This window comes from Microcoleus sp. SVA1B4, from assembly GCF_036700545.1.
Taxonomy (GTDB): domain Bacteria; phylum Cyanobacteriota; class Cyanobacteriia; order Cyanobacteriales; family Microcoleaceae; genus Microcoleus.
Genome location: NZ_JAUBPB010000015.1, coordinates 1 through 112005, shown reverse-complemented (window position 1 = coordinate 112005; position 112005 = coordinate 1). Strand labels below are relative to the sequence as shown.

93 protein-coding genes and 1 tRNA gene are annotated in these 112005 nt (G+C 44.7%); 51 read left to right on the top strand and 43 right to left on the bottom strand.

Annotated elements, in window-relative coordinates; translation table 11 throughout:
- Positions 1–126 precede the first annotated feature (126 nt).
- Positions 127–1050, bottom strand: a complete 924-nt coding sequence (locus QT987_RS10185; RefSeq protein ID WP_333239472.1) for an alpha/beta fold hydrolase — start codon at positions 1048–1050, stop codon at positions 127–129.
- 190 nt (positions 1051–1240) lie between these two features.
- Here QT987_RS10185 and speB point away from each other — a divergent pair, with 190 nt between their 5' ends.
- The 10 genes from speB to QT987_RS10135 all read left to right on the top strand — a co-directional run bounded on the left by speB (position 1241) and on the right by QT987_RS10135 (position 12735).
- Entirely contained in the window at positions 1241–2170 is a 930-nt protein-coding gene (speB, locus tag QT987_RS10180) for an agmatinase (RefSeq protein ID WP_333239470.1), read from the top strand.
- A 133-nt stretch (positions 2171–2303) separates the two neighbouring features.
- Positions 2304–2861, top strand: coding sequence for a thioredoxin family protein (locus QT987_RS10175; protein WP_333239467.1), 558 nt, complete (start codon positions 2304–2306; stop codon positions 2859–2861).
- A gap of 179 nt (positions 2862–3040) precedes the next feature.
- Positions 3041–3865: a molybdate ABC transporter substrate-binding protein gene (gene modA, locus QT987_RS10170; protein WP_333239465.1), complete on the top strand. Its 825-nt coding sequence runs from the start codon at positions 3041–3043 to the stop codon at positions 3863–3865.
- A gap of 418 nt (positions 3866–4283) precedes the next feature.
- Positions 4284–6101, top strand: a complete 1818-nt coding sequence (gene modB / locus QT987_RS10165) for a molybdate ABC transporter permease subunit (RefSeq protein WP_333239463.1) — start codon at positions 4284–4286, stop codon at positions 6099–6101.
- 69 nt (positions 6102–6170) lie between these two features.
- Positions 6171–6569 (top strand): peptide-methionine (R)-S-oxide reductase MsrB, encoded by a 399-nt coding sequence (gene msrB / locus QT987_RS10160; RefSeq protein WP_333239461.1) that lies wholly within the window; start codon positions 6171–6173, stop codon positions 6567–6569.
- 391 nt (positions 6570–6960) lie between these two features.
- Positions 6961–7689, top strand: coding sequence for a UMP kinase (gene pyrH, locus QT987_RS10155; RefSeq protein ID WP_333076369.1), 729 nt, complete (start codon positions 6961–6963; stop codon positions 7687–7689).
- On the top strand, positions 7676–8224 hold the full coding sequence (frr, locus tag QT987_RS10150) for a ribosome recycling factor (RefSeq protein WP_333239459.1): 549 nt from the start codon (positions 7676–7678) through the stop codon (positions 8222–8224). Before pyrH ends, frr begins: the two co-directional genes overlap by 14 nt.
- A gap of 171 nt (positions 8225–8395) precedes the next feature.
- Entirely contained in the window at positions 8396–8656 is a 261-nt protein-coding gene (locus QT987_RS10145; protein WP_333239457.1) for a hypothetical protein, read from the top strand.
- Positions 8657–8906: 250 nt separating this feature from the next.
- Positions 8907–9359: an NADAR family protein gene (locus QT987_RS10140; protein WP_333155543.1), complete on the top strand. Its 453-nt coding sequence runs from the start codon at positions 8907–8909 to the stop codon at positions 9357–9359.
- Between the two features lie 370 nt (positions 9360–9729).
- Complete coding sequence (locus tag QT987_RS10135; RefSeq protein ID WP_333239454.1) at positions 9730–12735, top strand: GAF domain-containing protein; 3006 nt, start codon at positions 9730–9732, stop codon at positions 12733–12735.
- Between the two features lie 82 nt (positions 12736–12817).
- On the opposite strand, the gene QT987_RS10130 is transcribed toward QT987_RS10135, so the two are convergent.
- The 5 genes from QT987_RS10130 to QT987_RS10110 form a co-directional block, all read right to left on the bottom strand.
- Positions 12818–13426, bottom strand: a complete 609-nt coding sequence (locus QT987_RS10130; protein WP_333239452.1) for a DUF4276 family protein — start codon at positions 13424–13426, stop codon at positions 12818–12820.
- On the bottom strand, positions 13423–14571 hold the full coding sequence (locus QT987_RS10125; RefSeq protein WP_333239450.1) for an AAA family ATPase: 1149 nt from the start codon (positions 14569–14571) through the stop codon (positions 13423–13425). The genes QT987_RS10130 and QT987_RS10125 overlap by 4 nt, the downstream gene beginning before the upstream one ends.
- A gap of 173 nt (positions 14572–14744) precedes the next feature.
- Positions 14745–15521 (bottom strand): pentapeptide repeat-containing protein, encoded by a 777-nt coding sequence (locus tag QT987_RS10120; protein ID WP_333239448.1) that lies wholly within the window; start codon positions 15519–15521, stop codon positions 14745–14747.
- Positions 15522–16593: 1072 nt separating this feature from the next.
- A complete protein-coding gene (locus QT987_RS10115; RefSeq protein WP_333155535.1) occupies positions 16594–17238 on the bottom strand; it encodes a pentapeptide repeat-containing protein in 645 nt (214 codons plus the stop codon).
- A 400-nt stretch (positions 17239–17638) separates the two neighbouring features.
- A complete protein-coding gene (locus QT987_RS10110) occupies positions 17639–17761 on the bottom strand; it encodes a hypothetical protein (protein WP_333239446.1) in 123 nt (40 codons plus the stop codon).
- A gap of 434 nt (positions 17762–18195) precedes the next feature.
- Between QT987_RS10110 and QT987_RS10105 the strand changes: the two genes are divergently transcribed.
- Positions 18196–18633 (top strand): helix-turn-helix domain-containing protein, encoded by a 438-nt coding sequence (locus QT987_RS10105; protein ID WP_333068711.1) that lies wholly within the window; start codon positions 18196–18198, stop codon positions 18631–18633.
- A 566-nt stretch (positions 18634–19199) separates the two neighbouring features.
- Here QT987_RS10105 and QT987_RS10100 read toward each other — a convergent pair.
- Positions 19200–19553 carry a metal-sensitive transcriptional regulator gene (locus tag QT987_RS10100; RefSeq protein ID WP_333239444.1) on the bottom strand — a complete coding sequence of 118 codons (354 nt, stop codon included), beginning with the start codon at positions 19551–19553 and terminating at the stop codon, positions 19200–19202.
- A 284-nt stretch (positions 19554–19837) separates the two neighbouring features.
- Between QT987_RS10100 and QT987_RS10095 the strand changes: the two genes are divergently transcribed.
- Positions 19838–21082 (top strand): HhoA/HhoB/HtrA family serine endopeptidase, encoded by a 1245-nt coding sequence (locus tag QT987_RS10095; RefSeq protein ID WP_333239442.1) that lies wholly within the window; start codon positions 19838–19840, stop codon positions 21080–21082.
- Here QT987_RS10095 and QT987_RS10090 read toward each other — a convergent pair.
- Positions 21039–21329: a hypothetical protein gene (locus QT987_RS10090; protein ID WP_333239440.1), complete on the bottom strand. Its 291-nt coding sequence runs from the start codon at positions 21327–21329 to the stop codon at positions 21039–21041. The two genes, QT987_RS10095 and QT987_RS10090, sit on opposite strands and share 44 nt — an antisense overlap.
- 28 nt (positions 21330–21357) lie before the next feature.
- Here QT987_RS10090 and QT987_RS10085 point away from each other — a divergent pair, with 28 nt between their 5' ends.
- From QT987_RS10085 to QT987_RS10055, 7 genes are all read left to right on the top strand, one after another.
- A complete protein-coding gene (locus tag QT987_RS10085) occupies positions 21358–21552 on the top strand; it encodes a hypothetical protein (protein WP_333239438.1) in 195 nt (64 codons plus the stop codon).
- Positions 21553–21698: 146 nt separating this feature from the next.
- Positions 21699–22007, top strand: a complete 309-nt coding sequence (locus QT987_RS10080; protein ID WP_333239436.1) for a hypothetical protein — start codon at positions 21699–21701, stop codon at positions 22005–22007.
- 153 nt (positions 22008–22160) lie between these two features.
- Positions 22161–24569, top strand: a complete 2409-nt coding sequence (locus QT987_RS10075; protein WP_333239434.1) for an EF-hand domain-containing protein — start codon at positions 22161–22163, stop codon at positions 24567–24569.
- Between the two features lie 149 nt (positions 24570–24718).
- Positions 24719–24916 carry a hypothetical protein gene (locus QT987_RS10070; RefSeq protein WP_333239432.1) on the top strand — a complete coding sequence of 66 codons (198 nt, stop codon included), beginning with the start codon at positions 24719–24721 and terminating at the stop codon, positions 24914–24916.
- The gene (gene hsdR, locus QT987_RS10065) at positions 24909–27320 is read left to right on the top strand and encodes an EcoAI/FtnUII family type I restriction enzme subunit R (protein WP_333239430.1); all 2412 of its coding nucleotides are present in this window, start codon (positions 24909–24911) and stop codon (positions 27318–27320) included. The genes QT987_RS10070 and hsdR overlap by 8 nt, the downstream gene beginning before the upstream one ends.
- Complete coding sequence (locus QT987_RS10060; protein ID WP_333239428.1) at positions 27317–28750, top strand: class I SAM-dependent DNA methyltransferase; 1434 nt, start codon at positions 27317–27319, stop codon at positions 28748–28750. Before hsdR ends, QT987_RS10060 begins: the two co-directional genes overlap by 4 nt.
- On the top strand, positions 28743–30248 hold the full coding sequence (locus QT987_RS10055; RefSeq protein ID WP_333239426.1) for a restriction endonuclease subunit S: 1506 nt from the start codon (positions 28743–28745) through the stop codon (positions 30246–30248). Before QT987_RS10060 ends, QT987_RS10055 begins: the two co-directional genes overlap by 8 nt.
- A gap of 155 nt (positions 30249–30403) precedes the next feature.
- Here the strand turns inward: QT987_RS10055 and QT987_RS10050 are convergent, their stop codons facing one another.
- From QT987_RS10050 to QT987_RS10040, 3 genes are all read right to left on the bottom strand, one after another.
- Positions 30404–31597, bottom strand: coding sequence for a glutathione S-transferase family protein (locus QT987_RS10050; protein WP_333239424.1), 1194 nt, complete (start codon positions 31595–31597; stop codon positions 30404–30406).
- 235 nt (positions 31598–31832) lie between these two features.
- Positions 31833–32714 carry a tetratricopeptide repeat protein gene (locus QT987_RS10045; protein WP_445299582.1) on the bottom strand — a complete coding sequence of 294 codons (882 nt, stop codon included), beginning with the start codon at positions 32712–32714 and terminating at the stop codon, positions 31833–31835.
- Positions 32715–33080: 366 nt separating this feature from the next.
- Positions 33081–36332, bottom strand: a complete 3252-nt coding sequence (locus QT987_RS10040; protein WP_333239420.1) for an ATP-binding protein — start codon at positions 36330–36332, stop codon at positions 33081–33083.
- Positions 36333–36728: 396 nt separating this feature from the next.
- Here QT987_RS10040 and QT987_RS10035 point away from each other — a divergent pair, with 396 nt between their 5' ends.
- The 7 genes from QT987_RS10035 (at position 36729) to QT987_RS10005 (ending at position 43565) form a co-directional block, all read left to right on the top strand.
- On the top strand, positions 36729–37664 hold the full coding sequence (locus QT987_RS10035; protein WP_333239418.1) for a circadian clock protein KaiA: 936 nt from the start codon (positions 36729–36731) through the stop codon (positions 37662–37664).
- Positions 37665–37852: 188 nt separating this feature from the next.
- A complete protein-coding gene (gene kaiB / locus QT987_RS10030; protein ID WP_006632119.1) occupies positions 37853–38167 on the top strand; it encodes a circadian clock protein KaiB in 315 nt (104 codons plus the stop codon).
- Positions 38168–38510: 343 nt separating this feature from the next.
- Positions 38511–40073, top strand: a complete 1563-nt coding sequence (kaiC, locus tag QT987_RS10025; protein ID WP_333239415.1) for a circadian clock protein KaiC — start codon at positions 38511–38513, stop codon at positions 40071–40073.
- Between the two features lie 187 nt (positions 40074–40260).
- On the top strand, positions 40261–40545 hold the full coding sequence (locus QT987_RS10020; RefSeq protein ID WP_333239413.1) for a hypothetical protein: 285 nt from the start codon (positions 40261–40263) through the stop codon (positions 40543–40545).
- A gap of 109 nt (positions 40546–40654) precedes the next feature.
- Positions 40655–40945 (top strand): EAL domain-containing protein, encoded by a 291-nt coding sequence (locus tag QT987_RS10015; protein ID WP_333239477.1) that lies wholly within the window; start codon positions 40655–40657, stop codon positions 40943–40945.
- A 182-nt stretch (positions 40946–41127) separates the two neighbouring features.
- Entirely contained in the window at positions 41128–41943 is an 816-nt protein-coding gene (locus tag QT987_RS10010) for an alpha/beta hydrolase (protein WP_333239411.1), read from the top strand.
- Positions 41944–41948: 5 nt separating this feature from the next.
- Positions 41949–43565 carry a diguanylate cyclase domain-containing protein gene (locus QT987_RS10005; RefSeq protein WP_333239409.1) on the top strand — a complete coding sequence of 539 codons (1617 nt, stop codon included), beginning with the start codon at positions 41949–41951 and terminating at the stop codon, positions 43563–43565.
- Between the two features lie 72 nt (positions 43566–43637).
- On the opposite strand, the gene QT987_RS10000 is transcribed toward QT987_RS10005, so the two are convergent.
- Positions 43638–43710 (bottom strand) — tRNA-Arg (locus QT987_RS10000).
- A gap of 86 nt (positions 43711–43796) precedes the next feature.
- Here QT987_RS10000 and QT987_RS09995 point away from each other — a divergent pair.
- The 5 genes from QT987_RS09995 to QT987_RS09975 all read left to right on the top strand — a co-directional run bounded on the left by QT987_RS09995 (position 43797) and on the right by QT987_RS09975 (position 51498).
- A complete protein-coding gene (locus QT987_RS09995; protein WP_333056790.1) occupies positions 43797–43994 on the top strand; it encodes a hypothetical protein in 198 nt (65 codons plus the stop codon).
- An 83-nt stretch (positions 43995–44077) separates the two neighbouring features.
- Positions 44078–46945, top strand: a complete 2868-nt coding sequence (locus QT987_RS09990) for an ATP-binding protein (RefSeq protein WP_333239407.1) — start codon at positions 44078–44080, stop codon at positions 46943–46945.
- Positions 46938–48374 (top strand): response regulator, encoded by a 1437-nt coding sequence (locus QT987_RS09985; protein ID WP_333239405.1) that lies wholly within the window; start codon positions 46938–46940, stop codon positions 48372–48374. Before QT987_RS09990 ends, QT987_RS09985 begins: the two co-directional genes overlap by 8 nt.
- Before the next feature lie 125 nt (positions 48375–48499).
- Positions 48500–48895 (top strand): response regulator, encoded by a 396-nt coding sequence (locus tag QT987_RS09980; protein WP_333239403.1) that lies wholly within the window; start codon positions 48500–48502, stop codon positions 48893–48895.
- Entirely contained in the window at positions 48892–51498 is a 2607-nt protein-coding gene (locus QT987_RS09975) for a PAS domain S-box protein (protein WP_333239401.1), read from the top strand. The genes QT987_RS09980 and QT987_RS09975 overlap by 4 nt, the downstream gene beginning before the upstream one ends.
- A 104-nt stretch (positions 51499–51602) precedes the next feature.
- Here QT987_RS09975 and QT987_RS09970 read toward each other — a convergent pair whose 3' ends face one another.
- The 6 genes from QT987_RS09970 to tkt form a co-directional block, all read right to left on the bottom strand.
- Positions 51603–52691, bottom strand: a complete 1089-nt coding sequence (locus QT987_RS09970) for a response regulator (RefSeq protein WP_333239399.1) — start codon at positions 52689–52691, stop codon at positions 51603–51605.
- Between the two features lie 125 nt (positions 52692–52816).
- On the bottom strand, positions 52817–54319 hold the full coding sequence (locus tag QT987_RS09965) for an ATP-binding protein (protein WP_333239397.1): 1503 nt from the start codon (positions 54317–54319) through the stop codon (positions 52817–52819).
- Positions 54320–54410: 91 nt separating this feature from the next.
- On the bottom strand, positions 54411–54563 hold the full coding sequence (locus QT987_RS09960) for a hypothetical protein (protein WP_333239395.1): 153 nt from the start codon (positions 54561–54563) through the stop codon (positions 54411–54413).
- Positions 54564–55010: 447 nt separating this feature from the next.
- A complete protein-coding gene (locus QT987_RS09955; RefSeq protein ID WP_333081177.1) occupies positions 55011–55457 on the bottom strand; it encodes a response regulator in 447 nt (148 codons plus the stop codon).
- 48 nt (positions 55458–55505) lie between these two features.
- Positions 55506–58304, bottom strand: coding sequence for a PAS domain S-box protein (locus QT987_RS09950; protein ID WP_333239393.1), 2799 nt, complete (start codon positions 58302–58304; stop codon positions 55506–55508).
- 566 nt (positions 58305–58870) lie between these two features.
- On the bottom strand, positions 58871–60886 hold the full coding sequence (gene tkt / locus QT987_RS09945) for a transketolase (protein ID WP_333239391.1): 2016 nt from the start codon (positions 60884–60886) through the stop codon (positions 58871–58873).
- A gap of 916 nt (positions 60887–61802) precedes the next feature.
- Between tkt and lysS the strand changes: the two genes are divergently transcribed.
- Positions 61803–63356 (top strand): lysine--tRNA ligase, encoded by a 1554-nt coding sequence (gene lysS / locus QT987_RS09940; protein ID WP_333239389.1) that lies wholly within the window; start codon positions 61803–61805, stop codon positions 63354–63356.
- Between the two features lie 335 nt (positions 63357–63691).
- Here lysS and QT987_RS09935 read toward each other — a convergent pair whose 3' ends face one another.
- From QT987_RS09935 to QT987_RS09915, 5 genes are all read right to left on the bottom strand, one after another.
- Positions 63692–64291 (bottom strand): TerD family protein, encoded by a 600-nt coding sequence (locus tag QT987_RS09935; RefSeq protein WP_333239387.1) that lies wholly within the window; start codon positions 64289–64291, stop codon positions 63692–63694.
- 81 nt (positions 64292–64372) lie between these two features.
- Positions 64373–65827 carry a TerD family protein gene (locus QT987_RS09930; RefSeq protein WP_333239385.1) on the bottom strand — a complete coding sequence of 485 codons (1455 nt, stop codon included), beginning with the start codon at positions 65825–65827 and terminating at the stop codon, positions 64373–64375.
- 96 nt (positions 65828–65923) lie between these two features.
- Positions 65924–66496 carry a TerD family protein gene (locus QT987_RS09925; RefSeq protein ID WP_333056776.1) on the bottom strand — a complete coding sequence of 191 codons (573 nt, stop codon included), beginning with the start codon at positions 66494–66496 and terminating at the stop codon, positions 65924–65926.
- A 160-nt stretch (positions 66497–66656) separates the two neighbouring features.
- Positions 66657–67190, bottom strand: coding sequence for a peptide deformylase (gene def / locus QT987_RS09920; protein ID WP_333239383.1), 534 nt, complete (start codon positions 67188–67190; stop codon positions 66657–66659).
- A gap of 115 nt (positions 67191–67305) precedes the next feature.
- Positions 67306–68547: an HhoA/HhoB/HtrA family serine endopeptidase gene (locus tag QT987_RS09915; RefSeq protein ID WP_333239381.1), complete on the bottom strand. Its 1242-nt coding sequence runs from the start codon at positions 68545–68547 to the stop codon at positions 67306–67308.
- A gap of 212 nt (positions 68548–68759) precedes the next feature.
- Between QT987_RS09915 and dnaA the strand changes: the two genes are divergently transcribed.
- From dnaA to dnaN, 3 genes are all read left to right on the top strand, one after another.
- Positions 68760–70130, top strand: a complete 1371-nt coding sequence (gene dnaA, locus QT987_RS09910; RefSeq protein ID WP_333239379.1) for a chromosomal replication initiator protein DnaA — start codon at positions 68760–68762, stop codon at positions 70128–70130.
- A gap of 39 nt (positions 70131–70169) precedes the next feature.
- The gene (locus QT987_RS09905; RefSeq protein ID WP_333239377.1) at positions 70170–70424 is read left to right on the top strand and encodes a hypothetical protein; all 255 of its coding nucleotides are present in this window, start codon (positions 70170–70172) and stop codon (positions 70422–70424) included.
- Between the two features lie 301 nt (positions 70425–70725).
- A complete protein-coding gene (gene dnaN / locus QT987_RS09900; protein ID WP_006632140.1) occupies positions 70726–71865 on the top strand; it encodes a DNA polymerase III subunit beta in 1140 nt (379 codons plus the stop codon).
- A 108-nt stretch (positions 71866–71973) separates the two neighbouring features.
- On the opposite strand, the gene QT987_RS09895 is transcribed toward dnaN, so the two are convergent.
- Complete coding sequence (locus tag QT987_RS09895) at positions 71974–73413, bottom strand: ATP-binding protein (RefSeq protein ID WP_333056770.1); 1440 nt, start codon at positions 73411–73413, stop codon at positions 71974–71976.
- Between the two features lie 979 nt (positions 73414–74392).
- Between QT987_RS09895 and QT987_RS09890 the strand changes: the two genes are divergently transcribed.
- The 7 genes from QT987_RS09890 to QT987_RS09860 all read left to right on the top strand — a co-directional run bounded on the left by QT987_RS09890 (position 74393) and on the right by QT987_RS09860 (position 84498).
- Entirely contained in the window at positions 74393–75472 is a 1080-nt protein-coding gene (locus QT987_RS09890; RefSeq protein WP_333056769.1) for a permease, read from the top strand.
- 145 nt (positions 75473–75617) lie between these two features.
- Positions 75618–76406, top strand: coding sequence for a TIGR03943 family putative permease subunit (locus QT987_RS09885; protein ID WP_333056768.1), 789 nt, complete (start codon positions 75618–75620; stop codon positions 76404–76406).
- Between the two features lie 182 nt (positions 76407–76588).
- Positions 76589–77965 carry an oligosaccharide flippase family protein gene (locus tag QT987_RS09880; protein ID WP_333239376.1) on the top strand — a complete coding sequence of 459 codons (1377 nt, stop codon included), beginning with the start codon at positions 76589–76591 and terminating at the stop codon, positions 77963–77965.
- Positions 77966–78199: 234 nt separating this feature from the next.
- Positions 78200–79765 (top strand): hypothetical protein, encoded by a 1566-nt coding sequence (locus QT987_RS09875; protein ID WP_333239374.1) that lies wholly within the window; start codon positions 78200–78202, stop codon positions 79763–79765.
- 236 nt (positions 79766–80001) lie between these two features.
- Positions 80002–80568 carry a hypothetical protein gene (locus QT987_RS09870; RefSeq protein WP_333239372.1) on the top strand — a complete coding sequence of 189 codons (567 nt, stop codon included), beginning with the start codon at positions 80002–80004 and terminating at the stop codon, positions 80566–80568.
- A 1088-nt stretch (positions 80569–81656) separates the two neighbouring features.
- A complete protein-coding gene (locus tag QT987_RS09865; RefSeq protein WP_333239371.1) occupies positions 81657–83012 on the top strand; it encodes an ATP-binding protein in 1356 nt (451 codons plus the stop codon).
- A gap of 109 nt (positions 83013–83121) precedes the next feature.
- Positions 83122–84498 (top strand): ATP-binding protein, encoded by a 1377-nt coding sequence (locus QT987_RS09860; protein WP_333239369.1) that lies wholly within the window; start codon positions 83122–83124, stop codon positions 84496–84498.
- Positions 84499–84880: 382 nt separating this feature from the next.
- On the opposite strand, the gene QT987_RS09855 is transcribed toward QT987_RS09860, so the two are convergent.
- Positions 84881–85681, bottom strand: a complete 801-nt coding sequence (locus QT987_RS09855) for an ion transporter (RefSeq protein WP_333239367.1) — start codon at positions 85679–85681, stop codon at positions 84881–84883.
- A 25-nt stretch (positions 85682–85706) separates the two neighbouring features.
- Here QT987_RS09855 and QT987_RS09850 point away from each other — a divergent pair, with 25 nt between their 5' ends.
- Together QT987_RS09850 and QT987_RS09845 are read left to right on the top strand one after the other, a co-directional pair.
- On the top strand, positions 85707–87443 hold the full coding sequence (locus QT987_RS09850; RefSeq protein ID WP_333239365.1) for a pentapeptide repeat-containing protein: 1737 nt from the start codon (positions 85707–85709) through the stop codon (positions 87441–87443).
- A gap of 273 nt (positions 87444–87716) precedes the next feature.
- Positions 87717–88238 (top strand): hypothetical protein, encoded by a 522-nt coding sequence (locus tag QT987_RS09845; protein WP_333239363.1) that lies wholly within the window; start codon positions 87717–87719, stop codon positions 88236–88238.
- A gap of 60 nt (positions 88239–88298) precedes the next feature.
- Here QT987_RS09845 and QT987_RS09840 read toward each other — a convergent pair whose 3' ends face one another.
- Positions 88299–88919 (bottom strand): DUF4276 family protein, encoded by a 621-nt coding sequence (locus QT987_RS09840; protein WP_333239361.1) that lies wholly within the window; start codon positions 88917–88919, stop codon positions 88299–88301.
- Positions 88913–90112: an AAA family ATPase gene (locus QT987_RS09835; protein ID WP_333239359.1), complete on the bottom strand. Its 1200-nt coding sequence runs from the start codon at positions 90110–90112 to the stop codon at positions 88913–88915. Before QT987_RS09835 ends, QT987_RS09840 begins: the two co-directional genes overlap by 7 nt.
- Before the next feature lie 223 nt (positions 90113–90335).
- On the opposite strand from QT987_RS09835, the gene QT987_RS09830 reads away from it, so the two are divergent.
- Positions 90336–90680 (top strand): NAD(P)H-quinone oxidoreductase subunit M, encoded by a 345-nt coding sequence (locus QT987_RS09830; protein ID WP_333239357.1) that lies wholly within the window; start codon positions 90336–90338, stop codon positions 90678–90680.
- 320 nt (positions 90681–91000) lie between these two features.
- On the opposite strand, the gene QT987_RS09825 is transcribed toward QT987_RS09830, so the two are convergent.
- On the bottom strand, positions 91001–91357 hold the full coding sequence (locus QT987_RS09825) for a hypothetical protein (protein ID WP_333199915.1): 357 nt from the start codon (positions 91355–91357) through the stop codon (positions 91001–91003).
- A 1045-nt stretch (positions 91358–92402) separates the two neighbouring features.
- Here QT987_RS09825 and QT987_RS09820 point away from each other — a divergent pair.
- Both QT987_RS09820 and QT987_RS09815 read left to right on the top strand, forming a co-directional pair.
- On the top strand, positions 92403–94712 hold the full coding sequence (locus tag QT987_RS09820) for a protein phosphatase 2C domain-containing protein (protein WP_333239355.1): 2310 nt from the start codon (positions 92403–92405) through the stop codon (positions 94710–94712).
- Between the two features lie 162 nt (positions 94713–94874).
- Positions 94875–95597, top strand: a complete 723-nt coding sequence (locus QT987_RS09815) for a glycosyltransferase family 25 protein (protein WP_333239353.1) — start codon at positions 94875–94877, stop codon at positions 95595–95597.
- A 250-nt stretch (positions 95598–95847) separates the two neighbouring features.
- On the opposite strand, the gene QT987_RS09810 is transcribed toward QT987_RS09815, so the two are convergent.
- From QT987_RS09810 to QT987_RS09770, 9 genes are all read right to left on the bottom strand, one after another.
- Positions 95848–96543, bottom strand: coding sequence for an LPS assembly lipoprotein LptE (locus tag QT987_RS09810; RefSeq protein WP_333239351.1), 696 nt, complete (start codon positions 96541–96543; stop codon positions 95848–95850).
- A gap of 104 nt (positions 96544–96647) precedes the next feature.
- Entirely contained in the window at positions 96648–97013 is a 366-nt protein-coding gene (locus QT987_RS09805; RefSeq protein ID WP_333239349.1) for a DUF1823 family protein, read from the bottom strand.
- A 158-nt stretch (positions 97014–97171) separates the two neighbouring features.
- Positions 97172–98203 (bottom strand): type I glyceraldehyde-3-phosphate dehydrogenase, encoded by a 1032-nt coding sequence (gene gap / locus QT987_RS09800; RefSeq protein ID WP_333239475.1) that lies wholly within the window; start codon positions 98201–98203, stop codon positions 97172–97174.
- A gap of 561 nt (positions 98204–98764) precedes the next feature.
- Entirely contained in the window at positions 98765–99076 is a 312-nt protein-coding gene (locus tag QT987_RS09795; RefSeq protein WP_333055079.1) for a P-II family nitrogen regulator, read from the bottom strand.
- 1 nt (position 99077) lies between these two features.
- A complete protein-coding gene (locus QT987_RS09790; RefSeq protein ID WP_333239347.1) occupies positions 99078–100049 on the bottom strand; it encodes a sodium-dependent bicarbonate transport family permease in 972 nt (323 codons plus the stop codon).
- Positions 100050–100252: 203 nt separating this feature from the next.
- Complete coding sequence (locus QT987_RS09785) at positions 100253–100987, bottom strand: glutathione peroxidase (protein WP_333239345.1); 735 nt, start codon at positions 100985–100987, stop codon at positions 100253–100255.
- Positions 100988–101239: 252 nt separating this feature from the next.
- Positions 101240–102487, bottom strand: a complete 1248-nt coding sequence (locus tag QT987_RS09780) for an ISL3 family transposase (RefSeq protein WP_333239343.1) — start codon at positions 102485–102487, stop codon at positions 101240–101242.
- Positions 102488–102776: 289 nt separating this feature from the next.
- Positions 102777–103304 (bottom strand): hypothetical protein, encoded by a 528-nt coding sequence (locus tag QT987_RS09775; RefSeq protein WP_333239341.1) that lies wholly within the window; start codon positions 103302–103304, stop codon positions 102777–102779.
- A gap of 33 nt (positions 103305–103337) precedes the next feature.
- The gene (locus QT987_RS09770) at positions 103338–103841 is read right to left on the bottom strand and encodes a hypothetical protein (protein ID WP_333239339.1); all 504 of its coding nucleotides are present in this window, start codon (positions 103839–103841) and stop codon (positions 103338–103340) included.
- A 215-nt stretch (positions 103842–104056) separates the two neighbouring features.
- Between QT987_RS09770 and QT987_RS09765 the strand changes: the two genes are divergently transcribed.
- On the top strand, positions 104057–105532 hold the full coding sequence (locus tag QT987_RS09765; protein WP_333239337.1) for an NB-ARC domain-containing protein: 1476 nt from the start codon (positions 104057–104059) through the stop codon (positions 105530–105532).
- A 253-nt stretch (positions 105533–105785) separates the two neighbouring features.
- Here QT987_RS09765 and QT987_RS09760 read toward each other — a convergent pair whose 3' ends face one another.
- The 4 genes from QT987_RS09760 to QT987_RS09745 form a co-directional block, all read right to left on the bottom strand.
- A complete protein-coding gene (locus tag QT987_RS09760; protein WP_333204798.1) occupies positions 105786–106145 on the bottom strand; it encodes a DUF5615 family PIN-like protein in 360 nt (119 codons plus the stop codon).
- Positions 106142–106477, bottom strand: coding sequence for a DUF433 domain-containing protein (locus QT987_RS09755; RefSeq protein ID WP_333090952.1), 336 nt, complete (start codon positions 106475–106477; stop codon positions 106142–106144). The genes QT987_RS09760 and QT987_RS09755 overlap by 4 nt, the downstream gene beginning before the upstream one ends.
- 157 nt (positions 106478–106634) lie before the next feature.
- On the bottom strand, positions 106635–107030 hold the full coding sequence (locus QT987_RS09750; protein ID WP_333239335.1) for a XisI protein: 396 nt from the start codon (positions 107028–107030) through the stop codon (positions 106635–106637).
- A complete protein-coding gene (locus QT987_RS09745) occupies positions 107015–107434 on the bottom strand; it encodes an element excision factor XisH family protein (RefSeq protein WP_333239333.1) in 420 nt (139 codons plus the stop codon). Before QT987_RS09745 ends, QT987_RS09750 begins: the two co-directional genes overlap by 16 nt.
- 85 nt (positions 107435–107519) lie before the next feature.
- Here QT987_RS09745 and trpC point away from each other — a divergent pair, with 85 nt between their 5' ends.
- The 3 genes from trpC to QT987_RS09730 all read left to right on the top strand — a co-directional run bounded on the left by trpC (position 107520) and on the right by QT987_RS09730 (position 110252).
- Positions 107520–108419 (top strand): indole-3-glycerol phosphate synthase TrpC, encoded by a 900-nt coding sequence (trpC, locus tag QT987_RS09740; RefSeq protein WP_333239473.1) that lies wholly within the window; start codon positions 107520–107522, stop codon positions 108417–108419.
- Positions 108420–108769: 350 nt separating this feature from the next.
- Positions 108770–109015: a DUF5340 domain-containing protein gene (locus QT987_RS09735; protein WP_041623669.1), complete on the top strand. Its 246-nt coding sequence runs from the start codon at positions 108770–108772 to the stop codon at positions 109013–109015.
- A gap of 79 nt (positions 109016–109094) precedes the next feature.
- On the top strand, positions 109095–110252 hold the full coding sequence (locus tag QT987_RS09730; protein WP_333239331.1) for an alanine--glyoxylate aminotransferase family protein: 1158 nt from the start codon (positions 109095–109097) through the stop codon (positions 110250–110252).
- Between the two features lie 55 nt (positions 110253–110307).
- Here the strand turns inward: QT987_RS09730 and QT987_RS09725 are convergent, their stop codons facing one another.
- Both QT987_RS09725 and QT987_RS09720 read right to left on the bottom strand, forming a co-directional pair.
- A complete protein-coding gene (locus QT987_RS09725; protein WP_333069463.1) occupies positions 110308–110523 on the bottom strand; it encodes a DUF2949 domain-containing protein in 216 nt (71 codons plus the stop codon).
- An 821-nt stretch (positions 110524–111344) separates the two neighbouring features.
- Complete coding sequence (locus QT987_RS09720; protein WP_333239328.1) at positions 111345–111860, bottom strand: DUF192 domain-containing protein; 516 nt, start codon at positions 111858–111860, stop codon at positions 111345–111347.
- Positions 111861–112005: the final 145 nt, after the last annotated feature.

Below are 112005 nucleotides of genomic sequence, written 5' to 3'. Positions count from 1 at the left end.
TTTTATTTGTTTTTGTGGGTGGGGCGTCCCGCCCGTCAAAAAAGGACGGGCGGGACGCCCATCCCACAATCTTGTGGAAGTTATTTAATTCTCATTCCTTAGCTAAAGTCCCTATTTTTTTGTTGATTAAAGGGGCGGATTTTCGGCAAATCTCGATCGCTCTTTAATCCAATCGAGTAAAATAGGATTGACCAATTCCGGCGCTTCATCCTGGGGACAATGGCCCACTCCCTCCAAAGGAATAAACTTTTCAACAGCCGGAAACTTTGCCAATTCTCGCCCCAAGGCGATCGGCTCCCAAGGGTCATCCGTACCCCACAAAATCAAAGCAGGACAGCTCAAACGCGGCAACAAATCCTCCGGTAGCGGGCCTTGAGAATAACTGATAAAGGCCACAAATACTTCAACTGCGCCGCTGTCTTTAGCAGGTTCCAGCAGCATATTTACCAGTTCGTCGCTGACAGCTTCAGGACGGTGATAAGCTTGCAAAAGCACTTTTTTTACTGTTTTTGGCGTTGCTAATTGTTTAAAAAATAATTGACTTATCCACTTGACATTTAAAATTTTTTGTGCAATTGGCGCTCCAAAACTGCGATACCAAGGCAATTCGGCACGTTTGCGATCGTGCAGCAAGCGTAGGGAACAATTGAGTAAAATTACGCCAGAAGCAATATCGGGAAAATCCACTGCTGCTTGCATAATTGCCACACAGCCGATCGAATTTCCCACCAAAAAAGCCCGCCCGCCCGCAACTTCCCGACAAAAATCAGCAATTAGTTGTCCCCAAGTTTCAAAAGTATAGTCAATCTCAAGTTTGGGCGCGGGTTTAGCAGAACCGCCAAAACCGATGAGGTCGATCGCATAACAGCGACAATCAGCAGCCAGCGCCGGCAAATTCTTGCGCCAGTGGCCCCAAGACGCACCGAAACCGTGGACGAACACCACCGCAGGCCCCTGGGAACCAGCAGCCTGGTAGCAAATCGGAAAGCCTTTCCACAGCCAAGTTTGAGGCGAAATAAGTGTTGACAAAGCGGGAGTAGAAGATGTCATGCGATTTTAGATTTTAGATTTTAGATTTTAGATTGGGCATGGGGCATAGGGCATGGGGCATTGTTAGCTGCTGACTGCTGACTAATGACTAATGACTAATGACTAATGACTAATGACTACTTTGCAGTTAGAGCCGATAGTATGTCACGATTAAACCTGCTGACTTCTTTGCTGTATTAAAATTTCCCTTATGCCAACGATCGTTTCCACAGCAGTCGTACCATTTCTGGGGTCTGAAATTGTACCCGACTACGACACCGCCAAAGTAGTAATCTTACCAATTCCCTACGAAGCTACCACCACTTACCGCCGGGGGTGCGAAAACGGGCCCGCTAAACTTCTAGAAGCTTCTCATCAACTCGAGTGCTACGACGAAGAATTGGATGCCGAAGTTTGCTACGATGTCGGAATTTATACAAAAGAGCCGATCGCCGATACCCGCAACAGACAACCAGTTTCATCCTCAGAAATGCTGCAAGTAACCCAAGCAGCAGTCTACCAGCTAGTTACCGAAAATAAATTTGTCATCTCCCTCGGAGGCGAACACAGCATCACTGCCGGCGTTGTCGAAGGTTATCGCCAAGCATACCCAAACGAACCTTTCACAGTCGTGCAAATTGACGCCCACGGCGACTTGCGACACGAATACGAAGGCTCGATTCACAACCACGCCTGCGTGATGCGACGTGTTGTCGATATGGGCTTACCGACACTGCAAATCGGGATTCGCGCTATCTGCAAGGAAGAAGCCGACTTGATTAAAGCCAAACAGCTAAACGTGATTCGAGCCAGAGAAATCGCTACTCAACCGGATTGGGCCGATCGGGCAATTGCCAGCATAACAACTAAGCGAGTATTTTTGACGATCGACTTAGACGGCATCGATCCGACTTTAATTCCAGGGGTGGGAACACCCGAACCGGGCGGGTTAAATTGGTATTCCCTCACCGCATTTTTGCGCCGCGTCTTCGAGTCCTACGAAGTAATCGGGTGTGACATTATGGAATTAGCACCTATTGTAGATTCTGTAGTCTCAGAATTTACCGCCGCCAAATTAGCATACAAACTTATTGGATACCAAGCTCTAGCTCAAGGTTGGCTAAAGCCAGACGAGGAATAAATCGCGAAGCACGAATCACAATAGGCTGTTGGCAAGGCTAGAATTAAGCTAAAGCCAAACAACAGCCAATTTTATTCGTGCTGACAGTTTCATCTTTCATGCTGGCAAATACTCCTCTTCACCTCCTGAAAACATGAGTTTACTAATGGATACAACGGGTACTCCCATTAACGGCTACGCTCCCGATTTTGAACTGCCGGGAGTTGACGAAGAAGTTCACCATTTAGCTCGATATTTAGAAAAATTTCGGGCAATCGCGGTGATATTTATGTGCAATCATTGCCCTTACGTGCAGTTGTATCTCAATCGTATGAAAGAACTTCAAGCAGATTTTCAAGATCGAGATGTTACTTTAATCGGGATTAATGCTAATGATGCAAACCAGTATCCCGACGACAGTTTTGAGAACATGAAAATTTTTGCCGCCAACAATCAACTCAACTTCCCGTACATCCGGGATGTTGCTCAAGATGTGGCTGAAAGTTTTGGGGCTTCTAAAACCCCGGAGGTTTTTTTGTTAGACCAAGACGGCAAACTGCGCTATAAAGGTTTAATTGACGACAACGCTGACGATCCGGCGGCGGTGCAGGTTTCTTATCTGCGGAGTGCGATCGACCAATTGCTCAACAGTCAACCCGTTGAGCCTTCAACTACAGAGGCGATAGGCTGTTCCGTCAAATGGCGATCGTAGGCAGATTTAAAATTAACGTTCCCGCACTAATTATTAACTGGTTCCCTGGCTGTGCCTGGGAACCTATCTCCAGAGGCTCTGCCTCGTCAAAGACTGGATGAAAATTGGAGGTACAGCCTCCGAATCTGCTTTACTAGGCAGAGCCTGGTAAGGAGTAAAAAGATTCAAAACAATTGTCTGTGAACTTAAAAAGTAGACGTATTCCCAACTTAATTTTCGCAGTCGCCTTCCTGCTAGCACTGCTGATTAGTTGGAACTTATTTAAGAACTTTTCCTCAGTCGATACGTTGCAGCGCACCTCCTTAAACGTATCCGCTGCTATCAGTCTCTCGAAAGCTTTAGGGGAAATCAAAACTGTTTATCAAAGCAGTAATCCGAATTTTACTATTACTTATAATTTTGGTGCTTCCGGTGCTCTAGAACAGCAAATTCAGCAGGGAGCACCGGTAGATGTATTTTTCAGCGCCGCCACCAACCCAATGGATGCTTTGCAGCAATCTAACCTGCTAATTAACGACACGCGCCGCAATTTGCTGACAAATCGCCTAGTTTTGATTACTCCCAAAAATGGTGTTGCTTTGAGCGATTTCAAACAGTTGACAGATGCCAGAATCAAGAAAATTGCGATCGGCGAACCGAAGAGCGTACCTGTGGGCCAATACGCTCAGGAAATGTTAACTAAGCTTGGATTGTGGGGGCAAATACAGCCAAAATTAGTGCTAGGAAATAACGTCCGCCAAGTGCTGACATTCGTCGAAAGCGGTAACGTTGATGCTGGTATAGTTTATGCGACTGACGCCACAGCCTCCGACAAAGTAACTGTGCGGCTAACGGCTGCCGAAAATTTGCATTCGCCCATTGTTTATCCGCTGGCAGTTATCAGAAACAGCCGCAATCCGGCCGCTGCGAAAAGGTTTGTTGACTTTCTGGGGGGCGATCGGGCTAAAATAGTATTTCAGAAATATGGGTTTGGGATGGCTCGCCAATTAGTCTCATACAACTGAGATGTTGCACCATTCTCAATTACTTGTTTAGCAACAGGCTTTCCGGCCTGTTCCACAAGAAAATTCACTCTTTGTGGAACAGGCCGGAAAGCCTGTTCTTGAGAATGGTGCAAAATGTGAGATACAACCAAATTTTGTAGGGGCGGGTTCACCAACAATATCTAATTCCCGCCAACAATCTATATAAACCCGCCCTCACACAACAGATAACCTTGTGTATTCAAAGAGATACATTTCGATTTGCCGTTGGGTGGGGGCGGGTTTACGAAATTATTGGTATTAGCCGAAGATTGTTGGTAAAACCCGCCCCTACGAGCGAATCCCCAAATTATACATTTTGATTTATCTGTGTGTGGGGGGGTTTAGGAAATTATTTGTTTGAGGCAATTATTGTTAGTGAAACCCGTCCCTACGATTTATGGAATTTGATATTTCTCCGCTCTGGATATCTCTAAAATCCTCCGCTATTGCGACATTTATCACCTTTTTCATGGGAATAGCCGCCGCCCGGTGGATGCTTTCAACTCGCATCAGAGGTAAAGCTTTGATTGAAGGGATTTTAATTTCTCCCTTAGTTTTGCCGCCGACAGTAGTGGGATTTTTGCTGCTGCTGCTGTTTGGGAGAAATGGGGCGATCGGGCAATTTTTGCTACAATTCGACTTAACTATAATTTTCACTTGGCAAGCGGCCGTCATTACTGCCACAGTTGTATCATTTCCCCTCATGTACAAAACTGCTTTGGGAGCTTTTGAGCAAATTGATGCGAATCTTCTCAATGCAGCCCGCACTTTGGGAGCCTCGGAGTGGCAAGTCTTTTGGCGCATTATGTTGCCGCTAGCATGGCCGGGAATTTTAGCAGGAACTATTCTCGCATTTGCCCGCGCTTTGGGTGAATTCGGCGCGACGTTGATGTTAGCGGGGAATATTCCCGGACAAACTCAAACTATCCCGATGGCAATTTATTTTGCTGTGGAAGCTGGGGATATGAGGCAAGCTGCTATTTGGGTTTTGATTATTCTGAGTATTTCTTTGAGCGTGCTAACTGCTGTTAATTTTTGGACTGATTTACAAAGGAGATCGCCCAAACCGAATTCGAGTTATAGATTGCAATCAAATCTTCCTAAAGTCGCGTCTAGTTTTACCGCAAAACCCCAACAACAACCGAAAAACGGACTTTGTTTAAGCATTTTTAAACCTCTCTCCAGCTTTGCCTTGGATGTCGGCTTCGATATCGGCCCGGAAGTGCTGGGAATTTTGGGCGCGTCGGGTTCGGGAAAAAGCATGACTCTGCGCTGCATCGCTGGTTTGGAAACTCCAATGAGCGGTAAAATTGCAGTCAATGGCAGGGTTTTATTTGACTCCGCACAGGGCATTAATGTAGCTTCTAAAGACCGCCGCATCGGTTTTTTGTTTCAAAACTATGCTTTATTTCCTCACCTGACTGTTGCTCAAAATATTGCGTTTGGCTTGCAGCATTTATCTGAAAGCGAGCAAGAACTTCGGGTAAAAGAACAACTAATTTCGGTGCAAATGTCGGGACTGGAAAATCGCTACCCGCACGAACTTTCGGGGGGCCAACAGCAGCGGGTGGCTTTGGCTAGGGCGATCGCCCCTTCTCCAGAATTGCTGCTGTTAGACGAACCGTTTTCTGCTTTGGATACTCACTTGCGGAGTCAACTGGAACGGGAGTTAATGCTGACGCTGGCTAATTATCGGGGAATTACTTTGTTTGTGGGCCACAATTTAGAGGAAGTTTACCGGGTATGCAGAAATCTGTTGGTGTTGGCTGAGGGAAAGCCGATCGCCTTTGATACAAAACAGAACATTTTCGATCGCCCTGCCAATTTCACCGTCGCCCAGTTGACTGGCTGTAAGAACTTCTCTGCGGCTAAACCGATCGCAGAAACTCTCGTGGAGGCGATCGACTGGGGCTGTACTCTGACTGTAGTCGAACCAATTCCCAAATCTCTAGTTTCTGTGGGAATTCGGGCTCATCAACTGAGTTTTGTTCGCGGGTGCGATCGTGAAAATACTTTTGCTTGTTGGATCGCCTCGACTGTGGAAACTCCGCACCGGGTGACATTATATCTCAAATTGCACTCGCCTCCCAATGATTCCCAAGATTATCACTTGCAAGCCGAAGTTTTCAAGGAAAAGTGGAGGGCTATTAAAGACAATCCTTTTCCCTGGTATGTTCATATCGAGCCAATTAGGTTAATATTAATGGAAGCATGAGTTAACTAGCAATATACCGTTAACCGTCAACACTCAACAGCTAAATACATCTTAACCAAACATCAAATCATGACTCAACAAGTTAAAAAAACCGACGCAGAATGGCAACAACAACTCACGCCAGAACAGTTTAAAGTCACCCGCAAAAAAGGAACGGAAAGAGCTTTTAGCGGCGAGTATCACGACAACAAAAAGCCCGGAATTTATAATTGCATTTGCTGCGGTACGGAGCTATTTAAATCAGAAACAAAGTTCGATTCCGGTACTGGTTGGCCGAGTTTCTACGCTCCAGTTAGCGAAGAAAATGTCAAGTGTGAGTCCGATAACACCTTGTTCATGCGCCGAACAGAGGTACTGTGCGCTGTTTGCGACGCTCATCTCGGTCACGTATTTAACGACGGGCCCAAACCTACCGGTCAGCGTTACTGCATGAATTCTGCTGCTCTTAATTTCGTTCCCAAGGATTGATTCTTTTAGGGGCTAGCTAGAAGCCCAACCCCTACTCCCCACAAAAAATCAATCCGGTTGTGGAACAGGCATCTTGCCTGTTCACCTAGCATTCACTGAGAAAAAATCAATCCGGTTGTGGAACAGGCATCTTGCCTGTTCACCTAGCATTCACTGAGAAAAAATCAATCCGGTTGTGGAACAGGCATCTTGCCTGTTCACCTAGCATTCACTGAAAAAAATAAATCCGGTTGTGGAACAGGCATCTTGCCTGTTCACCGGCGCAGCCCGCGCCACAAACAAATTCTCTTGCTACACAAGCAGGATGCCTGTTCCGGGCAATTGATGTTCAAAATGCACCCGTACTGCTATCTTATGGTGGAGGCAAAAAGAGTAAAAAAATAGTGGCGGCATGGGGATGGTATATCAGCGAGTTTTGCTGAAGCTCAGCGGTGAAGCGCTGATGGGCAGCTTGGGCTACGGCATCGATCCGATAGTCGTTCAGTCGATCGCCCAGGAAGTGGCCAAAGTCGTGTCCCAAGGCATTCAAATCGCGATTGTTGTCGGTGGTGGCAACATTTTTCGCGGGGTGAAAGCTGCTTCGGCAGGGATGGATCGGGCAACTGCGGATTATGTGGGCATGATTGCTACGGTGATGAATGCTATCACTTTGCAGGATGCCCTGGAACAAGCAGGAGTGCCAACGCGGGTGCAATCGGCGATCGCCATGCAAGAAGTAGCTGAACCCTACATCCGGCGGCGGGCAATTCGCCACCTTGAAAAAAAACGGGTAGTGATTTTTGGTGCCGGTTCTGGCAACCCTTTTTTTACTACTGATACTACAGCCGCTTTGCGGGCGGCTGAAATTGATGCAGAGGTGATTTTTAAAGCTACTAAGGTAGATGGGGTGTACGATTCCGACCCCCACCTCAACCCCAACGCGCGCAGGTATCAAACCCTCACCTATGCCCACGTCTTGAATCAAGATTTGCGGGTGATGGACAGTACGGCGATCGCCCTTTGCAAAGAAAATAATATTCCTATTATGGTATTTGACCTCTCGGTGTCGGGCAACATCTACCGAGCTGTAATGGGAGAATCTATTGGAACTCTTGTCGGAGGTTTTTGTGAAGTTAGCTGAAGCAGAAGATCATATGCAAAAGGCAGTTGAGGCTACTCAACGGTCTTTTAATACTATTCGGACGGGACGGGCCAACGCCTCCCTCCTCGATCGAGTCATGGTAGATTACTACGGTTCTCCAACTCCGATCAAATCCCTTGCCAACATCGGCACGCCGGATGCGACTACGATCAACATTCAACCGTTCGATCGCACAGCGCTTACCTCGATCGAAAAAGCAATTTCCCTGTCCGATGTAGGACTCGTTCCCAACAACGACGGTTCAGTTATTCGCTTGAACATTCCGCCGCTGACGAGCGACAGACGCCAAGAATTTGTCAAAATGGCCAGTAAGTTTGCTGAAGAAGGTAAAGTTGCAATTCGCAATATCCGCCGCGATGCCGTTGACTCGATTCGCAAGCAGGAAAAAAGCAGCGATATCTCTAAAGATGAATCCCGCGACTTGCAAGATAAAATTCAAAAGCTGACGGACAAGTACGTTGCCAAAATAGAAGAAGTTCTGGCAGCCAAAGAGAAAGATATCACGACTGTTTAGGGAATGGGAAATTGGGCATGGGGAATAGGAAGAGTTTTGAGATTGTTCAGAGCCGGCCGCGAACAACGAGCAGACGCTTAGTCATTTGTGAGTTGTGAGTTAAAAACTCAAGATTTAACACTCATTAACTTACCAATTCCTCCTGCCCCATGACCAATCACCCATTACCAGTTGTCCGGTGAAGGAATTCGTCCTGCCATTTTTAGTGGATTTAAGGCTGCTGAGGCGATCGATCGAGCTCTTGGAGGTGCCGACGACGCTAAGGAGCCTTACACTCAATCGATCGCCCAAGAATGGAACACTCATCTGATTTGGGCCAGTCGCTTGGCTAGAGCATTCTATCAGTTTACAGGAGCTGCTTACAGAGCGGGCGTCAAATTGCCGATGACTACTCAGTTGATGAGCCAAATTTTGTGTGGCGAACTGCGTTAGGCCGATATCGCTAACCGCGCTCTTAAAAAGCTGATGCCGTTTTAGAACGAAGGAAGTTCAGCAACGGATTTAACGCATGGATTTTGAGGGAAGAAAAAAGAGAGAATCTTCTTAAATCCCAATTCCTTATTCTCAATTCCTCATTCCCAATAGCGGTAAGGTGCGCCCCTAAGCACCCTAGATAATTGGATTTTGCGTAAATCCTGTAAAATTTAAAATCTAAAATCTAAAATCTAAAATCTAAAATCAAATGATAATTTATTTTTATAAAGTAGAGGAGCCTTATGGCTGCTTTTCTAATTTTTCACTACACGACATTTCTCTGCACGGTCAATATTGGTTGACGGTGGAACATTACTATCAAGCCCAAAAATTTGTCAGCACCGATCAAAGATTAGTGGCGGCGATTCAAGCCGTAGCAACTCCTCAAGAAGCCGCTAAATTAGGTCGCGATCCCAACCACCGGATTCGCGCTGATTGGGAAGCCGTGAAAATTCCCATTATGCGCGAAGCAGTTTTAACTAAGTTTCTCACTCATACAGACATTCAAGCGATTCTTCTTGCCACAGGGGATCGAGTAATTGTAGAGGATTCGCCAACGGATTACTACTGGGGGTGTGGCTGCGACCGAACCGGTCAAAATCATTTGGGTAAAATTCTGATGAGCGTGCGCCAAGAAATTAGTCAGGGCCAGGGGCGCTGATAGTAACTCAAATTCTTTCGTTAATTATCATTATATGAAGTTCTACAACAAATGTCAAGTTATCCTAACAATGAAGAATTCTCCTAGTGAGAGTGTAAGATTGCGAGAAATTTATAAGAGCATTAAAATAATAATTATTATTTGCTTAAGTCGCTCTGCCTGTTGAAGGCAAGGGTTAAACTGGCGCGATCGCAGATTTGACTTGCCCCAGCCCACCGGAGGCGATAAACAGTCGTCTCTCACAAGTGCGCGACGGATTAATTGTACAGATCGGTTGAGTCAAAAACTCAGGGTGAGGCATTTGAGTTTCAACGCTCCAACAGCACATCAAAACTTCTTATTATCATTGTATAAGTACAAAAGGAGATTTATGCAACTCAGAGAAAATACGCAAGAATTACATTATAAACTAGACAGAGAAGTTTTGATACGGCGGATAACAGAACGCATTCGCCAATCTCTAGAATTAGAAGATATTTTAACCAGTACGGTAGCAGAAGTGCGGTCTTTTTTGAAAACAGATCGCATTATGATTTACAGGTTTAGTGCCGACGGCAGTGGAGAAGTTGTTGCTGAGTCACTTAATAACAACCATCTCCCTTCCTTGAAAGGACTGCACTTTCCAGCAGACGACATTCCCGCCAGCGCCAGGGAGATGTATCTCACTTTGCGCCAGCGGACAATAATAGATGTTAACTCAGGGACGATCGTCCTGAGTCCCCTCGATGCAGCAGACACCGGTCAACCCTTAATAAAAGAGGAGATGCACTACCGATCGCTCGATCCTTGCCACACCGCTTACCTGATCGCAATGGGAGTGCAATCATCCTTAGTCGTGCCGATAGTGCACCGCCGGATCGTCTCGGAAAACAGCAAAACAGATATCTGCCAGGCCGCGACGTGTCTGACTCGATACGAGCCAGGAAATAATCAAAAAATTCACATCGAACTGTGGGGACTTTTAGTGTCTCACCACTGTGCGCCCCTCAATATTTCACCAGCAGATTTAGAAGTAGTTCAGCTTGTATCAGATCAATTGTCTAGCGCTATAGCCCACGCCCTCCTCCTCCAGCAAACCCGCTCTCAAGCGGCCCGCGAAGCTACCGTGAGCCGCATAGCAGCCCTGTTGTATGGTCACGTCAACATTCAACTGCAACAGGGTTTAGAAGCCACCGTCACCGCTTTGGGTGGCAGCGGTGGCAGACTCTATCTCAACCAGCCGAAAATCAACGGTGAAAAGTTATCCCCTCCCAAGATTGAAGGAGGATTGCCAATTGCCCCGGCCCACAGTGATGCTACCTTTGAACTGTTCACCACAGGAGAACAACCGACACTTCCCAACTGGGAAAAAGTTAAGGCGATCGAAGCTCATCCCCTCTGGCAGGAATGGCTAACCAAAGGATTCAAAAATACCGAAGAATTTCCCAAATTTCCAATTTTTACTAATTCTCAATTCCCAGTTTCGATAATTACAGACTTATACAAAGAACCTCTATTCAGAGTTTTAGTTCCCGCTTTCCAAGCTACTAAAATTCGGGGTTTGCTGGTAATTCCCCTCCACTACAAACAACAAGTAGTTGGCTGTTTGACCATTTTTCGCAATGCAATTGATACCGAAAAAATGTGGGCGGGGCGCTTTGACACCAACGCGGCACAAACCCTTCCCCGACAATCATTTGAACTTTGGCGAGAAATAAAAAAAGGTCAGTCGCCAGAGTGGAAGTACGAAGAAATTGAGCAAGCTTTAGCTATAGGCAGCCAATTTTGTTCGGCAATTGGGCAGTACGTTCTTTATAAAGAAGTGCAAACTCTGAATGCCAACTTGGAGCGCCAAGTTCAAGAGCGCACCGCCCAATTGCAAAAATCCTTGGACTTTGCCAAAGTATTGACGCGAGTTAGAGACCAGATTCGCAGCACCTTAGATTTAAAAATCATACTGCAAACTATTGTGCGAGAAGTCAGAGTTTTGTTGGATACCGATCGCACGGTAATCTACCAATTTGCGGCAGACAAACAGGGCGAGGTAGTTGTCGAAGCTGTTTGCGGCGAGTGGCGATCCATTTTAGGTATCACATCTCCACAAGGATGCTTTCCCGAAGGCTCAGACTGCTTTTATCGAGCCGGACGGGTGCGAGCAATTAATGATATTTATACTGAGGATTTAACACCCTGTCACCGCGAATTTTTGGAAGAGTTGCAGGTGAGAGGAAGTTTAATTGTGCCCATGAGAGGCAAAGATTCCCAATTGTGGGGATTGCTGATTGCCCATGAGTGTTCGGGGCCGAGAGTTTGGCAAACTGCAGAACAGGAATTGGTGCAACATTTAGCGGCTCAAGCTGCGATCGCCATTCACCAAGCAGAACTTTATCAAGAAAGTCTCAATGCAGCAACTGCCGATCGATTAAAAGCCGAAGAGCTAGCTAAAACCCTCACAGAATTGCACAATACCCAAGCCCAACTGATTCAAACCGAAAAGATGTCCAGTCTCGGACAACTCCTGGCCGGAGTCGCCCACGAAATCAATAACCCCGTTAACTTTATCTACGGTAATCTGTCCCACGCCAGCGAATACACCAAAGATTTACTCTGCTTGGTGGAACTCTATCGCCAGCACTACCCCAATCCCAACCCAGAAATTAGCGAGTGCTCCGAAGCAATCGACATCGAATTTCTTGCCGAAGATTTGCCAAAAATTTTGGGTTCCATGACAGTCGGAGTTGAGCGTATCCGCCAGTTAGTTGTATCTTTACGCAATTTTTCCAGGAGCGATCAAGCCGAGAAAAAAGCCGTTGACATTCACGAGGGCATAGACAGTACCCTGTTGATTTTGCAGCACCGGATCAAAGCCAATTCTGAGCACAACACCGTAGAAATCATTAAAGAATACGCCAATTTGCCCTTAGTAGAATGCTATGCCAGCTCGCTCAATCAGGTATTTATGAATCTGATCGGTAATGCCCTTGACGCCCTAGAAATGGGAAAAAAAGAGCGAGTTATGAATCTTCCCTTTAAAGCAACAAATACAGCGGCGACGCATTTAAGCTCCCAAATACTGCCTATCGAGTCAGGAGATATAAAGGCAACCACCCAGTGTTTGATTCCTGATTTCCCATCCCCTTGCATTCGGATTCGCACCCAATTAATCAATGAAAAAACGGTAGGAATTGGCATTGCCGACAATGGTCACGGCATCCCCAAAGAGTTAATCTCTCACATATTTAATCCGTTTTTTACTACTAAACCGGTCGGTCGCGGCACGGGTTTAGGACTGTCTATCAGTTACCAAATTGTTGTTGAGAAACACCAAGGCGTACTCAAGTGTGTTTCAGTACCGGGTACTGGTACTGAGTTTTTGATCGAGATTCCGCTGAATTAGGTAGAACAACCTAAAAAAACAACACACCCAGATACCCGACTTCTTTGAGAATTCGGGCAATTAACAGCGATCGCGTTTTACGTCAAGAAATTATTTTCTCTTCATCGCAGAGAGAGATAATTCGATTCACAAAAGCTTTTAGCTCTGGACAAGCTTTAATCGCAATCATCAGATCGTTCTTTTTCAAAATAGCCATTCCATCAATCACTTTGTTATAGTCTTTTCCGCGTTTTCCAGAGCTAAAAATCTCCTTAATCCAATAGTAAGGTGGCTTTTGATGATTTACTGTTTCAGGCGAACCGCTAGGAGCAGAAAGGTTGTGTTTCGCTAGCTTCTGGATAGTTGTCCAGTAGGGAAGAAGCCATGCTTCAAAATCATGTGATGCTGTGTGAGGATAGAATTTTGGGTTTTTACCTACCCATGTCCTCATTTTCTCTTTAGCATCATTGGCATCTTTAAAGTCCGGCTTTCCGGTATAAACGTCTGTAAGTGCAATTACAGCATCATAGCCATCATTATCGAGGAGAGTTTCAACTATTTTCTTGAGTTTCCCTTCCTTGGGAATTCCACCATGTTGTGGTTTAAAGTCTAGTCTGGGCATTTTTTGCTCTAAACGACTTTGCAGAAACTCATGAAGCTTCTTTCTAAATGCCATTTCAGTAGCACCTTCAACCAAAATAGCAATTCTCATGGACGGCCACCCATCACATTCATTTCCCAAACCTGGTCAAGACTGTAATCTTCTAACCATTTATCCAGGTTAAAAGTGTCACCCCACCTCATTTTTGCCTCCCCTTCTTCCAAATCGCAGACCAAAATCTCGCTTGGATCGAGAAATCTGATGAGTCTATCTGAGTGTGTGGCAACTATCAGTTGAGTGTGTTTTGAAGCTTCTCTCATTAGATAAACTAAGTGTCTTAAGAGTTCCGGGTGTAGGCTAACTTCTGGTTCATCTAGCAACGTAATAGTTGTTAAAGTTTGACTTTGCAGGAGCGCAACTAACCAGAGGAAGCGCAACGTTCCTTCTGATAGCTCATGGACATAGAAAGGCTGAGGAAAATTCCTATCTGTCCAAGTCATAGACATAGTTCCTGCGGCAACCGGAGGAAAGTTTAATCGCTCGAAATCTGGAAAGGCAGCAGAAATGATATTTTCAACCATTTCAAAACTGTCTCGATCGGTTTCCCGAAGGTCATAAAGACAGGAAACCAGGTTTTCACCGCTTGCTCCAGGCAACTTTGCAGGGCGCATTGCTTGAGGTAGACGGATTGGGCTTTTCTCTGAAACATCGAGTGCTCCATAATATGTGCAAGAAGCAAGGCTCTTTCTCAGGTTCTCTGGTTCGCGATACATTTTAGGAACTTGAGAAAGCGATGTTTCAAGAGGATTGTGATCCCAACTCGGTCTCACAAATCCTCTGCTTTCTTCTTGAGAATATTTAATATCCAAACCTTGTGATTCAATATACTTGAATGGTTCAGCTCTGTGGGGATTTCTCTGCTGTGTTAAAGATTCGTCTCTAAATTCATAAGATAAACCTTTTGGTGACAATGTTAAGCTGTACTTCAAAGGTTGTTCCTTTGGCACTTGCATTGAAATTTCAATTTCAAGTTCTTGTACTTTACCTCTTGTCAAAATTTCATTCAAGCCGCCTTTAAGTTGTAATAAATTCTGTAAATTTCCACTTGCTGAAGCGGCTAGTATTGAAAGGACATCTAAAAAAGAAGTTTTTCCTGCTCCGTTTGCACCAATCATGACGATGAGATTTCTCATCTCAAGCTCAATATTTTGAAGACGCCGAAAACCCCTTACGGATATATTTTCAAATCTATTCATATTCTGTCCTTAAATAGTGAAACTAGCCTAGACACATATATTGAGACTAGGCTAAGTATACCTGCCTTACAGACATTAGGGGTTTAGTAAAGCCAGATGGGTGTAAGAAACGCTCTACATCGCTTGGGTTGGCGCAGCATAAAAAGTCGTTGGAGCAGGCCGTTCACAAGTCTTTAAGGCAAGATTAGCTTCACCAGAACAGAACCGATCGACCCCAGAAGACTCATAAAGTCGCCGCGGCTGGAAGTGCGGGGTTCCGTTGGCTTTTGGCGTGCAACAATGGCTTCGCCTAACTGCTTTGACAACTCCTGACCTTGGGGATTTCCTTGATCTGCAAAGAGTTTGTTTGCTATTGCAGCGTCTTGAGCCGCACCGGCGAACTCTCCCAAGTCAGCGCGAGACATACTGCGCGCAAAATAAACGGCTGCTAAATCCGATTTCAGATTCAGGGCTTGATTGTAATAATCAATGGCGTTTCTGTAGTTTCCTGCTTGAGCTTCCAGCACTCCCAACCGATAGAAGTCTTCAGCGGTGCCGATATTGGTTGGCATTCCTCTAACTCCGAGCAGTTGCGCGTTAGTTAAATTGGCGTTGAGCAAATTGGCGTCGCTGAGATAGGCACTTCTCAAGTCAGCACCGCTGAGGTTGGCACCGGTGAGGTTAGCCCCTGTCAGGTTGACGCCAAACAGGCTGGTGCCGCTGAGGTTTGCACCGCTGAGGTCAGCCCCCGTCAGGTTGGCTCGACTGAGGTTAGCCAACCTCAAGTCAGCACCTTTGAGATTGGCTCCGGTTAAATTGGCTAAAACTAAGCCCGCACTGCTGAGGTCGCAGTTGGGGCACTGTCGGGTGGCTAGTAATTGTTGCGTGTGTTGGATGTTCTCGGCGGGTGCAGGAGCGATCGGGGCGATCGCGCTCAGCAGCGTTACAGCAGCCAGGATTCTGAGTTTCATTTTAACCGTCCAAAATCCAAAATATTAAATCTAAAATAGCTTTTCTCGAAGCAATTGAAAATCACCATAACACAAGTTCAGCTAACAAATCTTTTGACTTGCCGTATGTAGGAGTTCTGGGCGCCATCAGCACCCTAGATTGAAGTTCTCGGCCTTACCTGAGTGTCAATCGATTTTAGATTAAAGATTAAAGATTAAAGATTAAAGAATTGAAGCATTGACCCCACGGAGAAATTCGGGGGGCCAGTTTCTCGGATACAGGTTTTTTATTTCTGGACGGATGAATCACGTGGCGGGTATCATGGATGCTTTCGGTCAAATAAAGATTTCGCTGCCAATAAATTAGGGTAATGAATTACTCATAAAAAAACTCGGTAAGTGGGAAACGAGCGCGACTTTAGTCCTGAGAGGAAAACAACGCGGCGATTTCAATCGCCTTGAATCTTTCCCCTTTCGGGGTTGGAGGGGTATGGTTGCCCCTCCGATGAGGTATGGTTGCCTCAGTCTCCCTTGCGGGGTAATGTTCGCCTCGACCTGGTTATAAAGGCTTGTTAGACCTGCGACACTGCTTCAGTGACTTTAAAACTGTTTAATCGCAGGTGACAGAGCCCAAAACTGGCGTCGCATTCGCCGGTGTCGTGACCTAAATAACGTCTCCTCTTGCGAGGGGTCTGGTCAGCATAGCTTGCTCGATTTCTCTTACAAGCGAGCGTGGCTTTAGCCCGCTCGTTACTGACTACCCTTTAGCCGCTGTTCTCGGCCACCATAAAAATTAACAATTGACACTCCCCTGCCTTAAGGCACGGGGATTCTTAAGACATTTCAGTCTTAATATCCCTATCGCGCTAGGGTTCCCAGGCTGACTACTCTGGGCACAAAAGAGTGCGTAATCATATCTCCTCAAAAATGTTTTGGGCGTAGACTTTCCCCCAGTCCGGGGGTAGGTTTTTACATCTTGTCTGATATGGTTATTCTACCATATTCATTTGTTAAGATGGATTTGTTATTTTACTTAACAATGGAAAAAAGCCGTCCTACAAGGACAGGGTTTTCAACCCAATTTTCTGATAAATTAGTCGTGAATCGTGCCGTCGGGCATCGTTGTACCCTTAAGATATACTCCGCTCAGGTTGACTTTTGTAAGGTTTGCTCCCAACAGGTTTGCTCCGCTTAAGTCGGACGCACTTAAAATCGCTTCAGTCAAGTCTGCCCTAATTAGACTCGCCCCCATTAAGTCGGCTCCGCTAAGGTCTACTTTACTCAAGTTTGCGCCAATTAAATCGCATTCTGTGAGCACCGCCCTACGCAAGTTTACTCCGTAAAGATTTACTCCGTGCAAGTCTGCACGGCTGAGTGTTGCGCGAGATATGTTTGCTCCAATTAAAGTTGCTTGGATCAGAGAAGCTCCGCTCAAGTCTGCTTTGCTGAGATTTGCTCCCATCAACTCAGCTCGATGCAGGTTAGCTTCCAGTAAAAGTGCTTCTGTGAGGTCGGCTCCACCTAAGTCTGCTTTGCTCAAATTAATCTTGCACAAATTGGCTTTGCCAAAGTTGACTCTGTTGAGTTTGGCTTTGCTGAGATTGGCTCCAATCAGGTCGGCTTCATACAGATTGGCTCCAATCAATTCTGCTTCGTAGAGGTAGACCTCGTGCAGGTAGACCCCGCTAAAATTTCTTTCTCCTATTGCATATAGCTTGAGCAGTTCGTCAACGTTCATTGTGGCTTCTCTACACCTTTTAAATGAAGAATACTGTCAGCAAGCTGGTTACACCGGATGTTCTGCAATTTTAGATTCTGAAATATTCACACCTAGGGTGAAACTTCCCTGAATCTATAAGGTTTTAGGTGGAAAGTCCGATCGAACTCATAACTTTTTGTGGCTAGTTGAGCTTACTGAGTGCTAGTGTGACCTAAATCACAAAAAAATGCTAGTAGGATCACATAGAGACTCCGCTTTCGATCACAGCAGGCGGGCAAAAATAGCCGATACTTATACTGTAATGCTGAGAAATTGACAATGCCACCCTCGTCGTGTTTTACTCAATTGGCGATAAAGCCAGTAGTTTCACGGATACTTGCCCGCTTGCTGTGAAAGTAGGTTGCAACGTCACTCGGCCCTACCCGCTCTGAGCGATGAGAGTGCTGATATCTAAGGATTTTTCGCACTGCGAAAGCCAAAAATGCACTTCGGGGACTAGGGGAATGTCTGTATAAAAATGCGATCGCTGGTGTACAGACATTCGCTTGTTTGCTAGCACCTAATGACTAAACATCGCCCATACGTTAACAAAAAATACCAATAAATGCCAGGAAAACCATGATTGATGTTTAACAATAAGAGAATAAATGGTATTCCTTAAGAGTCACCTATTGCCACTAATGTTACGGTCGATCGGTTAACGGCTATCAGTATTAGCAATGACGCTTGTCCATCAAATACAAAACTGACCCAGAAAGCTGGTTTTTTACCAAAAAAATCGTTGCAACCTTGCTCCAGATTAAAATAATCCGGTTTCTGAGCGTCCGAGTGTCTCCAGGAAGGAAAAAGTTTAATGAGAACGATCGCTTTTGTATTGCTTCAGGGCAAACAAAAGGTCAGCGTTTAGGATAGGAGCAGCTTTTGCTCCCTTGTCAAACACAGGTATTGTAGAACGTGAATCGTGAGGTAATTGATATGGCTGGAGTATGTAAACTTAGCATCACAGAGACAAGTGAAGAGCTAAAAAACCTGTTAACTGAACAAAAAACAGCAAGCGGATTTCAAAAAATTCAAGCACTTTACCTGTTCAAAATTTGTCATGTTAAGACAGTTAAAGAATTGGCAATGACGATCGGGGTCAATCGAATTACAGTGCAGCGGTGGCTGAGAAAGTACCGTTCTGATGGACTCGAAGGACTCCTCGAAACAAAGCACAGCGGCGGCCGTAAGCCGGCCATTCCTCCTCTGGCCCGCGCTAGTTTGGCAATGCGCCTCAGCGACCCCCAGGAAGGCTTTAAAAGCTATGGAGAAATTCAAGAGTGGTTGCAGCAGGAATACAGCATTGAAGCTTCCTATAAAGCAGTTTATGCAACAGTCAGATATCACCTAAAAGCCAAGCTGACGAAAGTCTAGACTGTTCATACACGTCGGATTAAGGATCGCGAATTAAATAACTTACAATTTTAATTGTTATTGTGGGATGGGCGTCCCGGCAGTCCAAAAAGGACGGGCGGGACGCCCATCCCACTTTCAAGAGTGGAAGTTATTTAATTATCATTCCTAAGCATCGATTATCTAATTGTTTGCCGTCCGTTTTTGAAGCTTTTGAGGAGTTGCGTCAATCGATTTTAGATTTTAGATTTTAGATTTTAGATTGACTTGCGCGAGATAAATGCTCTTTCTTGAGGATTTTTGATTTTAGATTTTGGATTGATTCCACGGATAAATCACGTGGCGGGTACCACCTTTGAAATTCTTGGTCATTACGACAAACCTGACTAATTGTTTTTTAACAAAACTCGCTCTCCTAAACTGCGGAGCATATAAATTATATGTGGTAACAATGGGGGTGAATGGGAGAAGATTTGATGCTTTTCCCGCGTTTGTGAAAGATACTTAAAAAATTAGCCAGAAAGAATAACTTGCAAGTTTTGTCTAACTTGCAGGTTTTGTTATATGGAGGTAAAAATTGGCAGTGGCTAAGGCAAAAATCGATCCAAAGCCGCTTTCAACTCTTCGATTTCCGTATCGATATTACCTTCTTTAGCGGCTCTGGCGATGCACTCAGTTAAGTGTTCGTCAAGAATGATTCTCGCTACGCGATCGAGCGCGCCTCGAACCGCAGCAACTTGCACCAGAACTTCGGGACAGGGACGGTTTTCTTGCACCATTGTTTTAATGCCGCGGACGTGTCCCTCAATCCGAGACAAGCGATTTACCAGCCGCCGCCTCGATTCTTCATCGTGATGGTGAGGGTGGACTGATTTATCGTCGTGATGGTGGTGGGAATTTGAGGGCAAGGATTTGTCAGTAGAAGTATCAGATAGAATCATTGTGGTTATACCATTTTAGATTTTAGATTTTAGATTTTAGATTGGGAATGAGTGATTTGGTAATGGTTGGGCCCACGGGCCTAGAGTTGCATTCTTTTTTTGAAACTGGTATTACTAGGGAATTTTTTAAAGTTAGAATTCAGAATAGGGTGAGTTGGTGCGGGCTCGTGACTCATGTATTGTAACTGTCTAAATATATTTAGGATCTTCATAATGACAGATTATTGAGTCCGCACGATCGCACACCTTTACCAGACTAACCCAGACTAACAAAGATTGACGCTATGCGACTATTTAAGTTTTTTCGCCCCACACCTCGAATCGGTGCTCGTTGGTTCGCCCTAATTTTAGGAATGACGATCGCCCTGAGTGCGTTAGCAATCAATGCTGCACCCGCTACCGCCGCGACGTTCACAAATCCGCCCAACTTACACTTCCAGAGTTTCCCAGCCACTCCCCCGAATCCGCAACTGTTAGCGCTGCGGAGTCCTGAACTCCCGGCGGATACCGGCAGTTTTGTAACGGCGGCAGTCGATCGAGTCGGGCCGGCAGTTGTCCGCATTGATACCGAGCGCACTGTCAGTCGCAACATCGATCCCTTAATGGAAGACCCCTTCTTCCGCAGATTTTTGGGAGAAGATTTACGCAGCATGACCCCCAGACAAGAACGGTTGCGCGGTCAAGGTTCGGGCTTCATCATTGACAAAAGCGGGATTGTTTTAACCAATGCTCACGTAGTTGACAAAGCCGATCGAGTGACTGTCACCTTAAACGACGGCAGAACTTTTCCAGGAGAAGTGCAAGGTACTGACGAAGTAACAGATTTGGCAGTTGTCAAAATTAATACTAAGCAATTCGACTTGCCCGTGGCAACCCTAGGAGATTCCGACGCGGTGAAAGTAGGAGATTGGGCGATCGCCGTGGGGAACCCCCTGGGATTTGACAACACCGTCACTTTAGGCATCATCAGCACCCTCAAACGCTCCAGTGCAGCCGTCGGCATTCCCGACAAGCGGCTCGATTTCATTCAAACCGACGCAGCCATCAATCCCGGCAATTCCGGTGGCCCGCTGTTAAACAGCAGAGGGGAAGTGATTGGCATCAACACGGCGATTCGAGCTGATGCAATGGGTATTGGGTTTGCGATTCCGATCGACAAAGCCAAGGCCATCTACGCCCAGTTAGCCAAGGGAGAACAAGTCAGCCATCCGTTTTTGGGGATTCAGATGATTGCTTTGAATCCTGAAATGGCCAGAGAGAATAATTCTGACCCCAATGCTCCTTTGATTGTGCCCGAAGTCAAAGGGGTGTTAGTGATGCGAGTTGTGCCAAATACGCCTGCTGAGGAAGCAGGGATTCGCAAGGGAGATGTCATCGTTCAAATTGACGGCGAGGGAGTGACTGAACCCGAACAGTTGCAAAATTTGGTGGAAAACAGCCAAATCGGTCAAATTCTAAAACTGAAGGTGCGCCGCGGTGCCCTGATTAAAGAACTTGCGGTTCAAACTGCTCAATTGAGGGATTTTTAGGGAATAAGGGGAAGGGGAAACTGTTAGAAACCCTTTCCTTCTTCCTTCTTCCGACTTCCCTCGGACTGACATCCGTTACATCCGTTACATCCGTTACATCCGTTACATCCGTTACAGAATCCGTTGCCGAACTTCCTTCCTCTATATGACACGAGTTCAACTTGCCTATCCCAAAATTCCCGATAGTAAAAATTGCCCTCATGAACAATGTGTAGCTTTTGAGAAGTACGATGGCACTAATTTGCATTGGGTTTGGGAAGTTGAACTTGGTTGGTATGCTTTTGGTACGCGCGGCAGTAGATTTGATTTTGGATGAGATGGGAATTGCAGAATTTAACGCTGCACATCCAGGTTTAGAAGCAGCACCGGAAATATTTAAAAGAGACTTTGCTAGTCCGTTAGAGTCTCTATTTCGAGAAAATGAACAGTATCACTGTGCTGAAATTACGGTGTTTAGGAACGCGAATTAAATAACTTACAATTTTAATTGTTATTGTGGGATGGGCGTCCCGCCCGTCCTTTTTGGACGGGCAGGACGCCCATCCCACTTTCAAGAGTGGAAGTTATTTAATTCTCATTCCTTACAGAGTTTTTTGGTGCTAAGTCGTTTGCGGGAATGCACCAAAAGGACGATCGCAAACAATTGGTGCTTTTTGATGTGGAAACCGATCGCGCTATGGTTGTTCCCGATCGGTTTATTCAGGATTTTGGTAAATTAAATATTGCGCGAGTGATTTATCGCGGCAAACTGACAGGCAAGTTTATGGATGATATTCGCCACGGAAAATACGGTGTGGATGAATGTGTTGTGTGCAAGGGAGGCCGCAATGGTAATAATCTGTGGATGGTGAAGATTAAGACTGATGCGTATATGCAGAGATTGCAGGAAGCTTTTAAGGATGATTGGGAAAATTACTGGGAGTAATATCAAACTGATAGATTAACTGTTACAAGCCAAAGTGGGAGATATCGGCAACCCCCTTGGATTTGACAAGACCGTTGCGTAACTCATCAGGAATTAAAGTATATTGGTCGTAATCAATAGACAGCCAATAAAAAAATCAGGGAGGATTTAGTTATGACATCTGTGGAGCTTGAAAAAAAATCCATGACTGAAGAAGATGTGGCAAAGTTATGGGAAGCGTTCCAAGTATTTGACGCGGACGGGAGCGGTGCTATCTCATCAGAAGAACTGGGTCAAGTGATGCGATCGCTAGGCCAGAGTCCTAACGAAACCGAGCTGCGCGACATGATCAAGGAAGTGGACGTAGACTTGTCGGGCAGTATCGATTTTGAGGAATTCAAAATGCTGATGGTGTCCCAGCAAGGCGATCGCCAGAGTCGTCTCAAAATGGCATTTAGTGTATTTGATGAAAACGGTAGCGGTCAAATCACCAGAGACGAGCTGCACGGCGTGATGAGCCAGTTTGGGCTGACAGAGCAAGAGCTCGATGAGATCATCAAAGAGGTAGACAATGACGGCGATGCCTCAATTGACTTTAAGGAATTCTGCAAACTGGTACCGGATGAGTCAGAGCTCACAACCGGATATCAAGACTCGCCGGTTCCGATTGTCAGTACACAGACAACCGAGATTTCAGACAGTACAGCGGCTGCGATCGCAAGTACAGCAACTGCTATCAATGAGGCAGCTTCTGCCACTATTGAACCTAATCTACAAGAAGCACCCACCGATAGCAATCCAGAAATAGCGCGGCTAAAAGAACTACTCGCGCAACACCCACAAGCTGAGAGCAAGCGCGGTACCTCCCGCTTGCAGATGCAGATTGGTTTGTTTCGTCTGATCCAGGGAGCAGCCTACCGCAGTTTCCGCGAGAGTTTTTCCGCAAACCACGAGACTCACCTGCGCGTGAGAAACTTGCCCTACAGAATCGTTGATTTTGTGCAATTTGTCAGGTGTGCGATCGGGCTTTATAAAGGATTGGGTGTAGTAGAGTCGGCGTGCAACCCTTTACTGGATGCAGTAGTTAAATCGATCGAAGATGAATATGCCAGACTGCAAGATCGCATCAAAAACTGGAAGACTATAGAAAAAACTCCAGAAATGTTGGCAGAACAAAAAGCCATGTTGGAGGCGCGGGGTAAGTCTGCAACTGCCAAGGAAAAGTTTGCCGCGGGAGTCGAGTTTGCCATCACCATCAAGAAGAAAAGTCTCAACTTGCGTGACATCGCCGAGGGTGTGCTTGCCATCAACGAACTCAACCGATTGAGAAAAATGGAACTGAGTGAGGAAATGGCACCGCCACCAGCCCAATCCGAGGGAGATCCCAAAGAGTACCTGAAGAAGTGGAACCGCGTCATCCTCTCGGATGCCTCAGAGGAAATCGATGGTGCGATGATGCCAGTCGCCTATTGGTATGAAGACTTTATGCCGAAGCTGTTGGCTGCCTTCAGCGTCAGCACAGCAGCAGACATCCCCTTCAACACGGTGGCTGACGAAGTGGCTTTAAACCAGTGGTACGAAGCCACTAAAACGTCAGGGGAATTTGGGCGCTATGGGGCGGATGTTGTAGAAAGCTTTCCCAAATGCGCTCCAAAACAGAAGCTAATGCTCAAACAGGCATGGCGCTTGACGCACAACTACCTGAATGGGGTACAGAAACGGCGCGAACGCTTGGAGTTTGGGCGCGAGTCTGGCGAACTCTCGCAATATGTATCCTTCATTGACGTGTATATCGATCGCAGTGAAATAAAGAATTCACAAATGCGCGTCAGCTTCCCTTACTATATTGGCCCTGCGGTGTGGCGTTTCTTCCACACTACGGCTGAAATCGTCTCTACCAAGACCCCCCAACAGCAAAAAAGTCTGGTGGCCGTCTTCAAGGATTTCTTCAAGCTGTTTGCCACTATGTATCCCTGCCCCTACTGCCGCCACCACCTCAACGCCTACGTGGTGCAGAATAAAGAGGTGGAAATGTACCCTGTAGAGTACCTTGTACTTGGGCGTGACCCGCGTCTGAATAACTTTGAGGTATCAATGGAGGCGAAGTTGTCCACCGTAGTAGATGGCGATTCCCTGCGCTTATTCTTCTGGAAGCTGCACAACACTGTCTCCTCATCGATTGCGCGATCGGAGGAGTGGTATCACAAGGATGAGAAAGCATTCTACACCACTCGTTATTGGCCCAGCATTGACTCTGAGCTAGCACGAGCCAAAGCCCTCAAACACATTAGCATTGCCACCGATCGGATGTACCGTCTCTACGGTATGCTCAAGCCCGCGGCACGACTGACAGGGGTGAGAGCAACTTTGCAAAAGCTGTTGGATAAGAGGGATGAGGAAGGCATTAAGGAGGCTTGCTTAGTTGCCCAAGATTATATCAAGGAGTTGGAGGAGGCGATCGTCACCGGACAATTCCTACAAGAGACATATTACTTTGACCCTGACCTTGTGGATCAAGCTCCCGTTTTTAGTCCTGAAGAAGAGGAGTTTGCTCGCAGCGGTGTGTTCGTAGAGGTTGCTTAAATATCAGTCAGTAAAAAGTTAAGTTGAAAAGCTTAACTTTTTACCGATCATAAAAAATTAGACAAATTAGGTGATTAACACTCTGAGTAGATTTATAGTAGAAGGAAGAAGGAAGAAGTCGATGTGAAAATGCAATTCCAGGCAATTGTTTGAGCGCTCTAGAACGTCCTGACCCTCTTGGCGGTTGCCAGGGAGGTGACAATGCTAATAATTTTTTAGAGTTGCCTGTTAGTGGTAATGCCAATGTAATTGTTACGGGTGATTTGGATTTATTGGTATTAAATCCTTTTCAAGCAGTAGAAATTCTTCCTCCTATAGTTAAGATCGGTGACATAAAAGATGACTAATAAACGAGAGCTTTCAGAACAGGATATTTGTACACAGTATATTTTACCTGCTTTAGTTCGAGCGGGGTGGGATATTAGCAAGCAAGTCCGAGAACAGGTTTATTTTACTGATGGTCGAATTTATGTTAAAGGGAATCTAACCCAAAGGGGTAAGGGTAAAAAGGCTGATTACATTCTTTATTATAAACCGAATATACCGATTGCTGTTATTGAAGCTAAAAAAAATATTTATCCTCTTGGTGCTGGTATGCAGCAGGCTTTAAACTATGCAGATATTTTAGATTTACCAGTGGCTTTTAGTTCTAATGGGGATGGTTTTTTAGAGCATGATAAATCGGGCTTTTCTAGTTTGATTGAGCGAGAATTAAGCCTTGATAATTTTCCGAGTCCTGATGAGATTTGGCAAAAATACAAGAAATTCAAACAAATTGAAACGCCAGAAGCGGAAGAAATTGCTAGTTTTGATTACTTTTTTGATTCTCAAGGTCGCCAGCCGCGCTATTATCAGCAGATCGCGATTAATCGGACTGTAGAAGCGATCGCCAAAGGTCAGAATCGTTTACTATTGGTGATGGCAACTGGTTCGGGTAAGACTTACACGGCTTTCCAGATTATTTATCGGCTATGGAAAAATGGCATCAAAAAACGAATTTTATTTTTAGCCGATCGCACATCTTTAATTAGTCAAACCAAACGGGGTGATTTTAAGCATTTTAAAAATAAAATGACAGTGATTAAAAAGAAAGTAATTGACACCGCGTTTGAAATCTATTTATCCTTGTATCAGGGTTTGGTTAATTATGATGATGAAGATGCTGATGCTTATCGAGAATTTAGCCCAGATTTTTTTGATTTAGTTATAGTTGATGAATGTCATCGAGGTAGCGCTGCTGATGATAGTAAATGGCGAGATATTTTAGAGTATTTTAGTTCGGCAACTCAAATCGGATTAACGGCAACCCCAAAGGAAACTAAGGAAGTTTCTAATATTGAATATTTTGCCGATCCGATTTATACTTATTCTCTCAAACAAGGAATTGATGATGGTTTTCTCGCACCCTATAAGGTGATTCGAGTCGGTTTAAATGTTGATTTAGAAGGATATCGCCCCGAAGCGAGTAAGCTAGATAAATCAGGGGATTTAGTTGAGGATCGGATTTATAATCTTAAGGATTTTGACCGGAATTTAGTCATTGATGAAAGGACACAAGCTGTTGCCAAAAGAGTGATGGATTTTTTGCGACAAACAGATGTTTACTCAAAAACAATTATTTTTTGTGTTGATGTAGAACACGCGGAGAGAATGCGACAAGCTATTAGTAATGAAGCAGGAGATTTAGTCAGGGAAAATTATAAATATGTTATGCGAATTACTGGAGAAGATAAGGAAGGTAAACTGGAATTAGATAACTTTATTAATCCTGAAGAACGTTATCCGGTGATTGCGACAACTTCTAAGTTAATGACGACGGGGGTTGATGCTCAAACCTGTAAATTAATTGTACTGGATTCTAATATTCGTTCTATGACCGAATTTAAACAAATTATTGGACGTGGAACAAGAATTAATGAACAATTTGATAAGCGATTTTTCACGATTATGGATTTTAGAAATGTGACGGATCTGTTTTCGGATCGAGCATTTGATGGTGATCCGGTGATGATTAAGGAAATACGGGATGATGAGGAATTTACACCAGAGAATATTATCGGTGATCTGACAGGTGAAATTATTGATCAGGAGACGGGCGAAATAGTTGATTTTGACCAAAATAATGATATTCCTGAAAAGCTAAAACCGACAATTATTTCTGCTGGTGAAATTACTACAGAAAAACAGGGGAAAGTTTATATTGCTGGGGTAGATGTGACCATTTTAAATGAGCGGATTCAATATCTCAATGATAATGGGGATTTGGTGACAACGAGTTTAAAAGACTATACTAAACAGAACTTGCTACGAGAATTTAGCAGTTTAGATGAATTTTTAGCTTGTTGGAATGAGGCGGATAAAAAAAGTGCTTTGATTGCAGAACTGCGAGAACATGATATTATTGTTGAGAATTTACAGAGGGATATTAAAAAAGATTTGGATTTATTCGATTTGATTTGTCATATTGCTTGGGATCGTCCCCCTTTAACTCGCAGGGAACGGGCAGAAAATGTCAAAAAACGAGATTATTTTACTAAGTATGGCCCACAGGCGCGAGCGGTTTTAGAGGCTCTTTTAGAAAAATATGCTACCGATGGGATCGAGAATATAGAGGAGCTTTCTGTGCTAAAATTAGAACCGCTTAAGCAATTTGGATCTCCAGGGGAGATCGTTAAACGATTTGGGGGTAAACCTCAATATGTTTCAGCTTTGCGGGAATTGATGTCTGAATTGTATCAAGTAGCAGCATGAAAAATCTGGGCGGTAATATTAAAAGTCTGCGTAATTTTATGCGGAAAGATCCGGGGGTGTCTGGCGATGGACAACGGATCGAACAGTTAGGTTGGTTACTATTTCTCAAAATTCTTGATGCTAGTGATAAAGAGTTAGAATTGCTTAGGGATGATTTTGTTTCCCCCATTCCTGAAAGGTTGCGCTGGTGTAATTGGGCGGCGGATAAGGAAGGAATGACGGGGGATGAATTACGGAATTTTATCGATCAAAAATTGTTTCCCACTTTGAGATCCCTTGATATTAGCACCGGGAATAAACGGGCGATGATTGTCCGAGAGATTTTTGAGGGTACGAATAATTACATGAAAAATGGGACTATTATTCGTCAGGTGTTGAATAGTCTCAATGAAATTGATTTTGAAAGTTCGGAAGATCGTCATTTATTCGGTGATATTTACGAAACTATTTTGCGGGAACTTCAGACTGCGGGCGCTTATGGGGAGTTTTACACGCCTCGCGCTTTAACTGAATTTATGACAGAAATGGTTAATCCCCAGTTAGGAGAATTTCTACTCGATCCTGCTTGTGGTACGGGTGGTTTTTTAACTTGTGCGATTAATCATTTACGTCTGCAAGGCTTGGATGATGTACGGGATTTAGTAACATTGGAAAAAACGATTAAGGGGATGGAATTTAAGCCTTTACCCTTTATGTTAGCGGTGACAAATTTATTTCTCCATGAAATCGAAGTTCCGAATATTGAATATACTGATAGTTTAAATCGGGAATATACTTCTATTGGTGATAAAGATCGGGTGGATGTCATATTAGCAAATCCACCTTTTGGGGCTTCGGTGACTGATGGAGTACAGGATAATTTTCCGATGAGTTATCGTACTACAGAAAGCGCAGATTTGTTTTTATTATTGATGGTGCGGTATTTGCATAATGGCGGACGGGCTGCTATTATTTTACCTGATGGATCGTTAACGGGGGATGGGGTAAAGGCGCGGATTCGTCAGCATTTATTAGAGTCTTGTAATCTCCATACTATTGTCCGTTTACCTAATTCGGTGTTTCAACCTTATGCGTCTGTGGCGACAAATTTGTTATTTTTTACCAAGGGTAAACCGACAAAGGAAATCTGGTATTGGGAACATCAATTACCCGAAGGAGTGAAGGCGTATTCTAAGACGAAACCCATTAATAAAAATGAGTTTAAGTCTTTAAAACAATGGTGGCATAAACGGGAGGAAAATCCGCAAGCATGGCGGGTAAGTTTTGAGGAGTTGGAGAAAAATGGGTTTAATTTAGATGTCAAAAATTCCCATGTTTCGGAAGTTGAAAGGGGTTATAGTTCGGTTGAGTTGTTGGAAATGTTGCATGATTCTTTTAGAAAGAGCGATCAATTATTAGAGATTTTAAAGAAGGAAGGAATTAATGGTTAAAACTCTCAATTTTCAATTTTGCAAACTGACGTTCATAAAAACTGATAATGAAGAATTAAATCAATTAGAAAACACTATTCTAATGAGAGCTATTTTGAATGAATATAATCAACCTCTACCTCTAAAAAAAGCGTTATCAAAAACACAATATGGTTTTTCTGCTTCAGCCCAAGATTCAGGAAATTGTAGATTATTAAGAATCACCGATATTAAAGAAGATGGTATTGACTGGGATACAGTTCCTTTTTGTGATTGTAATGAAATTGAAAAATATAGATTAAACGAGAAAGATATATTAATTACTCGAACAGGCGGGACTACTGGAAAAACAACGTTAATTCAAGAAATAAAAGAAACTAGCATTTTTGCAAGTTACTTGATCCGGCTTTCTGTCTGTGAAGATTACAATCCAGAATATATTTATTTGTTTTTAAATTCCTATTTGTTTTGGAATCAAATTCTTGATTTAAAAAATGGAACTGCACAGCCTAATGTAAATGCAAATAAAATGACAACTATAATATTCCCATCATGTCCTAAAGAAATTCAGGATAAAATTGTAGAATATAAAAAAGATAAAGCTGTACGAATTTCTGTTTTAAAACAAGTTCAATCCGATTTTCAAAAAATAAATATTTTACATAAAAATTTAAAGTCAATTATTATAGAAAATGAAAAGCAATCAGATATAATTTCTCAACTAAAACAGGCGATTTTACAAGAAGCTATTTCAGGTCAATTAACAGCAGAATGGCGTAAACAAAACCCAATTCAAAAAGGTAATCCAGACACCGATGCAGCCGCACTCCTCGCCAAAATAAAAGCAGAAAAACAACAATTAATAGCTGACGGAAGACTCAAAAAAGAAAAACCTCTCCCTCAAATTTCACCCGATGAAATCCCCTTTTCTTTACCTGATAGTTGGGTTTGGTGTAGAACATCTGATGCTTGTTTTGCAATAGTTGATTGTCCTCATAGTACACCTCAATATAAAGAAGAAGGACAAAATTGTATTGATACAACTTGTTTTGATGAAGAAGGAATTATTAAAAAAACTAGAAAGGTCGATCAACAGATATTTATGGAAAGAAATCAACGATTAGAACCATTACCAGGTGATATTGTTTATTCAAGAGAAGGAATTATTGGACAGGCAGTAATATTACCAGACGGTCAAAGATTTTGTTTAGGTCAGCGTGTAATGTTATTTAGGCCTTGGAAATACATACCATCGAAAATGTTTAGGTTTATTGTTGTTTCTCCATTTTTCCGTCAACAAATTATTGAAAATCATAAAGGGATGGGTGCTAAACATATTAATATGAAAGATTTACGATCTGGTTTAATTCCCCTTCCCCCTCTTGCAGAACAAAAAGCAATAGTAGAAAAAATAGATTATTTAATGAAAATAATAGACCAACTAGAAGCACAAATCAAACACCGAAAACAACTAGCAGAAGAGTTGATGCAAACAGTATTAAGAGAAGCATTTGAATAGCTCCCTAACAGTCACCCCAAAAAATACATCTTCAATAATCGTATTCTCAAACAAAATTGACTCTATTATATTGTGCTTGGATACGATCGCGCTGGCAAAAGTAATCACTAACCATGCTACCAAAAGTTAATTTAACACGCGATCGCCCCAGAATCCTACACAAAATTAGCCGGATCTTGATCTCGCCGATGCTTCAGCAGAATCGGAGAACCTTGGCCATCACCCACCAAAGCCGCCGTTTCCTCCAACGCTTCCCTCAACCGCTTGGCCGCGTAGATCGACATATCGCGGGGCACATTCACCCGATCGCGCAAATACCGCAAAGCCGCATCAGAACCGGGCGGCGGCGTACAAACTTCGCCAGTCATCATCAAAGTTAAAGCACAACGCAAAGCCTCATCAAATAAGTTGTCATCAGCAGGATTGACTCGAACGATGTTGCGCTGGTGCTTAATGACGCGATGGAGTGCTTCAGCGCGGGAGGTTTCCGGTTCTGGATACATCACATCCGGCAGTCCAGCCCAAGGCCCATTATCCACGCGGGCTTTATTGAGTAGCATCTGAGGTTCGCCGTTTTCATAACACCCGCCCATCTGAGGCGGTAAATCGTGGACGTGGGTGTGAAAATCACTCTGAGTGCCGCGATAGGTAGGGCGGGTTTCCATCGCCGCAAACCAGTCAGCAAAGCGCGGGTTTTCTTCCCGCATCGAGTAGCCTTTGTAGTAGTAAAGACTGGCATTCATCCGTTCCACGTAGGGCGTAAAGATGACATCCGCAGTGCCAAATTCATCGAGGAAATAAGGCCCAGATGTGCTAGCCAGAGCCTTTTCTACCTGGGCGACGACGCTGATAAATTGGTTGCGGTTGTGTTGTTCTACTTTGGCTGAACTTGCTGGGTAGCACAGCCAAGAGCACCAGGCTCTAAATAGCAGTCGCTCTAACCGCCGCAGGGGTATTACTGCGGGGTTTTCCATGCCCAAACCCAAGGGGCCATAGACTCGTTCGAGGGCGATTAAGATATCATCGCTTTCGGTGATGATGCGGCCGTCTAGTTCGATCGCCGGTAGCATTCCCGATGGCACTTTGCGCTTGTACCAGCTTTCCTTTTCCCCGTAGCAGAACATGGTAACTTTGTCAATACGGTAGGGGATTTCTTTTTCTTCCAGCCACAGCCAGATTTTTTGGCAGTAGGGACACCAAGCATGGTTATCGCGGTACAGGGTGACTCGCACATCGGATTCGGTTTTACCGAAGAGGCGCAAGCGGGCTTGGGCGTTGGTGGGGCCGTTGGTGCGATCGACTTCAAAGTCTGTGAGGGCTTCTAATTCTGTCCAGCTTAGGGGGGTCATGGGATTTTAGATTTTAGATTTTAGATTTTAGATTGGAGAATTGAAGACAGCAATTGCTTCGTGGCAATAATAGAACTTACGCACCAACTCTATCTGTAGGGTGCGCTGTGCGCGCACCTTACCCCTACCGATAGCGCATTCAACTATTTTTTGGTCTTAGTTCTGAATAAGATAGTTGGTTATCAGTTAAAAAAGGCTTTGAGGACTCAAGTCCTCACTACAAACTTAACTACAATTAAGGCGAGAGTTGGGGAGGGGGTGGGGCGTCTTGAATTTTAGCCAGTGCTGCTTTCATTTCAGGAGTGGCTAGCAACTTTTGCGTATCTGCGATTAAACGATCGCCCCAGAGGTTTTCTTTGAGATATTCTACGGTAGCATAGCGTTGGTCTAGTTTCAGAGCTGCTTCTCCCATCGCTAAGCCTTTTTCTTTGTCACCTTTGGTGTAGAATGCTACTGCTAGAGCTAGCATTGCTTCGGCTGCTTTGTCGTCGATCACGATCGCTTCTTGCCAGCGTTTGATGGCGCTATCAACATCCCCCATTTCGTATTTGACTAATCCGATATTGTTGACAGCAGGCCAAAGATTTTTTTCTAAAGCAAAGGCTTTTTCGTATTGGGCGATCGCCTGATCGAACCGCTTCAGCTTATAAAAAGCATTGCCTAAATCAAATAATGCACCTGGAGTGTCTGGTTTGAGTTTTAATCCTGCTTGCAAATATTCGGCTGCTTTCTCGTAGTTCGCTTTCCGAAAGTAAGCTTCTCCCAAGACAAATTTAATTGAGGGATTTTCTGGCGACAGAGATTGAGCTTGTCCCAAAGCTTCAATGCCTTTGTCAAACTCCTCGACTTGAAGGTACAAGCTACCTAACAAAGTCCAAGTTTGAGCATTTTTGGGGGCTAACTGTGTGGCGAGTTCGGCTCTGGGTACCGCTAGTTGGTACTGCTGGAGTCTGGCTAGCTGGACGGCTTCTTCTGCAAGGCTCAAGGCCGTTTGTTCGAGTTGGGCCGAGTCGATTTGCAGGGTGTAAGGCAGGAGGGCCTGTGCAACAGCAGGCTCGGGCATTGCCCCCAAACCGAGTGCGAGTAGCAGAGATATTAAAGGAATGCGATTAGGCACTGTACAGCCCCAGAAAAAAATATAAGGGTTTCTCGATCGCCTATAATAACTCATATTTTTGAGTTTTGATATTGCTTCTTGACTCGCAACACTTTTTGGTTTTCATTTAAATACTTCTCAAATTATGTTTACATTCTGGATTGTCGTTTTTATTCACTGTTTTAGACACGACTGATTACCTCACTGCAAATAGGCACAATTATGAGTGATTAGCAACTTAAATGAGTCCATAAATAACGCTTCGCGGTTTATATTTTAAAACTTAAAAAATCCTTTTTTTTGTCCTAAATACTCTTTTGTTTTTACTGGTTATAAAGGAGTAAATTATTCAATCTAAACCTGGTAAATCCTTCATTTTCAAAAATTTTAGTGAGTTAATAAAGTCTGTTGAATTTTGTCTAACAATTGTGCTGCCGACAAGGAAGAAGGCAAAATTTTGGCAGATACTTCTTGCAGTAGAAAGTCGATCGCCTCGGATTCCGAATTTACAGCCGATCGATAATCCCAGACTAAAATTGGCAGTTTTACTGCCATTTGCCGCAGGTTCGAGAGCGCCTGCAGCATAGCGGGGGATTCTGAGGGGGCATCTCGCAAACACAGCAAAACTAAGTCAACGCTTTGATATTGCAACTGCTGCAAAACTTCTGTCCAACAGGGAGCGATCGACCCTCGAAATCCTGCGGTGTGGATGTACTGAATCAAAGCTTGAAAGTTGGGAGTAGAAAACTGGGAATTGGGGAGGGGAATCTCGGCCGCGGTCGATCGATCGCAATGCTCCAATTCTCCCGTCGGGTTCCCCCCAGAAGAGGAGTGCAAATCGGGTAAAGTCGAAATGTCAGCAAATAAAATGCTGGGCTTCCAACTCATGCCCGCAGCAACTTGAATCACTTGCCACAAAGCACTTGGCATTAACCCGGTTGGTGAAGTTTCACTGTCGTCGGGACTGCTAGTGGCTAAACAGGGAAATACGGACAATCCTTTGACTTGATTTGCCAGTTGTGTAGTTCGGGAGTCTAAAGTCACCAAGGGGAGAGAACCCAAATTTCGAGACCGACTTAACTGTTCGATAAAAGCTAAGGGGTTTTGCAGTTGACTTGTACCGTCTAAGACGATCGCATCGGGCCGCCAAATTCTGGCCACGAGTTCTGCTTGGCCGAGGTCGTCTGCTTCTAAAACCCGGCAGTAGTTGGGGTTGAGCAGTAAAGCGGAACCTTGAGACGAACTGTTTTGCGGGCTGAGCCACAACACGGTTAAAGAACTCTTCACTTTGCCTGTACAGGCATTACTGTGGCCGATCAAGTCTGTCAGCAGCCGCCGCAAAGCGGGTTCTTCCACCGGCAAGCTTAAAAAGCCTTCAGCCCTGTTGACACTGGCCCGTTCTTTTTCGCCTCTGGTGGCCGTGACGATCGCCGGAATCGATCGGGTATCCGGGTCACTCTTGAGCAGCGTCAGCACGTCCCAACCCGACAGCAGTGGCAGCAGCGGGTTGAGGAAAATCGCTTCGGGACTGAACCTGCGAGCTTTTTCCAGCGCTTCGGTGCCGGAACGGGCGACTATTACTTGGTAGCCCAAACCTGAGATGACGTTGGTTAAATCTTCGATATATTTGGGAACGGCTTCGACTATTAATACTAAACGAGAGCGAGAATTGGCGATCGGAGTCGGATATGGGGGTTTTAATAATTCTTCCTCCTCGGTGGCTTCCTGTGCCGGGATTTCTTGGCTGCTGTTTCCCGGAGGATTTGGTGGCAGCAACAGGGTAAATTGAGAGCCTTGGTTTTCTGAGGAAATAAACGAAACGTCCCCGCCGTGGAGCCGAGCTAGGCGTTGAGTCAGTACCAGTCCCAGTCCGGTTCCTTGAAAGCGCCTGGTGAGGGGGCTTTCTAGCTGTTGGAATTTCTGAAAGATCAGGTGCTGTTTGTCGGCGGGGATCCCGATGCCAGTGTCCCAAACTGTGAATGCGATCCAGCCTTCCCAAACATTTACTTTCAATCCGATTTTGCCACCGATTTCTGTGAATTTTAGGGCGTTGGAAAGGAGGTTAACTAGCATTTGCCGCAGCCGCAGTTCGTCGGCAATTAAGTGGCTCAGTCCCGGTTCTATTTCGAGTGTAAATTCTATTTGGGCGGATGGTTCTGCGTTGGCTGTACCGTCCGTTTTGCTGGGGGCGGGAGGGTTTTTTTCTTCTTGCTGTTGCAGTTGTTTTGCTTGTTCAAAGGCTCTTTGGCAGGTTGATGCTATTTCCACTGCTTCGGGAATTAGTTCTAGCTGCCCGGTTTCCATCCGGGTCAAGTCTAAAATGTCGTTAACTATTGTCATCAAATGCCGCCCGCTTTTATGGATTAGTTTGGCGTAGCGTGTTTGGCGATCGTTGAGTTCTCCGATCAATTTATCTTTGAGGAGGCTGGACAAACCGAGGACGGCGGTGAGCGGGGTTTTTAGTTCGTGGCTGATGCAGGATAAAAATTCGTCTTTTAGTCGGTTGAGGTGGATTAAATCTGCGTTTTTCGCTGCTAGTTCTTTGGCGACTAAATGTTCTTCGGTGACATCTTGTCCCATTACTAAAATTAGCTTGTCTGAGAGCGGCTGTTTGACAAATTGCCAGATCCGTTCTTGACCTTTTTGTACGGGGCACTCGCAAATGTAGGTGTCTGGTTTGCCGGCCATGGGACACCAAGCTGGAGCGGTTAATGTTGAGGGGGAGGCGGCAGCGTACAGGGGCAGCGGGCAACTGGTGGCTGCGGTTGAATCACGCGCGGCGAAGCTATCCCGCAGGGAATCGCCCGATCTACTTGCTCCTACTAGGCTCCTGCAGTCAGTGGTGATGCCCTCTAACTGCACGCTCTTGTATTCGCTTGTTAAATGGCTTGGTTTGCGGGGCGAGTGTTTACCCAAATTTGCTGCTGGTTCTGGAACTGGTTCTGGGCCTGCTCCCAGCAACATCCGCCACGCTGCGTTTTGGCTGACTATTTGTGCGGTAGGGGTTTGCAATCTCAGGGGCAGGGGCAGTTTTTCCAACAGTTCAACTAGGGAGTTCAGGTTTTCCGAAGGTTTCAATCCTGCTTCTAAAAAGCGCACTTGAGCGTTTAGGGCTGTGGCGATGGCTTCGGAAACCGGTTTTAATTCGATTTCTTTGACGGCTTTTGCCTGCTCTGTGAGGCTGCAGAGCGAGCTGCTGTTGAGTGCGGCGAATTGCAGCAGGCTCAGGCTGTCTAGCATTCCTAAGAATTGACCACTGGCATCTGTGAGGGCGATCGGGCTGTTTGAGGAAATGCCGGCGGTTTGGCGGTTTGACCGGGCTGGGGTGTTTTGTTCTTCTGTTTGCAGGTACTCCCAGAATTCCCTGACGCTCATAGTGGCGGGTAATGCTCTGACTGGCTCGATCGCGATCGAGCTTTCTGACAAAGGTTGCTGCCCGTCGTTTGTGCGATCGGCTCCCCAAGTCCAAAGGCTGCGGAGGTACACTAATCCCAGCGGCTGTAACTGTTCGTTGACTACTGCGACTCGATCGCAGTTGCAGGAGCTGAAAATTGACTGCAGCGATTCTAGCGCACCCGTTTGGAGGCACAGCGGCACTGGCTCGATAAAATTTTTGAGACTGGGGGTGGTGACTGGCATAACAAACCTGAGAGTCTGCTCGCGAGAGCAGTAATATTTTTGATGCTCAATGTAGCTGCGAATTTCTGTATCTTATTTGTTTTATATCAGTTCGCTATCAGGCTCGGTATCTGCACCGAGACCGGGGAGTTCGATGCCTACGCCTGATTTGAGGCGACTAGCAATTATTTTAAGGCTTAAGCTTAATTGCAGAAATCACGCTCAGGGTGCTTGACACAAAAACCACGGAGTACACTTTGATTCTTCCTCTGGTAGAAGCGCATCACTTATTTTGCGGTTAAGATTGGTTAAAATAAATGTTGAGATGATTGTTAAAATGTTAAGTTTTTTGTAAAGGAGATATCAACTCTGAGCGATCCAGCACTTTCAGGCAACTTAGGTGGTGCACCTACAGCTTTGCTTCCTCAACTTTCTATCGGTATTTTTGTCCGCTCTGAGGAAATTGCAGCCTCTGCGATCGAGCTTTTGAGAGGCGAACGCTATACTTTAACGCACATTAAGTCGGCAGTGGAGCTTTTGGGGTTCCTTAAACACAATTATCACCTTGATTGTTTGGTTTTGGAGGTGGATGGGGATCTGCGATCGCTTCTGGGGAAGCTGCAAGAACGATCGCTCTTTTTGCCTGCTGTGATTTTTTCGCCTCACGCGCAGGTAGATGGCAAGCCCGAAGCACCATATTCAGAGGGTTTTGAGGCCGCAGCCAGTACCGCCAACCAGAGTCAAGACGAAAGCTGTGCTTTTTTTTATCACCCTGCTGAGGTGCAACTGGCAATCGCTCGATCGAGCTCCATAGCTGCCGGTATCGATCGGGCGATCGCACAATTTCTGAAACTTTCAACTCCGGTTCCTGTCAATTACCAATCCGTAAAGATCGATGCGACAGCCCAATTGACTGCTCAAAGTTTGCTCAGCCGACAGCAGCGGCGGCTGGCGGAAAAATTACGGGAGCGATTAGGATACTTAGGTGTGTATTATAAAAGAAATTCCCAGATTTTTTTGAGAAATCTGTCGGCAACCGAGAAGCAAAAGTTTTTGGAGCAACTCAAGTCAAGTTATCGCGACATCGTTTTGAATTATTTTTCTCAAGATGCTGCGGTCAACAATCAAATAGATGAATTTGTGAATTTGGCTTTTTTTGCTGACGTTCCCGTGACTCAAGTTGTAGAAATTCACATGGAATTGATGGACGAGTTTGCTAAACAGCTAAAATTAGAAGGGCGTAGCGAGGAAATATTGCTTGATTACCGTTTGACCCTGATTGACGCGATCGCTCATATGTGCGAGATGTATCGGCGATCGATTCCGAAAGAGACCTCTCAAGGTAGAATGTAGAAGGGATTCGGCATAATTTAAGAAATAAAAGGTAGAAGGGAGAATCTAACAAAAAAGAAAGGAGCCGACCAACAGCCGCGCGAGCGCGAGGCGGAAATTATTATAAAATAACAAAGAACAGCGGATTTAAGACAAATAACAACTACAACTAACATCTGACAACTAATACTCAACATTTAAAAAAGTTCATGAGTCCTCTGAAGAAAACCTACGTTCTGAAGCTGTACGTTGCGGGGAATACTCCCAACTCTGTGCGAGCTTTGAAAACCCTAAAGGACATCCTAGAACAAGAATTTCAAGGCGTCTACGCGCTGAAAGTCATAGATGTTCTCAAAAACCCTCAGCTAGCAGAAGAGGACAAAATATTGGCAACCCCAACGCTGGCCAAAATCCTGCCGCCGCCGGTGCGAAAAATTATTGGCGATTTGTCCGATCGTGAGAAAGTTCTGATAGGATTAGATTTGCTCTATGAAGAACTTCGCGAAGAAGACCTGAATTCATAAGATAATCAGGTAAGAGTCAGTCGATTTTAGATTTGAGACTTCGGTTGGGCGTGAAACGTTCGGCGAGCGCGATCTTCGAAGCGTCGAGTCGCGCGTCGAACGATTTTAGATTTGAGATTTACTCCACAGATGAATCTGGGATGTGGAACAAAAGTCTAAAATTTTTATCTTTCCACGACAGGAGTACGTGGCACGGTATCGGTTTTTGGGCGGGGTCATTAGTCAGCAGTCAGCAGTCATTAGTTATTGAGCAAGAGCCAAAACTAAAAGCTGGGTACAAAGACTCATGATCGGCGGTTAATGAGTGACAACTAAAGAATACTGAGAGTTGACAAAAATCGACATGAATGAAATTAGTCAAACGGTTAAACGGGAAGGATTGGTAACGGCAGGAGTTGAAAAAATTCGCACGATGATTGAGGGTTTTGATGACATCAGTCATGGCGGAATGCCCATCGGCAGAACCACCCTAGTCAGCGGCACATCAGGAACGGGAAAAACTTTATTTGCCGTACAATTTCTCTATAATGGAATTACCCATTTTGACGAACCTGGAGTTTTCGTAACTTTTGAAGAATCTCCGACAGATATTATTAAAAATGCTTGCAGTTTCGGTTGGGATCTGGCACAATTAATCGAGGAAGGTAAGCTATTTATTTTGGACGCTTCCCCCGATCCAGAAGGTCAAGATATCGTAGGAAATTTTGATTTATCAGCCTTAATCGAGCGAATTCAGTACGCCATTCGCAAGTACAAAGCCAAGCGGGTTTCTATAGATTCTGTTACCGCCGTATTTCAGCAGTACGATGCTGCATCGGTGGTGCGCCGAGAAATTTTTCGCTTAGTTGCGCGCCTCAAACAAGTAGGAGCAACTACAGTTATGACGACGGAACGGGTGGAAGAATACGGCCCGGTGGCTCGGTTTGGAGTGGAAGAGTTTGTGTCGGATAATGTGGTGATTGTTCGCAACGTATTGGAAGGAGAACGCCGCCGCCGCACCATCGAAATTTTGAAGTTGCGGGGTACAACTCACATGAAGGGCGAATATCCTTTTACTATGACTAATGACGGAATTAATATTTTCCCATTAGGGGCGATGCGATTAACTCAAAAGTCTTCCAACGTGCGGGTTTCTTCGGGCGATAAAACTCTCGACGAGATGTGCGGTGGCGGCTTCTTCAAAGACTCGATTATTTTGGCTACGGGTGCAACGGGAACCGGCAAAACGCTGTTGGTGAGCAAGTTCTTGCAGAATGCTTGTATGAACGGCAATCGGGCGCTGCTGTTTGCCTATGAAGAGTCGCGGGCTCAGTTGTTCCGCAATGCTTATTCTTGGGGCATTGATTTTGAGGAAATGGAACAGAAAGGACTGCTGAAGCTGCTGTGTACTTACCCGGAATCTGCTGGTTTGGAAGACCACTTGCAGACTATTAAATCAGAAATTGCGGAGTTCAAACCTTCTCGAATTGCTATAGACTCGCTGTCGGCCTTAGCTAGGGGTGTCAGCAATAATGCTTTCAGGCAATTTGTGATCGGAGTGACAGGTTTTGCGAAGCAGGAAGAAATAACAGGCTTTTTTACGAATACAAGCGACCAGTTTATGGGTTCTAATTCGATTACGGACTCCCATATTTCTACGATTACTGACACGATTATTATGCTGCAGTATGTAGAGATTCGAGGAGAAATGTCGCGGGCAATTAATGTGTTTAAGATGCGCGGTTCCTGGCACGATAAAGGAATTCGGGAATACACAATTACTGAGAGAGGCCCACAAATTAAAGATTCGTTCCGTGGTTACGAACGGATTATCAGCGGTTCTCCGACTCGGATTACGATTAATGAAAAGAGTGAGCTATCGCGGATTCTCCAGGGTGTTCAAGGTCAAGACGATGAGGATATTTGAGAGTTCGCAGTGATTGGCCGTTAAAAGTAGGTTGGGTTGAGCTAGGAAACCCAACTTTTTTAATCTGAGGAGTTTGTGAACATTTATAGCAACCGCGACAATGTTTGGGAGGTTCTTAATTGCTGAAATAGGAGCTTTTATTGCCTATCGAACCCAATACCTATAGTTTTTACACAGCAACAATACCTTGGGTCAAATCCAATACCCTGGCGATCGCAAATCTCTTGAATTGTGCTTGGAAAGCCAATACTTGCTGTATGATCAACCTCAGCTCGATTTGCAAACAGGTAGCCTTGCTGGTATTAAAGTTATAGTAGGAGGCCATTCTCCTGAACAAGGTTGGATTCATCGGCATCGATGTATTCCCATCGCCGACAAAACTGGATTGATTTGGCCCGAAGAGCAAATGGATTTTAGAGCAAGCTTGTGGGCAATATCAGCAGTAGTTAGGATGAGGACTAATTCTTCCTAATATAGCAGTGAATCTGTCGGCACGTCAACTCAGCCAAGCGACTTTAATAGCTAAGAGCGATCGCATTGTTGAGCGCACCGAGATGAAGCCAAAATATCGATAGCTAGAGATTACGGGAACGGCAATGATGCTTAATGTTGACATTCCCTACAATCTTTTGAGCCAATGTTCAGAGCATGGTATGGGGATTTATGTCGATGATTTTGGGACTCGCTATGCTGCTTTTAACAACCTGAAAAATTTTCCGGTGAAGTCGCTCAAAATTGCTCGCTCATTTGTCCGCCATTTAGCCAGCGCTCCGAGCGATCGCGGAATTGCCAAAGCCATAGTTGCCATCCCAGATGGCTTAAATCTGAGCATAATTGCCGAAGGAATGGAAACCCCAGCGAAATGGGAATAGTTACAAGCGATCGCCTAGGAAATCGGGCCGCGTTATATGTTGAGGAAGCCGACCATTGCTGAGTTTGCTATTCATTTAATCCGACATCCTCAATAGTTGTCTACCGCTATGTGGGCTCAGCAATCCTCCCTCATGAAAGCGCGCAAAAGTCTTATAATCAATTTAATGCTCGTGTCGCTCAAATGACTGAAACAATTCTTCGCAGGAATAATATTAAAGTGTTTGGACAAGGCACCCAGACCATGATGTTTGCTCATGGATTTGGGTGCGATCAAAATATGTGGCGTTTCGTAACACCGGCCTTCGAGAAGGACTACAAAATCCTCATATTTGATTATGTAGGTTCGGGACAGTCTGATATTAGTGCCTACACTCCTGAACGGTACAGCGACATCAAGGGCTATGTTCAGGATGTCGTCGATATCTGTGAAGAATTGGCGTTGACTGATGTGATTTTTGTAGGCCATTCTGTCAGCAGTATGATCGGCCTTCTGTCCTCAATTCAAGCTCCTAATTACTTTAATCGCCTGATTTTCGTAGGGCCTTCACCTTGCTACATCAATGATTTACCAAATTATTACGGAGGGTTTGAGCGCAAAGATATTGAGGATCTCCTCGATATCATGGAGAAAAATTACATTGGTTGGGCAAGCTTTCTGGCGCCAATGGTGATGCAGAATGAGGATCGTCCTGAGTTAACTGAGGAACTTGAGACAAGTTTTTGCTCTACCGATCCGGTGATTGCAAGTCGCTTTGCCGAGGTAACTTTTTACTCTGACAATCGCAGTGATTTACCCAAGGCATCAGTACCTACACTGATATTGCAATGCGCTGATGACGTGATTGCTCCCACCCAGGTAGGGGATTACCTCCACCGCCACCTACCTAAAAGTACGCTACGGGTGATGAAAGCTACGGGACATTGCCCGCACCTGAGTCATCCACAAGAGACGATCGAGATGATTAAGGAGTATTTGAGTGTACCTCATACTACCTGATTTGTATGGCAAACATGACCTACCAGATAGACGAGCTACTCAACACGTCACCCTGTGGATTCCTCTCGTTTGCTGACGATGGTACGATCGTAATGGTCAACGCCACATTACTGCAATTACTCGGATACGAAACCGATGAACTGCGGGGAGAGAAGATGGAATTCATTCTGCCAATGGCCAGCCGAATTTTCTATCAAACCCATTTCTTCCCCCTGTTGAAGCTCCACGGTAAAGTAGAGGAAATTTACTTCTCATTAAGGTCAAAGCAGGGTAGTGATATACCGATGCTGATCAACGCTGTGCGTCGGGAGAAAGGAGGAAGCATCGTCAACGATTGCATCTTGATATGTATCCGCCAGCGTATCCTATACGAAGGTGAAATTATTAAAGCAAAAAAAGCAGCAGAGGCAGCTATTCTCGCCCAAAAGCAAGCAGAAATCGCTCTGCGGAAACAGTACGACAAGGCGATATTACTTCAAGAAATTACTCAACACATCCGTCAATCTCTTGATTTGTCTACAATTTTTGAGATTGCTTCGCAGGATATTCGCTTGTTTCTTGATGCCGAGCGCGTCGGCATATTTAAGTTCGATCCTGATAGTAAATTTGGATATGGTGAGTTTGTTTCAGAATCCGTAGGCGAAGGATGTAAATTGGTAAGCAAAAATCAATTTAACGACCATTGTTGTGGTGAACAATATCCTGAGTCATATCAAGAATGGAGAACGCAGATAGTAGAAAATATCAATAATATTGACCTTCAACACTGTTACCGCGCTCTTTGGAAACAATTTCCGGTTCGGGCTAATTTAGTGGCGCCGTTGCTCAATGGACAAGATTTGTGGGGGTTGTTATGTATTCATCAATGTTCTGCGCCTCGGCAATGGGAAGAATTTGAAGTTGACCTTGTTAAACAGATTGCTAATCAGTTAGCGATCGCCATTAAACAAGCGGATATTTTTCAGAAATTGCAGAAGGAATTGGCAGAAAGGCAGCAGGCTCAAGCGCGGATGAGAGAAATTAATCAACAACTGGCACTCTCTAACGAAGAACTAGCGCGCGCTACTCATCTCTTAGAACAAGTGGTAAATATTGATGGGTTGACTCAAATTGCTAATCGTCGCTGTTTTAATGACCGCTTAGAGCATGAATGGCAGCGGCTATACCGGGAAAAAAAACCTATTTCTCTTTTGTTGTTTGATGTGGATTATTTCAAACGTTATAATGATTCCTACGGTCATCAAATGGGGGATAGTTGTCTGTTCAAACTTGCTCAGACGGTGCAAGAGGTGGTGTACCGTCCGGCGGATTTAGTGGCGCGTTACGGCGGAGAAGAATTTGCCATCATTTTGCCTAATACAGATATTGAAGGAGCGAGTTCGGTAGCCCAACGGATTCACGCTGCTATTCAAGCTTTACATATTCCTCACAAAACCTCTGATGTGAGCGATGTAGTTACTATTAGTATGGGTATCGCCAACTTAATTCCGATTTCGGAACTATCATCGGCTGACTTGATTGCGCTTGCCGATCGTGGACTCTACCGTGCCAAGCAACAGGGGCGCAATCAGTCCCGGATCTGCGACTACAGCGGTGATTCGATTTTTGACACTGACGCTTAAATCACAATAATTGAGACCGAGGATAAAAATTTGTCCCCGGTCTATCAAAATCAGTCATTCTATAAATCTACATGAGCACGGAGGGATTTGAACCCCCGACCCTCAGGACCGGAACCTGATGCTCTATCCACTGAGCTACGTGCCCTCGACTTTCTGAAGTATAACACGTCTTGCGGAAAATGGCGAGTGCCGATCGCAAATTTCCTGGCCGGCCTCCAAACCGCTTGACCCATGCGGGTTAAACTCGCCCGCGCGATCGGGTATCAGGCCATTCTCGCAGCCAGAGACGGCAACTTTTACCTAAATGGTAACAATAATACGACAATGGGTAAAATAATAGACTTTAATCGACCAAACATTAGGTTCACAAGCGATCGGGGTCGAGCATCTACCACAGCTAAAATAGCCCGCATCAATTCCCCTAGCTAATCGGCAGTAAATAAATGGTGCTGCAGTTAAGACAGGTTGTGCAAATACGGTTCTAGACTAAGTTCACCAAACCCCTCAATCTTATGGTTTCTAAAATTTTAGACAAATTATCGCTGCGAACTGTTCTCATAGTTCCATTTGTATTGCAAATCGTGGGAGCCGTGGGACTCGTAGGATATCTGTCTTTTAGAAACGGACAAAAAGCAGTTAATAACCTTGCCAGTCAGTTAATGAGCGAGGTGAGTTTGCGGGTCGAGCAAAACCTGCAAGTTTACCTAACAACTCCCCATCAAATCAATCAAACCAAGCTGGATGCTGTCAAACTCGGGTTGTTAAATATGGACAACTTATCAGCTTGGGAGAAATATCTTTGGCGCCAAGTACAATTATATCCATATATCAATTTTACCTCCATTGGCAACAAGAATGGAGACTATCGAACCGGAGAGAAACTGTCAAATGGCTCTCTAATGATTAATTTATCAGGCAAATCTACTGGTTTTGATTTTTATTCTTACCATACTAATGATACAGGCGATCGCACTACCCTAGCAACAGTTGTCAAAAACTTTGACATCCGCGAACATCCTTCGTACAAAAATGCGGCTCATCTCGAACAACCAACTTGGAGTTCCGTTTATATTTCGTTTCTAGAACCAACCTTAATACTCAGTGCGCTCCAACCTGTATACGAGAACAATCAGCTACAAGGAGTATTAATTAGCGCCTTGCGTCTCGACCATATTGGGAGTTTTTTAAACAGTCTCAAAATTGGCAAATCCGGGCAAGCATTTATTATGGAAAAGAATGGTACTTTACTGGCAACTTCAACTGCCGAACAACCATTTCGCATCAAAAATAATAATAAGAAAGAACTGTTCAAAGCAGAAGAGAGTGTTGACCACTCGACTCAAGCTACAGCTAAATATGTAGCAGTTCGTTTTCAGGGATTAAAGGAAATAAAAACTTCCTATCTCTTTAATTTTGAAATAGAGGGCAAGCGACAATTTGTAAAAGTTCTACCGTTCCAAGATGGCAAAGGTTTAGACTGGCTGATTGTGGTAGTTGTTCCCGAATCAGATTTTACCAAAGAAATAGATGCTAATACCCAGACTACTATTTGGCTATGTTTAGCAGCTTTAGGAGTAGCTTTAGTTATCGGCATTCTGACTTCTCGCTGGGTGACAAATCCTATTTGGCGCTTAAATACAGCAGCCCAAAATATTGCTAAAGGTGAATGGGATAAAACAGTAGAAAGCGAACGCTCCGACGAATTGGGGGAATTAGCCAAGTCATTTAACAGCATGGCTCAACAATTGCAACAATCTTTTGAAACTTTAGAACAGCGAGTGCAAGAGCGGACGGCAGAATTGGCTATAGCTAAAGACAAAGCGGAAGTAGCGAATCAAGCTAAAAGTACCTTTCTTGCTAATATGAGTCACGAATTGCGATCGCCTCTCAATGCAATTCTCGGTTTTTCCCAACTGATGACTCGCAGCCAAACTCTATCCCCAGAGCATCAAGAAAATATTAGCATAATTAGCAGCAGCGGAGAACACCTCCTTACCCTGATTAATAACGTGCTGGATTTATCTAAAATTGAATCGGGGCGCACCACCCTCAATACCCAAAAATTCGACCTCTATCGCCTGCTAAACGACGTGGAAGATATGTTTCAACTCAAAGCAGATGACAAGCACTTGCAGTTGATTTTTGACTGCAGTCCCGATGTGCCACAATATATAAAAACTGACGAGTTAAAGTTGCGGCAAATCTTAATTAATCTGCTCAATAATTCTCTTAAGTTTACCGAGGCAGGCTGTGTAGCGGTAAGAGTTGGCAAGCAGTCATTAGGCCGAAATCAGCAGGCACAAGGGGGAATTTTTTCTGATTTTGCAGTATCAAAACCTACAGATTTTTTCGCCATAAATGGTCTTAAAATATCTCAAATCAGTCAGTCGAACAACCAAATCATTGCAACCCCAAATGACGATGCAGCTTCTACCTCTTCCTTCTTCCTTCATTTTGAAGTCGAGGATACTGGTCCCGGTATTGCTACCAATGAATTAGACGATATTTTTGAACCTTTCGTGCAAACCAAGACAGGCAAAGATTCGCAAGAAGGTACTGGCTTGGGATTGCCCATCAGTCGCAAATTTGTGGAATTAATGGGCGGTGAAATGAGCGTCAGTTCTGCTGTTGGTAAAGGAACGAATTTTCAGTTCGATATTCAAGTTATTGCTGTCGATGCGGCTGATATTGAACGCCCAAAGCCGATCAGGAATGTTATAGGCCTGGTTCCCAACCAACACACCTATCGAATTTTGATAGTAGACGATAAACCGCTCAATCGCCAATTGTTAATTAAAATCCTCTCTCCTCTGGGTTTTGAACTAAAAGAAGCGAATAACGGTCAAGAAGCTATTGAGATTTGGGATAGTTGGGAACCGCATCTCATTTGGATGGACATGAGAATGCCTGTGATGGACGGCTACGAAGCTACGCAATACATTAAAGGTACTATTAAAGGTCAAGCTACTGCGATTATTGCGCTGACAGCCAGCGTTTTGGAGGAAGAACGGGCAGTTATTTTATCGGCGGGTTGCGATGCTTTTATGAGGAAGCCTTTCCGGGAACCCGATATTTTTGATGCTATGCACAAACATATCGGAGTGCGCTATATTTATGAAGATCCGGCTCAAAGTGATTTATCGGCAATCAAAGAGGGCGATCGCGCTATGAGTGCGACTGATTTCGTAAAATTGCCTGATTCACTGGTAGCTGATTTAAAGCTAGCAATACAGAATGCAGATATGGATTTAATTGATACTTTGATAGAGCAAATTCGCTTAAAGGATGCAGTAACGGCAGGTGCGATCGCAAATTGTATAGAAAATTTTGAGTACGACAAACTTTTAAAATTAATATCTCAAGCAAGATCACATGAATAACGACCTTCCTAGCACCGATCGCGGTAATATTTTAGTAGTTGACGATACCCCAGCTAATTTGCGGCTGCTAGCCGGAATTTTGAACAGCAAGGGCTATAAAGTTCGCCCGGTACCTAGCGGTGAGTTAGCACTTTCGGCAGCCAAAGGTATGCCTCCAGATTTGATTTTGCTGGATATTATGATGCCCGAAATGAATGGGTATGAAGTTTGCGAAAAGATCAAAGCTGATGAACGAACTTGCGAAATCCCGGTAATTTTTATTAGCGCGATTAATGACGTACTTGATAAGGTCAAAGCCTTTGCAGTGGGCGGGGTAGATTATATTACTAAGCCTTTTCAGGTGGAAGAGGTTCTAGTGAGGGTAGAAACCCATTTAGCAATGTGCCAGTTGCGAAAAAAACTCCAACAGAAAAACAATGAACTTACAGTTACTTTAGACCAACTGCAAGCTACTCAGAATCAATTGGTGCAATCGGAAAAAATGGCTGCATTAGGGCAACTGATTGCGGGAATTGCTCACGAAATCAATACGCCGTTAGGGGCTATTCGGTCGTCTATTGGAAATATTACCAGCTTTTTGGATAACAATCTCGAAAGCTTGCCAGTTTTTTTTAAAGAACTGTCTGCTGAACGCCAGCAAGATTTCTTGCGTTTGATGTACAGTTCTAGTCAACAAAATTACTCTTTATCTACTCGAGAAAAACGGGTATTGAAAAAAGGAGTGAAGCAGCAATTAGAGTCGGAAGGCCTTGACAATGCTGACAGCCTTGCTAGCATTTTAGTCAATATAGGATTGCAAGGAAATCTGCAAGAATTCTTGTCGTTGCTCAAAGATCCTGACAGCGAAAATATTATAAAAACAGCCTACGACTTTGCTAGCATTCACAGAAGCGCCCGAACCATCGCTACCGCTACTGAACGCGCTGCAAAAGTCGTATTTGCCCTGAAAAATTATGCGCGTTACGATGTAAATGGGGAAAAAATACAAGTGAATATTACGGATGGAATTGAAACTGTATTAACTCTTTATCAAAACCAAATCAAGCAGGGTGTGGAAGTGATCAGAAACTATCAAGATAAATTGCCTGTGGTACTGTGTTATCCAGATGAACTCAATCAAGTTTGGACAAATTTAATTCACAATTCCTTACAAGCGATGGACAATCAAGGGACTTTAACAATTGACGCGCTACAACAAGATACCAGCCTCTTGGTAAAAATTATTGACAGCGGTAAGGGGATTCAACCAGAGATTATTCCGAAAATTTTTGAGCCTTTTTTTACCACAAAACCTGCGGGAGAAGGCAGCGGATTGGGACTGGATATTGTCAAAAAAATAATTGAAAAACATCAAGGTAAAATTGATGTGGAGTCGAGGCCCGGTAAAACAGTATTTACCGTGTCTTTGCCGATTAATTTAACTGAGTAGCTAAAGCGCCGGAGAGTGAAGGCGGGGGCGAAAATTTGCAGTCTACCCGCGCAGAATGTAGAATTTGGAAAACGGTGTACTGCCCATGGGGGTTCACCCTACCCCACTAAAGAAGGAAACTAGCGATGTCTAAATCAGCAATTTTGTGTGTGGACGATGAAGTAGGAGTGTTGGAAAGTCTGGAAATTGAACTGCAACAGGCATTTAACGGTAAATATCTTTGCGAATTTGCTGAAAGTGCTGCCGAGGCCCTGGAAATTATTGAAGAGCTCTGTGAAGCTGAGGTTAATATTTTAGTAATTGTCTCTGATTGGTTGATGCCCGGAATGAAAGGAGATGAGTTGCTGATTAAAATCCATCAAAAATATCCGCAAATTGTGACAGTGATGCTGACAGGACAAGCCGACAAAGAAGCAATCGAACGCACAAAAAATCAAGCTAATCTTCATGCTTTCATAGAAAAACCTTGGCAGAATCAAGAATTAATTGAAGCGATTAAGTCTGGTCTAGCAACTTTATGAAAAAACCAGTCATTATTTGTGTGGATGATGAGCAGACTATACTCGATAGTCTGGAAATAGACCTCCTAAAAGCCTTTGAAGATAAATATTTAATTGAAACGGCCCAAAGTGGCGAAGAAGCTTTAGAGTTGCTGTCAGAACTTTTAGCAGAACAGTATGAAGTTCCTTTGGTTATTTCGGATCATATCATGCCTAGCATGAAAGGAGACGAACTATTAAGGAGCGTTCATGCTATATCGCCGAACTGTCTCAAAATCATGCTGACGGGGCAGGCAGATTTGGATGCGGTAGCAAATGCTATTAACTATGCTAAATTGTACCGATATATACCTAAACCTTGGCAATGTGATGACTTAAAATTAACGGTCACTGAGGCAATATATAGATATTTTCAAGATAAACAATTAGCTGAAAAACAAAGAGAACTGCAGGAAATGAATCAGGAGTTGGTAAAATTAAACCGCAAGCAGGCTATGCTGATTGCTAAACTCCATGAAAACGAAAGTCGCTTGACGCAATATTTAGAAGCTATGCCATTGGGCGTGTGTGTACTTGATGCAAACGGGCAATCTTTCTACGCTAACCAGAAAGCGCGGGATGTATTTGGCAAAGGCACTGTGCCACATATTAATTCAGAGCAAAAAGCAGCTATTTATCAATTCTATAAAACCGGGACTAATCAGAGATGCCCTGTGGAAGAATTGCCAATTATGCGGGCGCTTAGGGGCGAAAATGTGCGGACTGAGGGTGTAGAAATTCGTACAGCTAATAAGATTATTCCTGTAGAGAGTTGGGCAACTCCAATTTATGATTCTACAGGAGACATTTCCTATGCGATTATTGCTTTTAGTGACATAAGTGAACGCAAGGAAGCTGAAGCGGCGCTAATTCAAGCTGAAGAGAAGTATCGCGGGATATTTGAAAATGCTCTAGAAGGTATTTTTCAGACGACGACGGACGGACATTTTATCAGTGCGAATCCTGCTCTTGCGGAAATTTACGGCTACGATTCTGCGTCAGAATTGATAGAAAGTATTAATGATATTCAGCAGCAATTGTACGTGGAACCGAACCGCCGTCAAGAGTTTTTGGGGCTGATGAAACAGCACGGTACTCTGTGTGAGTTTGAGTCTCAGGTTTACTGTCGAGATGGCAGCATTATCTGGATTTCTGAGTATGCGCGCACAGTTTATGATGCTAACGGTGAAGTGCTTTACTATCAGGGTTTTGCTAAGGATATTAGTTTGCAAAGACAGGTAGAAGTGGAACGAATTAGGTTTACTAATGATTTAGAAAAAGCTTTGGCAGCCGAAGAAAAGTTAAATGAGGCACTGTCAGAAAACGAAAGCCGATTGACTCAATTCCTGGAAGCGATGCCAGTAGGAATATTTGTTGTGGATGGTAAGGGTAAACCTTTTTACATGAATTCTTGGGGCGAAAGGATACTCGCCCAAGGTTTAATTTTTGATGGGGGTACTGAGCAATTTCCTGAAGCTTATCATTTTTACGACGCTGGAACTAATCAATTGTATCCGAGGGATAGCCAACCCATTGTTCGGGCGTTGCGGGGAGAATTTGTGCGTATGGACGATCTAGAAGTTCATGGATCGGATCGGATTGTGCCGATCGAGGTTTGGGCGACTCCAATCTACGACGAACGGAAAAACATAGTTTACGCGATCGCGGCTTTTCAAGACATCACGGAACGTCTAGAGGTAGAAACCGAGCGCCGCCAATTCACAGACGAGTTGCAAAAAGCTTTAGCAGCAGAAGAAAAATTAACAGATGCTTACGGGCGGTTTGTGCCGCACCAATTTCTCCACTTTCTGGGATATGAAAGTATTCTGGAAGTCAAATTAGGCGATCAGGTACAGAAAGAAATGTCGGTGCTGTTTTCAGATATCCGCGATTTCACTTCTCTTTCGGAAAAAATGAATCCCGAAGAAAATTTTAAATTTATTAATGGTTATTTGTCCCGGATGGAACCGGCAATTACTGACAATTTTGGTTTTATTGACAAATACATTGGCGATGCGATTATGGCGCTGTTTGATGGCAGTGCGGACGATGCTGTGAAAGCTGGAATTGCAATGCTAGAAGAGCTTAACGAGTATAATATTAGTCGCAATCGACCCGATCGCCCGCCGCTGCAAATTGGCATTGGCATCAATACAGGTTCTTTGATGTTAGGCACGGTGGGCGGCCAAAGCCGGATGGACAGCACGGTAATTAGCGATGCGGTAAACTTAGCCTCCCGCGTGGAAACTTTAACGAAAGAGTATGAGGTTTCGATGTTAATTACTCACAATACTTTTATACAGTTAAACGAGTTTTATGATTTGAGGTTGATCGATCGCGTAGCAGTTAAAGGCAAATCGCGAATGGTAACACTTTATGAAGTATTTGCGGCAGATCCGCCAGAGTTACGACAGAAAAAGTTAGAGACAAAGACCATCTTTGAGCAAGCTTTGGTACTCTACAATAGTGACAAGTGTGGCGAAGCTATAAGATTGTTTTCGGCCTGCTTGGAAATCAACCCTAATGATAAGGTAGCTCAAATTTATATGCAGCGGTGTCTGAAAGGAGCGATCGCTCCTGCATAATACCATTTTAGAGTTGAGATTTAACAATTGGGAATGACTTATGCCATAAGGGTGGGAATTTTGCCTACAGTTGTATTCTTTTTGGAAACTGGAATAATCATGGTTTAGACAGGCAGGGAAACGCAAACTATGGTTTCTTGCTGCGGCAAACTTTCTATTTTAAATTCTCCGCCGTGCAATTCTACAAGGCGTTGAACAATAGCCAAGCCCAATCCCAAACCTGCTTGTTGGTAAAGTTTGCGATCGAACTGCCTGTAAGCTTCTAGCTGTGCAATCTGATCGTTAGTCATACCGCGGCCTTGGTCTTTGACAGACAGAATAAAAGTCTGATTTTCGACGAAAGTGCGTAATAAAACAGGCGTTCCTTCTAAAGAAAATTTGAAGGCATTGTCCAATAGTTCTTCAACAATTTTTGCGAGTCTGACAGAATCAATAGCAACCGACGAATCTTGCAAGTTTAATTGTAAATCGTCGGTTCTATTCGCGTGTTTTGCTTGCTGCCGCGCTTTTTGACTCAGCAAAGATTTTACACAGCTAAATTCGCTGTTTCGCATCTCCTTTAGCAGTTCGGGATTGGTGGCTGCTATCTCCAGTTCTGCATACAGCAAAAAGTTCTGAATCAGCCGATACAAGCGATGACCGGAAGTTTGAATTTGACCGATCATCTCTAAGATATCTGATTCCTCTAAGACCTGATATTCTGACAGAATTAGCTCAGAAAAGCCCAGAATTGCATTCAAAGGAGTCCGCAATTCGTGGGGCAGCGACATACTAATATTAGTGCGTAATTCGTCTAGCGTCTTTTGAGATTGTCGGCTAATTGTTTTTTGTTTTTCAAGTCTAATAGCAATGGCTTTTAGCAATTCTTGGGGCGTACAGGGCTTAGTAATGTAATCGTCAGCTCCCAGTTCCATGCCCGTGCGAATGTCAACTTTATCGGCTTTGGCTGTGAGGAAAATAAACGGAATTGTGGCAGTCAATGGTTCGGATCGCAAAGCTTTGATGACGCCGTGACCGTCTACTTCCGGCATCATCATGTCGCACAAAATTAAGTCGGGGATTTTTTCGATCGCCAATTTGATGCCGACTTGGCCGTTACTCGCTCCTATTCCTTCAAAATTCTCGGCTTCCAGCAACTCTAAAATATTCTCTCTAATCGCTTCTTCGTCTTCTATTACCAAAATCTTAGCCACGGTGCTAGCTCCTTTTTGTTAGTAGTTTGTTGGAAAAATTCTAGGTTCAGATACTTGATAAGTTTGTTTGTTAGGGGCTTAATTAATCGTTAAATCGCAGATATATATAGTTGATAATTCAGTTCTTATTGACAGGGATCGCAAATTAAAGGCAAGGTAATAGTGAAAGTTGTGCCTTTTCCTTCTTGACTCTCGATCGCAAGTTGGCCGCCGTGAAGTTCCACAGCCCTCTTCACAATTGCTAAACCGAGACCTGTTCCCGAAATAGTGCCGACATTTGGAGATCGGTAAAAAGTTTCTAATATCCGCTCTCGATCGGCTTGGGGAATGCCGATGCCCTGGTCTTGAACTTGGAACACAGCTTCGTTGTTTTGACAGTTGAGGTGCAAGGAAACTGTACTGCCGACGGGGGAATATTTGATGGCATTTGAGAGGACATTTCCCAAGATTTGCTGCAGCAGTTTTTCATCCATTTGAGCCTCGCAGTTGCCGCCTTCATATTGAAAGGCGATCGGGTGTTGGTTGCTGTCGTTGAGCTGCTGCTCTTCTACCAGTTGACGGCAAAATTTTTCGAGGTTTAAGGAAACCGGTTGAAACTGCAAGGTATTGGCTTCGATTTTGCCAATTACGAGGATATCTTCTAATAACTCTGTCATGCGTTTAATTGCTAATTGAATCCGCACAAAATGAGTAGATTTTTTATCTTGGGGCCACTGAGAACTGTAATCTTGCAGCAATCCAGCGGAAAATTGGATGGTTGTCAAAGGTGTGCGAAACTCGTGGGAAACCATTGTGACAAATTTAGCTCGCAGTTGTGAAAGTTCCTTTTCTCGTGCGAGGGCTTTGAGAATTTCCGCTTCTGCTCGTTTGCGATCGCTAATGTCACGGGCTTCCGCTATCAGCAGCAAAATTTGTCCTGTCTCATTTTTAACAGGTTTCAGTGAGAAATCAACTGTCATAATTTGGCCACTTTTGCCTAACAAGTCGATTTCGCTGCGGAAAAACTCGCCACGACTTGCTTTGCCGATCGCGCATTGCAATTGTTCGGAAACCTGTGGCGACTTACCCCAAACCGCCATTTCCCAAATCGGGCGGCCCACAATACCCTCCGATCGCAATCCGGCAAAATCGAGGGCTGTCTCGTTGACTTCCAGCACAATTCCTTCGGGAGTCAGCAGCTTGGTTAGCTGAAACGACGAGTCAAAAATCGCCCGAAAGCGGCGCTCGCTTTCCCGCAGCATTTGAAATGTTTGAGATCGTTCGATCGCGTAGCGGATCGTCCGCACTAATAATTGAGTAGTAATTTGACCTTTAACAATATAGTCTTGAGCTCCCAAGCGAACTGATTCGAGGGCGATCGCCTCATCGTCCAAGCCTGTCATTACCACCATTGGCACATCAGGAGCAACTTCTCGCAGGCGAGTTAGGGTTTCCAAACCGCGGCTGTCGGGCAAAGAAAGGTCGAGCAAAACTACATCAAAGGGTTGTTTACACAGTTGTGCGATCGCCTCATGCAGGAACTCAACAGACACCAGTTCCCACTCGACGCCCACAGATACTTCTAACAGTTCTGCAAGCAAATCAGCATCAGCCGGATTGTCTTCTACTAACAGAATCTTAATCCACATAGCTTAGACGTTTTTGACTATAAAAATTTTACTCTACCAATCTTAGGTTAAACTTTTTTGCTTTCCCTTACCATTTTCAACTTGAAAATTATTATTTGGGAACTGTCACCACCACCAGCCACCAATCCTCAATCCATCTCACCAGCTTAGCCACTTGACTAAAATCGATAGGCTTAGTGATGTAGCACCGGGCTGACAGGGCATAAGACTTGAGCATATCTTCATCGGCTGCTGAGGTTGTCATTCGATTTTAGATTTTAGATTTTAGATTTTAGATTGACTTGCGCGAGATAAATTGGGGGGACGCAAGGATTTTAGATTTTAGATTTGGGATTGATTCCACGGATAAATCTGGGGGCTTGTACCATCAAGAAATTCGCTTGTCATAATTACCACCGGAATCATTTTTAACTTGAGTGTTGAGTTGATTTATATCAATATTTTTAACCTTTTTTTTAGGCAAAATTAAGTTAATCAGAATTAAATTAGACCGAGAAGGCGAACCGAAAATCCTGCTTTATTCAATAAACTCTTGCTTGTACCATATTTTCTACTATTTGCAACTTGTTAAAAATTGGCTGGGCGCCAGCTTTTATAAACCCCATTCAGCCTCGCCGAGCAAATCATGCACCAGCAGAATTTCCATAGGTTAAAAATTTTTAGAGCATTCATAAGCAAAGCTTTTGTCCGTTTAATTTAGAGGAAGTTTGACGACTGCCAGCCAGAATTCCTCAATTAACCTGACTACTTTAGTAAATTCTACGAAGTCTACTGGTTTTGTTATGTAACAGTTGGCGTGGAGCGAGTAGGACTTAAAAATATCTTCGGGCGCTGCTGAAGTGCTGAGAATTACTACAGGAATTAATTTTAATTTGGGGTCGGTTTTAATTTCTTCTAGCACTTCAATACCGCTTTTTTTCGGCAGATGCAAATCGAGCAAAATCAAATCGGGACGGGGGACTCTGAGATAAGGTTCTTTGCGGCGCAAAAACTTGATTGCTTCGACTCCATCCTCCACAAAATGCAAGTTATTCAATATTTTACCCTGACTGAGGACTTCTATTGCCAAATCGGCATCGCTGGGAGAATCTTCAATCAGCAGAATCTCTATAGGTCTAACAGTGCTTCGATCGCTCATAACCGGCGTATCCCTTTGAGTATAAAAACAAAATTGAATTTTGAGGCTTCAGGTACTAATTATAGGAATAGTGAAGTAAAAAGTCGCTCCTTTTCCCTCCTGAGATTCCACCCAGATCCGACCGCCGTGGCGTTCAACAATGCGCTTGCACATCGCCAAACCTATGCCAGTACCGGAATATTGGCGGCGGGAATGCAGGCGCGCAAAAATGATAAAAATGCGATCGGCATACTGGGGATCGATGCCAATGCCGTTATCGCGGACACTGAACACCCATTCGCTCTCTTGCAGGCGAGCAGCGATATGAATCACCGGGATATCTTGGCGACAAAATTTGATGCTGTTGGCGACCAAATTTTGGAATAATTGCACCAGTTGAAATTCATCCGCCATCACGGTTGGCATCGCGTCGTAGGTGATTACAGCTTTTGTTTCGGCGATCGCAATTTGCAAATTGCACATAGTTTGCTTAACCACAGCGTTGCAGTCCGCCTGCTCAAACTCCTGACCCCTCGTTCCCAGGCGCGAATACGCCAACAAATCGTTAATTAACTGCTGCATTCTGGTGGCGCCATCGACAATATAATTAATATACTTATCTGCGCGATCGTCCAAATTTCCTTGATAGCGTTGGGCAAGCAATTGAGTGTAACTGGTAACGGCTCGGAGCGGTTCTTGCAAATCGTGGGAAGCCACATAAGCAAATTGTTCTAATTCCTCGTTGGAACGCTTCAAATCTTCTGTCAGTTGCAGCATTTGCTGCTCTGCTTCTTTGCGGCTTGTAATGTTGTAAACCAAGGCGCAACAAGACAGTAGATTACCCTCGGAGTCCATGACTGGACTGGTAGACATATCAGTCCAAATATCTTTACCGTCCTTGCTTTTAAATTTAAATTCGTGTTGTTCACCAATACCTTGCTTACGGCGCTCGACATTTTCAATAGCTTGTGGTTTTTCCCGTTCGTCCATAAAATCAAAAAGCGACCGCCCGAACATTTCTAATTCACTATAACCTAGCATTCGCGCCATTGCGTGGTTTACGTAAGTCGTGAGGCCATTTCTGTCAATTACCCAAATACCTTCTTCGGCTAATTCAACTATTTGCCTGTACTTGAATTCGCTTTCCAGCAAAGCAGTTTCAGTTAGTTTCCGCTCAGTGATATCTTTCATAAAACAGTGGTGACCGTTAAATATCCCTTGTGCGTCGCAAGCTTTTACCATCGTTAATTGCTTATAAAAAAATGAGCGATTTTTTCGGACTCCTCTAGCTTCAACTTCTACTTTGCCAGAAATTAGCATTTCCTGATAAGCTGAAATCATCATCTCAACATCGCCCGGATGTACGGTGCTCTGCCATTCCATGCCAAGCATTTGGTCCGGTTCGTAACCGCATTTATGAGCGTAAGCTCGGTTAACCTTCACGTAGCGCCCCTCAATATCCAGCCGCGAAATGCCTTCCACCGCATTTTGCATGGCACTGGTTAGGTCACGCAGCTCTTTTTCAGCTTGTTTGCGATCGCTAATATCCTGACCAATACCCAAAAAACCGTTAATATTTCCGCTACTATCAAATAAGGCAGTCACCGACAGCAGTACCGGAAACCGCGAACCATCTTTGCGAATATAAGTCCATTCATTTTCGTCCGCGATTTCCCGGCACGGCAAGGTAAATAATACTTGAATTCCCGGCTCTATTTTCACTCCCAATTCTTGAGAAAGAACTTCAGCTCTTTGAGCGACCTCCAGAGGCTCGTGAATTATTGCTATGGTGACTTTCCCCACTACTTCTTCTAGCGAATAACCTAAAAGTTGCTCTGCTGCCCGATTAAATGTTTTAATTGTACCGTCGGAATCGGTAGAAATAATTGTGTAGTTAGCGCTATTAAGAATAGCATTTTGCAGTTGCGTCAATTCCAACAAAGTGAGAGCAATTTTTTCGCGGTAAGCTATTTCTTTTTGCAATTGGTGGTTAGAAATTTCAATTTGAGCAGTGCGCTCAGCAACTCGATGCTCCAGAGTTTCATTGAGCAGTCGATTTTCCTCTTCTATCTGCTTGCGTTCTGTAATATCAGTAATAGTACAGACATAACTTTTAACCTCCCCATTTTCTCCGACTTGACCGACAGATTGACCGAATACCCAACTGATTTGAGGGTGATTAATGCCTTGAAAGCGGTACTCAGATTTAAACGGCAATTTCTCCTGCGCGGCGCTATACCATTCAGAAAAAACCCGATCGCGATCGTCTGGATGAATGCCTTGCAACCACCCTTTGCCCAAAGCTTCATCACAGGTAATTCCCGAAATTTGACACCAACGCTCGTTGACATACAAGCAGTCTCCTCCAGCATCTGCATAAAATATTCCCACCGGCGAAGCTTCAGTTAAAGTTTGATAGCGAGCTTCCGTTTCTCGGCGTTCAATTATTTCTTTTTGCAGTATTGAATCGATCATCCCTAATTGAGTTGGACTCAGGAGAGTTAATGCTTGGGGAACGAAAGGAATTAATGCAAAAGCGGTGTAACCAGAAATCGCGGCGGTAATAATTTTTAGAATGCCAGAAACCCAATAAACAGGATGCCAAAGCGTCCAAACTTCCATCACATGAGTAGTGCCGCCGGAGATAATAAAGGCTGCAAACAGCCAAAAGATATTGCGAAAGGGCAAGTCTTTTCGCTGAAAGATAAAATAATAAATTAGCGAGAGGGGTATTGAATAGTAAGCCAGGGCAATGATAGAGTCTGACACTATGTGGAGTGCTACTAGCTCTCGCTGCCAAAGGTAACAGTGACCGTGAGGAATATAATTTCCCGTGAATAACAGGTGATTTAAAAACTTCCAAATCATAAACGGAATGACAAATGGGGAAGGAGTAATTTAACGCAATAACTTATAACTTATCTTAACTCTCTGAAATATACAGTTCTGGAGGCACGGGAGGCTAAAAACCCGGTTTCTTCATAAAGGCCTCATTGCCAAACCGAATATTGTGGTAGAAACTGGTTTTTCTTCGGTAAGTCTTAATATAGCAATTCTCAATGATTCGCGAGCTGTAGCGAGCTCTAGGTTGGGTATAACTCATATGTTGCACCATTCTCAATCCTTTTATGAACAGGCTTTTCGGCCTGTTCCACAAGAGATGAATTTTCTTGTGGAACAGGCCGAAAAGCCTGTTCCTGACAATGGTGCAAGATGTGAGGTATAACGAAGTGAAACCCTATATGCCGATTTGAGATTTTAGGATTTTAGCTTTTCCTTCCTTCTTCCTTATCTTCTAAATAACTAAAGCCTTCTTCCATCCATCCGTTACATCTGTTACATCGGAAGAAAGCGAATCCGTTGCCCAACTTCCTTCTGCTATAAAAAATGGGGCGAGCCCGAAGCCCGCCCCACCAAAAATTATGCTGCTGCTATTAGCCCAACAGCGCCTGAGCCTTAGCTACCACATTATCAACGGTGTAGCCAAACTTTTCTAAAGCAACGGGACCCGGTGCAGAAGCGCCGAATCTGTCGATGCTGATGCTGTCGCCTTCGGAACCCAAATAACGTCCCCAGCCGAAGCTACAAGCTGCTTCAACGGCCAATCGCTTAGTAACAGCTTTCGGCAGTACAGATTCGCGGTAAGCGGCATCTTGTAAGTCGAACAATTCCCAGCAAGGCATCGAAACTACGCGCACTTTATTACCTGCGGCGCGCAATTTTTCAGCGGCATCAACGCAGAGGTAGGTTTCGCCGCCGGTGCCGATTAAAATGATGTCGGGAGTGCCGCCGTCGTCAGACAAAATGTAAGCGCCTTTGGCTGTTCCTTCGATCGAACTTCCGGCCAAGTTGGGCAGATTTTGGCGCGACAAAGCCATTAAAGTTGGGCGAGTGCGGCTTTCAACGGCCACTTTGTAAGCGCCGGATGTTTCATTACCATCCGCAGGGCGCATTACCAACAAATCGGGAATTACTCGCAGAGAAGCGATGGTTTCCACGGGTTGGTGAGTTGGGCCGTCTTCGCCCAAGGCTACGGAGTCGTGAGTCATTACGTAAATAACTCCAGCTTCCGAGAGTGCAGAGAGGCGAATTGCTCCCCGCATATAGTCAGCAAATACCAAGAAAGTGGCGCAGTAAGGAATTAAACCGCCGTGCAGTACCATACCGTTGGCGATCGCACCCATGGCGTGTTCCCGCACACCAAAGCGCAGGTTACGTCCTTCGTACTGACCTTTTTGGAAGTCTTTTTCACCCTTGAGCAAAGTCATGTTAGAAGATGCCAAGTCAGCGGAACCGCCGATCAGTTCAGGTAACACACCTGCCAAAGCATTCAAACATTTTCCAGAATGATTCCGAGTCGAATCGGCTTTATCTTCTGCCTTGTATGTCGGCAAAACTTTATCCCAACCTTCAGGAAGTTTGCCGGCAACGCTGCGCTCATATTCTGCTGCTTCTGCAGGATATGCTGCTTTATAAGCATCAAAAGCTTTCTGCCATTCTTGCTCAGATTGAGCACCGCGATCGACTGCTTTGCGGAAGTGTGACAAAGCATCATCAGGAATCTCAAACGGTGCGTGTTCCCACTTCAAGAAATCACGAGTTGCTTTCACTTCATCGGTACCCAAAGCAGCACCGTGAGAACTGTAAGAATTGCGCTTGTTAGGAGAACCGTAACCAATGATGGTGCGGACTTTAATCATGGACGGTTTGTCCGTGACTTTTTTGGCTTCTTCAATAGCTTTGTGAACTGCTTCTAGGTTAGTATCTTCGTCTAGAGCGGTATTGTCTACTGTAATAACGTGCCAATTGTAAGCTTCAAAACGCTTGCCCACATCTTCAGTAAAGGCCAAGCTGGTGTCGCCTTCAATAGAAATGTGATTGTCATCGTACAAGGCAATTAATTTGCCGAGTCCGAGGTGTCCGGCCAAAGAACAAGCTTCGCCAGAAATGCCTTCCATGTGGCAGCCGTCACCCATGATGACATAGGTGTAGTGGTCAACAATTTTATGGTCGGGCTTGTTAAACTTAGCAGCGAGGTGAGCTTCTGCCATTGCCAAACCGACGGCATTAGCAATTCCTTGTCCGAGGGGGCCTGTGGTAACTTCTACGCCTTCGGTGACGAAGTTTTCGGGGTGTCCGGGGGTTTTGGATTCCCACTGACGAAATTGCTTGATGTCGTCGAGGGTGACGCTATCGTAGCCGGTCAAGTACATGAGGGCGTACTGTAGCATACAGCCGTGGCCAGCGGAGAGGACGAAGCGATCGCGATTAAACCACTTGGGGTTTTTGGGGTTGAACCGCATGAACCGATCCCACAGCACGAAGGCCATAGGGGCAGCGCCCATCGGCAGTCCCGGGTGTCCTGATTTTGCTTTTTCTACCGCATCGATGGCCAAAAAGCGGATAGAGTTGATGCAGAGTTCTTCGAGTGATTGGGTTGCAACAGCCATAATTCTGGTTTTTATATGTTAAGAGAGAGTGTGTGTGGTCGATTCTGACAGAGGTGCGATGAGCCGAGTTCGATCGCTCGCGTTTCTGCTGTTCAGTTTCTGTGGAACTGCCGTGAGGCTGCACTACATATCATCTCACCTGTTGCGATCGACAGACAACTTAATTTTTTAATGTTTCGGTCGCTTTGTGCAGTTGATTGTAAATTGTTATAAGGAATACCCTGAAAACCCCGTGACTTCAGTCCGGGGATGAAAGGGCGTTACAGGATTTATCCTGCCTGCTCTCTTTACCCCAGTCCTGAATCTAAAATCTCATCTTTTCAATTCAAAAAACTTTCGTGAAAAGTTTTGGACACGACGGGACAGTATGGTAAACTGAAACAGTCACGGTTAAACTCCCTTGCCGTCGTGAAACGGGACATGAGACACACTTTTAGGCATAAACTGGGGGACAAAGTGCGACGAAAACACTATAAACAGTCGAAACCGAAAATGTAGGTTTCAATCCAGCAAACACAAACTTTTTTACGCTCGAATTGTTAAGTAGGGTAGGGCATACCCGAACTCTAGGGAAATATCCTAGTACGCTTTTGGAGATAGATCCGCTGGGATGTTTCTGAGTTAGGCTCGTCAATTGGTGGTATCCCCACGGTTGAAAGGTTTAAGAATTGCCGCAAGGACAGAACATTTTAAGGTCAGTCGCTGAATTAAGAATCCCCTCGGCTTCAGCCAGGGGAGTGTCAAGATAGAGTTTGGTGTTTCTGACATCTTGCAGCTTTGTCACGAACAGGCAAGATGCCTGTTCCACAAAGAGTGAATTTTCTTGTGGGGCGTTGATTTGAGCAACGCTCGATCGCACGATCGCCAGAATAGTGCAAGATGTCAGATATTTGTAATTTTAATCAGGCAATAACTAATGACTCTCAGTGAAGCCGAAGTCCGCAGTCAAAAAGTAGACGAACTGCGATCGCAAGGCATAGAACCGTATCCCAGTGAATCCTACGCGCGATCGCACACAGCCAAGCAAGTTCGCGAAATATTTAGTCAGCCGGGAAAAGAACTCGAAAACGGACAAAGTGACCCCGAAGAAATTTCCCTGCGATTAGCAGGCCGCATCACTTCCAAGCGAGACAGCGGCAAAATTGGTTTCATCGATTTAAAAGACGCCACAGACAAAATTCAACTCAAAATCGAGAAAGCAATCGTCACCGGCGAAGTCGGTTTGAGCTTTGAACAAATTAAAAAATTGCTTGATGTCGGCGATTTTGTCGGCGTCGAAGGTATCGGCTGCCGCACCCCCAGGGGAGAACTTTCTATTTTAGTGAGGGAATTAAAGCTTTTATCAAAAGCTACCATTCAATTTCCCGATGCTTATTATGGAATTAACGACCCCGAAGTTTGCCGCCGTCACCGCGAAATGGATTTGGCAAGCAACCAAGATGCGCTCAACCGTTTTATGCTGCGTAGTCGCATCGTCCAAAGCATCCGTTCCTATCTCTGGCAAGCCAATTTTTACGAAATAGAAACGCCAACACTGCAAGCTATTTACGGCGGTGCTGCTGCTAAGCCCTTCATCACTCACCACAATGCTTTGGAAGTGGATTTGTATTTGCGAGTGGCTCCAGAATTATTCTTAAAAAGAGCAATTTGCGGCGGTTTCGAGCGAGTATTTGAACTAGGAAAAGCCTTTAGAAATGAGGGCATTGACAGCACCCACAATCCAGAGTTTACCTCTTTAGAAGTTTACCAAGCTTATGCTGATGTTTTCGACATTTTAGGAGTTGTCGAAGACGTGATGTGTTTCGCAGCGGCGGCGGTATTTGGGGATGTCAAGGAAATTGAAAATCAGGGGGAAACGATTAGTTTAGAACGCAAGTTCGACTACAGCGAAAAATATCCCGGTTTCAGTGGCAAACACTGGCAAGTGAAAACGATGGTAGAAGCTGTCAGAGACGAGTTTGGGCTGGATTTTGACAGTTTGGACTTGGAAAGTGCGATCGACTCTGCAACCAAGCTAGAATTGCACCTGTCTAAGTTAGAACAACAGAGTTTAGGGTACGTGCTGTATGCAGTTTTTGACAAATTAGTTGTTCCCAAACTAATTCAACCTACATTCATCATCGACTATCCTGTTGAAGTCAGTCCCTTAGCAAAAGGACATCGCAGCAAGCCGGGATTTGTAGAACGTTTCGAGCTGTTTATTAACGGTACAGAATACTCTAACGGCTTCTCAGAATTGAACGATCCGAAAGAGCAAAGAAAGCGGTTTGAGGAACAGTTAGCGCAGAAAAATGCGGGCGATGACGAAGCGCATCCAATGGATGAAGACTTTATTCAAGCGCTATCTTTGGGAATGCCTAACTGTGCCGGAATGGGTATCGGCGTAGACAGATTAGTCATGCTTTTAACTAATACTCAAAGTATCCGAGATGCCGTCATGTTCCCGACAATGCGGCCGGTCAAAGATTGATTCGTAATGTTTTGTAGGGGCGGGTTTTACCAACAATATCTAACTCAAACAAACAGTCTCTATAAACCCGCCCCCACCCACAAATAACCTACATCAACCTTGACTTCGATCAAATACGAAAAATGTGCATTGCGATTTACCGTTGGGTGGGGGCGGGTTTATTTGTATCGTCAATTATTGGCTAATATTGTTGGTGAAACCCGCCCCTACAATTCTACGGAAAATGTGCATTTTGATGGCTGGTTGGGTGGGGGCGGGTTTATATAGATTGTCAATTATTGACAGGTATTTTGGGTGAACCCGCCCCTACAAGCATCAGTTTCAAGAATCTAAGATCACCGCATAAACGAACCGACAACACCGTTCATATCTTCAGCCAAAGGATTTCCCAAAGCCTTAAACTTCCACTCGCCGCCTTCTCGATAAACTTCTCCCATCAACATATTTAATTTTCCTTCATAAGATGGGTCATTTGACAAGCGATAGCGAGCTATTTCTTTCCCGGCGGCATCTACAGCTCTCACGAAAGCATTTTCTACCAGGCCAAAGTGCTGTTTTCTCGCTTTTCCATCGTAAATATTTACGCCCAAAATAATTTTGTGATATTCTGCTGGCAAAGAACTCAGTTTCACCACTATTTGTTCGTCGTCTCCCTCTCCCTCGCCCGTGAGATTGTCGCCTGAGTGAACAACTGTTTTGTCCTTTGACTCCAAATGAGAGTAATAAATTACATCCTCTTTGTAGTTCTTTATTTTGCCATTTTCTCCCAACAGCATAGCGTAGGAATCTAAGTCAAAATTTGCACCGCTGCTTCGGCCGAAAAGACCTTTTTTAGTTTGTGCCACATCCCAGCCCAAACCCATTGTCAGTCTGGACAAGTCGTATTCGCTTTTGCTGAGAACTATTGATTGTCCTTTTGTTAAGTTGATAGCCATAGTTTTGTGATTTTGTAAGGTTTATGGTGAAGTTGAATGATTGCCCTAAGCTAGCATTTTGTTTGTCGGCAAAAGCTGTTTCTAGGGTAAGAGATTTTTGATTCGTGCTGATTTTACCCAATGCGGATATTCTGCAGTCAACAAATCGTATAATTCCTCATCGGCAATATGCTCCGGGTCTTCTAAACTGAAGAAATCGGCGTTGTCTAGGTAGCGATCGCCCATTTGGTCAAGCTGCTCTAAAAAGCTAAAATCGCTCGCTACGGCTCTTGCTAACCACCCGCGCACTCCCTTACTTTTGACATCTTTCTGCGACTTACCGATCGCCATAAACTGCCAAAATATCGGCTCGTGGGACGACCATTGTAGCTGCTGCTTGGTTTCCGATTCGTCGGCTGTTTCTCCATCAGTTACAAACATGACGTAGACAGGTCGATCGGCTTTAATAGCTGCGTAGCGCCTGCTACCGCGACCGTCTGGAAAATAGAAGTTTCTAATTTCCTTGATTACTTTACCGTAGTAAGTACCTCCTTCTAAAGGATACTGTTGGAGTATATGGTGGATGAAGTTTGAGAAATTGTCGATCGACATTTCACCGGGATTGTGGGGGTTGACTCCAAACAGAAATATGTCGATAGCAGCGTTGTCATCAAACCGACATCCCAAAGCCAAAATCTTCTCTGCCAAACGCTGAATCTTTCCTGAACTGTATAGCGAAGACATGGAACCAGAAATATCGAGGCAAAGCGCTACTTGAGCATCGTGATTGGTGAGATTTGCCTTTTTTAGCGAGATATCTGCTTTCTTAGCGAGATTGAAAATGTGCGGCGCTTTCTCCTGAAGCTTTTTGTCTAATGCTATAGCTTTCTGACTTTTGTTGCTATCTTCAATAACTGGTAATCTAGGCAGTTCTACTGTACGTTGTGCAGGTTTTTCTGGCTGTTGAATCTCTGAATGATACTTGTCAACAAAACTCTGCAACCCTGCTTTATATCCTTGTCCTACAGCCTGAAATCTCCAAGCTGCATCTTTTTTATACAACCGTCCAAATTCGACTGCTGTTTCTTCAGAAAAAGCTTCTGTTAAATCATACCGCGCTAGTTCGCTGTCGGTTTCGCGATCGTACAATCGGATAAAAGCATTTCTGATTTGGCTAAAATTTTGATGTTTAGCTTGTGCGTCATGAATCGTGACCACAAAAACCATTTCCTCAACAGCAGCCGTTACTTTTTCCAAGTCTACATCAATTGTCTCGTCATCCCCTTGAGTTTGACCAGTTTGATTATCTCCCGAATGGGCGATCGCTCCGTCCGGCGACTGCGAGTTATTGTAAAATACAAAGTATCTTTCATCGGGAATCTTGCCGTCAGAACCTAACGCAAAAACCGAGGCATCGATATCGCAGCTTTGCTGGTTTGAGTCTGAAAAATTTAGTTCAGTTGCTATTTCCCATCCCAGGGCGATCGCAACTTTTGTTAAACTTGGAGATGTTTTAGAAAGATTAAATCTTTCGCCCTTCTTTAATTGAATTCCCATCTGGTTTGTCACCTCATGAGTCTGGCTTAAAATCGAGGGAAATATTCCTGCTTCCGAATTTCCCCTCGATTTATTTAGTTAGGAGCGATCGACCTTTTATCCGGCATACTTATCTACAAAGCTTTGCAAGCCGGAATTGTAGCCTTCTCCTACAGCTTGAAACCTCCACTCGCCGTCTTTCTTGTAAAGTCTGCCAAACTCTACCGCTGTCTCCCTAGAAAAATCCTCGTCCAAATCGTACTTCGTTACTTCTGTGTTAGTAGTAGTGTCGTAAATCCTGATAAAAGCATTCCGCACTTGACCGAAGTTTTGCCTTCTCAATTCTGCTTCGTGGATAGTTACCACAAACACAATTTCTTGCACCGCCGGATCGACTTTGGTTAAATCGACTGTAACGGTTTCATCATCGCCAAATCCTTCTCCGGTTCTGCTATCTCCCAGATGTATTACAGAAGTGTCCGGCGACTCCTTGTTGTTGTAGAAAACAAAGTATTTTTCGCCGGGAATTTTGCCAGTAGCCCCCAACATAAACACGGAAGCATCTAAGTCAAACGCTGCGCCGGTGTCTGTAGCATTGGTATCCCATCCCAAACCAATCCCGGCATTTTTTAGCCCCGGTGCTTCTTTAGAGAGATTGATTCTCCCGCCTTTTTCTAAGTTGATAGACATTTGCTCTCCTGTTTGCAACATCTCTGATATTACTGCTAACAATTATACCAACTGTCAGAGCAGCTTGACAAATTGCTTTTGGTACTCGTCCTCGGTCAATCGATTTTAGATTTTAGATTTTGGATTTGGGATTTTGGATTGGAGAATTGCTCCCGTATGGTCAGAGCAGCTTGACAAATTGCTGCTGGTACTCATCCTCAGTCATCAGTTCGTGGGTATTTTCCACCCTGTCTAAAAACACGATTCCATCTAAATGGTCGTGTTCGTGTTGAAAAATTCGGGCCACAAAGTCTGTCAATTCTTGTCGGTGGAGTTTGCCGTCTCTACTGGTGTATTCTATCTCGATCGCCCTACTTCTCGGCACCAATCCCCGAATCCCCGGAATGCTCAAACAGCCTTCCCAGTCTTTGACTGTCTCTGTTGATGCAGCCACAATCCGGGGATTAATCATCGCTGTGGGATCCATGTGGGGTGCTTGGGGATACCGCAGGTTGGGGCGAGATGCGACGATGAACAGGCGATCGGACTGAGCCGCTTGAGGGGCGGCAATCCCCACTCCGTTTGCCTGCTGTACTGTAAATATTAAGCTGTCAATCAACTCTTGAATGCGATCGTCTTTAATATTCTCGACAACTTGCGACGGGTGGCGCAATACGGGATTTCCTAATTGAGAAATTTGTAAGAGTTCTGCCATAGTTATTGGTTAGTCGTTATTGGTTAGTCGTTAACTACTGACAAATTACCATTTCCTTCTTCCTTCTTCCTCCTTCCTTCTTCCTTCTTCCTTCTTCCTTCTTCCTTCTTCCTTCTTATCCAACTTTTTGAACCGGCAAACTCCCCGGTTTAACAGTCAAATTAACTATTTGTCCGTTACGGTTAATTTCCATTTGCAACAGACCGCCAACCTTAGCATTTTGCACGAACTCCTGAACAGCTTCCGACTGAATAATCGGCTGATTATTAATCTTTTGAATCACATCTCCAGCCCGCAAACCTGCCGCCGCAGCGGGAGAATTAGGAACAACACTAACAATAGCCACACCCCGATCGACTGCAACTCGCAGGCTGCTGGTAGCATTGCTGTTAATTTGCTGCTTAACCTCTGGATTCAGCGTCGCCATTTCAATGCCTAAATAAGCGTGTTCGACTTTCCCCGTCGTAATCAGTTCCTTCGCCACCTGTTGGGCCGCCTGAATGGGAATCGCAAACCCCAATCCTTGAGCACCTTGAATAATCGCCGTATTCATGCCAATAACTTCGCCCGAAGCATTCAGCAGCGGGCCGCCAGAATTCCCCGGATTAATCGCAGCGTCTGTTTGAATAAAACCGACCCGCTTGTCGGGCACGCCCACATCTGAGCTCGATCGCCCCGTAGCGCTAATAATCCCCGCAGTTACGGAATTGTCCAAACCCAAAGGATTGCCGATCGCGATCGCCCATTCCCCAGGCAACAGCTTATCCGAATTGCCGATCGTCACCACAGGTACATTATTCGCCTCAATCTTCACCACAGCCACATCCGTCACCTTATCCGCCCCCAACACCCGCCCCTGAAAGCTGCGGCCGTCCCTGAGAGTTACATTTACCGTATCGGCTCCCTCTACAACGTGAGCGTTAGTGAGAATCAGGCCGTCGGCCCCGATGACAAAACCCGAACCAGTGCCCCGTTCGATCCCGCCCCGGCCACCCGAATTCGGTTCTATCCCAAAAAAATCTTCCGGCGACAGCCCTCTATTTCCCGGTTTCACCAGGCGCGAAGCATCGATCCGAACCACTGCCGGGCCAACTTTTGCCACCGCAGCCACAATAAAATTCACATTAGCCGCGTCCCCCGACAAGGGAACCGGCGGCAAGACTTTCCTAGCTTGATCCTTTGTATTAGGAGGCAGTTGCAATTTCGGTTCTAGCGCCCTTTGTCCAGAATCGCCAGAATTTGCACGAAATTGAGAAACCGTCAGACGATCGCCCAACATGGCGGCCCCGGCTCCCGTTACCAGCAGCAATATGTAAATTGCCGGTTGCTTCCAAAATTTGCCAGTAGAACTCTTCATTGCCATGTTTTAAGGCTTTCCTGCCAAATCTAAATATTTGCTGAGCAGCTCCCCGATAGCTGGCGCAGGACTGCAGAGCCGCCAAATTTGTGGGCGATGGCGTCGGGCCCTTGCCCGTGCTACGGCAGACTCCCTTAAACTTTAGCATCTGAGGACTAAACTCTCTAGACTGTAGAATTAATATCTTGAATGCCGATCGGCAGAGGTGAGCAGTGGACATTCCCCTCGAAAGTCTGTGGAATCAGATACTTGAACGTCTCCAGGTACAACTGAGCAGACCTAGCTTTGAGACGTGGATCAAAACTGCCAGGGCAGAACAACTCGAAAATAACTGTTTGATCGTCAGCGCCCCCAACCCCTTTGCTCGCAATTGGTTGCAAAAATATTACAGAGAAATCCTTGCCGATGCAGTCGCAGAAATTCTCGGCTATCCCGTAGACATTTACTTGACAATTGCCGGGGGAAACGAAACAGACGGCAGCAGCGACTCGGCCATAATTTGGCCCTCCCCCATCGCGGATGTCCCGGAAAGCCACTCGCTTCACCCCCCCAAACCCGCCAATTTAAACCCCAAATACCTATTTTCCCGCTTTGTCGTCGGTTCCAACAACCGCATGGCCCACGCAGCCTCCCTCGCGGTAGCTGAGTCTCCCGGCCGAGAATTCAATCCCCTATTTTTGTGCGGTGGCGTTGGTTTGGGCAAAACTCATTTGATGCAGGCGATCGGTCATTATCGCTTGGAAATTGACCCCAACGCCAAGATTTTTTACGTTTCTACTGAGAAATTTACTAACGATTTAATCGCCGCCATTCGCAAAGACAGTATGCAAACTTTCCGCGACCATTATCGGGCTGCCGATGTTTTATTAATAGATGATATCCAATTTATTGAAGGTAAAGAATATACTCAAGAAGAATTTTTCCACACTTTTAATACTCTGCACGAAGCCGGGAACCAAGTAGTTTTAGCTTCTGACCGTCCGCCGCAGCAAATCCCCCGCCTGCAAGAGCGTTTGTGTTCCCGATTTTCCATGGGATTAATTGCCGACATTCAATTGCCAGACTTGGAAACTCGGATGGCAATTTTGCAGAAAAAAGCTGAGTATGAAAATATGCGCCTGCCGCGAGATGTGATTGAATACATTGCTTCTAGTTACACTTCCAACGTTCGGGAATTGGAAGGTGCTTTGATTCGGGCGGTAGCATATCTTTCAATTACTGGTTTGCCGATGACTGTGGAAAATATCGCCCCGGTTTTGAATCCGCAAACTGAAAGTGTAGAGGCAACGCCAGATGCAGTAATTGCAGTTGTGGCTGAGGAGTTTGATGTTTCTGTTGAAGATTTGAAAGGCAGTTCCCGGCGGCGAGAAATTAGTCTTGCCCGTCAAATAGGGATGTATTTAATTCGGCAGCATACTGGTTTGAGTTTGCCGAAAGTTGGCGAAGTGTTCGGTGGCAAAGACCACACGACTGTGCTTTACAGTTGCGAAAAAATTGCTCAGTTGCGGAACACTGACCCGAATTTGGCTCAAACTTTGCGTCAGTTGAGCGATCGAATTAATGTTGTCAGCCGCAAAACTTGAGAACAAGTAAGTTGTCAGTTGTCGGTTGTCAGTTGTCCGTTGTCAGTTGTCATCACTCAACGCCGTCAACAGTTAACAGTCAACAGTCAACAGTCAACAGTCAACAATTCCCATTCCCAATTCCCAATTCCCCATAATAGACAATCTTGCCTGTGGAAAAACCTGTGGAAAAGTTGCCCTCGGTTTGTGGAAAACTTTACTCGATCGCCCGAAACAGCTTTTGCACAAAAATGGGCGGGCGATCGACCGCACCAGCTTTTCCACAAGTTTTCCACAGGTATTTATTACCTATAAGTGACGCCCCGCAAGCAGTTAGCTTTTTTTTCCACAGTTTCCACAGGGCGATCGGTACAAAAATAATTCAATAAATTAAAAAAATAGGCGAGCCCTTCGCACCCTACACAGATAGTTCACGACGCGCGCTGACTTCAGAAACCGGGTTTCTTGGAAGATTTCTCGTTTTTACAGACAAAATTTTGCGTAGAAACCGGGAATAAGCGCCCAGCCTTAAGCCCTGACAGAGAAAAACCGACCCGCCGGCTTTCTGTGATACCATTTGTTTCTGTTTCAAATCCGGTTAATTAACCTTCGTACCATGAAATTGGTTTGCACCCAAAGTGACCTCAACGCCAACCTCTCGTTGGTAAGTCGGGCCGTTCCCTCCCGCCCGACACATCCGGTACTCGCCAACGTGCTCTTAGTAGCGGATGAGGAAAATCAGCGGGTTAGCTTGACAGCTTTCGATCTCAGTTTGGGCATTCGTACCAGCTTCGCAGCAGAAGTAACAGGCGGCGGCAGTTTTACCATACCCGCTAAATTGCTTAACGATATTGTTTCGAGACTCCCAGATGGAGAAATTACTTTAGAAGACGAAGCGGGGGACACCGTAGCATATCTCACTTGCAGTTCTGGCAGCTACCAAGTTAGAGGCATGGGCCCAGAAGAATTCCCAGAATTGCCCGCAATCGAAGCCGGAACAATCCTCAAATTGCCGCCGGAAGCCTTGATAGAAGGACTCAAAGGAACTTTATTTGCGACAAGCCCCGACGAGGCAAAACAGGTACTTGCAGGCGTGCATTTAAAGGTATTACAAGATTGCTTGGAATTTGCAGCTACAGACGGCCACAGATTGGCAGTAGTTCAAACTGCCAATGAAAAAGCTGAAGGCGAAGAAACCCAAGAAGAATTTGAGGTGACAGTCCCCGCTAAAGCATTGCGGGAAGTAGAAAGAATGCTGGTGATGCGGCAGTGGACTGAACCTGTAACCCTGCATTTTGAACACGGTCAAGTAGTGTTTGAATGGGCAGACCAGCGGCTGACCACTCGCACCTTGGAAGGGCAATATCCCGCATACCGGCAGTTGATTCCGCCGTCTTTTGAGCGGCAAATTACCTTAGAAAGGCGATCGTTCTTAGCAGCAGTTGAAAGAATAGCAGTTTTTGCCGACCAAAAAAACAATATTCTCAAATGCAGCATCGACGAGGAGAATCAGGAAATTACTTTGTCTGTAGATGCTAAAGATGTCGGCTGTGGCAAAGAGTCAATGCCCGCACAGATTTCGGGAGATAGCATCGATATTGCTTTCAACGTGAAATACTTAATTGACATTTTGAAAACTGCTCAATCCCCAGAAATTCAACTGCAATTAAACGGTGCTTTAGCCCCCGTAATTTTCCAGCCTTTGGGCGGAGTCAATGCTACATTCTTGGTAATGCCCGTGCAGCTTCGAGCGTAACGGATTGGTAGGGGCGGGTTTTACAAACAATCTCCGCCTAAAATTGCTCCTCTAATAAACCCGCCCCCGCTTGGGCGGTAAATCGATATCGACAAGTCGCCCAGGCATTCAAATCCATGGCAACAAAATTTCAAATTCAGTACCTGTACCGGGCGTAGAATGCAAATTTAACTTGCCTTTATGCTTTTCCGTAACAATTTGATGGGTAATTGCCAACCCCAAACCGGTACCTTTCCCCGCCGGTTTAGTGGTGAAAAATGTCTCAAAAATCCGCCGCTGAATTTCGGGCGGAATTCCCGGCCCGTTATCGGCAATTCGGATGGCTATCCAAGCGTTATTTTGATTTTTTTCCGCAGATTCTGGGCATAAGTCGCCGTTTTGGCTGGCGGATAATAGCTGTTTGGCATTTGGTCTATCGCCCCTAACATAATTTTGAATTAATTCCGAATTCACACAGTCTCCGTCACAACTTTCTATTACCTCGGTTTCAATAGTAATCGCAGGCATAAATTCTTTTTCTGCTTTTACCTCTTCCAAAGCGTCGATCGCATTACTGATGATATTCATAAATACCTGGCTCAACTGACCCGAGTAACATTTTACCAAAGGCAAATCCCCATAGTTTTTAACTACTTTAAATCCGTACTTCAGACGATTTTTCATAATTAGCAGCGTACTGTCAATACATTCGTGAATGTTAGCTTGCTTCAAGTGGGCTTCGTCCATGTGAGAAAAAGTGTGCAGGCTGGTGACGAGTTCGGTCAGCCTCTGCGATGAAACTTTCATACTTTTGAGAATTTCCACCCAATCTTCTTGCAAAAAATCAAATTCTATGTGTTTTTTGAGTTTGTCAATTTTTTCGCTGTCACCCACAATCTCTTCGTAAGCCGACAGCAACTCCATGATGTCTTTCGAGTAGTTGGACAAAAACCCGATATTTCCGCTAATGCAGGTGACGGGATTTCTAATTTCGTGGGCAACTCCAGCTACCATCTGTCCCAAACTCGCTAGTTTTTCGGTTTGAATTAATTGAGATTGAGTTTGCTGCCTCAGCAATTTTGTTGCTAGTTCGTGAATGTTGGATTGGGCTACTAACAGTTCGTGCACATCTAGCAAACTATAAGTTTGAGGCGACACTTGAACCACAATCGGTTCGTAAAGCAGTTCTTTCGATCGCAACAGCGACTTCCTGGCTGCATCCACGATTAAAGTATTGCTGGGAAAAATTAAACTCTCAGTTTCGGCAAAGCGGTACAAAGCCCTCACCGGTCGCTTTAAAAATAATTCTCGCCCAAAAGGACGGCTGATAAATTCTAAAAATCTCCGCCGGGAAATCATACCGGCAAATTCACCTTGATGGGTCACAATGACTCCCGGTAACAGCGGATTAGCTTCTAACATCTGAGAAATTCGTATTCCCCAATCCGTAGCTTCTACCTGAAAATCGTAAAGCGACAATTCTTGGAGAGTAGAGTCTAAACAAAGTTCTCCTAGGTCAGCCTCGGAGAGGGGTTGGACTGGTCTTTCTACGCAGGAGGTATTCAACATAAATTTATCAGCACGCTTTTTTTGGGGTTCTATTTGCCAGACATTAAGCTACCAAAGGTCAGCAGGTGAGTTGCTGAGTGCTTTGACAGACATCCCTCTGGCCAACTGCATTTTAAATTACACAAAAAACTGACTGTACCAAGGAAAATTTTACCACTTAAAGTATTAGGCAAGATTGAGGATCACCGAGATCAATGCGCCCTTGTAATTATACCTAACTTTATTTTATACTGACTTGAGCGGTATTAACGCTTGTTTCTACTATTTAACTATTCATTAATCTTAGGTGGTCATCTTAACCTTGTGTTAATAAAATATTAGGCTGAGAAATATAAGTGATTGATAATAGAAGAAAATCGGAATTGCCCGATCGCCAACACGATGCAGCCCGTCAGCAGACAATTTAAAAGCAGAAACTCGGGGGGTGACGCCCCGGAATTTTAGCTGGCAATCGCGATGGCGGGACGCCCCGCAAGCTAAGGCATTTGAGGTGATTTCATCCCATATCCCCGATCCGGTACTCGCAACCCCCCGTAACGCTCAGCCAGCGACACACCTGCCAGTGTGTCCCCTATAGGTTTGTCGTGAAAACTAAAGTCATCGCTACAAACCAATTTTATTGCGATCGTTATATAAAACAGTTAGCCTCGCCCGCCATCTGTAAAATCGGCCTTGGCATTTGTTCTAAACTCAATTATTTTTACCCGCAATATCTATCAAATCGGCGACGGTTCGCAGAGTCAATTATTGATGACCTGTACGAGGCGGATACGAATAAAAAATCAGTCAAACCCACAGTTTTAACCAGTCCAAATCATTCAAAGTATCAGCATTGATTAAATTAGAATTTCTACAAATTCCCCAAAAAAACACAAAAAAAAATTAACTCGAGCTTAACTTAGTGCTATGCTTTGGTATGATCTACAAGGAGTTCTACCAAAGACGTATAGCTAAATAGCAATCTACCAGTAGGTGATCGATGCAACCCGCCCTGACAAATCAGTTAAATAATGCTTTCACCCTGTTTCTCAGCTTGTTAGTAGAAGCAATACCTTTTCTGCTGCTCGGAGTTTTATTTTCAGGTTTGCTGCTGGGGTTTGTAGACGAACGCAAACTCGTATCGCGCATCCCGCGAAACCCGCTGCTGGCGGCTTTGATGGGCAGTTCGATCGGCTTTTTGTTTCCCGTGTGCGAGTGCGGTAACGTGCCCGTAGCCCGCAGGTTACTGATGCAGGGAGTACCCGCACCAGCAGCGATCGGCTTTTTGCTGGCGGCCCCCACCATCAACCCCGTGGTAATTTGGGCTACTTGGACGGCATTTCGGGATCAGCCAGAAATTGTAGTTTTTCGGGTGGTATTTTCTCTGTCTATAGCCACAATTATCGGCTGGGTGTTCAGCGCCCAAAAAGACTTGCGGCCTCTGCTGCAACCCTCTGTAGCCCGTGCGATTCCTCTGCCAAAACCAGAGTTTTCCGAAAAAGAACTCGTCCAAGCTAACACTCCGCTGCTGTTGCAGTCGGGAACATTTATGCTCGGTCAGCCGGGGGGGGTGGTGCCGATCGAATCTTTGCTACAAGACAACTGGAAGCCATTACAAACAGGCAAAACAGAAAAAACCTCGAAACTTTCCTCAATGTTCCACCCCGTTTCTAAAGAGCGTCTGCGCCTGCTTTTAGATACTATGGTACAGGAGTTGCGCGAATTAGGAGGAGTGTTGGTAATCGGAAGTGCGATCGCAGCCATCATTCAAGTTGGCGCCCCCCGCGAACTAATTCTCAACCTCGGCCAAGGCCCCGTTTCCTCGATTCTAGCCATGCTGCTATTAGCGGCAGTCGTATCGATTTGTTCTACAGTAGATGCCTTTTTTGCCCTGTCTTTTGCTTCCACATTTACCAGCGGTTCGCTGTTAGCATTTCTCGTTTTCGGCCCGATGATTGACCTCAAAGGTATCGGTTTAATGCTGTCAATTTTCAAAGGTAGAGCCGTAGTTTACTTAATTGTATTAGCAGCTCAGTTAACCTTTTTAATGACCCTTTCTATTAACTTGCATTTAGGTTAATAAACTAGCTCAAACAGACAACTCATACGATGATTTTCGATGGGCTATTTTCAATTACCTTGCTCCCCGACACAGAAGTCACCGATATACGGATAGTTTTTTTTCTTTTCCTTCTACCCTCTTCCTTCCCAGTCACTCTTAAAAAATGAATTTAAAAAAAATTAGCCCCTGGCTGGATGCCCTAGCTATCTTAGCCTGGGGAATATTGCTCCTCAAATATTGGATCACGGGCAAATTAAGCATTCTCATTCACCCCAATTACTTTGGCTTGACTCTAGCAGGAGGAATCGGCTTAATAGTTATTGGCGGTTTAAAAACTTGGGAACTCTTAAAACTCGATCGCACCACAAAGCAATCGCGGACATCAACAGCAAATAACTCTCTCAGAATCACAGAAGTTGAACACGTTACTTTGTTTCCCCCCAGTATCGGCAGCACCTTAATGTTGAGCGTCGCATTAATAGGTTTACTAATAACGCCACGCACATTTACCAGCCAGACAGCTTTAGAACGGGGCCTCACCGAAGCCCTGCCCATCACCAGACTGCAACCCCAAGAATTTCGCAATACTACCAAACCAGAAAATCGATCGCTCGTCGAATGGGTGCGGCTGTTAAATTTCAACCCCGAACCGGATACATACAGAGGTCAAAAAGTCAAAGTTCAAGGATTTGTAATTCACCCCCCCAACATAGCCGAACAATATATGTGGCTCGGGCGTTTTATCATTACCTGCTGCGCGGCAGACGCCTATCCGATCGGGTTGCCTGTAAAATTACCGATCGGTCAAAGCCGCGCCGCCTTTGCCCCAGACAGTTGGCTAGAAATAGAAGGAGAAACGATCGTAGAAGAACTGCAAGGCAAGCGCAAATTAACCATTCAAGCATCCTCCCTCAAACCAATTCCTGAACCAAAAAACCCTTATGATTATTAGATGTGGAATAAGTATCAGATTAAATTTTACCTTGATTGCGAGATCGACAGTCCAGAACCGTCCTGCGTATACAAATTAAGATACTGTACAGTCAGCGATCAAACTTGCAAAAGCATCCTGTAGTAGTTGCCAAAAGTAAATTCAGCAACTACACTCGTCATTAGTAAATAAATTCTGAGTATATGTCAGCAGAAAAAAAATTAGCTATCAAAGGTGCGGCCTGGACGATCGCCAGCTATGGAATCAGTCAAATTATCCGATTTGGCAGCAACTTAATCCTGACGCGTCTGCTTTTGCCCGAACTATTTGGTCTGGTAGGTCTAACCTACGTTTTCATCATAGGGATCAACTTATTTTCAGACATAGGTCTAGGCCCAAGCATCATCCAGAATAAGCGCGGGGAAGATCCTCAATTTCTCAACACCGCTTGGACACTGCAAGTCATTCGCAGCTTTTTCGTTTGGATTTGTTTGATTATAATTACCCAGCCTGTTGCGAGTTTTTATGGAGATGCCCGTCTGGAGTGGTTGATTCCAGTAATAGGTATAAATTCCTTAATAGGAGGCTTTAAATCCACTGCCACATCCAGCCTAGAACGCAAAATGGCAGTGAAGAAAGTAGTAATTTTTGAGTTAGGCCAACAGATTTTTTCTACTACAGTAATGATTGTCTGGGCCTGGTTCGATCGCAGCGTCTGGGCGATCGTTGCAGGCGGCTTGAGTGGAGCTTTAATAGAGTTAGTATGGAGCCATTTTTTGATTCCCGGCAAGTCAAACCGCTTTGCTTGGGATAAAGAAGCAGTTAAAGAAATATTTTCTTATGGGAAATGGATATTTCTGTCTACGGCTTTGTATTTCTTGTGTTCTCAAGCCGATAGACTCATCCTGGGGAAAATATTTACTTTAACAACGTTGGGCATTTACGGCATCGCTTTTACTCTCGGCGATATGCCGCGCCAAGTCATCATCGCCATTAGCGGCAGGGTGATTTTTCCCTCGATTTCTATGCTGGCAGAGTTGCCACGGGAGGAGTTGCGCGCGAAGATACTTAAGAACCGCAAGTTAATTCTAATACCATTAGCCGTAGGTTTAGCAATTTTTGTGAGCTTCGGAGATCAGTTAATTTTAACACTGTATCGGAAAGAGTATGAGGCGGCATCTTGGATGATGCCTATCTTGGCTTTAGGTATCTGGCACACCACCCTCTACAATCTGATGGGTTCTTGTCTGTTAGCCGTAGGAAAGTCTCAGTACCAAGCTATGGGAAATCTGCTGACTTTTGTGAATCTATGTATAAGTATACCGCTGGGATATCACTTAAAAGGTAATTTAGGTGCCGTGATTGCTGTAGCTCTCGGCGACCTTCCTACCTACGCAGTAACTAACTACGGTTTGTGGAAAGAAGGACTAACTTGTTTTTGGCAGGATATTCAATTAACAGCACTGTTTGTAGGGGTGCTGGCAAGTCTACTTTGGTGTAGAGTCGCTTTTGGTTTGGGTCTGCCGATCGATAAAATATCACCGATGGATTTAATCCCCATCAATCAACTGTTTCAGTAAACAAACCTGTTGAAACTGCAGCGTGTCCCACCTAATTAATATCTTAAGTTTCATTCAGTCCTGGAGGCACCACAAGTTTCAAAAACTAGGTTTGTTACGGGAAATAACTCGTTGCAGCCATTTACTGTGGTAAAAAAATGGCTGGGTGAGTGTTAGGAATGGGCCCATAAGTGTAAAATTTAATAGGGAAAATTTGGTAGTTAATTTTCAGCAGAAAGTAGGAGAGAAAGATTGGTGAGTATTTTTAAGAAAAAAATTAATCCTTCACCCTTCGCTATTGGGCCATTCAAACAGCCGATCGACCGCACGGCGATCGTCCTCATGCTAGTGCTGAGCTTCTTAATCGGGCTGCTGCTGCTGAGCGGCGATCGCACAGCACCCAGAGTGCGAGAATTTACCTGGGAAAACAAACAAATCGGCGCCGAAGATACCGGCTTTATCCTCACATTCTTTCGGCCGATGAACCAGCCCACCGTCGAGGAAAACTTAAAGCTAGAACCCCCCCTCCCCGGTAAATTTAGTTGGGCTGGAAGGCGCATGGCTTACACCCTCAAAGATCCAGCACCCTACGGCGTTACCTACACATTAAAACTCGCCGGAGCAACCGATAAATATTTTGGAGAAAAAAACCAAAATAAAGGAACGCTAATGCAACCGTTTAGCAGTTCCTTTCGCAGTCGCGATCGAGCTTTTGCTTACATCGGTGTCCAAGGCGAAACAGAAAGCAGATTAATGCTAGTCAATCTCACCAGCAGCGACTCGAAACCAATACCGCTGACTCCCAAAGATTTAGTTGTCACCGATTTTAAACCATATCCCGACAGCGATCGCATTTTATTCTCCGCCACAGATCGATCGATCGCCCGTACTCGCGGCACCCTCAATCAAGAACTCTTCACAGTCACCACCGGCCTCAACCCCCAATCAGGCTCAGGAAATCAACCAAAATACCCAGCCGGTAGAATCGACAAAATCTTAGACTCCAAAGATTACCAAAACCTCAAATTCGACCTCTCAGCCGACGGAAAAATCATAGTTGTCCAGCGCGTCAACCGCCGCAATCCCGGCGATTTCAGTCCTTGGATTGTGGAAGAAAAAGTGCCGCCCAGACCATTGGAAAATGAACAAGGCGGAGATTTTATGATTCGCCCCGATAGCATATCGATGGTAATATCTCAAAAACAAGGATTAGCGATCGTCCCCCTCAAACCCGAAGCAGATCCAGTCGAATTTTTGCCAAAATACGAACAAGTATTGGGCATGGCCCGCGACAACTCCGCCGCCGCCTATGTTAAATACAACAGCGATTTTACTCGATCGCTTTTCATCTTAGATAACCAAGGTGTAGAACAAGAAATATTGCGTATTCCCGGCAGCATTATGGCCGTTTATTTCGACCCCCGCAAAAACGAAGACAACCAAGTTCAGCGTCTCTACTGTTTGTTAGCCCAACGCCTCAAAACAGAAAGCTACAAAGAACAGCCTTTCATCGCCACCATCGACCTCAAAAAAGAGGGTACTCGTTTGGTAGGAACCATCAAACCGCTGCTGATTTTGCCCAACCAATTAGATACCCAAATCAGTTTATCTCCCGACGGACTGGCATTAATTTTCGACCAATCAGTCACAGCAGCAACTCCCTCAGCAGCAGACAGTCCCCGCAACGATAGTGGACAGTCGATCGCCACCAGCCGCCTCTGGCTGCTACCCTTAGTAGAAAGACCTGCAGACGGTTCTCCCGCCAAAGTACAGCCAGAAGAACTTCCCTTTGCCGGCTATCACCCCCGCTGGCTACCATAAACCAATTTTAGATTTTAGATTTTAGATTTTAGATTTTAGATTGACCGATATTGGTAAATATCGATAGGGTAAGGTGCACGCCTAAACACCAAGCGTTGAAATGTGCTCGGTATACATCCTACTTTTACTAAATCCATTTGAGATTAGAGATTAGAGATGGAGTTGATACTATGCGATACTGGTAAATACGACAAATTTTGACACCTAAAATCTAAAATCTAAAATCTAAAATCATTATGACTCCCGAAGAAATTAGCAATACCCTTAAAGACTTATTTGGTGAGAGTGTTGAGATGCCTGCTGCCACTTCTTGGCAAGTAGAAACCCCCAATTTTCGCCTGTTAGTCCTCCTTTCAGAAGACGGGAGTTGGCTGCGGATTTTGCTGCCGATCGCCGATGCCCAGGAAGCTCAACCATTTCTTGATAAACTGCTAGAAGCTAACTTTGACACCACCCTGGAAACTCGCTACGCCTTACATCAAAACGTTTTGTGGGGAGTATTTCAGCACAGCCCGGCCACACTCGCGGCCGCCGATTTCTCGGCCGCCGTCGCCAGACTGCTGGCTTTGCAAGAGAGAGGTTTGTCTGACTTTTTCGACGGTTTGATAGAAAGCCGCATCCGTCAAATCATCAAAGCTGCGAAGATGCAGGGACAGTCTGTGGAAACTACCCTTCAGACTTTAGACCGTTTCTACGCAGAGGGATTGATGGGTGAAATGGAACTAGGCCGAGAGTCTCGCGAAAACACTCTCGCCGCTTGGCGGTATCAGCTAGAACGCCTCTGGCCGGAGGTGGAACCCTAAGACGATTGCAGATTGCAGATTGCAGATTGCAGATTGCAAAAAACTGATGACTATTGAGGTTCGGAAGTTGCCTAAAGTTGCATTTCTTTGTAGTGGTATAGGAACTGGGGCCGACGGTTAGGATGTTCTTAATTCCACAAACCCTTGCGGAACATTGCTTCTTCCTTCTCTCCTAGGGAATGAGAATTAAATAACTTCCACTCTTGAAAGTGGGATGGGCGTCCCGCCCGTCCAAAAAAGACGGGCGGGACGCCCATCCCACAATAACAATTAAAATTGTAAGTTATTTAATTCGCGATCCGAGATAACTAAAGCCTTCTATCCGTTACATTCGGTTACATCTCACATCTTGCAGCAATATCAATAAGAGGATTTTTCGTGGGGTCAGGCGGGTTTATAGAACCTATTTGCAAGCTTTAAGGCTGTTGGCGAGCCCGCCCCTAGGGCTAATTGAGAATGGTGCAAGATATCAGTTACATCTCACATCTTGCACCATTCTCGCTTAACAGGCTTTCGGGCCTGTTCTGTCAAAGAGTGAATTTTCTTGTGGAACAGGCCGAAAAGCCTGTTCATAAAAAGCTTGTTGAAAATGGTGCAACATCTCAGTTACATCCGAAGAAAGCGAATCCGTTGCCGAACTTCCTTTGGCCTGGGCCCTAGTCTTGACAGTTGCAGCCTCAAGCCCCTTGGACGATGGCTAATCCGGGCCCTCGAACCCTTGAAGGATGCCCGTATATTCACTGATAACCCGATCGCAGTTCTCCAATTCCCTTCGACCACTGGAAAAATGGTATAATTTATCACAATAATTAGTTATAAATATTAAAAATTTTCCGAAAACACCCGATCGCAGGTATATCATGGTAAAAAGTTTAAAGCGCCTACTCCGTAAGTTCCACAAAAGCTTCGATCGTTTAATATTGACTTAGAAACAAAATCTTTAGCAGATAATGCTACTGCGATCGGGTTTTCCCATCGGGTGCTGTTGTAATTTGACAAATTAGCAACTACCCGCTACCAATTACCCGTTATGAATTAATAGCAACTTAAGTTGTTCATGAATACAATTTTTAACAGGGGTTTCATCTATGTTTGCTGTGCGTGAGACTAGCTCGGAGTTATCAGTGTTGCATATACCTGAAATTTGTACTTGGAACATCTCCTTAGAATCAACTCTCCTAGACCTGCCACTTTACAACTGCCAAATTGAATTAACTCAACAGGCAAAAGAAGTAGCCCAGGCTTTTGAACAAAATTCCATGCTTCCCGGCGTAATTTTGACAGATGGGGGTAATTTTGTCGGCATAATATCGAGGCGTCTATTTTTTGAAAAAGTTAACTGCCGCTACGGAGTAGAAATGTTTTTCAAGCGACCAATAGAGGTGCTGTACAAGTTGGCCAGGCCAGAGGAACTCATACTTCCCGCCAGTAAATTAATAGTAGAAGCAGCCCAGGAATGTCTTTACAGATCAGCCGAATTAATTTACGAACCCGTAGTAGTGGAAATAGCGCCTCAGACCTACAAGCTGTTAGACTTACACCAATTAATGGTCGCTCAATCAAGAATTCACGAATTAACAAATAAGTTACTCCACAAACAAACCCAAGCCAAACTCATCCAAACAGAAAAAATGGCGAGTTTGGGCAGGATTGTAGCAGAAGTAGCCCACGAAATCAGAAATCCGCTGAACTGTATTTGGGGAAATTTAACTTTTCTGCTGTCCTATTTTGAAAACTTGCTACAGCTAATGTCGGTTTATGAAGAAGAATATTCGGCACCCTGTCCCCGAATTGATGCCCTTAAAAAAGAAATTGAATTTGATTTTTTACAAGAAGATTTGCCGATCACCTTAGAAGGGATGGAGTTGGGAGCCTCGCAATTGCTAAAAATAGTTAACGGGCTGCACCACTTCTCTCACATGGACGAGGCAAAACCAGCCGAGACAGACATTCACGAATGCGTGGAGATGACGCTGTTAATTTTGAAAAACCGCTTTAAAAACAGCATAGAAGTGGTTAAAAATTACGGCGAACTGCCGCTAGTTAGCGGCTACTCCGGACAGTTGAGTCAGGTGTTTTTGAATTTGTTAGTTAATGCTCTAGACGCCCTGACAGAGTACGCAGCCGATCGAGAAATACACACCCCGTGCGGGGACAACTGGCAGCCCCAAATCGAAATTACCACTAAAGTTATAGAAACCGAACTCGGCAAGCGGGTGGCAATTTGCATTGCCGATAACGGGCCCGGCATTGCCCCAGAAAATCACCAGCAGATATTTGACACCTTTTTTACCACTAAACCAGCAGGCAAAGGCAGCGGTATGGGGCTGGCTATCTGCCATCAAATCGTCACAGAAAAGCACGGTGGCCAACTCAAATTGCGATCGCAACCAGGAAAGAATACTGAATTTGAAATTCTCCTGCCTATAGTTGGCACAACATGATCAACTCCAGAATATTCTCGGTTGTTCGCTCAGAAAAGTGAAATGATAGGGTAGCTTAGTAGTAGGTTCTCATTTCAATTTCCCAGCGTTTCGGCAACTAAAAGTTCCAGTGGCAAATAAATTCAGTTCCAAACTCCTTGGCCCTTCACTCTCCGAAGGCAGCCATCAAGACCTTTCCCTAGAGTCTACACTCTGGGATTTGCCCCTGTATGACTTTCAGGTTAAATCGAGCTGCTTAGCCGTGGCAGTTGCCGAAATGTTTGAACAGTATCCCCTAGTGCCGGGGGTCGTCTTGATGGAAGCAGGAGAGTTTGCTGGCATGATATCCCGCAGGCAACTGCTGGAATATTTGCTCAAACCCCAAGGCCCAGAGCTATTTTTGCACCTGCCACTAAAAGTTCTCTACAGTTACGCTCGCGTCGAAATATTATTGGTGGCAGAGAGTACAACCATTTTGGCAGCAGCCCCACAAGCTCTGCGTCGATCGCCCGAATTGCAGGCAGAACCGATCGTCGTCCAAATAGACTCCCAATCTTACCGACTCTTAGACCCTAACGCACTAAACATCGCCTACTGGCAAATTCGTGGCATCGAAACTCAAGTCCGCTACGAAAGAGCCCAAACTCAAATGATTCAAAGCGAAAAAATGGCTAGTTTAGGGCGTTTAGTCAACGGAGTAGCCCACGAAATTTTAGATCCCGTAGGCTTTATCTGGGGGAATTTAACCTACGTCAGCGACTACAGCAAAAACTTGATGGAATTGCTCTCAGTTTACGACGCATACTGTACCGATCCCCCGCCGGAAATAGCACGGCTCAAAGAAGAGATCGACTATGACTTTTTGCAAAACGATTTTCTCCGAACTGTGGCTAGCATCAAATCAGGTGCAGAACGTTTGAGCAAGTTGGCAACCAGTTTGCAAAACTTCTGCCACATCGACGATATTTATCCCAAACCCACCGACTTGCACGCCAATATAGACAGCATACTTTTGCTGCTCAAAAGTCGTTTGACTAGGGAAATCCAAGTAGTGAAAAACTACGGCTACCTTCCACCAGTGCCGTGCTATGCAGGACAGCTAAACCAAGTATTTATGAATATATTGACCAATGCTATTCATACATTAATTAATGAAGCAGTCGGTCAAGAATTGGCGAAAGAGTTTAAAGGTGGAGGACTCAGAGACGCCGATCGCCAGCCTAAAATTGAAATCACAACTCAAGTCTGCTGTCCCGAACCTGCGCCGGATTTAGATAAACTTCATGTTCGCTGGGTTTCGATTTGCATAGCCGATAACGGGCCAGGAATGTCACCTAGCAAGTACAAAAAAATCATAGAATCATTCTCTACGGAAAAACGCGCCCTCAAAGAAACCAGTTTAGCCGTTAGCTATCAAATAGTGACGGGCAAACACGGCGGTGCATTCAGAATGCGATCGGAATTAGGCAGAGGCACTGAATTTGAAATTTTGTTACCGTTAGCTTAAAGAAGTCAGTAGTCAGTAGTCAGTAGTCAGTAGTCAGTAGTCAGTAGTCAATAGTTATTGGTTATTAATTATTATGAAAAATACTGCTACATATAAATTAGAGGCAATCTTCTGTAGGCAAACGGCAATGCCCATTAGTGTCAACTTAACGTCAAACCTAGTACCGGTCTACTCTTTGACGATTATAACTCGATCCCCCCTAGCCCCCCTTAAGAAGGGGGGAACAAGATTCTTCTCAAAGTCCCCCTTCTTAAGGGGGATTTAGGGGGATCTAGACTTTGCCTAAAACCAACATTTATCAGGGGTTTCAGGTTTAAGTTGTCACCAACGGGCAATGCTGTGTCCCTACCTGAAAACTGCTGTAACAGTCAACAGTCAACAGTCAACCATTCTCTAATTGACTGCCGCACATTTTACAAAATCTAGCATTAGCATCGTGTACAGACCAACCGCAACCTTTACAAACAGCTTCTCCGTGATTAGCACTTTTAACTAAGTGTTTAATCAAGTCCCCCAATTGCCAAGGAATCAGAGCAATTCCCGTCAAAATCATCAAAATAGTCAGAAAACGACCGGATTCCGAAATCGGAGTAACATCGCCAAATCCCACAGTCGTCATGGTGACAACCGAGAAATAAACAGCATCCAAAAAAGTTCCAAAACTTTCGGGATTTGCCGGATGTTCGACTTGATAAATCAAACCAGAATAAACAAAAATTATTGCCAGCAAAGTAAACAAAATCCGAGCAAAAATCACCCCATCTTCGCTGCTGATGCGAAAAATAGAAATTTTCAAGTCCAGAAAACGGATGAGTCGGAGAATTCTAAACCAGCGGAAAATGCGGATAAAACTGACGTTGACAAATCCCAGTAAAAATGGTAATATTGCCAGCAAGTCAATAATTGAAAAAAAACTAAAAATAAATTTAACTCGATTTTCGGCACACCATAGTCGCAATAAATACTCAAACACAAAAAAAACTAAAAGCGCTGTATCGAGAGTTTGCAAATTAATTCTGACAGTTTCCGAAATCGGGTAAGTTTCGGCGATGAAGCTGGTCGAAGATAGGAGAATTAGTCCGGTAAGAGTTAAATTGACGGTTCTGCCAATTGGGGTTTCGATGTCTTCGAGATAAAATCCAATTTGCGATCGGGTTAACATAGATGAGAGAATTAATACCATTTATGAGGTAAGGGAATTATCGCATATGAGTATCGAATTAACTAAGGGTGAAAGGTTCAATCTTTCTAAAGAAAGTCCTAATTTCAGTAAAATTGCGATCGCCCTGGGTTGGCAAGTCAGCCAGACAGCACAAAACTGCGACATTGACGCATCTGTTTTTATGTTAGGGGCGGACGGTCGGATTCCTGATGAAAAGTATTTTGTATTTTACAACAATCTGACCTCCCCCGACGGTGCGGTGAGGCATTCAGGAGACAGCGCGACTGGCCAAATAGACGGAGATGATGAGACGGTTTATGTGGATTTGAGTAAAATCAATTCGGCGATTCAGGAAATAGTGTTTGTGGTGACTCTTCACGAGGGACAGGAAAAAAATCAAAGTTTTAGTCAAGTTGAAAATGCTTTTATCCGGCTTTACAATTCAGAGAATCTTAGCGAATTGGTTCGGTACAATTTAAATCAGATATTTTCCCAAGAGACGGCTTTAGAATTTGGACGCTTGTACAAGAAGAATGGCGAATGGAGATTTCAGGCGGTAGGACAGGGATATAATGCTGGGTTGCAAAGTTTTGTAGATAAGTATTACGTTGAGAATGCGGTTGAGAAAAGCTCGAATGCTGGTGAGAAGCTTGATGATGCTGAGGTTGTGAGGCGGTTTAGCGATCGGGTCGATCGGTTATTGCGCGAAGAGGCGATCGAGGAGACAGCGATTCCAGCATCTAGCGAAGCGGTAGAACAGGCTGCTGCTACTCCTGTGAATGCAGATACTGCGGAATCTGAGGAAGAGGCAAAAATAGATGATTCTGCACTAGAAAATCTGGAACCAGCTATCAGTGCTGAGGAATTTTGGCAACGGTATGAAGACGGAGAACGCGACTTTACAGGGATTAACCTAACGGGAGTAAATCTAAGTGGGAAAACTCTCGACTCTAATGTCAGTCTCAGTCAAGCAAACCTGAGCAGTGCAAATCTAGCAAGTGCCAAATTGACTGGGGTAAATTTGATTGGAGCTAACTTGCAAGGCGCTAATTTAAACTCAACAAACTTGCAAAGCGCTGATTTGATTGAAGCTAACTTGAGTGGGGCTAACTTAACCAATACAATCTTGTATTACGCAAGACTAATTCAGGCAAATTTGAGTCAAGCTAACTTAAGCGAAGCAAAGTTAGATAGCGCAAACCTGACTACAGCAAACCTCAGTAGCGCTAACTTAACTCAGGCAAGTCTAGGTAGTGCTAACCTGACAGGAGCCGATTTAAGTCAATCGAAGGTAACTAAAGTCAACCTTAGTTGTGCCAACCTTAGTGGTGTTAACTTAACAGGGGTAAGTTTGATTGGAGTAAACCTTCAACAAGTTAACCTTAGTGGCATGAATTTGAGTGGGGTAAATTTGACTGGCACAAATCTAAGTTATGCAAACCTTAGTGGCGTTAACTTGAGTGGTGTTAAGTTAAGTGGGGCAAATTTGAGTGCCACTAACTTGGATGGTGCTAACCTCACAGGGGTAAATTTGATTGGGGTAAACTTACAGAGCGTTAATCTAAGCGGGCAAAACTTGAGTGGCTTTAATCTGTCTGGGGCTAACCTATATGGAGCAAACTTGAGTGGAGCAGACTTAACTTCTGCGGACTTGCGCGGAGCAAATTTGAGCTGTGCAAACTTAGAGAAAACTAACCTGAAGGAAGCTAAACTGGTTGGAGCAAATCTGGAAACGGCAAAACTCGCAGGTGCAATTATGCCAGATGGCACAATTCACGAATGAATTAATCTTTGTAGTAACGAATTGAGTCTTTAGAAATGGCAGGAGTAGGGCGTGTTTTCTTGACCCGGAGATCCCCCCTAGCCCCCCTTAAAAAAGGGGGGAACCGGAAGCACTCAAAGTCCCCCTTCTTAAGGGGGATTTAGGGGGATCCAGACTTTGATAGAAGTGACATTTATTATGGGTGTCAGTCTTAAATTGATACCAATAGTGGGGTGTGCATCGCTTTAGAAATAAAGTATGATGAGTGTGAAATGTCAAATACATAAATTTTCGATGAATAAATCTGACACGGAAATTATAGAATCTACCCTCAGATGGATGACCGAGTTTGTCGAGTTACCGCATCCAGTTTTCAGCGATTTACCGATTTGTCCCTTCGCTAAAAAGGCACGCTTGGCTAATCAAATTTTATTCAAAATCGAGCGGTTTTCAGCGCTGACTGAGTTCGATCGCGATTCTGCCATAATGAAATCCATTTATGAATTTTACAATTCGGAATTTGAAATAATGGTAGTAATTAATCCCGAAAAAACTGCAATTAGTGCGCCAGAAACTAAAGAATTGATAGACAAATTGAATAATCAGATTTCAGAGTTGGGCTTGCTGGCTTTTCACATCCATCCCGAAGAAGATTTTAATATTGACGGGCTTCATACTCGGAGGATGCCCTATCCGGGCTTCACTGTTCAAGTAAATTCTAAGCTGAAGCCAGCTTCCGATTCTTTAGAGAAAACTGAATATTACAAAAATTGGACGCCCGAACAACTAAAAGATTTCGGGATTCCGAGAAATTGACGATCGCCCACCCTCCCTTTCTCCCTGTCTTGCTTCGCGCCCTTGGCTACTTTCATCGCTTCAATCCTCCATGAGTTTGATGAGAGTTGTAAAAATACGATCGCACTCTGAAGAAGCCTTGCGAACCTTGTCAACATCCAACATTTCTAACAGCTTGGAAGCGTGCTGTATCTTTTGATATTCGCCTTTCGATTTTGTGTCGCGGCTAGCTGCTTTCAGACTTCGTTCTAACAAATCCTTTTCAATCGTCTCTACATTGATCTTTTTAGGAATCGCATTTTCTTTAAATCCCTGCCCGTAAAATCTTTTTAAAGTATCAATATCCGCCATGAACCAAGCTTCCATCGCTTGAACCATGAGATAGCAATGAGTGTCATCAACCCCAGGCGAATCCCCGTTATCCCTCGACTTCAAATGCTCCCAAGGCGACTGCTTTACAACAGGTGCTTCTGAGTCAACCAGAAGGATGACAAACGCATCTGGGTGATCTGCCAAAGCATTCTTGAAATCCCTAAAAGCATTATTCCGGGAACCGCAAAGAGTGATAGTCCACTTGATTTTCTTGCTTTGAACAACCTGCACAATTTCTTTGAAAAAACTGCTAAATCCTTGTCGGAGCAATGCCTTTGTATTCTTGCCCTCGCCGCCGCCTTCGATGTAAATGCGAATTTCTTTTACCATCGGTTGCCCCCGATTTCTCCCATCCGCCAAAGGTCTCCCAAAGTGTAATTCTCAAGCCATTTTTTCAGTCGTTCGGGATCGAGACGGTTCAGGTGACTTCCTTTATCATCCCGATCGCATATTAACACTGACTCAGGACTCAGAGCGGACACTAAAGCATCGGAATGAGTTGTCACAATCAATTGTGTGCGCTGTGACGCTTCGATCAACATTTCAGCAACAGCAGGCAGAATGTCGGGATGCAAGCCAATCTCCGGTTCTTCAATACAAATAAGTGGCGGGGGAGTTGGATCGAGGAGTAAAGCTATCAAGAATAAATAACGCAGCGTACCGTCTGATAAACGAGTTGCGGGAATTGGCTGAATTAATCCTGTTTCGCGGATGAATATCTGGACAGTACCGCCATAAATCTTGATACTCAGTTCTTCGGCTGCATCGTAGAACAGTTGTAATTTTTCAATAATCAGCCTACTTCCTAATTGATACTGTAAGTTATTTAAAACCAGTCCTAAGTTGCCACCATCTTCTAGGAGGGGATGTTCTGGCAAGTCAGTTTGCTGAGCTTTTCTAGATACTGCATCTCTCCCTGTCTGCCAGTTACGATATAAACCAATGTCGGCAAATTTATTTCCCAGATATGATAGTTCGGGATATAGTTCTGGATCTTTTCTTTGAGATAAGATAGATTGATCGGGAATGATATCTTCTCGCCGCAGATTCCGCAGCTTTCTTGTTTGCGGCTCGTTGTCCTCTATAACATTGATAACAGGGCGACCCCGATCGCTATAACGGTAGTAAAAAAATGGATGGCTTTCAGAACTATGGCGCGGTGCCCTATCTTCTATAGCTTCGTCCACTACTTCAAGTCTCTGACCGACTGCGGTAAAACTAATCTGATAGCGCAGTGGCATCGTTCGTTCTGGGTAATCTAAAATAGCCTCAATTTTTGCTGTGGGAATACCTTTTTCACCTTTCCACAGAAACTCGCTGATACCACCTCCTTGACGAATCGGAGCAAGTAAGTCGGTAGTTGTTGCTTTCAACACTCCCATCGCTTCAATGAAGTTAGATTTGCCGGAGGCGTTAGTACCGATCAATACATTCAGGGGTTGCAGTTCAATTTTTTCCCCTTCACTTCCATAGGAAAGGAAGTTTTGCAGTTGCAGGGAGTGAATAAATCTCTTGCCTTCCACCTTGTCCTCCTATGCCAATTCTGAACTATTATACTTTACGAATGCTTTCGTTTTTAGTCTTGAATTAAGTAGGTTTCAAAACTACCGATTCCAAGTCTTTGCCTTGAAGTCTGAGGGGGAGTGAGATATGCCGATCGATCGCACAACAGGCGACCTACTCTCCTGCAAAGGTCTGTGACCCATTACAATTAATTCAGCAAAAAATCTTTACACATAAGAACTCATGCAGCTTAAGTCAACAACCCGCCATATTCGCATATACACCGCCATCCTCGAAGATAACGAACTCGTACCCAGCAATGACCTTTTGACGCTCGACATTGACCCAGATAACGAACTTAACTGGAATGATGAGTCTGTCAAACAGGTATATGCCAAATTTGACCAACTCGTAGACGCTTACGAGGGCGAAGATTTGACCGAGTACAACCTCCGCCGCATCGGTTCGGAGTTGGAACACTTGGTACGATCGTTCTTACAAAAAGGCCAAATCAGCTACAACCTCAACAGCCGCGCTGTCAACTACAGCATGGGCTTGCCTCAAGTTGATGCCAAAATTCACCTGTAAGGGCGATCCTCTTCGAGGGCTTCGCTAACGGGCGATCGGCATTTATGTCAACTTAAGATTGAAACCCATAATAAATGTCGCTTGTAGCTGAGTTTCGATCCCCCCTACTCCTCTTAATCACGGGAGTACCGCAGGGCGGTTTCATTTTCTTGTAGGGGCCGTGCTACCCCTACTCCCCGTGCCGGCCCTTTTGGTCTGACTGCCGATCGATGGTTGGTGGCGGGGGTAGGCACGGGGGCACTACCCCTACAAAAACCTCGTTTTTGGTGAGAATGAAACCGCCCTGGGAGTACGGGGGGTTTAAAGCTGAAAATCTGCTTTTATTCTTCTTCCTGCTTGTTTCTGACTCCTGACTCCTGACTCCCGGCTTCTTCCTTCTTCTGACTTCGATCGGACTTCTCCCCCGCCTCCCCAGCATCAACCGGAGAATTGGGAACGCGATCGCGTTCCAAAAACTGTTTAACTGCAAGTTGGCGGTTGCTCATAAACTGACCCCAAGCGCCGGGAAACATCCCATCCAAGGTTTCCACCAGCGCCCAAACCTCAAGATTCATCACTTTGTAATAGAAACTGTGAGAATGTTGAATGCTAGTGAGTATTTCGTCTATTTCAACAGCAGGCAGCCGCTTCGGATCGGGCAAATTCTTGGAAAAGGCGCTGGGTTCATGTGGGGCCATGGTTAAATACTCAACAGCTTGCAGAGGCCGGTCAGTCGATTTTAGATTTTAGATTTTAGATTTTAGATTGATTCCACAGATGAATCTGGGGGCTTGAACTAAATATCTAATTTTTTTGGCTTTCCACGACTCCTGTCGGGGGCTTGCGTCCATCAGTCGATTTTAGATTTTAGATTTTAGATTTTAGATTGATTCCACAGATGAATCTGGGGGCTGGAACTAATATCTAATTTTTTTGGCTTTCCACGACTCCTGTCGGGGGCTTGCGTCCATCAGTCGATTTTAGATTTGAGATTTGAGATTTTAGATTGACTCCACAGATCAATCTGGGGGCTGGAACTAATATCTAATTTTTTTGCTGTCCCCGATTCCTGTCGGGGGCTGGCATCCGTCAGTCGATTTTAGATTTTAGATTTGAGATTGACTCGACAGATGAATCTGCGGGCTTGTATCCGTCTTTGGGTAGGGTTAAATTTAACTTCTGCTTTGCAAAACAAGGGCGCGAGGCACAGATGACCCTTCGCGAGAAAACCGACAATTGATATTTATTTATATCTGTCGGCTCAGGTGATTTCTACCTAGCTGCATCATACCATTAGAGTTAGTCTAAAATCTCAATTCCCTTGAGTGCTGCGATTTCTTCGGAAATTGCCGCTATCATGAATATGCTGAAAACAGCGTGATTTCCAGCCGATGACTGGGGTGTCGCGCGATCGTCTAACCCTGAAAGCTCATAGTAAGATTCATCCGGCAGTCAACAAAATGGTAAACTGTTCGTGTCAGTACAAGACATTAAAACCTACCCCTGGACTGGGGGAAAGTCACGCCTAAAACATTGTAAGGAGATATCGCTACGCACACAACAGTGCAAACGTGGTGAGCCAGGGAACCTGAAAAATCAGGATATTAGGACTGCGAAGTCTTAAGAATCTCCGTCTGTTGAGAAAGCGGGGGTGTCAAATAATCGCCACGTATCAACCCGTCGAGGTTCAATCGCTAAAATAGTTCAGATCAGCACGCTTGCCCAAAGGCGTCAGGAACCCTTATGCAAAACTCTGTGGCAAAACACTACTTATGGGCTTTAGGTGAAGGGATCAAAGGGTGTAAGCCAGGCGATCTGATCGCTGGTCGCTACTTGGTCAAGCGCGATCGACTTCTTGTCGATACTCAACCCGAACACTTGCCGGAACTGCCCGATGAGATTCCGAGTGTTGTCACTCCTTATCTGAGACTGTTTGCCTATCAGTTGCACGTACCTCAAGTATACGGCCTGGTATCGTCCAAGATGAGCAAGCTATCGGGAGATATCTGGCTACTGGAAAACGTGCCTATTTTGAAGGTGACGGAATCTTTAATGCCGGAATTGGCGGACTCCTGGAAAGGAGCTGCAGCGATGCGCCAGCTCAATTGGCTGTGGCAAATGGCCAAGTTGTGGCAGCCTTGTATCGCTCAGGGCGTGGCTTCGACGCTGCTGACTCCCGAACTGCTACGGGTAGAAGGGCAATTGGTGCGGTTTCTGGAATTGCAGCCCGATCGCAAACAGCCTCATTTGTCCCAGTTGGGCAAATTGTGGCAGCAGTGGCTCGAAGATGCTCACCCAACTATTGCCAATTTTTTGAGGCAACTTTGCCAGCAAATGGTTGCCGGTCAAGTGCGCCACGGCGAACAACTGATGAGCCAGTTGGATAAAGCTTTGGCAAAGTGCGGCCGATTTTACGATCGTCACGTTGAAATTGCCACGGGCACGGATGTAGGCAGATCCCGCGCTCACAACGAAGATGCTTGCTATCCGCCCAGCGGTACGCTGTTGGCAGGAAGCCCGGGTGCGGAAGCTTGCGCGATCGTCTGCGACGGTATCGGTGGACAAGACGGGGGCGAAGTCGCTTCGGAAGAAGCAATTGGTGTGCTGCGCGAAAAGTTGCAGCAAATGCCCCTACATCAAGCTAATTGGGACCCGTTGAGCCTGACTTCCAAGCTGGAACGGGCAGCTTGTGCTGCTAACGACAAGATAGCCAGTCGCAACGACAGCGAACACCGCCAAGGCCGCCAGCGGATGGGAACTACGCTAGTTATGGGTTTAGCCCACATTCACGAGCTTTACGTCGCCCACGTCGGAGACAGTCGGGCTTACTGGATTACCCGCACTGGCTGCTATCAACTTACTCTCGATGATAATGTGGCTTGCCGCGAGGTGCGTTTGGGCTACTCTCTCTACCGGGATGCTTTGGAACAAGTCGCCGCCGGAGCTCTGATTCAAGCTTTGGGGATTACTTCGTCCAACACTTTGCACCCGACTGTGCAGCGTTTTCCAGTGGATGAAGACTGCGTTTTGCTGCTGTGTTCCGACGGTTTGAGTGATAAAGACCGGGTTGAGGAATGTTGGGAAGCGGAGATTTTGCCAATTCTCGACGGTAGCATTAGTTTGGCTAAGGCGCGCGATCGACTGATTGAGATTGCTAATACTAGAAACGGTCACGATAACGTCACTGTTGCTTTAATTCACTGTCAAGCACATTTGAGGGAAGACGGCAATACTTTGACAGAACTGTCTGTCGCACCTTTAGATACGCCGATCGAACTAATTTCCGACAGCGAGGATTTGCCAACGGATTTGAATGGGCCCACAAGCCTTGGCAATGGGAATTCTGAAGGAAAAACGCAGTTGTTACAGCCGGAAAAAAGCAAAAGTTTATTTTCGCTGCTGCTGAAAATTTTATTTTTATTAGGCTTGGGGGGTGTATTTGCTTATTTTTTCATCCCTCCGGTGGGTCGCGCGATCGATACTGCCGGGGAGTCGATTTTCGGGAAACGCGGTTTAATTAAAGTTGGAAAGACGCCGGAGAAAACAGTTGAATCTGTAGCTTCTCCGGTCAAATCTTTAGAAACCGGCTCGTTTATAGAGATTAAAAGTTCTGCGGCTGGGGAATTGGGAAAAGAGGGCGATCGCTTGGATTTGCGAGGCGCAATCGGTGAGTTGACTGTCAAAGGAACAGTCCCCGCCGGCAGCGTTTTGCAGGTGACAAACAAACAGCTTACGCCTCAAGGCAATTGGCTGGAATTGAAAGTTTGTTCGATTCCTGAAATAGTGCGATCGAACTCTCCCAAACCCGAGTCAAATAAAGATTTTTCTACAGTTTCAAAACCGACACTGAATCCATCTCCCGCTGTGGCAACTCCCTCGCCTTCCCCAGCAGTTAAGCCAACCGTTGAAGTAGAAAGCGCCAAGCTGCAACCGGGGGAAATCGGATGGATTCAAGAACAAGCTGCTGTTGATAAGATACTCTCCAACCCAGCCCCCAACCTTAATCAACAGGGAAAATGCGTTAATTCTGACTCAACTCCCAATGCTAATTAAACTGTTAATGCTAGCTCCGACCTAGGTAATTTGAGTAAGTTTAGGAAAATGGAAGATGCAGCTTGCTAAAAATATAATAGTTTAAGGCATACACAGAGCTCAAATAAAATTTGAGGCCGCTCAAGCCGAAGATTCATCAACTTCTTGATTCCCGATCAAACTATGACGAAAATTACAGACTATTTCCAGGGAGTTTATGCGGTAAATCTCCCTGAAAGGAAAGACCGACGGCAACTCATAGTCAAGGAATTAGAGAAAGCAGGAATGCCCCTCACGCCCCATAAGGTTGAGATATTTCCCGCAATCCGCCCCGACGAAGCTGGAGGTTTCCCCAGCATTGGGGCGAGGGGATGCTTTTACAGTCATTTAGCTATCCTCAAGCAGGCAAAAGACAAGCGGTTTAGCAATATTTTGATTGTAGAAGACGACCTAGAAATTTCAGCAAAGTTCAGAACAGACCAAGCTGTTATCCTCGAACAACTCTGTCAGCAAGATTGGGATTTCGTCTACTTCGGACACGTCGAAGAGGTTGAACAAAAGTCTCCTGTCGCCCTCGTACCCTTTTCTGGGGGGCTGATGACCGCTCATTTTTACGCTGTAAATGGCAGGATTTTCGATCGCCTCCTGCGGTTTCTGGAAGAACTGCAACAGCGACCTCCGGGACATCCCGACGGCGGCCCGATGCACCTCGACGGAGCTTATTCTACTTTCCGATCTCAAAATCCCGATGTTGTCACCTTGATTGCTTCTCCAAACCTGGGGTGGCAAAGGAGTTCCCGTAGTGACATCAGTCCTAAGTGGTTTGACCGTGTACCTGGGTTGAGTCGATTGGTAGGTGCAGGAAGAACCAGCAAAACAAGGCTGAAGCGTTGGCTTTCTAGTTAATTGAATTCGATTTTAAAATCCTTCGCTTATATCAAATCTGTTAGCACAATCGCCCGGAAAATAATTAATACCAAATCCGGGTTTATTAGTCCCTTTATCAAGGAGGCGGTTGAAACCTTTTGGCCTCAAACTCTACAAATAAAGTCTGCCGGAGTTTACGCGACACGACGTAGCCTCAAACAGACAAGCGAGATCGAGGGGATATTTAAGCCGGATTTGGTATCAGCATATTTGAGATGATGCCTGATTGCTAACCTAATTTGTTAGATACTTCTGCCAGTTTAGTCACCATTTGGGAGACGGCTTTGTCAACTGCCTCGCTCAAAAGTGAGTCTTCATTGCTATTGCTGGAATTGCCGCCAATACCCCTAACGGAAATATTAGAAGCGCTTTGATCTGCTTCTCCTACTGCTTTGGCAGTGGCAAGAATATCTCCCGAAGCTGTACCGATTAACCGCACATCTATTTGAACGGTAGCTTTGGTTTTTTGTGAACCGGCGCCGATTCCCATGAAACTGCCGCCGCCGGATTGTTTGTCGATATTAAACTTGGTAATGGTGCCGATGAGCACGGCGTCAACTCCTAATTGTTTGCCAATTTCGGCTGCTGTCCCGGCATCCATCGCACCGCTGCGATTTTGCTGTTTGAGCACTTGTTCGAGTTTGCTGCGATCGACTACTGTATAAGTGCCGTTGTTGACGAGTTCGTTGATTAGCAGTTCGCTGATGCCTTTGGCGGCGCCGACTCCCCTGTAGGAAGTGTAATAGCTGTTGGTGGGGCCGTAGTCGAAGTCCATGACGACGAGGCGCTTTTTGGCAGTTGCTTGGGCGAGTTGGGTTGCTGGTTGGGTGCTGGCTGGTGTGGCGATCGCATTGACTGAAACGCCTGTTAGCATTAGGGTAGCGAGGGAAATGCTGGTTAAGCGAGATATGGTGGTTGTTTTCATAAAGCTTACCTCACAGTTGTTTTGTGCCGACTCTAGGATACTTTAAGGAACAGTCCGATGTCAGGGTTGGGGGTGAGGAGGTTGGAATTGGTGGTTTTTAGTGTTTACCCCCCAGCTTCCATAAAACCCATCAGCCAATTAGCCATCGTCGCCCTGCGAGTCTGTCTCGGCCCAAATTCCCCAATTTTATAGCCTTTAAAGCCTAATTTTTCCTTCAGCAACTGCTTGTTTTCTGGAGGAGTCGATCGAGTCAATTTCACCGTCGCCGGCCTAGAATCGATAAAATCCGGCGGTTCCGGGTACTCTTGACGCCACTCGGCTGCAACACCTGCACTGTTCCATTTGCCAGTCTCGGCATCCCAGCGGTAGCCCAGATACTGCCAAACTAGCTGATTGACGGCAGCATCGTCGATTTCTTCGTTGAGAATAGCCCAAATAGTTTCGTTATTCAGCGGTGGTAATTCAGACATGAGCGCGATCGAATCGGAAACAAAAAAAGTTTAACTCACATTAGGTACTAATCTCAGGAACGGGCAAGATGCCCGTTCCACAAAAAATCCTAGGAATTTGTTTGTGGGGAGTAGGGGTTGGGCACGCGAACCCCGCCCAAAATGCCACCCCAAAAAAATTAATTATTCAAAATTCCGTCTTTCTCCGCCATAGAAAGCATTAAGTCAATTACGCGACTAGAATAACCCCACTCGTTGTCGTACCAGGAAACAACTTTGAAAAACTTAGAATTCAGTTCAATTCCCGCACCTGCATCGAAAATGCTCGATCGCGCGTCGCCCTGAAAATCTGTCGAAACCACCGCATCCTCAGTATATCCAAGAATGCCTTTGAGTTCGCCCTCCGAAGCTTTTTTCATTGCCTCGCAAATTTCTTTATAGCTAGTTTCCTTCGCCGTTTTGAAAGTAAGGTCAACTACAGACACGTCGGGAGTTGGCACCCGCAAAGCCATTCCCGTCAATTTTCCTTTCAATTCTGGCAACACCAAAGTAACAGCTTTCGCTGCACCGGTCGAAGATGGAATAATATTTTGAGCCGCACCGCGTCCTCCCCGCCAATCTTTTTGGCTGGGCCCGTCTACAGTTGGTTGAGTAGCTGTCATTGCGTGAACTGTCGTCATTAAACCTTCTTCCAATCCGAAGTTATCGTTAATAACTTTGGCAATTGGTGCTAAACAATTCGTCGTACAGCTAGCATTAGAAACAACCGTATCTTTTGCCGGGTCAAATTTGTGGTGGTTGACGCCTACTAGAAAAGTGGGAACTTTTTCCGGGTCTTTTGTCGGTGCTGAAAGTATTACTCGTTTTGCTCCTGCAGTCAAGTGTTTTGATGCGCCTTCAAAATCTGTAAACAATCCGGTAGATTCTACAACATAATCTGCGCCGGATTTACCCCAGGGCAATTCGGCAGGATTTCTAATCGCTGTACAGGGGATAAAATTTCCGTCAACGACAATCCCGTCTGGTTTGCTTTCAACTTCGCCGTCGTAAATGCCGTGGGTGGAGTCGTATTTGAAAAGATAAGCCAGGTTTTCTGGCGAAACTAAGTCGTTAATGCCGACAAATTCGATGTTGGGGTTTTTGATGCCGGCACGCATGACTAGCCGTCCGATGCGACCAAATCCGTTGATGCCAACTTTTAATGCAGCCATGTTTAAACTCCTCTTGAAAATCTCGTTAGTCGATCGGGCGATCGTCTGTGGTGGCTTAGAATTTACCACGCTAACGGATTTTTGCCAGTGATTCTTTTCTATCTCTTAAGAATTCTGAATTCTGCCCCGGATCGGAAGGGCAATTAATCCTGAAAATACCGCTGACTAATGGCTAATGGCTGATTTTTGTCAACTTGTAAAAGTGCTATAATAGACAGAAAATATTTTCAAAATTGCATTTTTTAAATCAGCCTAAAGTAATAATAAAAAACTTATCCAAAAGGAGAAACGGATTAGCATTCTCACTAATGGCGATTGTCGGAACCAAAGCCTAGGATTAAAGTCGCAGATACGCGTAAGGACACAGCACTGCCGTGTCCATACACCTATGGCGTACAATCTATAGCAATCCTTGCAGGAGTCGTAAATTTTTTACCCCACCCCAACCCTCCCCGACCTCGCGGGGAGGGAGTAAGAAATTCACAAATGATGCGAGGATTGCTATATGTGTAGCTCAAATTTTCCGAATTGGTATAATCACCAATCACTAATAACTAATGACTACCCAACGCACCTAGTAATTAGCAATTCCACCGCATCTGAAATAAAACACGACCCACCAAATTTATTGAGTACGGGTCTAATGTTTTCTGCAACTGCTGAAACTTGAGCTGGTGAACAAAAAGCAAGCACATAAATGTTATCCAGCGCCGTCATTGATGAATCACGGGAAACGTGATCCCTAGTGCTTTTTCCAGCGACATCACGAATCACCGCATAATCGGGTACGCCAGCTTTGTCTAAACCATCTAAAATCTTGCCTAGTTCTACTGAGTGGGCTATGATTTCTACTCTTTTGACTGACTCCATCATCTCACCTCCAAAACATATTGATTCCGTATAGATACAGGGGAATGCCTACAATGATATTAAATGGAAATGTCACTGCTAAGGCCGTTGAAATGTAAAGACTTGGATTCGCTTCGGGAACAGTTAGGCGCATGGCTGCTGGTACTGCTATATAAGAGGCACTCGCGCACAATACGGCAAACAGCAAAGTGTCTCCCTGCGGCATTCCGATTAATTTGGCTATCACCAAAGCAATTACTGCGTTGACTATGGGAATTAGGATTGCAAAGCCGATCAGAAAAACTCCTGCTTCTTGCAAATCTTTAATTCTGCTAGCCGCAACCAGCCCCATGTCTAGCAAGAAAAAAGTCAGAACTCCGTAAAACAAGTCTTGAGTAAACGGACTCATAACTTCCCAACCATGTTCTCCTGTCAGTACGCCCATAATTAGGCTGCCAATCAGCAGAAAAACAGAACTGTTTAGGAAGGCTTCTTGCAACACTTCTGGCCAAACTATTTCGCGTTTTCCTTCTTCCCCGCCAAATACACTGACTAGAATCAGACCGACTATAATTGCTGGGGATTCCATTAATGCTAGCGCGGCTACCATGTAACCGTCAAAGTCGATGCCCTGTGCTGTGAGGAAGGAGGTTGCGGTGATAAATGTGACGGCGCTGATGGAACCGTAGGTGGCTGCGATCGCTGCGGCATTGTAAGAGTCGAGTTTGATCCTCAGTATGAAAAAAGTATAAATTGGTACTAGCATTGACATCAGCATCGCTGCCAAAATTGTCAGGGCAACTTGCTGGTCAATGCCGCTTTTGGACAGTTCGACGCCGCCTTTAAATCCGATCGCAAACAGCAGGTACAGCGAAAACAGTTTGGGGATGGGGGCTGGAATTTCTAAATCAGATTTGAGAAAAATTGCCAGCATTCCCATGAAAAAAGCTAATATTGGGGGATTTAAGATATTTGACGATACTAAACTCAAATCCACGATCGGTCACTCCCATTTCTTGCGTTTTTAATATGACTTCCCCAGTAATTGTTGCACGAGAATGGATCAATAGACCGATCGAACTTTTGACTCAGAAGTTTGCTGAGGCTAAATATCCCCAAATACGGCAAAGGTGCACAGTGCACACCGTACAACGAGTAAGGTGTGCACTGTGCACCTGCAAGCTAAGTATTTTGGTTTAACTAAGCAACACCCAAATAAGACTCTAGGGCTTCGGAACCACCGATCAACTTGCCGTCGATAAATACTTGCGGCACAGTTGTAGCCCCAGTCATAGCCCGGAGCGATTTGGTTGTGATCTCCCGGCCCAAGACGATTTCTTCATAATCCAAGCCCTTTTGACTCAGCATTCCCTTAGCCTTAGCGCAGAAGGGACAGCCCATTTTTGTAAACAGCGAAACTACCTTCGGCTTTGTTGCTGCGGAGTTGATGTAGTTGAGCATTGTCTCGGCATCGGACACTTTGAAAGGGTCGCCCGGTTCCTCTGGCTCAATAAACATTTTTTCAACCACGCCATCTTTTACCAGCATCGAATAACGCCAAGACCGCTTCCCAAAACCTAAATCTGTTTTGTCTACCAGCATTCCCATGCCTTGAGTAAATTCGCCGTTACCGTCGGGAATTAACGTCACATTGTCTGATTCTTGGTCTTTTGCCCACTCGTTCATCACAAAGGTGTCATTGACGGAAATGCAAACGATTTCATCTACGCCGTTTTCTTTAAAAACTTTCGCCAATTCGTTGTAACCGGGGAGGTGCGTTGACGAACAAGTGGGAGTAAAAGCTCCCGGCAGCGAGAACACTACTACGGTTTTACCTGCAAATATATCATCGGTGGTGACATCCACCCACTCGTTGTCTTTGCGAGTGCGAAAGGTGACTTTGGGTACTCTTTGACCTTCTTGGTTCGTCAGCATGATTTTAAATTCTTAGGTACTTGGGTTCAATTCCTTTGCTTATTATAGCGTACTCATAACGAGTATGACTTGTCAAGGGGAGGCGAGTTTTTTTTCTCGGACTTGGGCGCGCGCGCGAGTTCAGTTCATTGTCTTTGCGACAGCTAGCAGATTTAAAACTTGCTGTTTAAGTAAGTCGGCAATTCTGTCTCCATTCCTTTGCTGCTGCTAACGGGTGAGGATTTTTGGCTCTTCATTAGCTAGTATGCTAAACTAACAATCAAACTGCCAAGTAAGCAAACATCTAACTCGGAAGTTTTCAAAGTTTCTAAATCCGTAAGCCGAACGTTTAATCAACTTGAGTTTATTGTTGATGCCTTCGACAACACCACTGGTAGTCTTATAATCGAAGTAAGCAATAATCTCATCTAGCCAACGAATAATAGTGTTCTGACTATCGGTAAAATATTTTTTAGCTCTTGACAACCATCTTCCCACTTGCCACAAACCGACTAACCAATTATTAGCCCGATCGAAAATTCTTCTAATTTCTTCTTTTAATTCAAGCATAGTTTTGAGAGTAGAAAATACATCTTTAACTTGCATTAGTTTAGCTTTTTGCTCTTCATTTATATCTGATTGGTTCTTCAATAACACATATTTACTTTTCTTCAATGCTTCTAAAACTTTCTCCGGGTCTGCTTTTTCTTCTGACGATTCTGCTTTTTTAATTAAATCTTCTACCTGTCTCTTCTCTCCCTTCCTTTGGGCATCTAATTCCTTATTTATTTGTGCCATTACATGAAATCTGTCGGCGACCACCTGAGCATTTGGCATCAACTCTCTCACTACATTTCTGTAACTTTTCCACAAATCTATACTTACTTCTTCTATTTGCTCTAATACTTCTTTACCCCATCCGAGCATTACTTCCTTAATTTCTTCTTGTTTCCTTCCTGCCAATATCGCGATTAGCTTAGACTTCTCTAAATCTATTAATACTGCACAGTAATTTCCTTTTCCTTTAATTAGAGCTATTTCATCTATCCCTAATCTCTTCAACTCGCTAGGCTGGGCTTTTAAGTATTCTTTCGATGCGTCTTTTAACATCCTTTCTATTTCTTCTGTTGTCACGACCCCTTTTTTCGCTACGCTGTGGATATCATTCTCTAACACTTCTTGGATTATTGCTCTTGCTAGCCGTTTCGTATAGGTTCTTCTTTTTTTGACCAACTCCAACTCTTCACTAAATGGCTTGAGACATTTTTCACACTTAAACTGTCGTCGGTTGATTTCTAAAAATACGAAGTTCTCTCCCCAAGGTAAATCTTTGACTAGGTATCTATGATTTTGATGTAATCTATGACTTTTTTTTCCACAACGTGGACAGTTACTTTCCTTACCGATTCCTTCCACCTGTAAAATTATTCCAATCCCTTCATACTGGCGATGTGAGATTACTTTTATTCCCTCTATATTCAACAGCTCTGTTAAAAACTTTATCTCCTTTTTCGTTCTCATGGCTGTTCAATCCACCTCACCCCTCTAGCTTTTGCTTATATTTAATAATAAATGAGCTTCCTCTGTCAACCCCGGTAATGACTCTCCCAGCTATTTTCCTAGCTTCATTTGTCTTTCTTTCCTGGCGCCAGCTATTCATTTAGCATATTAACTACTGAAGAGCAAAAAAAAGAGCGATCGCACCTCAACAATAGAAGGGCGATCGCTCTTTCAGCAGCTAAGTCAATTATCAGAAATACCAGAACAACATAGCCTATGCTTAGCATTCTCAGGTCGTGGATTTAAAAGACTACTGGGGTTTAGCTGCTTCAACTATAGCGTGAACCATCTTAATTGCCTCTGTGATATGTATTTGACCACTTTCGACAGCCCTCATTAAATCCTGAGCCCTTTGAGGGGTAATTAGATTAAGCCTAACTGGTTCTTTCAAGGAAACCATAAATTTTGTCTTGTCACTCTCTCCAACCTTAGATGCTCTTTCTTCTTTTTCAACCTCTTTTAGCTGTTCTTTTAACTGGTCGAGCATTGCTTCTTTTTTCCCTTCGTTGAAATTGCCATCGATGATCCTCTTTGCTCCAACGAGAGCTGCTGCACCTAATGCTGCACCGCCAACAACCAATCCTACTGGGGGTGCAACCGCTATTAGCCCAAAAAATATGGCTTGACCGCCGAAAGCCGCAACAGCAGCACCAGCAGCACCCGCACCTACCACACCAACCCCAACATCAGCTAAAATTCCTAACTTATCATGAGGATTTTTTTCCAATTGCTCGATCGCTTTAAGGATTTGCTCCTGAGTTGTTTTATTTTCTGACATATTAAGCCTCCTGATTGTTGCAAATTTTCTTATTTAAGCAGTGATAACGTTGATAAAAACTGCATTGAAAACATCAATCAGTAGTTGAAAAAACAATTTGGCGACTTCAATAATGTCTTGTGCTACTCCAACTATCCCATCTACTTGACGGTAGCCTTGATCTAGTCTATGTCCAGCGAGCGCACCAACAGTTATACCTAGCACTGCGGCCAATGGCGCTAACACTGGGCCGATAACTGGTACTGAACGTACCAATAGTCCCACAGCAACTCCTAGAGCAATGCCCGTAGCTAAATTAGGATGTGCTTTGACAAACTCGATAATTTTGAGCAGAATAATTTTCCCTACAGCAAACACTTTGTTACCAGATTTTTTCGTGTAGCTAGCCAACTCGTGCAATCTGATGGTGACTTCGTGGGGCAAGCCGAGATCATTTAACCGGACATACAAATCGCTACTACTCATTGAATCGGCATCTACTTGCCAGAGAACCATTTCTAAGTTTGCTTGGGGGAGGGATAATGCTTGTGTAGTCATTTTTTTCCTATGGGAAAGCTATAATAGTGCCTCTTAAATATGATTGTGACTCTAAAATCTCAGTCTTGTCCAGTCGGAAAAAATCGGAAAAAGTAGGCACTTTTATATCATTTGCCATTTACCCACGCCAGAAAAAGCTGGAGAAACTCGATCGGGTCGGAAAAAGTCGGATCGAGTAGGATATAATAGGCAAAACCCCAGCATTAACCCGACCTATGGACGTTCAAGAAGTCTTAAAACTTGCCGACGACCTAGTTTTTATTAATACGGGAAAACACTTAGACAATCTGCAAGAGGTGATACTGCGGGGAACTTTACAAGGTCAGAAATACTCGAAAATAGCAGATGAATCTCACTGTAGTGAAGGTCACATCAAGGATATTGCATCTGAATTCTGGAAGCTACTATCAGAATTATTAGGTGAAGAAGTCAATAAATCAAATTTTAGAGTCACACTCGAGCGATTAAAATTCTCAAGTTTCGGGAACTTCTATAAAGATTTTGTACACATTGGTAACGTCAACTTCTGTGAAAATAGTTCACAGTCCCCAAAATTACCCACCTCACCAACCGATGAAGAACCTCTAAACAAAGGCAACACTGAACCAAAATCTCGTCAATTTTTAGCTGAAATGCCTAAGTCTGGCATTTTCTACGATCGCACATCCGAACTCGCTACCCTCAAACAGTGGATTATCCACGAAAACACCCGCCTACTCGCCATACTAGGCATAGTCGGCATTGGCAAAACCGCACTCGCCGTAAACCTAGTAGAACAAATCAAACATGAATTTGATTTCGTCATCTGGCGAAGTCTCGCCACATCTCCACCCCTGTCAACACTTCAAAAAAATATAATTCAATTCTTCAGTAGGGGCGGTGCCCCCGTGCCCGCCCCAAATGCCGACGGCGTGCCCGCCTTCAGTAGGGGCGGTGCCCCCGTGCCCGCCCCCTTCCCAGAAGAAGGGGCAACCACGGGGGGTTTGCCCCTACTGAACTACTTGCAAAAATACCGCTGTCTGCTGATACTCGATGACGTACAAATGGTAAATAGCAGCGGACAATTTGCTGGCAATTATAAACCTGGATATGAAGATTACGGCACACTCTTCAGACAGGTAGGAGAATTATCTCACAATAGTTGTTTAATCCTGATAGGTTCGGAAACACCCAGAGAAATCGCCGCATTAGAAGGCAAAAACCAGCCGATTCGCTCATTACAACTGAATGGTTTAGGTGCAGCAGCGGGGGAAATTATCAGAGAAAAAGGTTTAACTGAAGATGCAAAATTATCTGAACTAATTGAACAATACAGAGGCAATCCCTTGTGGTTAAAAATAGTTGCTACAATGATTCAAGATTTGTTTAACGGCAGCCTATCGGAATTTTTGTCGGATGATACACTATTTTTAGGTGATTTAGAATCTTTACTGCATCAGCCATTTAATCGCTTATCCGAGTCGGAGAAACAGGTAATGTCATGGCTAGCGAGTGAAACCGCGCCTGTTTCCCTCTCAAAAGTGCCAGAGAATCTGCAATTATCTCGATCGCAATTTTTGCAAGTTATGCAATCCTTGGGACGGCGTTCATTAGTTGAAAAAATCCCGGAGGGCGATCGCACATTTTTTACCCTTGCACCGCTACTAAAAGAGTATGTCAAAACTAACTATTCCCGCCCCAACGGTGAGTAAGAAAAAATTATATTGTCGTCAAGCGAATTATCTTGAATTTAGAAATGTGCGATCGACCTTTTGGTAAAATTTGGGAATGCGCGATCGACCTTTGTTTATTGAATTGGCTTTTCAGTCCTCTTTTAGAGGACTTTTGCTATGAGACGGGGGTTTTCAACCCCCGGCGGACTTGCGGGTTAGCGAAGGGATTTTAGCGGCAAAATGTGCGATTCCCTACAGGATAGCTAAGCTTCAGGCATTTTACAACAATTTTTTATAAGGGAATCCAATCCAATTTATCAATCCATTCTTCAGCTTCCGAAGTCTCCCAAACTATCACAATTTCTTCTGCCCATCTGCCTAAACTTGCACTTGGACGCACCCAAAACAGTCCCCAAATTTGTCCTCCCGTTGCCCAATATTCCTCCAAATGTCCGGGAATACTTTTGCGGTTATCCGTTACCAATAGCCTTTGCGATGATTCCAAATAGCTGATGATTTCTGGATCGAGGGTTCCTAATGGCGGTGCATTGGCGTCGCCCACCCGCAAAATATCTATCTCCGGCTGGAGTTTTAAAACAGCACTTTTCAGCTTAGGTGGCAAATTTTCATCGAGTAAAAAACGAATTTTCACTTGAGTAGAAGTAACTCCTGTTCTCGCTGTGCTTTGATTGCTCTTACACGCTTTACTACATCAGAAGGTTCCTTAGCCAACCATTCCTGATAGCGTTCTTCCCGCCACTTCGCCAGCCGCAACATATAAGCATCCATCTGCCTCCGATTTTGCAGATAATAAGTTAGCGTCGCGTAAATCTTCTCTAAATTCAAACTTGGTAATTCTTCCAGAATTTGGTCTGGCGAATATCCATCCAAGTAATATTTAATTACATCGTCGATGCCGATCCGATGTCCTTTGATGCGGATGTCATCGGGGTCGAGAAATTCAAAATAGTCTTCTAATTGCATCGGTTTATCTCCGAATACTTAGTTAATCGCATTTTATCATAAATTGAAAAGGGCGAGCGACCTTATATAATAGAAACTTGTTACGATCGCCCTTTATCCCCCTATCATGCTTCAAATCCGCCGTCGTCCCCCCAGCACCTCAGTCTCCGTCCTCTACTTAGGCTGACTGCATAACAACAGCCGCTTCCGGAACATTTCCTTCATCTTTACCACTCAAACCCGTTCCAAATTCAGTATATTGTCGCACATTAGGATGGCGAAAACCGAGTACAATGTCTTCTTTAGGAATACCGGCTGCCAGTAAATCCGTCGCCACTCCTTCTTCGGTATCATCATATTGAATCCAGATTTTATCGCCGATTAAATCGAGGTGAATTGGTGTGGCGTGAAGGTATTTGGCCTCATTCCAACCAATATCCAAGACTAAGTAGCTTCCTCGTTCATCATCAAAGAGAACTTGGGAATTATATCCGTCAGGTATGGCAGCGCGGTAGTTGGCGTGTTCTTGCAGTATGGTTTTGATAATTTCTTGGTATCTTAATCGGGTATCCATTGAACTATCGCCTCACTTTTATCATCAAAAACAATCAGTTTTATAATCTGATTTTTTAATAACAATTGTCCTAATTCAATGGTAAATACGCTATTAAAAATAGGTTGAGAAATTGCCAAATAGAGACTTCTATCGATCCGCATTTCATTAAGCACTTGGCGGTAAAGAACGTACTGCCCCAAAGCCTGCTCCAAATCTTTTACATCCGATCGTCCCACAAAACTTTTGACCTCAACAACAATTTTTTGGGTTCCTTTTTCGGCATTAATTAGACGCTCTGCACCCAGGTCGGCAGATAAACGCTTGCGGCCAATTTGCAGGGGAAATGGATCGTGAGTAATTATCCAACCATCCTTTTGTAAGGCACGCTTAACTGTATCGTGATAAATATCTTTAGCTGGCACGCATTAGCTCTCAGGCTAGGAGGATTTACTGTAACCATTATATAATACGTTGAAACTTGTTACGATCGCCCTTTATCCCCCTATCATGCTTCAAATCCGCCGTCGTCCCCCCAGCACATCCGTCTCCGTACTCTACCTCAGCTACCAAATCGCCGTACCCGACGCCGAACCCCAGCACATCCTCGAAGAAATCGTCTGGGAAAAAGAAGCTGAAGTGGCCCAAAAGCGCGATCGCACCCCATTAGCCGATCTTCACAAAAAACTCCCGTTTGCACCGCCCATCCGCGACTTTCTTGCCGCCCTTAAAAACGGCAAAACCACACCCGCTATCATCGCCGAAGTTAAAAAAGCTTCTCCCAGCAAAGGCGTAATTCGCGAAGATTTCGACCCAGTGGCGATCGCCCTAGCTTACCAACAAAACGGCGCCAGTTGCATCTCCGTACTCACCGATGAAAAGTTCTTTCAAGGCAGCTTCGACAACCTCGCTAAAATCCGTGCCGCCGTCGATTTACCCTTACTTTGCAAAGAGTTTATTATCTATCCCTACCAAATCTATCTCGCCCGGATTCACGGTGCCGATGCTGTACTTTTAATCGCAGCTATTCTATCTGACAAAGACTTACAATACTTTGTGAAAATTGTCAAGACATTGGGCATGACAGCTTTAATAGAAGTTCACACTCTCGAAGAACTCGATCGAGTATTAACCCTAGAAGGCGTCAACCTGATCGGTATCAACAACCGCAACCTAGCAGACTTTTCCGTCAGCCTAGAAACTACCGCTCAACTATTAGCCGATCGACAAACCGAAATCCAAGCAAAAGGCATCCTCATCGTCAGCGAGTCAGGAATCCACACTCCCGACGACCTAGCTAAACTTGCCACCGCAGGCGCCGAAGCCGTTCTCATCGGCGAATCTCTAGTCAAACAGCCCGATCCGGGTGCCGCTTTAGCCTCGCTTGCCGATCGCCCTCCCAGCCTGTGAAAGGCGAGACCGCTTGACAAACCACCCTTAATTCTGATAAAAAATGATTAAGTAGGTAAATAATGAGAATTTCTAGCCTGCATCGACTCAAGCGCTACTGTAAAAAAGAAATAGCACTGAAAGCTATATTGCATAGAAATATTTTGCCAGAAAGCAATTAAATCTATTCTGTAAGCCTGTCGATCGCAAGATTTAGCGTGTCCAACGCCCCCAGCCCCGAATATTCGATCGGCAAAGCAGGGGTTATTGTACGGTTAGAAAACAAATAAAAAATCGGGCATCTAATGTTCACCTGTGATGCCTCATGCAATTGCAATGGGGTGTCGGTTCGCTGAGGTATGTTAGCTTTCATGGAGCCAATCCCCCTTCCTTCGTACATTCATTATGAATTGCTACTTCAATTGTTAGAGCGCAAAACGATGTTTGCTGTCAGTCCACAATCGCCGCAGCAGCAACAAGTGCACCAACTTATTATTACACTGCGTAAAGCCCTTGCCATTCAAAAGCAATTAGAACAAAGCTGCGAGCGATCGAACTTAGCGGTAGAACACCGCTGGTCTCTAAATGAAATTAACCACAAGGGAGTTAAAAGTTAAAAAAGTTAGAGTAGCGACGTGACGTATCGTATTTGATTTATTCTATAGAACTCCCACAGGAAAACTTAGGACAATATTCATGGACAACAAATTAATGCTGATGATTCCCGGCCCGACGCCGGTGCCTGAAGCGGCCTTGTTAGCGATGGCAAAACACCCGATGGGCCACCGCAGCAAGGAATTTGACGCGATTTTTGCAGAATGTACCGAAAACCTCAAATGGCTGCACCAAACTAAAAGTGACGTGCTGAGTTTAACGGTTTCTGGTACCGGCGCGATGGAAGCTGGGATAATTAATTTCTTGAGTGCGGGCGATCGAGTTTTAGTCGGCACTAACGGCAAATTTGGCGAACGCTGGGCTGAAGTTGCCGAAGCTTACGGTTTAAACGCCGAAATTATTAAAGCTGAGTGGGGCCAACCTTTAGACCCCGAAAACTTCCGCGAAAAACTCGAAGCAGATACAGAGAAGCAAATCAAAGCTGTCATCATTACCCACTCGGAAACCTCTACCGGCGTCCTCAACGACCTCGAAACCATCAACCGCCACGTTAAAGCCCACGGTGAAGCTTTAATTATGGTCGATGCTGTCACTAGCTTAGGCGCTGTCAATATTCCGATGGATGCTTGGGGAATCGATGTCATTGCTTCGGGTTCTCAGAAAGCTTACATGATTCCTCCAGGTTTGGGTTTTGTGGCCGTCAGTCCCAAAGCTTGGGAAGCTTACAAAACTGCGAAACTGCCCCGCTATTATTTGGATTTGGGTAAATATAGCAAAGACGCTGCCAAAAATACCACTCCTTTTACTCCCCCTGTCAATATGTTTTTTGCCCTGCAAGCATCGCTGCAGATGATGAAAACAGAAGGGTTGGAAAATGTTTTCGCGCGGCACAAACGCTTAATGACAACTACTCGCGCTGCTGTCAAAGCTTTAGGTTTGCCGTTGTTTGCTGCTGACAAAGCCGCCAGCCCTGCGATTACTTCGGTTATGCCGCCAGCATCCGTAGATGCTCAAAAAGTGCGGACTTTGATGAGAAAGAGATTTGACATTGCTCTCGCCGACGGACAAGACCATTTGAAAGGTAAAATCTTCCGAATCGGTCATTTGGGCTTTGTGTGCGATCGCGATATTCTAGCAGCAATTTCCTCTTTAGAAGTTGTGCTGAGCGAATTGGGTCATGAAGGCTACACTCCGGGTGCCGGCGTTGCCGCTGCTGCCAAATTCTTGGCTGAATCCTAATCTCAGTTGTTAAAGGATTTTAGATTTTGGATTATCTCTAAAATCTAAAATCCTTTTAATATGCTTCGGATAACCAATCAAAGATTTTATCCAACTGTTCGAGAGTGACTAAACCGTATTGCCACAGAACCATCGGCAAGGAATTCGGGTCTTTATCACGCTGGCGCTGTTTGTCACCGCCACGACGTTCGGCGACAGCAATTGACGCGGGAGAAATTGCCAAGTCTTCTTGTAAAAATCGAATTAATCGAGTGTATTTAGCGGGTGCCATGTGATTTCACCTATAAGTATAGGACACCATTTTCTGATGTGAACCTGATGTTTTTGATGAGTAATAAGCCAGTTTTAAATTTGTCTTGTTACCGTCGATAGCTTTTAAAACGCTATTAGCGGTTGAACTGCCAAACGTAATGCTGAGTGATACTGTAAAGCTAACCTTTCCCAAAAAGTGAAAGGTTTTGCAATTTTGCTGATGTCTGCCCGATCGACTGGTAATCGCGATCGAACCTAAACGGAATACCTCGGCATCTTTGCAGCGCGAATCAGAATAAATTCTGCTACCTAAAGACTACTAAACCAAGTTCAGAGTTTAACTTCATCTGCCAAAATGCAGAATCCGCAAATCTACTTCGACAAAATTAGTTAGATATTTCGATAAAACCCGAAACTGCTACCAGAAGTTAAGTTTGCCAATTCCCGCCAATTAACTTGGCTCGTAGCATATTACTTTAGATAGGTTTAGTAGATTTAGCTCGATCGCCAGAACTTCCAGAGAATTTCTTTTCGTGTTGCTACACCTTGAGGCTGAGTATCGTCTCTCAGGATTGGTAACGAGTCGCTGACTCGTCTCATACCTGCGACCAACCATCTACAGCTTCCGGAAACAAGCTCAAGTCCTGACTGACTGAGATCGACATCGTAGCAAATCTTTCGGTGTTTGTACTGAATCTTACATTAATATTCTAATAGATTTTATCAATTTTTGTAAAGTTTCTAAATTTTCTTGGGTATTCCGAAGGCAGGGGGCTCTCTGGGGGATGGAAACCGGGGGATTATGTCTGTGTGCAGATTTTACTGAAACAGTCCGAAGTTTTAGTCGAAAAACTCGATTTCAATACGATCGCCCTTTTTGACACCGAGTTCAGCAGCCCGCCCGCCCCGGAGTTCAATAACTCGATCGACAGCAGTATCGGGCCCATAGGTAGGACAAGGATCAGCAGTACAAGGAGGTGCAGAAACTTCGATCGCCTCAACCACCCCATCCCGGACAAAAATCATATCCAGAGAAATCTTGCAATTTTTCATCCAAAAATTGACCCGCCGGGCAGGTTTAAACTCAAACAGCATTCCTCTGTCATCCGGCAAAGAAGTTCTGTACATTAAACCCATAGCCTGCTGTTCCGGTGTTTTCGCCACTTCGAGTTCGATTGGGCGATCGCCTATCCGAGCTCTAGCAGAAACAGGCAGCACTTGACCCGATGTAGTCGCCGTAGGAGACTCAGCCGCCAAAATACCAGTAGCACCAGCATTCGCGATCGGTAAAGTCGGCGAACATCCCAGCAAAAATATACTTACTCCAATACCGAGCAAATTAGTTAAATAATTCATAATGATTTTAGATTTTAGATTTTAGATTTTAGATTTTAGATTGGGAATTGGCAATTGGACATAAGGAACTAAGGAATGAGAATTAAATAACTTCCACAAGTTTGTGGGATGGGCGTCCCGCCCGTCCAAAAAGGACGGGCGGGAC

Coding starts and splice junctions, on each gene's coding strand:
- QT987_RS10185 (WP_333239472.1), bottom strand. CDS start 1,050: ATGACATCTTCTACTCCCGCTTTGTCAACACTTATTTCGCCTCAAACT.
- speB (WP_333239470.1), top strand. CDS start 1,241: ATGCCAACGATCGTTTCCACAGCAGTCGTACCATTTCTGGGGTCTGAA.
- QT987_RS10175 (WP_333239467.1), top strand. CDS start 2,304: ATGAGTTTACTAATGGATACAACGGGTACTCCCATTAACGGCTACGCT.
- modB (WP_333239463.1), top strand. CDS start 4,284: ATGGAATTTGATATTTCTCCGCTCTGGATATCTCTAAAATCCTCCGCT.
- msrB (WP_333239461.1), top strand. CDS start 6,171: ATGACTCAACAAGTTAAAAAAACCGACGCAGAATGGCAACAACAACTC.
- pyrH (WP_333076369.1), top strand. CDS start 6,961: ATGGGGATGGTATATCAGCGAGTTTTGCTGAAGCTCAGCGGTGAAGCG.
- QT987_RS10140 (WP_333155543.1), top strand. CDS start 8,907: ATGATAATTTATTTTTATAAAGTAGAGGAGCCTTATGGCTGCTTTTCT.
- QT987_RS10135 (WP_333239454.1), top strand. CDS start 9,730: ATGCAACTCAGAGAAAATACGCAAGAATTACATTATAAACTAGACAGA.
- QT987_RS10130 (WP_333239452.1), bottom strand. CDS start 13,426: ATGAGAATTGCTATTTTGGTTGAAGGTGCTACTGAAATGGCATTTAGA.
- QT987_RS10125 (WP_333239450.1), bottom strand. CDS start 14,571: ATGAATAGATTTGAAAATATATCCGTAAGGGGTTTTCGGCGTCTTCAA.
- QT987_RS10120 (WP_333239448.1), bottom strand. CDS start 15,521: ATGAAACTCAGAATCCTGGCTGCTGTAACGCTGCTGAGCGCGATCGCC.
- QT987_RS10115 (WP_333155535.1), bottom strand. CDS start 17,238: ATGAACGTTGACGAACTGCTCAAGCTATATGCAATAGGAGAAAGAAAT.
- QT987_RS10110 (WP_333239446.1), bottom strand. CDS start 17,761: ATGTCTGTACACCAGCGATCGCATTTTTATACAGACATTCCCCTAGTC.
- QT987_RS10105 (WP_333068711.1), top strand. CDS start 18,196: ATGGCTGGAGTATGTAAACTTAGCATCACAGAGACAAGTGAAGAGCTA.
- QT987_RS10100 (WP_333239444.1), bottom strand. CDS start 19,553: ATGATTCTATCTGATACTTCTACTGACAAATCCTTGCCCTCAAATTCC.
- QT987_RS10095 (WP_333239442.1), top strand. CDS start 19,838: ATGCGACTATTTAAGTTTTTTCGCCCCACACCTCGAATCGGTGCTCGT.
- QT987_RS10090 (WP_333239440.1), bottom strand. CDS start 21,329: ATGCAAATTAGTGCCATCGTACTTCTCAAAAGCTACACATTGTTCATG.
- QT987_RS10085 (WP_333239438.1), top strand. CDS start 21,358: ATGCTTTTGGTACGCGCGGCAGTAGATTTGATTTTGGATGAGATGGGA.
- QT987_RS10080 (WP_333239436.1), top strand. CDS start 21,699: ATGCACCAAAAGGACGATCGCAAACAATTGGTGCTTTTTGATGTGGAA.
- QT987_RS10075 (WP_333239434.1), top strand. CDS start 22,161: ATGACATCTGTGGAGCTTGAAAAAAAATCCATGACTGAAGAAGATGTG.
- hsdR (WP_333239430.1), top strand. CDS start 24,909: ATGACTAATAAACGAGAGCTTTCAGAACAGGATATTTGTACACAGTAT.
- QT987_RS10060 (WP_333239428.1), top strand. CDS start 27,317: ATGAAAAATCTGGGCGGTAATATTAAAAGTCTGCGTAATTTTATGCGG.
- QT987_RS10055 (WP_333239426.1), top strand. CDS start 28,743: ATGGTTAAAACTCTCAATTTTCAATTTTGCAAACTGACGTTCATAAAA.
- QT987_RS10050 (WP_333239424.1), bottom strand. CDS start 31,597: ATGACCCCCCTAAGCTGGACAGAATTAGAAGCCCTCACAGACTTTGAA.
- QT987_RS10040 (WP_333239420.1), bottom strand. CDS start 36,332: ATGCCAGTCACCACCCCCAGTCTCAAAAATTTTATCGAGCCAGTGCCG.
- kaiB (WP_006632119.1), top strand. CDS start 37,853: ATGAGTCCTCTGAAGAAAACCTACGTTCTGAAGCTGTACGTTGCGGGG.
- kaiC (WP_333239415.1), top strand. CDS start 38,511: ATGAATGAAATTAGTCAAACGGTTAAACGGGAAGGATTGGTAACGGCA.
- QT987_RS10010 (WP_333239411.1), top strand. CDS start 41,128: ATGACTGAAACAATTCTTCGCAGGAATAATATTAAAGTGTTTGGACAA.
- QT987_RS10005 (WP_333239409.1), top strand. CDS start 41,949: ATGGCAAACATGACCTACCAGATAGACGAGCTACTCAACACGTCACCC.
- QT987_RS09995 (WP_333056790.1), top strand. CDS start 43,797: ATGCGGGTTAAACTCGCCCGCGCGATCGGGTATCAGGCCATTCTCGCA.
- QT987_RS09990 (WP_333239407.1), top strand. CDS start 44,078: ATGGTTTCTAAAATTTTAGACAAATTATCGCTGCGAACTGTTCTCATA.
- QT987_RS09985 (WP_333239405.1), top strand. CDS start 46,938: ATGAATAACGACCTTCCTAGCACCGATCGCGGTAATATTTTAGTAGTT.
- QT987_RS09980 (WP_333239403.1), top strand. CDS start 48,500: ATGTCTAAATCAGCAATTTTGTGTGTGGACGATGAAGTAGGAGTGTTG.
- QT987_RS09975 (WP_333239401.1), top strand. CDS start 48,892: ATGAAAAAACCAGTCATTATTTGTGTGGATGATGAGCAGACTATACTC.
- QT987_RS09965 (WP_333239397.1), bottom strand. CDS start 54,319: ATGTGGATTAAGATTCTGTTAGTAGAAGACAATCCGGCTGATGCTGAT.
- QT987_RS09960 (WP_333239395.1), bottom strand. CDS start 54,563: ATGACAACCTCAGCAGCCGATGAAGATATGCTCAAGTCTTATGCCCTG.
- QT987_RS09955 (WP_333081177.1), bottom strand. CDS start 55,457: ATGAGCGATCGAAGCACTGTTAGACCTATAGAGATTCTGCTGATTGAA.
- QT987_RS09950 (WP_333239393.1), bottom strand. CDS start 58,304: ATGATTTGGAAGTTTTTAAATCACCTGTTATTCACGGGAAATTATATT.
- tkt (WP_333239391.1), bottom strand. CDS start 60,886: ATGGCTGTTGCAACCCAATCACTCGAAGAACTCTGCATCAACTCTATC.
- lysS (WP_333239389.1), top strand. CDS start 61,803: ATGACTCTCAGTGAAGCCGAAGTCCGCAGTCAAAAAGTAGACGAACTG.
- QT987_RS09935 (WP_333239387.1), bottom strand. CDS start 64,291: ATGGCTATCAACTTAACAAAAGGACAATCAATAGTTCTCAGCAAAAGC.
- QT987_RS09930 (WP_333239385.1), bottom strand. CDS start 65,827: ATGGGAATTCAATTAAAGAAGGGCGAAAGATTTAATCTTTCTAAAACA.
- QT987_RS09925 (WP_333056776.1), bottom strand. CDS start 66,496: ATGTCTATCAACTTAGAAAAAGGCGGGAGAATCAATCTCTCTAAAGAA.
- def (WP_333239383.1), bottom strand. CDS start 67,190: ATGGCAGAACTCTTACAAATTTCTCAATTAGGAAATCCCGTATTGCGC.
- QT987_RS09915 (WP_333239381.1), bottom strand. CDS start 68,547: ATGAAGAGTTCTACTGGCAAATTTTGGAAGCAACCGGCAATTTACATA.
- dnaN (WP_006632140.1), top strand. CDS start 70,726: ATGAAATTGGTTTGCACCCAAAGTGACCTCAACGCCAACCTCTCGTTG.
- QT987_RS09895 (WP_333056770.1), bottom strand. CDS start 73,413: ATGTTGAATACCTCCTGCGTAGAAAGACCAGTCCAACCCCTCTCCGAG.
- QT987_RS09890 (WP_333056769.1), top strand. CDS start 74,393: ATGCAACCCGCCCTGACAAATCAGTTAAATAATGCTTTCACCCTGTTT.
- QT987_RS09885 (WP_333056768.1), top strand. CDS start 75,618: ATGAATTTAAAAAAAATTAGCCCCTGGCTGGATGCCCTAGCTATCTTA.
- QT987_RS09880 (WP_333239376.1), top strand. CDS start 76,589: ATGTCAGCAGAAAAAAAATTAGCTATCAAAGGTGCGGCCTGGACGATC.
- QT987_RS09870 (WP_333239372.1), top strand. CDS start 80,002: ATGACTCCCGAAGAAATTAGCAATACCCTTAAAGACTTATTTGGTGAG.
- QT987_RS09865 (WP_333239371.1), top strand. CDS start 81,657: ATGTTTGCTGTGCGTGAGACTAGCTCGGAGTTATCAGTGTTGCATATA.
- QT987_RS09855 (WP_333239367.1), bottom strand. CDS start 85,681: ATGGTATTAATTCTCTCATCTATGTTAACCCGATCGCAAATTGGATTT.
- QT987_RS09850 (WP_333239365.1), top strand. CDS start 85,707: ATGAGTATCGAATTAACTAAGGGTGAAAGGTTCAATCTTTCTAAAGAA.
- QT987_RS09845 (WP_333239363.1), top strand. CDS start 87,717: ATGAATAAATCTGACACGGAAATTATAGAATCTACCCTCAGATGGATG.
- QT987_RS09840 (WP_333239361.1), bottom strand. CDS start 88,919: ATGGTAAAAGAAATTCGCATTTACATCGAAGGCGGCGGCGAGGGCAAG.
- QT987_RS09830 (WP_333239357.1), top strand. CDS start 90,336: ATGCAGCTTAAGTCAACAACCCGCCATATTCGCATATACACCGCCATC.
- QT987_RS09825 (WP_333199915.1), bottom strand. CDS start 91,357: ATGGCCCCACATGAACCCAGCGCCTTTTCCAAGAATTTGCCCGATCCG.
- QT987_RS09820 (WP_333239355.1), top strand. CDS start 92,403: ATGCAAAACTCTGTGGCAAAACACTACTTATGGGCTTTAGGTGAAGGG.
- QT987_RS09815 (WP_333239353.1), top strand. CDS start 94,875: ATGACGAAAATTACAGACTATTTCCAGGGAGTTTATGCGGTAAATCTC.
- QT987_RS09810 (WP_333239351.1), bottom strand. CDS start 96,543: ATGAAAACAACCACCATATCTCGCTTAACCAGCATTTCCCTCGCTACC.
- QT987_RS09805 (WP_333239349.1), bottom strand. CDS start 97,013: ATGTCTGAATTACCACCGCTGAATAACGAAACTATTTGGGCTATTCTC.
- gap (WP_333239475.1), bottom strand. CDS start 98,203: ATGGCTGCATTAAAAGTTGGCATCAACGGATTTGGTCGCATCGGACGG.
- QT987_RS09795 (WP_333055079.1), bottom strand. CDS start 99,076: ATGATGGAGTCAGTCAAAAGAGTAGAAATCATAGCCCACTCAGTAGAA.
- QT987_RS09785 (WP_333239345.1), bottom strand. CDS start 100,987: ATGCTGACGAACCAAGAAGGTCAAAGAGTACCCAAAGTCACCTTTCGC.
- QT987_RS09780 (WP_333239343.1), bottom strand. CDS start 102,487: ATGAGAACGAAAAAGGAGATAAAGTTTTTAACAGAGCTGTTGAATATA.
- QT987_RS09775 (WP_333239341.1), bottom strand. CDS start 103,304: ATGTCAGAAAATAAAACAACTCAGGAGCAAATCCTTAAAGCGATCGAG.
- QT987_RS09770 (WP_333239339.1), bottom strand. CDS start 103,841: ATGACTACACAAGCATTATCCCTCCCCCAAGCAAACTTAGAAATGGTT.
- QT987_RS09765 (WP_333239337.1), top strand. CDS start 104,057: ATGGACGTTCAAGAAGTCTTAAAACTTGCCGACGACCTAGTTTTTATT.
- QT987_RS09755 (WP_333090952.1), bottom strand. CDS start 106,477: ATGCAATTAGAAGACTATTTTGAATTTCTCGACCCCGATGACATCCGC.
- QT987_RS09750 (WP_333239335.1), bottom strand. CDS start 107,030: ATGGATACCCGATTAAGATACCAAGAAATTATCAAAACCATACTGCAA.
- trpC (WP_333239473.1), top strand. CDS start 107,520: ATGCTTCAAATCCGCCGTCGTCCCCCCAGCACATCCGTCTCCGTACTC.
- QT987_RS09735 (WP_041623669.1), top strand. CDS start 108,770: ATGGAGCCAATCCCCCTTCCTTCGTACATTCATTATGAATTGCTACTT.
- QT987_RS09730 (WP_333239331.1), top strand. CDS start 109,095: ATGGACAACAAATTAATGCTGATGATTCCCGGCCCGACGCCGGTGCCT.
- QT987_RS09725 (WP_333069463.1), bottom strand. CDS start 110,523: ATGGCACCCGCTAAATACACTCGATTAATTCGATTTTTACAAGAAGAC.
- QT987_RS09720 (WP_333239328.1), bottom strand. CDS start 111,860: ATGAATTATTTAACTAATTTGCTCGGTATTGGAGTAAGTATATTTTTG.